This is a genomic window from Clostridium sp. CM028 (assembly GCF_030585565.1).
In the GTDB taxonomy this organism is placed as follows: domain Bacteria; phylum Bacillota; class Clostridia; order Clostridiales; family Clostridiaceae; genus Clostridium_AD; species Clostridium_AD estertheticum_B.
Map to the genome: position 1 here is coordinate 2422200 of NZ_CP077766.1, position 115343 is coordinate 2537542.

Annotated in this window: 107 protein-coding genes, 7 tRNA genes and 1 pseudogene (2 of these 115 cut by a window edge); 85 read left to right on the top strand and 30 right to left on the bottom strand. The window is 31.8% G+C overall.

Going from position 1 to position 115343, the window contains the following annotated elements; genetic code table 11:
* From KTC94_RS11320 to KTC94_RS11340, 5 genes are all read left to right on the top strand, one after another.
* A protein-coding gene (locus tag KTC94_RS11320) for a C40 family peptidase (protein WP_216302161.1) crosses the window boundary here: on the top strand, window positions 1–1154 show its 3' portion. It extends 25 nt beyond the left edge of the window; the window shows 1154 of its 1179 coding nt (coding positions 26–1179); its start codon lies beyond the left edge, outside the window; it ends in the stop codon at window positions 1152–1154.
* 279 nt (window positions 1155–1433) lie between these two features.
* Complete coding sequence (locus KTC94_RS11325) at window positions 1434–2396, top strand: 3'-5' exoribonuclease YhaM family protein (protein ID WP_216302160.1); 963 nt, start codon at window positions 1434–1436, stop codon at window positions 2394–2396.
* A gap of 220 nt (window positions 2397–2616) precedes the next feature.
* Window positions 2617–4029, top strand: coding sequence for an NAD(P)/FAD-dependent oxidoreductase (locus tag KTC94_RS11330; protein ID WP_220286218.1), 1413 nt, complete (start codon window positions 2617–2619; stop codon window positions 4027–4029).
* Between the two features lie 139 nt (window positions 4030–4168).
* Window positions 4169–5455 (top strand): adenylosuccinate synthase, encoded by a 1287-nt coding sequence (locus KTC94_RS11335; RefSeq protein WP_216302158.1) that lies wholly within the window; start codon window positions 4169–4171, stop codon window positions 5453–5455.
* A 203-nt stretch (window positions 5456–5658) separates the two neighbouring features.
* A complete protein-coding gene (locus KTC94_RS11340) occupies window positions 5659–5844 on the top strand; it encodes a DUF1858 domain-containing protein (RefSeq protein WP_216302157.1) in 186 nt (61 codons plus the stop codon).
* 49 nt (window positions 5845–5893) lie between these two features.
* Here KTC94_RS11340 and KTC94_RS11345 read toward each other — a convergent pair whose 3' ends face one another.
* Window positions 5894–6487, bottom strand: a complete 594-nt coding sequence (locus tag KTC94_RS11345) for an ECF transporter S component (protein WP_165411817.1) — start codon at window positions 6485–6487, stop codon at window positions 5894–5896.
* A 282-nt stretch (window positions 6488–6769) separates the two neighbouring features.
* On the opposite strand from KTC94_RS11345, the gene KTC94_RS11350 reads away from it, so the two are divergent.
* Entirely contained in the window at window positions 6770–7519 is a 750-nt protein-coding gene (locus KTC94_RS11350; protein ID WP_253198110.1) for an acyl-[acyl-carrier-protein] thioesterase, read from the top strand.
* 290 nt (window positions 7520–7809) lie between these two features.
* Here the strand turns inward: KTC94_RS11350 and KTC94_RS11355 are convergent, their stop codons facing one another.
* Entirely contained in the window at window positions 7810–9039 is a 1230-nt protein-coding gene (locus KTC94_RS11355) for an NAD(P)/FAD-dependent oxidoreductase (protein WP_216302156.1), read from the bottom strand.
* 337 nt (window positions 9040–9376) lie between these two features.
* Between KTC94_RS11355 and KTC94_RS11360 the strand changes: the two genes are divergently transcribed.
* The 13 genes from KTC94_RS11360 (at window position 9377) to KTC94_RS11420 (ending at window position 17401) form a co-directional block, all read left to right on the top strand.
* A tRNA-Glu gene (locus tag KTC94_RS11360) sits at window positions 9377–9451 on the top strand.
* Window positions 9452–9462: 11 nt separating this feature from the next.
* Window positions 9463–9538 (top strand) — tRNA-Val (locus tag KTC94_RS11365).
* Between the two features lie 5 nt (window positions 9539–9543).
* Window positions 9544–9620 (top strand) — tRNA-Asp (locus KTC94_RS11370).
* Window positions 9621–9705: 85 nt separating this feature from the next.
* A tRNA-Glu gene (locus tag KTC94_RS11375) sits at window positions 9706–9780 on the top strand.
* Between the two features lie 13 nt (window positions 9781–9793).
* Window positions 9794–9869, top strand: a tRNA-Val gene (locus KTC94_RS11380).
* Between the two features lie 5 nt (window positions 9870–9874).
* Window positions 9875–9951: transfer RNA gene (locus tag KTC94_RS11385), tRNA-Asp, on the top strand.
* A gap of 5 nt (window positions 9952–9956) precedes the next feature.
* Window positions 9957–10031 (top strand) — tRNA-Thr (locus KTC94_RS11390).
* A 299-nt stretch (window positions 10032–10330) separates the two neighbouring features.
* Complete coding sequence (locus KTC94_RS11395) at window positions 10331–11158, top strand: ABC transporter permease (protein WP_216302155.1); 828 nt, start codon at window positions 10331–10333, stop codon at window positions 11156–11158.
* A gap of 1 nt (window position 11159) precedes the next feature.
* Complete coding sequence (locus tag KTC94_RS11400; protein ID WP_165411814.1) at window positions 11160–11945, top strand: ABC transporter permease; 786 nt, start codon at window positions 11160–11162, stop codon at window positions 11943–11945.
* A gap of 55 nt (window positions 11946–12000) precedes the next feature.
* Complete coding sequence (locus KTC94_RS11405) at window positions 12001–13035, top strand: ABC transporter ATP-binding protein (RefSeq protein ID WP_216302154.1); 1035 nt, start codon at window positions 12001–12003, stop codon at window positions 13033–13035.
* A 45-nt stretch (window positions 13036–13080) separates the two neighbouring features.
* Window positions 13081–14133, top strand: coding sequence for an ABC transporter substrate-binding protein (locus tag KTC94_RS11410; RefSeq protein WP_216302153.1), 1053 nt, complete (start codon window positions 13081–13083; stop codon window positions 14131–14133).
* 131 nt (window positions 14134–14264) lie between these two features.
* On the top strand, window positions 14265–16043 hold the full coding sequence (locus KTC94_RS11415; RefSeq protein WP_220319892.1) for an adenine deaminase C-terminal domain-containing protein: 1779 nt from the start codon (window positions 14265–14267) through the stop codon (window positions 16041–16043).
* Between the two features lie 26 nt (window positions 16044–16069).
* On the top strand, window positions 16070–17401 hold the full coding sequence (locus KTC94_RS11420; protein WP_220286220.1) for an amidohydrolase: 1332 nt from the start codon (window positions 16070–16072) through the stop codon (window positions 17399–17401).
* Window positions 17402–17570: 169 nt separating this feature from the next.
* Here the strand turns inward: KTC94_RS11420 and KTC94_RS11425 are convergent, their stop codons facing one another.
* Both KTC94_RS11425 and KTC94_RS11430 read right to left on the bottom strand, forming a co-directional pair.
* Entirely contained in the window at window positions 17571–18551 is a 981-nt protein-coding gene (locus KTC94_RS11425) for an ATP-binding protein (protein WP_216302150.1), read from the bottom strand.
* Window positions 18544–19530 (bottom strand): DnaD domain protein, encoded by a 987-nt coding sequence (locus KTC94_RS11430; RefSeq protein ID WP_216302149.1) that lies wholly within the window; start codon window positions 19528–19530, stop codon window positions 18544–18546. The genes KTC94_RS11425 and KTC94_RS11430 overlap by 8 nt, the downstream gene beginning before the upstream one ends.
* A gap of 211 nt (window positions 19531–19741) precedes the next feature.
* Here KTC94_RS11430 and KTC94_RS11435 point away from each other — a divergent pair, with 211 nt between their 5' ends.
* The 5 genes from KTC94_RS11435 to KTC94_RS11455 all read left to right on the top strand — a co-directional run bounded on the left by KTC94_RS11435 (window position 19742) and on the right by KTC94_RS11455 (window position 23193).
* Window positions 19742–20941 (top strand): M23 family metallopeptidase, encoded by a 1200-nt coding sequence (locus KTC94_RS11435; protein WP_216302148.1) that lies wholly within the window; start codon window positions 19742–19744, stop codon window positions 20939–20941.
* Window positions 20942–21002: 61 nt separating this feature from the next.
* A complete protein-coding gene (locus tag KTC94_RS11440) occupies window positions 21003–21128 on the top strand; it encodes a hypothetical protein (RefSeq protein WP_258280600.1) in 126 nt (41 codons plus the stop codon).
* 281 nt (window positions 21129–21409) lie between these two features.
* Window positions 21410–22072 (top strand): hypothetical protein, encoded by a 663-nt coding sequence (locus KTC94_RS11445; RefSeq protein ID WP_216302147.1) that lies wholly within the window; start codon window positions 21410–21412, stop codon window positions 22070–22072.
* Window positions 22073–22133: 61 nt separating this feature from the next.
* Complete coding sequence (locus KTC94_RS11450; RefSeq protein ID WP_220286221.1) at window positions 22134–22811, top strand: NAD(P)/FAD-dependent oxidoreductase; 678 nt, start codon at window positions 22134–22136, stop codon at window positions 22809–22811.
* A 172-nt stretch (window positions 22812–22983) separates the two neighbouring features.
* Entirely contained in the window at window positions 22984–23193 is a 210-nt protein-coding gene (locus KTC94_RS11455) for a hypothetical protein (protein ID WP_216302145.1), read from the top strand.
* A gap of 192 nt (window positions 23194–23385) precedes the next feature.
* On the opposite strand, the gene KTC94_RS11460 is transcribed toward KTC94_RS11455, so the two are convergent.
* Window positions 23386–24030, bottom strand: coding sequence for an undecaprenyl diphosphate synthase family protein (locus KTC94_RS11460; RefSeq protein WP_216302144.1), 645 nt, complete (start codon window positions 24028–24030; stop codon window positions 23386–23388).
* Window positions 24031–24541: 511 nt separating this feature from the next.
* Here KTC94_RS11460 and KTC94_RS11465 point away from each other — a divergent pair.
* Window positions 24542–25105 (top strand): TetR/AcrR family transcriptional regulator, encoded by a 564-nt coding sequence (locus tag KTC94_RS11465; protein WP_220286222.1) that lies wholly within the window; start codon window positions 24542–24544, stop codon window positions 25103–25105.
* A 229-nt stretch (window positions 25106–25334) separates the two neighbouring features.
* Entirely contained in the window at window positions 25335–28007 is a 2673-nt protein-coding gene (locus tag KTC94_RS11470; RefSeq protein ID WP_220319891.1) for a YhgE/Pip domain-containing protein, read from the top strand.
* Window positions 28008–28110: 103 nt separating this feature from the next.
* Here KTC94_RS11470 and KTC94_RS11475 read toward each other — a convergent pair whose 3' ends face one another.
* From KTC94_RS11475 to KTC94_RS11510, 8 genes are all read right to left on the bottom strand, one after another.
* Window positions 28111–28761, bottom strand: a complete 651-nt coding sequence (locus KTC94_RS11475; protein WP_220286284.1) for an ECF transporter S component — start codon at window positions 28759–28761, stop codon at window positions 28111–28113.
* 95 nt (window positions 28762–28856) lie between these two features.
* Entirely contained in the window at window positions 28857–29870 is a 1014-nt protein-coding gene (gene hutG, locus KTC94_RS11480) for a formimidoylglutamase (protein WP_216302141.1), read from the bottom strand.
* A gap of 169 nt (window positions 29871–30039) precedes the next feature.
* Window positions 30040–30660, bottom strand: coding sequence for a cyclodeaminase/cyclohydrolase family protein (locus KTC94_RS11485; protein ID WP_165411798.1), 621 nt, complete (start codon window positions 30658–30660; stop codon window positions 30040–30042).
* A gap of 48 nt (window positions 30661–30708) precedes the next feature.
* Window positions 30709–32388, bottom strand: a complete 1680-nt coding sequence (locus tag KTC94_RS11490; RefSeq protein ID WP_216302140.1) for a formate--tetrahydrofolate ligase — start codon at window positions 32386–32388, stop codon at window positions 30709–30711.
* Window positions 32389–32456: 68 nt separating this feature from the next.
* Window positions 32457–33353 (bottom strand): glutamate formimidoyltransferase, encoded by an 897-nt coding sequence (gene ftcD, locus KTC94_RS11495; protein WP_216302139.1) that lies wholly within the window; start codon window positions 33351–33353, stop codon window positions 32457–32459.
* Window positions 33354–33383: 30 nt separating this feature from the next.
* Window positions 33384–34637, bottom strand: coding sequence for an imidazolonepropionase (gene hutI / locus KTC94_RS11500; RefSeq protein WP_220286224.1), 1254 nt, complete (start codon window positions 34635–34637; stop codon window positions 33384–33386).
* Window positions 34638–34658: 21 nt separating this feature from the next.
* Window positions 34659–36686, bottom strand: a complete 2028-nt coding sequence (locus KTC94_RS11505; protein ID WP_220286225.1) for a urocanate hydratase — start codon at window positions 36684–36686, stop codon at window positions 34659–34661.
* Between the two features lie 57 nt (window positions 36687–36743).
* A complete protein-coding gene (locus KTC94_RS11510; protein ID WP_220286226.1) occupies window positions 36744–39812 on the bottom strand; it encodes a tetratricopeptide repeat protein in 3069 nt (1022 codons plus the stop codon).
* A 306-nt stretch (window positions 39813–40118) separates the two neighbouring features.
* On the opposite strand from KTC94_RS11510, the gene KTC94_RS11515 reads away from it, so the two are divergent.
* The 4 genes from KTC94_RS11515 (at window position 40119) to KTC94_RS11530 (ending at window position 44433) form a co-directional block, all read left to right on the top strand.
* The gene (locus KTC94_RS11515) at window positions 40119–40361 is read left to right on the top strand and encodes a hypothetical protein (protein ID WP_258280601.1); all 243 of its coding nucleotides are present in this window, start codon (window positions 40119–40121) and stop codon (window positions 40359–40361) included.
* 469 nt (window positions 40362–40830) lie between these two features.
* On the top strand, window positions 40831–42138 hold the full coding sequence (locus KTC94_RS11520) for a Na+/H+ antiporter family protein (RefSeq protein WP_220286227.1): 1308 nt from the start codon (window positions 40831–40833) through the stop codon (window positions 42136–42138).
* Between the two features lie 38 nt (window positions 42139–42176).
* Window positions 42177–43706: a histidine ammonia-lyase gene (gene hutH, locus KTC94_RS11525; RefSeq protein ID WP_220286228.1), complete on the top strand. Its 1530-nt coding sequence runs from the start codon at window positions 42177–42179 to the stop codon at window positions 43704–43706.
* Between the two features lie 415 nt (window positions 43707–44121).
* Window positions 44122–44433, top strand: coding sequence for a demethoxyubiquinone hydroxylase family protein (locus tag KTC94_RS11530; protein ID WP_220286229.1), 312 nt, complete (start codon window positions 44122–44124; stop codon window positions 44431–44433).
* A gap of 28 nt (window positions 44434–44461) precedes the next feature.
* On the opposite strand, the gene KTC94_RS11535 is transcribed toward KTC94_RS11530, so the two are convergent.
* Together KTC94_RS11535 and KTC94_RS11540 are read right to left on the bottom strand one after the other, a co-directional pair.
* Window positions 44462–45109 carry a tRNA-uridine aminocarboxypropyltransferase gene (locus tag KTC94_RS11535; protein ID WP_216302132.1) on the bottom strand — a complete coding sequence of 216 codons (648 nt, stop codon included), beginning with the start codon at window positions 45107–45109 and terminating at the stop codon, window positions 44462–44464.
* A gap of 260 nt (window positions 45110–45369) precedes the next feature.
* Window positions 45370–46923 carry an ABC transporter ATP-binding protein gene (locus KTC94_RS11540; RefSeq protein ID WP_258280602.1) on the bottom strand — a complete coding sequence of 518 codons (1554 nt, stop codon included), beginning with the start codon at window positions 46921–46923 and terminating at the stop codon, window positions 45370–45372.
* 286 nt (window positions 46924–47209) lie between these two features.
* On the opposite strand from KTC94_RS11540, the gene KTC94_RS11545 reads away from it, so the two are divergent.
* The 14 genes from KTC94_RS11545 to KTC94_RS11610 all read left to right on the top strand — a co-directional run bounded on the left by KTC94_RS11545 (window position 47210) and on the right by KTC94_RS11610 (window position 59836).
* Window positions 47210–48283 carry a nitronate monooxygenase family protein gene (locus KTC94_RS11545; protein WP_216302130.1) on the top strand — a complete coding sequence of 358 codons (1074 nt, stop codon included), beginning with the start codon at window positions 47210–47212 and terminating at the stop codon, window positions 48281–48283.
* Window positions 48284–48431: 148 nt separating this feature from the next.
* A complete protein-coding gene (locus KTC94_RS11550; protein ID WP_165411859.1) occupies window positions 48432–48884 on the top strand; it encodes a MarR family winged helix-turn-helix transcriptional regulator in 453 nt (150 codons plus the stop codon).
* A 19-nt stretch (window positions 48885–48903) separates the two neighbouring features.
* A complete protein-coding gene (locus KTC94_RS11555; RefSeq protein ID WP_216302129.1) occupies window positions 48904–49887 on the top strand; it encodes a beta-ketoacyl-ACP synthase III in 984 nt (327 codons plus the stop codon).
* Between the two features lie 20 nt (window positions 49888–49907).
* Window positions 49908–50138: an acyl carrier protein gene (gene acpP / locus KTC94_RS11560; protein ID WP_216302128.1), complete on the top strand. Its 231-nt coding sequence runs from the start codon at window positions 49908–49910 to the stop codon at window positions 50136–50138.
* 309 nt (window positions 50139–50447) lie between these two features.
* Complete coding sequence (gene fabK / locus KTC94_RS11565; protein WP_216302127.1) at window positions 50448–51380, top strand: enoyl-[acyl-carrier-protein] reductase FabK; 933 nt, start codon at window positions 50448–50450, stop codon at window positions 51378–51380.
* 30 nt (window positions 51381–51410) lie between these two features.
* Window positions 51411–52349 carry an ACP S-malonyltransferase gene (gene fabD, locus KTC94_RS11570; RefSeq protein WP_216302126.1) on the top strand — a complete coding sequence of 313 codons (939 nt, stop codon included), beginning with the start codon at window positions 51411–51413 and terminating at the stop codon, window positions 52347–52349.
* Between the two features lie 67 nt (window positions 52350–52416).
* Window positions 52417–53157: a 3-oxoacyl-[acyl-carrier-protein] reductase gene (gene fabG, locus KTC94_RS11575; RefSeq protein WP_165411858.1), complete on the top strand. Its 741-nt coding sequence runs from the start codon at window positions 52417–52419 to the stop codon at window positions 53155–53157.
* Window positions 53158–53188: 31 nt separating this feature from the next.
* Entirely contained in the window at window positions 53189–54430 is a 1242-nt protein-coding gene (fabF, locus tag KTC94_RS11580) for a beta-ketoacyl-ACP synthase II (protein ID WP_220286231.1), read from the top strand.
* A 2-nt stretch (window positions 54431–54432) separates the two neighbouring features.
* Window positions 54433–54951: an acetyl-CoA carboxylase biotin carboxyl carrier protein gene (gene accB / locus KTC94_RS11585; protein ID WP_216302124.1), complete on the top strand. Its 519-nt coding sequence runs from the start codon at window positions 54433–54435 to the stop codon at window positions 54949–54951.
* A 69-nt stretch (window positions 54952–55020) separates the two neighbouring features.
* Window positions 55021–55467, top strand: coding sequence for a 3-hydroxyacyl-ACP dehydratase FabZ (gene fabZ / locus KTC94_RS11590; protein WP_165411779.1), 447 nt, complete (start codon window positions 55021–55023; stop codon window positions 55465–55467).
* Between the two features lie 50 nt (window positions 55468–55517).
* Window positions 55518–56861 (top strand): acetyl-CoA carboxylase biotin carboxylase subunit, encoded by a 1344-nt coding sequence (locus tag KTC94_RS11595; protein ID WP_216302123.1) that lies wholly within the window; start codon window positions 55518–55520, stop codon window positions 56859–56861.
* 110 nt (window positions 56862–56971) lie between these two features.
* Window positions 56972–57832, top strand: a complete 861-nt coding sequence (gene accD, locus KTC94_RS11600; protein WP_165411777.1) for an acetyl-CoA carboxylase, carboxyltransferase subunit beta — start codon at window positions 56972–56974, stop codon at window positions 57830–57832.
* 42 nt (window positions 57833–57874) lie between these two features.
* Complete coding sequence (locus KTC94_RS11605; protein ID WP_216302122.1) at window positions 57875–58825, top strand: acetyl-CoA carboxylase carboxyltransferase subunit alpha; 951 nt, start codon at window positions 57875–57877, stop codon at window positions 58823–58825.
* A 129-nt stretch (window positions 58826–58954) separates the two neighbouring features.
* A complete protein-coding gene (locus tag KTC94_RS11610; RefSeq protein WP_216302121.1) occupies window positions 58955–59836 on the top strand; it encodes a DegV family protein in 882 nt (293 codons plus the stop codon).
* 122 nt (window positions 59837–59958) lie between these two features.
* On the opposite strand, the gene KTC94_RS11615 is transcribed toward KTC94_RS11610, so the two are convergent.
* The gene (locus tag KTC94_RS11615; protein ID WP_165411774.1) at window positions 59959–60105 is read right to left on the bottom strand and encodes a small, acid-soluble spore protein, alpha/beta type; all 147 of its coding nucleotides are present in this window, start codon (window positions 60103–60105) and stop codon (window positions 59959–59961) included.
* Between the two features lie 154 nt (window positions 60106–60259).
* Between KTC94_RS11615 and proC the strand changes: the two genes are divergently transcribed.
* From proC to KTC94_RS11650, 7 genes are all read left to right on the top strand, one after another.
* Window positions 60260–61069 carry a pyrroline-5-carboxylate reductase gene (proC, locus tag KTC94_RS11620; protein WP_216302120.1) on the top strand — a complete coding sequence of 270 codons (810 nt, stop codon included), beginning with the start codon at window positions 60260–60262 and terminating at the stop codon, window positions 61067–61069.
* A gap of 277 nt (window positions 61070–61346) precedes the next feature.
* Window positions 61347–61622, top strand: a complete 276-nt coding sequence (locus tag KTC94_RS11625) for a hypothetical protein (protein WP_216302119.1) — start codon at window positions 61347–61349, stop codon at window positions 61620–61622.
* 196 nt (window positions 61623–61818) lie between these two features.
* Window positions 61819–62682 carry a methionyl aminopeptidase gene (locus tag KTC94_RS11630; protein WP_216302118.1) on the top strand — a complete coding sequence of 288 codons (864 nt, stop codon included), beginning with the start codon at window positions 61819–61821 and terminating at the stop codon, window positions 62680–62682.
* Window positions 62683–63079: 397 nt separating this feature from the next.
* On the top strand, window positions 63080–66010 hold the full coding sequence (locus KTC94_RS11635) for an insulinase family protein (protein WP_220319889.1): 2931 nt from the start codon (window positions 63080–63082) through the stop codon (window positions 66008–66010).
* A gap of 38 nt (window positions 66011–66048) precedes the next feature.
* A complete protein-coding gene (locus KTC94_RS11640; RefSeq protein ID WP_220286236.1) occupies window positions 66049–66996 on the top strand; it encodes a phosphoglycerate dehydrogenase in 948 nt (315 codons plus the stop codon).
* A gap of 46 nt (window positions 66997–67042) precedes the next feature.
* Complete coding sequence (locus tag KTC94_RS11645) at window positions 67043–68785, top strand: MutS family DNA mismatch repair protein (RefSeq protein ID WP_220319888.1); 1743 nt, start codon at window positions 67043–67045, stop codon at window positions 68783–68785.
* Between the two features lie 73 nt (window positions 68786–68858).
* Window positions 68859–70088, top strand: coding sequence for a competence/damage-inducible protein A (locus tag KTC94_RS11650; protein WP_216302115.1), 1230 nt, complete (start codon window positions 68859–68861; stop codon window positions 70086–70088).
* A gap of 144 nt (window positions 70089–70232) precedes the next feature.
* Here KTC94_RS11650 and KTC94_RS11655 read toward each other — a convergent pair whose 3' ends face one another.
* The 6 genes from KTC94_RS11655 to KTC94_RS11680 all read right to left on the bottom strand — a co-directional run bounded on the left by KTC94_RS11655 (window position 70233) and on the right by KTC94_RS11680 (window position 74619).
* Window positions 70233–70742, bottom strand: coding sequence for a ferritin (locus KTC94_RS11655; protein WP_165411766.1), 510 nt, complete (start codon window positions 70740–70742; stop codon window positions 70233–70235).
* A gap of 372 nt (window positions 70743–71114) precedes the next feature.
* A complete protein-coding gene (locus KTC94_RS11660; protein ID WP_216302114.1) occupies window positions 71115–72308 on the bottom strand; it encodes a S8 family serine peptidase in 1194 nt (397 codons plus the stop codon).
* 74 nt (window positions 72309–72382) lie between these two features.
* A complete protein-coding gene (locus KTC94_RS11665) occupies window positions 72383–72811 on the bottom strand; it encodes a DMT family transporter (protein WP_369811877.1) in 429 nt (142 codons plus the stop codon).
* Between the two features lie 107 nt (window positions 72812–72918).
* Window positions 72919–73404, bottom strand: coding sequence for a dUTP diphosphatase (locus KTC94_RS11670; RefSeq protein WP_165411764.1), 486 nt, complete (start codon window positions 73402–73404; stop codon window positions 72919–72921).
* Between the two features lie 79 nt (window positions 73405–73483).
* Entirely contained in the window at window positions 73484–74032 is a 549-nt protein-coding gene (locus KTC94_RS11675; RefSeq protein WP_216302113.1) for a 2'-5' RNA ligase family protein, read from the bottom strand.
* 38 nt (window positions 74033–74070) lie between these two features.
* Entirely contained in the window at window positions 74071–74619 is a 549-nt protein-coding gene (locus tag KTC94_RS11680; RefSeq protein ID WP_216302112.1) for a hypothetical protein, read from the bottom strand.
* Between the two features lie 248 nt (window positions 74620–74867).
* Here KTC94_RS11680 and KTC94_RS11685 point away from each other — a divergent pair, with 248 nt between their 5' ends.
* From KTC94_RS11685 to KTC94_RS11765, 17 genes are all read left to right on the top strand, one after another.
* The gene (locus KTC94_RS11685; protein ID WP_165411761.1) at window positions 74868–75026 is read left to right on the top strand and encodes a DUF1540 domain-containing protein; all 159 of its coding nucleotides are present in this window, start codon (window positions 74868–74870) and stop codon (window positions 75024–75026) included.
* Between the two features lie 222 nt (window positions 75027–75248).
* Complete coding sequence (locus KTC94_RS11690) at window positions 75249–76505, top strand: UDP-N-acetylglucosamine 1-carboxyvinyltransferase (protein WP_220319887.1); 1257 nt, start codon at window positions 75249–75251, stop codon at window positions 76503–76505.
* A 25-nt stretch (window positions 76506–76530) separates the two neighbouring features.
* Window positions 76531–77316: an MBL fold metallo-hydrolase gene (locus tag KTC94_RS11695; protein WP_216302111.1), complete on the top strand. Its 786-nt coding sequence runs from the start codon at window positions 76531–76533 to the stop codon at window positions 77314–77316.
* A 142-nt stretch (window positions 77317–77458) separates the two neighbouring features.
* On the top strand, window positions 77459–78022 hold the full coding sequence (locus KTC94_RS11700) for a GerMN domain-containing protein (protein ID WP_216302110.1): 564 nt from the start codon (window positions 77459–77461) through the stop codon (window positions 78020–78022).
* Between the two features lie 125 nt (window positions 78023–78147).
* Window positions 78148–78645, top strand: coding sequence for an SEC-C metal-binding domain-containing protein (locus KTC94_RS11705; protein ID WP_216302109.1), 498 nt, complete (start codon window positions 78148–78150; stop codon window positions 78643–78645).
* Window positions 78646–78893: 248 nt separating this feature from the next.
* On the top strand, window positions 78894–79508 hold the full coding sequence (locus KTC94_RS11710) for a TetR/AcrR family transcriptional regulator (protein ID WP_220286240.1): 615 nt from the start codon (window positions 78894–78896) through the stop codon (window positions 79506–79508).
* A 41-nt stretch (window positions 79509–79549) separates the two neighbouring features.
* A complete protein-coding gene (locus tag KTC94_RS11715; protein ID WP_216302107.1) occupies window positions 79550–80434 on the top strand; it encodes an ABC transporter ATP-binding protein in 885 nt (294 codons plus the stop codon).
* A gap of 5 nt (window positions 80435–80439) precedes the next feature.
* Complete coding sequence (locus KTC94_RS11720) at window positions 80440–81237, top strand: ABC transporter permease subunit (protein WP_220286241.1); 798 nt, start codon at window positions 80440–80442, stop codon at window positions 81235–81237.
* Between the two features lie 50 nt (window positions 81238–81287).
* Window positions 81288–82085: an ABC transporter permease subunit gene (locus KTC94_RS11725; protein ID WP_220286242.1), complete on the top strand. Its 798-nt coding sequence runs from the start codon at window positions 81288–81290 to the stop codon at window positions 82083–82085.
* An 87-nt stretch (window positions 82086–82172) separates the two neighbouring features.
* Window positions 82173–82295: a hypothetical protein gene (locus KTC94_RS11730; RefSeq protein ID WP_258876412.1), complete on the top strand. Its 123-nt coding sequence runs from the start codon at window positions 82173–82175 to the stop codon at window positions 82293–82295.
* A gap of 2 nt (window positions 82296–82297) precedes the next feature.
* On the top strand, window positions 82298–82777 hold the full coding sequence (rlmH, locus tag KTC94_RS11735) for a 23S rRNA (pseudouridine(1915)-N(3))-methyltransferase RlmH (protein ID WP_220319886.1): 480 nt from the start codon (window positions 82298–82300) through the stop codon (window positions 82775–82777).
* A 287-nt stretch (window positions 82778–83064) separates the two neighbouring features.
* The gene (locus KTC94_RS11740; RefSeq protein ID WP_165411753.1) at window positions 83065–83931 is read left to right on the top strand and encodes a phage holin family protein; all 867 of its coding nucleotides are present in this window, start codon (window positions 83065–83067) and stop codon (window positions 83929–83931) included.
* Window positions 83932–84162: 231 nt separating this feature from the next.
* Window positions 84163–85365, top strand: coding sequence for an NAD(P)/FAD-dependent oxidoreductase (locus KTC94_RS11745; RefSeq protein ID WP_216302095.1), 1203 nt, complete (start codon window positions 84163–84165; stop codon window positions 85363–85365).
* 110 nt (window positions 85366–85475) lie between these two features.
* Window positions 85476–85964: a MarR family transcriptional regulator gene (locus KTC94_RS11750; protein ID WP_220286245.1), complete on the top strand. Its 489-nt coding sequence runs from the start codon at window positions 85476–85478 to the stop codon at window positions 85962–85964.
* Window positions 85965–86047: 83 nt separating this feature from the next.
* Complete coding sequence (locus KTC94_RS11755; protein ID WP_220319885.1) at window positions 86048–87226, top strand: ArsA family ATPase; 1179 nt, start codon at window positions 86048–86050, stop codon at window positions 87224–87226.
* Complete coding sequence (locus tag KTC94_RS11760; protein WP_220319884.1) at window positions 87227–87451, top strand: hypothetical protein; 225 nt, start codon at window positions 87227–87229, stop codon at window positions 87449–87451.
* Window positions 87452–87470: 19 nt separating this feature from the next.
* On the top strand, window positions 87471–88664 hold the full coding sequence (locus tag KTC94_RS11765; RefSeq protein ID WP_220319883.1) for an ArsA family ATPase: 1194 nt from the start codon (window positions 87471–87473) through the stop codon (window positions 88662–88664).
* A 124-nt stretch (window positions 88665–88788) separates the two neighbouring features.
* Here KTC94_RS11765 and KTC94_RS11770 read toward each other — a convergent pair whose 3' ends face one another.
* Together KTC94_RS11770 and KTC94_RS11775 are read right to left on the bottom strand one after the other, a co-directional pair.
* Window positions 88789–89247 (bottom strand): GyrI-like domain-containing protein, encoded by a 459-nt coding sequence (locus tag KTC94_RS11770; RefSeq protein ID WP_216302090.1) that lies wholly within the window; start codon window positions 89245–89247, stop codon window positions 88789–88791.
* A 72-nt stretch (window positions 89248–89319) separates the two neighbouring features.
* On the bottom strand, window positions 89320–90291 hold the full coding sequence (locus KTC94_RS11775) for a YafY family protein (RefSeq protein ID WP_220319882.1): 972 nt from the start codon (window positions 90289–90291) through the stop codon (window positions 89320–89322).
* Between the two features lie 373 nt (window positions 90292–90664).
* On the opposite strand from KTC94_RS11775, the gene KTC94_RS11780 reads away from it, so the two are divergent.
* From KTC94_RS11780 to KTC94_RS11790, 3 genes are all read left to right on the top strand, one after another.
* Window positions 90665–92683, top strand: a complete 2019-nt coding sequence (locus tag KTC94_RS11780) for a hypothetical protein (protein ID WP_220319881.1) — start codon at window positions 90665–90667, stop codon at window positions 92681–92683.
* Window positions 92684–92729: 46 nt separating this feature from the next.
* On the top strand, window positions 92730–94937 hold the full coding sequence (locus KTC94_RS11785) for a glycosyl hydrolase family 18 protein (RefSeq protein ID WP_258280604.1): 2208 nt from the start codon (window positions 92730–92732) through the stop codon (window positions 94935–94937).
* A 101-nt stretch (window positions 94938–95038) separates the two neighbouring features.
* Window positions 95039–96898 (top strand): glycosyl hydrolase family 18 protein, encoded by a 1860-nt coding sequence (locus KTC94_RS11790; protein ID WP_220319880.1) that lies wholly within the window; start codon window positions 95039–95041, stop codon window positions 96896–96898.
* Window positions 96899–97113: 215 nt separating this feature from the next.
* On the opposite strand, the gene KTC94_RS11795 is transcribed toward KTC94_RS11790, so the two are convergent.
* From KTC94_RS11795 to KTC94_RS11810, 4 genes are all read right to left on the bottom strand, one after another.
* Window positions 97114–99078: an FtsX-like permease family protein gene (locus tag KTC94_RS11795; RefSeq protein WP_220319879.1), complete on the bottom strand. Its 1965-nt coding sequence runs from the start codon at window positions 99076–99078 to the stop codon at window positions 97114–97116.
* Complete coding sequence (locus KTC94_RS11800) at window positions 99078–99869, bottom strand: ABC transporter ATP-binding protein (RefSeq protein ID WP_220319878.1); 792 nt, start codon at window positions 99867–99869, stop codon at window positions 99078–99080. The genes KTC94_RS11795 and KTC94_RS11800 overlap by 1 nt, the downstream gene beginning before the upstream one ends.
* Window positions 99870–99969: 100 nt before the next feature.
* Entirely contained in the window at window positions 99970–100989 is a 1020-nt protein-coding gene (locus KTC94_RS11805; RefSeq protein ID WP_220319877.1) for a sensor histidine kinase, read from the bottom strand.
* Window positions 100986–101660 (bottom strand): response regulator transcription factor, encoded by a 675-nt coding sequence (locus KTC94_RS11810; protein WP_216302067.1) that lies wholly within the window; start codon window positions 101658–101660, stop codon window positions 100986–100988. Before KTC94_RS11810 ends, KTC94_RS11805 begins: the two co-directional genes overlap by 4 nt.
* A 226-nt stretch (window positions 101661–101886) precedes the next feature.
* Here KTC94_RS11810 and KTC94_RS11815 point away from each other — a divergent pair, with 226 nt between their 5' ends.
* From KTC94_RS11815 to KTC94_RS11840, 6 genes are all read left to right on the top strand, one after another.
* The gene (locus KTC94_RS11815; protein ID WP_220319876.1) at window positions 101887–102852 is read left to right on the top strand and encodes a MerR family transcriptional regulator; all 966 of its coding nucleotides are present in this window, start codon (window positions 101887–101889) and stop codon (window positions 102850–102852) included.
* A 149-nt stretch (window positions 102853–103001) separates the two neighbouring features.
* Window positions 103002–103700 (top strand): response regulator transcription factor, encoded by a 699-nt coding sequence (locus tag KTC94_RS11820; RefSeq protein WP_216302065.1) that lies wholly within the window; start codon window positions 103002–103004, stop codon window positions 103698–103700.
* A gap of 1 nt (window position 103701) precedes the next feature.
* Window positions 103702–104637, top strand: coding sequence for a sensor histidine kinase KdpD (locus KTC94_RS11825; RefSeq protein WP_216302064.1), 936 nt, complete (start codon window positions 103702–103704; stop codon window positions 104635–104637).
* Between the two features lie 159 nt (window positions 104638–104796).
* Complete coding sequence (locus tag KTC94_RS11830; RefSeq protein WP_216302063.1) at window positions 104797–105720, top strand: ABC transporter ATP-binding protein; 924 nt, start codon at window positions 104797–104799, stop codon at window positions 105718–105720.
* A 4-nt stretch (window positions 105721–105724) separates the two neighbouring features.
* Complete coding sequence (locus KTC94_RS11835) at window positions 105725–106408, top strand: ABC transporter permease (protein WP_304518726.1); 684 nt, start codon at window positions 105725–105727, stop codon at window positions 106406–106408.
* A 194-nt stretch (window positions 106409–106602) separates the two neighbouring features.
* A complete protein-coding gene (locus KTC94_RS11840; protein ID WP_220319875.1) occupies window positions 106603–107298 on the top strand; it encodes an ABC transporter permease in 696 nt (231 codons plus the stop codon).
* A gap of 170 nt (window positions 107299–107468) precedes the next feature.
* On the opposite strand, the gene KTC94_RS11845 is transcribed toward KTC94_RS11840, so the two are convergent.
* Together KTC94_RS11845 and KTC94_RS11850 are read right to left on the bottom strand one after the other, a co-directional pair.
* Complete coding sequence (locus KTC94_RS11845) at window positions 107469–107924, bottom strand: YsnF/AvaK domain-containing protein (protein WP_253198099.1); 456 nt, start codon at window positions 107922–107924, stop codon at window positions 107469–107471.
* 62 nt (window positions 107925–107986) lie between these two features.
* The gene (locus KTC94_RS11850) at window positions 107987–108439 is read right to left on the bottom strand and encodes a YsnF/AvaK domain-containing protein (RefSeq protein WP_216302062.1); all 453 of its coding nucleotides are present in this window, start codon (window positions 108437–108439) and stop codon (window positions 107987–107989) included.
* Between the two features lie 364 nt (window positions 108440–108803).
* Between KTC94_RS11850 and KTC94_RS11855 the strand changes: the two genes are divergently transcribed.
* The 8 genes and pseudogenes from KTC94_RS11855 to vanG form a co-directional block, all read left to right on the top strand.
* Entirely contained in the window at window positions 108804–109511 is a 708-nt protein-coding gene (locus tag KTC94_RS11855; protein ID WP_220286256.1) for a M15 family metallopeptidase, read from the top strand.
* A gap of 224 nt (window positions 109512–109735) precedes the next feature.
* Window positions 109736–110446, top strand: coding sequence for a response regulator transcription factor (locus KTC94_RS11860; protein ID WP_220319874.1), 711 nt, complete (start codon window positions 109736–109738; stop codon window positions 110444–110446).
* On the top strand, window positions 110424–111527 hold the full coding sequence (locus KTC94_RS11865) for a cell wall metabolism sensor histidine kinase WalK (RefSeq protein WP_216302059.1): 1104 nt from the start codon (window positions 110424–110426) through the stop codon (window positions 111525–111527). The genes KTC94_RS11860 and KTC94_RS11865 overlap by 23 nt, the downstream gene beginning before the upstream one ends.
* Before the next feature lie 6 nt (window positions 111528–111533).
* Window positions 111534–111759: pseudogene (locus KTC94_RS11870) on the top strand (aldo/keto reductase); the annotation flags it as partial.
* Window positions 111760–112607: 848 nt separating this feature from the next.
* Window positions 112608–113579 (top strand): D-alanyl-D-alanine carboxypeptidase family protein, encoded by a 972-nt coding sequence (locus KTC94_RS11875; RefSeq protein WP_216302058.1) that lies wholly within the window; start codon window positions 112608–112610, stop codon window positions 113577–113579.
* 80 nt (window positions 113580–113659) lie between these two features.
* The gene (locus tag KTC94_RS11880) at window positions 113660–113893 is read left to right on the top strand and encodes a hypothetical protein (RefSeq protein WP_216302057.1); all 234 of its coding nucleotides are present in this window, start codon (window positions 113660–113662) and stop codon (window positions 113891–113893) included.
* 142 nt (window positions 113894–114035) lie between these two features.
* Window positions 114036–114860 (top strand): glycopeptide resistance accessory protein VanW, encoded by an 825-nt coding sequence (vanW, locus tag KTC94_RS11885; RefSeq protein WP_220319873.1) that lies wholly within the window; start codon window positions 114036–114038, stop codon window positions 114858–114860.
* Between the two features lie 4 nt (window positions 114861–114864).
* Window positions 114865–115343 carry the 5' end (the start) of a D-alanine--D-serine ligase VanG gene (gene vanG / locus KTC94_RS11890; RefSeq protein ID WP_220286261.1) on the top strand. It continues 571 nt past the right edge of the window, so only the first 479 of its 1050 coding nucleotides appear in the window; the start codon lies at window positions 114865–114867; the stop codon falls past the right edge of the window.

Genomic DNA, 115343 nt, shown 5'->3' on the forward strand with positions numbered 1-115343 from the left:
CAATGTTATTAACTATGGCGGGTTCACATGTTGTGTTCGCTGATAATGGAACGGTGACTGCAAGTTCATTATATGTCAGGCAAAAATCATCAATTTCATCATCAATTATATCTTCTCTTGCGAGAAATGCGAAGGTAGAGACACTTGGTAAAGAAGGGGAATTCTATAAAATAAATTATAAAGGACAAACTGGATATGTACATAGCTCATATATAAAAATATCGGCAAATACGTCTGGTTCTACGAGTACAACAAATGGAGCGGGGACGTCAGGAACAGTAACAACAGATTATTTAAATGTAAGAACAGGATTCGGGATAAATTATTCTGTTGCTAATGTTATTACACGCGGAACTAAAGTGACAATGTATGAAAAATCAAATGGTTTTTGTAAGATAAATTATGGTGGCAAAACAGGTTATGTAAGTGAGCAATATGTGAAAGCTACAACAGCACAGGATTCAAACACAGATAGTACAAGCAGTGTGATTACTGGAATTGGTAATATTACAGCATCAAGTTTAAATGTAAGAAAAACGGCGTCTATGGGTAATAATATCATGGGCACAATAAAAATAAATGCAAAAGTGGATTTGTATGGAACACAAAATGATTTTTATAAAATCAAGTATAATGGACAATGGGGATATATAGCTAAAACATACGTAAGCCTAGGTAATGACACTCCAAGTAGAGGTGATGTCATAGAAAATGACTCAAATGGACAACAAGGTACTGCAACAAAAAACATAGAGAGTTTAATCTCGCAGTTAAACACGTTTTTAGGAATGCCATACTTATGGGGTGGTACAACACCAGCGAAGTTTAATTCTAATGGCAAATATGTAAGTGGGGGTTTTGATTGTTCAGGTCTTATACAATATGCTTATAAAAACATAGGTATAAATTTACCTAGAACGACTATGGACCAAATAAATATAGGTACCTCAGTTAATATAAATAGTCTCCAAAAAGGTGATTTAGTATTCTTTAGGACAAATCCAGCATCGCCTTCCCAAGCATCTCACGGGGGAATATATATTGGTAATAATAAATTTATACAATCTCCCAAAACTGGTGATGTTGTAAAAATATCTGAATTAACTGGATATTATAAAAGTAATTTTATAATAGGAAAAAGAGTAGTAAAATAAGTATATTTAATATAAACCAGGAATAATTAATATAAAAAATGAATGTATGATTTTTATTAAATCATACATTCATTTTTTATATCCAATTTATAATAATTAAAAAAGAATTAAAAATATTTCTTAACTTAAGGATTTCTAAATTTTACAAACAATATTGATGTATAATTAAAAGGTATATTAAAGTTATGTAATTTAATTGATTGACATAGAGATATTAAGCACTTGTATCGGCATAATGTATTAGATATAATAAGTTTATTACAATATAAGGAGATAAATATGGAAATGAAGAAGATAAGTGGAATGAAGAAAGGTGATAGGATTGAAGGTTTTTATGTTATAAAATCTGTAGATAGCAAGGTTTCCAACAACAGTAACACAAATAAATATTTGGATTTTAATTTAGGGGATGCCACCGGTGATATAAATGCAAAACTTTGGGAATGGAATGAAAAATTAGAAAATACATTTAAACAAAGCATCTTAGTGAAAATTAAGGGCACGGTAAATGAGTGGAGAGGAAAGCTTCAATTAAAAGTTGAAGCGATAAGACTAACTGAGGAAAAAGATGGAGTAAGCATTTGTGATTATGTTGCAGTGGCACCGTATTCACCAGAAAAAATGTATGATGATATTTTAAATTATTTATCTAAAATCAAAAATATAGATATTCAAAATATAGTTACCAATATTTTAGGGCATAATGAGGAAAAGCTAATGCATTATCCAGCTGCTAAGTCTAACCATCACTCTATAAGATCAGGTCTGTTATATCACACAACCACCATGCTTAAGGCAGGAGAAAAATTAAGCGAAATTTACACCTTTCTAAATACGGATTTGCTATATGCAGGTATAATACTTCATGATATTGGCAAAATATATGAAATGAATGCTAGTGAACTTGGAATTGTAAGCGAGTATTCAGTAGAGGGTCAACTTTTAGGTCATATAGTTCAAGGAATTAAAATGATAGAAACGGCGAGTCTTGAGGTTAAAGCAGATACTGAAGTATCTATGTTGTTACAGCATATGGTGCTAGCTCATCATTATGAAGCAGAATATGGGAGCCCTAAAAAACCTATGATACCAGAAGCGGAAATGCTACATCATTTAGATATAATGGATGCAAGAATGTATGATATGAATAAGGCTTTAGGGGATACAAAGGAAGGCAAATTTTCAGAAAGAATAAGGTCTCTAGATAATATAAATGTTTATAAAAGTTTTGTTAATAAATAGTCTTAAGGAAAATTATTTAACAGAAAAATACAGTTATTCAATATGGGTAAGTGTATTTTTTATTTTAGATAAACAATGTATATACGAACTATTACTTAAAATAATTTATTAATATTCGCACTTTATATTGACTGGTTTATACTGCTCTGATATCATTAAGTAGTATGGTAACCATTAATAGTTTTTATTTCCTACAGAGTAATACAAGGAGGAATATGAAATGAAAAATTTTTATGATGTAGTTATTGTAGGAGCTGGACCAGCGGGCATATTTACGGCACTAGAAATTTCTAATAAAAAACCCGAACTTAGTGTACTTATAGTTGATAAGGGAAGAAATATAGAAAAAAGAAAATGTCCAGCTAGAGACACAGGAAAGTGTGTTAAATGTAATCCTTGTGGGATAACGTTTGGTTGGGCAGGTGCTGGAGCTTTTTCAGATGGTAAGCTTTCTCTAAGCCCTGAGGTGGGGGGAAGACTTCTTGAATATTTTTCTGAAGACGATTCAAAAAAATTAATAAAGTATTGCGATGATATATATATAAAATTTGGAGCAAATGAGAAGGTATATGGGATTAATAGTGACAAAGTTGACGAAGTTAAATATGAAGCAAGTAAGCACAATATTCGTCTTGTTGAATGTCCAGTAAGGCATTTAGGAACAGAACTTGCCTATGAAGTTTTAAAATCTATGTACCATCATTTAGTTGATAATACAAATACAGAATTTATAGAACTTAGTGAAGTGGAAGAAATATTAATAGAAGATAATAAGGCTACTGGAGTATTATTAAAGAATAAAGATGGTGTGTTTAAGGTTAATGCAAAGTATGTTGTAGCGGCGCCGGGTAGAGGTGGAGCGGAATGGGCTTCAAATGAAGCTAAAAAACATAATATTAAGGTTACTAATAATGCAGTAGATATTGGAGTAAGAGTTGAGGTACCTAATTCTGTTATGGATCATCTAACAAAGGACTTATATGAAGCAAAATTAGTATATTATTCTGATACATTTGATAACAAGGTTAGGACCTTTTGCATGAACCCGGGGGGAGTAGTGTCAGCGGAATATTATGATGACAACACGATTGCAGTTGTAAATGGTCATAGTTACTCCGACCAAAAGCTTAGAACAACTAATACAAATTTTGCGATGCTTGTATCTACTACTTTCACTGAGCCATTTAATCAACCTATAGGTTATGGAAAATATATAGCTCAGCTAGGTAATATGTTAACTGGTGGAGGGATAATGGTTCAAAGACTCGGGGATTTACTAAAAGGAAGAAGAACAGATTATGACAGATTAGGTAAATCAACTACGACGCCTACTTTAAAATCAGCAGTACCAGGTGACTTAAGCTTTGTATTACCACAAAGGCACTTAACGTCTATTGTGGAAGCATTAAAGGCTTTTGACAAGATAGCACCAGGTTTATATAGCAAAAACACATTGCTATATGGAGTTGAGGTGAAGTTTTATTCTAGTAAGATTAGTACAGATGATAAGTTTGAAACATCTGTTAGAAATTTATATACAATAGGGGATGGAGCGGGAATAACTAGAGGTCTAATGCAAGCATCTACAACAGGAGTTGTAGTAGCAAGAGACATAGCTCAGAAAGAAGACTAAGAATTTAATCTAAATAATTGGTTATATGAATATTAAAAGTGTATAATTCAACATGAAGTAAACATAGAAGACAATAAAAGTTCTTAACGGTAGTAGTTAAGAAATTTTATTGTGAACTGAAAGAAAGCGAGGAATTTATATGTCAGCATTTATAGTTTTAGGAGCCCAATGGGGAGATGAAGGTAAAGGTAAGATGACAGATTATCTTGCTGAGGGAGCTAACGTAGTAGTCAGGTTCCAAGGTGGAAACAATGCAGGTCATACAGTAGTTGTAGGAGAAAAGGAATATAAACTTCACTTAATACCATCAGGAATATTATATAAAGATAAATTGAATGTAATAGGTAATGGCGTGGTTGTAGACCCAGAAGCGTTATTTACAGAAATTGACTACTTAGAAGCACTAGGCGAAAAAATAACTCCAGAAAGATTAATAATTAGTGATAGATCACAGGTTATAATGCCATATCATAAAGAGTTAGATAATTTATATGAAATAGCTAGAGGTAAAAATGACATCGGAACTACAAAAAAAGGTATAGGACCTTGTTACACTGACAAGTTTGAAAGAAGTGGAATCAGAGTTTGTGACTTAATGAAAAAAGATGTTTTTAAAGAGAAGCTTAAAATTAGTTTATCAATGAAAAATGATATAATAACAAAAGTTTTGGGTGGAAAAGCTTTAGATTTTGATAAAATATATACGGAGTACCTAGAGTATGCAGAAAGAATGAGACCTTTTGTAAAAGATATATCAGTTAAAGTTTACGATTCAATAAAGTCTGGAAAAAATGTTTTATTTGAAGGAGCACAAGGAACGTTGCTTGATATAGATTATGGTTCATATCCTTTTGTAACCTCATCAAACACTATTGCAGGTGGAGTTTGTGTTGGGGCAGGAATAGGACCTACTATGATAACAAATGCTGTAGGAGTAGCGAAAGCTTATACTACAAGAGTAGGAAAAGGACCATTCCCAACAGAGCTTGATGATGAAGTAGGAGACTGGATTCGCGAAAAAGGTTTTGAATTTGGAGTAACAACAGGTAGAGCAAGAAGATGTGGATGGCTTGACCTTGTTATATTAAAAACTGCAGCAAGAGTTTCGGGACTTACTAGCTTTGCTGTAACTAAAATAGATACCTTAGCAGGACTTGAAAAAATTAAAATTTGTGTAGGATATAAATTTGAAGGTAGTGTTATAGATTATTTCCCAGCAAGTTTAGAGGATTTAGCTAAATGCGTGCCAGTATATGAAGAGTTTGATGGTTGGGATGAAAAGATAGCTGATGCAAGAAGCTATGAAGAACTTCCTGAAAATGCAAAAATATACTTAAAGAAAATTGAAGAATTTACAGGAGTTAAAGTTTCCATAGTTTCAGTAGGACCTAAAAGAGATCAAACAATGGTGTTAACTGAAATATAGCATATAGACATGCATATTATACAAAAGATATTTTTTTAATATGTATGGTTTTTATATTATAGGGAATTATAATTATTGTAGGAAATATATATTAAGGTATACAAGTGCATACTATAGATTAAAAAAGTGCGTACTAGTAAAATTTAAGCATATAAAATATAATGAGAATTAGGGTTAAATTAACATAAAGTGAGGTATATAATATGAAAATTACTAAAGATATGACAATAGGTGAAGTTGTAAGACAAAATCCAGAATCAGTTGAAGTATTAATGAGCTTTGGAATGGGTTGCGTAGGATGTCCTTCAGCGCAAGCTGAAACATTAGAAGAAGCAGCAATGGTTCATGGTCTTAATTTGGAAGAATTAATGACTGCATTAAATGCATAAAAAAATTAAGACACTTAGCATTTGCTAAGTGTCTTGTTTTTTTATTTTTTTATCTTTTCTTTATTTTCTTAATGGCGAGGATAACAGGTATTGTAATTACAGTAGCTATGATGGCCTCTGGAACACCATTTATTATACCTATACCATAAATAGTCTTTGCAGCAATAGATGGATCTATGCCCTTAGAAGCAGCGAATTTAGCCGCATAAAAAACATATATCATAGTAAGAACCCCAAAAGTGTTAGTTAGCGAACCAACAACGGTCGCGAGTCCAATCCTTAGGCTATCATTTTTAACGTGGATTAGTTTATAAACATAGTAAGAAGTAAGACCAATAAGAACCCTTGGTAATACAGATACTAAAGGATTTATAAAAGCAAAAGAGAGTAAATTGGGAGTTGTTATGTTTTGCATAATACTAAACATCCCAAATATTAAACCAATAGTCATTCCTACCATAGGGCCACCTATTATTGATCCTATAATAACGGGAATGTGCATGATAGTAGCTTTGGCACCAGGAAGTGGAATAAAGCCATATCCAGTTAAACCAAGTACGATGCAAATAGCTGATAGCATACCAATAGTTGTAAGTTCACTTGTTTTTATTCTTCTAAGTTTAATAGAATTATTATTAATCATGTGTTCCCCCCGCTCTTATTCCATAAGGATATAAGTCGTCCTATTCATAATCCTTATTTATAGTTCAGTTTCATAATGAATACTGACAACAATATTTTAACACTATTTTGATAATAATTACATAGATAAATAAAAATTTAACAAACTTTATGTTAATACTATACAGTTAATGTTTACTGTGTTGGTTTAGTTTGGTATTATTTTAAGTATGAAGAAAACTAAGAAGCGTAGAAATTAATAGTTATTATATTATGTACTCATGAGAAATATAGGAGGGGTATTATGGGCAAAATGCCAGAGGTTACAGATAGAGATTATAATATTCATTATTATGAAGTAGATATTCATAAAAGAGCTTTGATGACAAGCATTATAGATTATCTTGGTGATATGGCAATGTATCAAAGTGAAGTGCTTGGAGTTGGCATAGAACATCTTAAAGAGAATAAATCAGCTTGGGTGTTATATAAATGGGACATAACAATGGAGTCGTATCCTTTATTAAATGAAACTATAAAGATTAGAACTTTTGCACATTCTTTCAATAAATTTTATGCATACAGGAAATATGAAATTATTGATATGAAAGGGAATAAAATAGGACATGCGAGTTCTGTGTGGATTTTAATAAATACAGACAGAAGAAGACCAATAAGGATTACGAAAGATATGTATGAGGCTTATGGTATAGATGATAGCAATAATACACCCATAGACATTGAGGATATAGTACCAATAACTACAGTGCATAGCGAGAAAAACTTTCAAGTTAGGTATAGTGATATTGACACGAATATGCACGTAAATAATGTTAAATATGTTGCTTGGGCTTTAGAAACAGTTCCTAAGGATATAGTATTAAACTACGAACTAAGGAATATTAAGGTAACTTACATCAAGGAAACAACATACGGAGAGACCATAAAGGTAAGCACGCAGGTTATAAGAGAAGAAGATAAGATAATATGTAGACATAAAATTATAAATGAAGAGGGAACTGAGCTGACTCTCTTAGAAAGTACTTGGATATAAGAAAATCGTTAATCACAAGTAGTTTTTGTATTATTCGACATACCTCTTAGATACATCTTAGTATGTACGATATAGTATGAAATTTCTCTGGACGTGAATTGAAATAAGAAGTGCAGAAACATTGAAAGTTGATTTAGAAATTCTTGTTTTGTAAATATAAAATTCTCGTGAGACTTCCTGGAAGGAAGGCCAGCAAACCGGCAGTATGCCGAATGTGAGCATTAGAGCATTTTACATTTACAAAATATTAGAATTTCTTAATCAACTTTCACGTTTCAAACTCTTATTTTTTATTTGGAGGCGTTGATGCCGGCAATAGCACCAGAACTCCATGCCCATTGAAGGTTAAAACCACCGCAATCGCCATCTACATCTAATATTTCTCCCGCAAAGAATAAATTCTTAGTAATATTAGATTCTAGGGTTTCGGGATTAATTTCTTTTGTATTAATGCCTCCTGCAGTTATCTGAGCATTTGCAAAAGAATTAGTACCTGAAACATCAAATTGATATCGCTTTAGCAAAGTATATAGAGCATTTTTTTCGTTTGAGGCCAAATCGCAACAAGGCTTATGAATGTCATCTATATTTGCTTCTTTTAAAATTATTGGAATGATCTTCTTGTTGATTATTCCGATGAATGAATCATGAACGCAGCGACTTGGGAATACTGACCAATGATTATTTAAAAATGCTTTTAGATCTTCGTAGCTAATATTTGGTAGCATATCAATACTTAAAGAAACCTTGCTATTTTTAGATAAACCATAAGATGCAGTTCTACTAAGCTGAAGAATAGGAGGACCAGAAATGCCGTAATCTGTGAAAAGTATTTCTCCGAATTCCTTTTGAACATATTTATCGTTTATAAATATTTCCGCAAAGCCATCAAACTTTACTCCAGATAGAGCCTTTAGTTTATTATAGTTTAATTTAAGCTGTACAAGGGCTGGTACAGGAGAGATTATACTATGACCTAATTGCCTAGCCAATGAATAGCCGGAACCGTCAGAACCCGTTTTAGGAGCTGATTTACCACCGGTCGCAATAATCAACCTTTCACATTCATATGTAGAATTATCTGTGCTATAAACTTTAAAACCCTTATTTGTTTTAATAATCTCCTTAGCTTTGGTATTTGTATATAGTGGAATTTTTTTTTCGTCTATAGCAAAGCGTAGTATATCAAGTACTGATGAGGCTTGCAATGACATAGGAAACATTTTACCACCATCTTTTGTAACTAAAGGTATTCCTAAACACTCGAAAAAATTTATAGTATCCTTTATGGTAAAAGAATCTAGCGTATAACCTGCGAAATTTGGATTTTCACTGTGATATCTATCATTATTTATATGTACATTACTGATATTACACCTACCGTTACCGGTAGTTAGTATTTTTTTACCTACTCTGTCGGTTCCTTCAATTATTGCTACATCTATACCAAAATCTTTTGCTATTAAAGCAGAGGTTAAACCAGAGGCACCTCCGCCAATTATTATAAGAGAATGTTTCAAGAAAATCTCTCCTTTCGAGAAAAAATATTTTTAGATTATAAAGTGGTTACATATAATCTTACCCTAAAATCAGTAGGATGAAAATGAATTTTTATTTTGTTTTATAAGTAACCATAGAATTTGTTTGTGATTGTTTAGTAAAAGTAGTTATTTTCAAAAAAACATAAAAAAAATTCTATAAGGGGAACCGTTGATTTAACTGGATTTGAGTGTTTTGCGAAAAAAAATAATAAAAAAAATAAGAAAATATGTTGACACTTTAAGAAAAATTAGGTATTATAGTTTATGTCGGGTTGCAAGACGTAAGCCCATAATAAATAAAGTGACAAATTAGTATGGCTCCTTGGTCAAGCGGTTAAGACACCACCCTTTCACGGTGGTAACAGGGGTTCAATTCCCCTAGGAGTCACCATAAACATACATGGGAGCATAGCTCAGCTGGGAGAGCATCTGCCTTACAAGCAGAGGGTCACAGGTTCGAACCCTGTTGTTCCCACCATATATGGCTCAATAGCTCAGTTGGTTAGAGTGCCGCCCTGTCACGGCGGAGGTCGAGGGTCCGAGTCCCTTTTGAGTCGCCATTTTTACTAAACTGTTATAGTTTAATAAAAGAACATCTAATTTATAAGTTTGATTCTTATCAAAAGAATCATTGAAAAATAATAAGGCTCCTTGGTCAAGCGGTTAAGACACCACCCTTTCACGGTGGTAACAGGGGTTCAATTCCCCTAGGAGTCACCATTAAAACATATATGGGAGCATAGCTCAGCTGGGAGAGCATCTGCCTTACAAGCAGAGGGTCACAGGTTCGAACCCTGTTGTTCCCACCATATATGGCTCAATAGCTCAGTTGGTTAGAGTGCCGCCCTGTCACGGCGGAGGTCGAGGGTTCGAATCCCTTTTGAGTCGCCATTTTTGCTGGCATGGCTCAACGGTAGAGCAGCTGACTTGTAATCAGCAGGTTGTAGGTTCAATTCCTATTGCCAGCTCCAAAAAAGTCCTAAACATTTGTTTAGGACTTTTTTTACGTCCGGCATATTTGATGGAAAATTAAGATTCAAAATGTATTTAGAGTGATTTGATTTTTTGTCTTGAAAAAATAAAAATATTGACAACATTCGATCGTTATAGTAGCATAAACACATATAATAAGCAATTAAAATAAATTAATGTTCGTATTTTTTGGACGAATATCAATATTTTGCCACATTATTGGTTTTGTGAAATAAATATAAATTATATATACCGAACAAAAATATCATTAAGATAAAATTTTAGGAGAGTTAAACCTATGAAGAAAAAATGGACTTACGTATTATTTGTACCGTGTTTAATATTACTAGCTTATTTTCTTATAGTACCTTTAGTTAGTACTATAATTCCTACTTTTAGTATTAATGGAAGCTTTAGTTTAGATCATTATTTAAATTTCTTTGGAGATAAGTATACGCTGCAGATATTTTATAGAACATTAAGAATTGCTTTAATATCATCTGCAATATGCGTGGTTATTGGAGTTCCAACAGCATATTTTGTGTCTAGAACCTCAAAGAAGATTAGAGGGTTATTCATGGCATTAACCATATTCCCTATTCTTACAAATTCAATTGTTCGTTCTTTTGCTTGGATGAGTATTTTAGGTAAAAATGGAGTTATAAATAAAGTGTTACTTAGCTTAGGCGTTATTAATGAATCTTTAACTATGATGTATACTGAAGGCGCAATCATAGTTGGTACAGTTTATTTATTTTCACCGCTAATGATTATTTCTTTAGTAGGAGTTTTAGAAAATATAGATAATGACTTATTAGAAGCAGCGGAAAGTTTAGGAGCTAATAAAGTGAAGGCCTTCTTTAAGGTTATATTCCCACTGAGTTTACCGGGATTAATAGTTGGAACAGTCCTTGTATTTACAGGAGCACTTACTGCTTATACTACACCACAGTTATTAGGTGGTAATAAAAATACAGTGTTAGCCACATTAATTTATCAAGAAGCGATGACCTTAAGTGACTGGCAAGCGGCGTCTGTTGTTGCAACAATAATGATAGTTACAACATTATTGGTTATAAAAGGAATAAACTTATTAGCGTCTAGATTAGATAAGAGGGGATTATAACATGAAAGGCAAAAAAAGCAAATTACTTACTATATTCGTAGCATTAGTATATATATTTTTACTAGCACCATTAGTAATTATAGCGTTAACAAGTATAGGAACAGAAAGTTATATTGCATTCCCACCAAAGGGGTTTAGCATTAAGTGGTATGCAAATGTATTTCAATCAGATATGTTTATGAATACAATGTTTGTAAGTTTTTTAGTATCCTGTGGGTCTACAGTATTAGCACTGTTAATTGGAATACCGGCAGCTTACGGATTAAGCAGATTTGATTTCAAAGGAAAGGGTGTTTTAAAGAGTTTTTTCTTTTCACCATTAATAATACCAGGAGTGGTTGTTGGTTTTGCATTATTTCAGTTTTTAGTAATAAAATTAGAATTTTCAGTATACATGAGTTTATTTATAGGTCATACATTGGTAATAGTACCTTACATAATTAGAGTTGTTGGTTCAAGTTTAGAGGTATTTGATTATTCAATAGAAGAGGCTGCAATGAGTCTTGGCTATACAAAAATAAATACTTTTTTTAAGGTAGTTATGCCAAATATAACTTCAGGAATTATAGCAGCGGTTATGTTAGCATTTATAAACTCCTTTAACAATGTGCCTGTATCAATATTTTTAACAGGGCCAGGAGTAAGTACTTTGCCAATTAGTATGATGAGTTATGTAGAGTATAACTATGATCCAACCGTATCAGCATTATCAGTTATATTAATGTTAATAACAATTGGAATAATGTTTATAGTAGAAAAAACTTTAGGATTAGATAGTCTTTCTTAGGCGAAATATGTTCGTAATAGGCCTTAAATAATGCTAATAAACGTGGGGGTAACACATGAATTTAATAAACTTGAAAAATATAGCAGTATCATATGATGGAAAAGACAATATATTACAAAATTTTAATTTAAGCATTAAAAAAGGGGAGCTTGTATCTCTTTTAGGACCTAGTGGATGTGGTAAAACTACAACATTAAGAGTAATTGCTGGATTTATAGAGCCAAACAATGGAACGTTTATGCTAGGAGGCAAGGATTATACAAAAATACCTGTTCATAATAGAAATTTCGGATTAGTATTTCAAAGCTACGCATTATTTCCGCACTTAACAGTAGAAGAAAATGTAGCATTTGGTTTAAAAATGAAGAAGATATCAAGGGATGAAATAAAGAAAAAGGTAAAAGATATATTAGAAGTAGTAGATATGAATCAATATGCTAAAAGATATCCAAAGGAGCTTTCGGGAGGACAAAGACAGAGAGTTGCAACAGCTAGAGCGTTAGTAATAGAGCCAAGTCTATTACTTTTAGATGAACCTTTAAGCAACTTAGATGCGAAGCTTAGATTGAAGATGAGAGTTGAAATAAGAAAGCTTCAACAAAGCTTAGGCATTACTACTTTATTTGTTACCCATGACCAAGAGGAGTGTTTCTCTATATCAGATAAAGTGGCGGTAATGAACAAAGGTGTAATAGAGCAATTTGATACTCCAGAAAATATTTACTCAAATCCTTCCACAGAGTTTGTTGCTAGATTTGTCGGATTTGAAAACTTTATAGATTTAACAAAGGTAGAAGATGGATTATATGAAAGTAATAAAGGATTAAAGTTTAGTGTGGAAAATCCTAAAATAGACAAGGCAGAAGTTAAAGGTACAATAAGACCAGATGATATAGTTATAGCATCAATAGAAGCGTCAAATACTATAGAGGGAACTGTAGAAATAAGAACATTCTTAGGGAAATCATATCAGTATAATGTAAATACCACTGTGGGAAATTTAGTTGTAAATAGCCAAAATGATGTAGTTTATTCTCAAGGAGATAAAATAAATCTTTACTTACCTGAAAATAAAATAGTATTAGTATAAGCTGAAATGGATATTATTAATTTGAGCAAATTAGGAGGAATGGATATGTTAAAAAAATATTTGGTAGTAACGGTAGCGTTAGGATTGCTAGCAACTGTATTTGTTGGATGTAGTGGTGGATCTTCAGCCTCGGGTAAAAAAAAGAAACTTGTAATTTCAACTTTTGGGTTAAATGAAGACAAGCTAACAGAAAATGTACTTAAACCTTTCGAAGAAAAGCATGGAGTTAAAATAGTATTAGAAACAGGTAATAACTCTGATAGATTAACAAAACTTAAAAACAACCCAAAGTCAACAGTAGACTTAATATACTTAGCTGAGAGCTATGCTGAGCAAGGAATAAAGGCAGGGGTATTTGAAAAGCTTGACTACAGTAAAATTCCTAATAGTGAAAATGTAGTAGATAAGGGCAAAGGAACAATAAAAGATGGATTTGGACCAGCATATGCATTAAACAGCATAGGAATAGCTGTTAATCCAAAGGAAGTAGAGTTTGAAATAACTTCTTGGGAAGATTTATGGAAGCCTGAACTAAAGGGTAAAATAGCTATACCAGATATAACAACAACCTTTGGTCCAGCTATGCTTTATATAGCAGCAGAAAAAGCAGGAGTAGATGTATCTAAAGACAAGGGTGTAGCTGCATTTAAAGAATTACAAAGATTAAAGCCTAATGTAGTTAAAACTTATAGTAAATCTTCAGACCTATCTAATATGTTTGCTAGTGGAGAAATAACAGTAGCGGTAACAGCTGACTTTGCTTATGAAATGATTACTAATGCATCACCAGAAATAAAGCTTATAACTCCAGAGTCAGGAAGATATTTAAACCTTAATTCAATAAACATAAATAAGAATTCAGATAATAAAGATTTAGCTTATGAGTTTATAAATTATGTTTTAAGTGAAGAGATTCAATATAAAGGTGCTAAGAATTTAAGTGAATCACCAGTAAATAAAAAGGTTTCTTTGACTGAAGAGGAAAGTAAAAATTTAACCTATGGACCAACAGTAAAAAATGCTAAAACTATAGATTATAAAGTGGTTAATCCATTAATGAGTGAATGGATAGATACTTGGAATAGAATTATGAACTAATTATATAGATTAAATAAATAACTAGTCAAAATCTTTATGATTGAGACTAGTTATTTTTTAAATTCAGGTATAAAAGTAAAAAATAAGCCTGCATAATTTGAATAGATAAATATATATTAAAGAGGTGTATTATGGAAGTTGAATTAATAGTTAAAAATATCAGAGTGTATAATAGTTATTTTAAGAAATTCATTAATGCAGATGTAGCAATAATGGATGAAAAATTTATATATATAGGCAAAGAATATGAAGGTAAATTAAGTGGTAAAGAAGTTGTAGATGGACATGGGAATTATATGATCCCTGGCCTTATTGACATTCATATGCATATAGAGAGTTCGATGACTATTCCCAGTGAGTTTTCTAAGGCTATTATACCACATGGAGTAACTACGGTGGTGGCTGATCCACATGAGATTGCTAATGTTTTTGGTGTGGAGGGGATAATAGCTTTTATAAGTAAAGAGGAAAAAATAGATATATTTTATGGAATACCAAGCTCAGTACCATCAACATCAAAGGAGTTTGAAACCACAGGGGGATTTATAAGTGATAAAGAAGTTGGTGAGCTTTTAGCATACCCGAAGGTTATTTGTTTAGGAGAGGTAATGAATTTTAAGGATTTAATAGAAGAGGATGATTCTAATATAAATAGGATTATAAATCTAATCAAGAGAGAAAAGAATAATTTTCCAATAGAAGGTCATTGTCCTAAGATTGAAGGGTTAGATTTAGCTATGTACATATATAGGGGGGTGGATGGAGATCATACTCAGCAGAGTTTAAAATCTATAGAAGAAAAAATAAGTGGTGGAATGTTTTTAGAAATACAAGAGAAATCTATGAGTCAAGAAAATATGAATTATTTAAGGGATAATAATTTATATGAGCACTTTTGTTTGGTTACAGATGATGTAATGGCTGACGAGCTAACAAGTGGACATTTAAATAAATTAGTGAAGAAAGCTATGGATATGGGAATTAGTGAAGAAAACGCTATATATGTATCTACATATACTCCTGCTAGAAGAATGGGACTTTTAGATAGAGGAGTTATTGCCCCAGGAAAGATGGCAGACTTTATATTATTAGAAGATGTTAAAGAGTTTAAGATACACTCGGTATATAAAAATGGAAAAGTGATATATAATAAGGAAGAGTGTGAAGGGAATAGTTATTCGCAAATAAATTCAAAAGAAGGTATAAACATAAAAGAAACTGTAAAGGTGAAAGAAAATAAAAAAGAAGGATTTCCTAGGAAATTTTATAATAGCATAAAGTTAAATTCTTTAAATGAAGAGGATTTTAAGGTGGAAACTCCTATATTAAATGGAGAACTTATTTGTAGAACAATGAAGGTGGAGCAAGATACAACATTCACTGAAGAGGGAGAAGTTATAATTAAATCATTAAATGGGGAACTTCAATGGGAAATAAAGGGTTGTGCATTGATAGTAGTCTTTGAAAGATACGGAAAAACTAAGGGTAAAGCATTTGGGATAGTAGATGGTAATATAATAAAAGAAGGAGCTGTGGCTACTACTTGGGCCCATGACCATCATAATCTTATGGTCATGGGAAGAAATGTTAAGGATATGATAGCGGCAGCTAATGAAGTTATAAACTGCAAAGGTGGATATGCGGTGGCAAATAAAGGTCACATTCTAGGTTCAGCACCATTACCAATTGGTGGAATAGTAAGTGATGTTCCTATAGAGGTTTTAGCATCGCAGTTAAAAGAAATAAGAAACGCTATGAAGGAATTGGGATATGACCATAAGAATGAAATAATGTCATTTAGTACATTATCACTACCAGTTAGTCCAGCTTTAAAGATAACTGATAAAGGATTAATAGATGTTAAAAAACAGGAGATTGTTTCATTGTTTAAAGAAAGTAGTGAAAGATAAAATAAAAAAATTGGCGGTATTAGCATATGAAAAAAGGAATAGAAGATAATAGAATTTTAATAAAGAATGTAAATATAATTACTATGAATAAGGATAAAGAAGTTATAGAAAATGGTACGCTCGTAATAGAGGGAGATGAAATAAAGGCAGTTGGTGGAGCTGATTTAGAAAATAAGTTTCAAGGATATAACATAATAGATGGTGAAGATGGAATATTAATGCCAGGAATGATTAATTGTCATTGCCACGGTTCTATGGTTCCGTTTAGAAGCTTAGCGGATGACTGCAAGGATAGATTAAAAAGATATTTATTCCCATTAGAGAATATGTTGGTGAATAAGGAATTGGTTTATATTGGAGCGAAATATGCAGTGGCGGAAATGTTGCTTGGTGGAGTAACTACCTATTGTGATATGTATTACTTTGAAGATGAAGTGGCAAAGGCAACATCAGAGTTAAATATGAGGGGAATACTATGTAATAGTATTATAAATTTCCAAGCACCAGATGCTGAGGAACCCTTTGGTGGATTAGATTACTCTATAGAATTTATTGAAAAATGGAAGGGGCATGAATTAATAACACCAGGAATAGCACCCCATGCACCCTATACCAATAGTGATGAAAGTTTAAAAATGGCCTATGAAATATCTAAAAAATATGAGGTGCCTTTTACTATGCATTTAGCAGAAATGGACTTCGAATTTGAAAAATATAAGGAAGAATTAGGGCTAACCCCAGTGGAGTATGTAGAAAGCTTAGGAATACTGGATTCTAACTTTATAGCAGCACATGCTGTAACTTTAGAGGAACAAGACATAGATATACTTAAAAAGCATAATGTTAAGGTAAGTCATAATATAGGGGCAAATGCTAAAGGAGCAAAGGGAGTGGCTCCCATATTAAAAATGAGAGAAAAAGGTATAGATGTAGGACTAGGAAGTGATGGTCCAATGAGCGGAAACACCATGGACATAATCACCCAAATGAGTCTAGTTGGAAAAATACAAAAATTATATAATAACGATAGAAGCTTATTCCCCGCAGTGGAATTAGTAGAAATGGCAACAATGGGAGGATCAAAGGTATTAGGTTTAGAAAATAAAGTGGGATCCATTGAAGTCGGTAAAAAAGCTGATATAACATTAATAGAAACTAAATCAGTAAATATGCAACCAATATATGATTACTATTCAGCGGTGGTATATTCAGCTAATGCAGGGAATGTGGATACGGTAATAGTTAATGGGAAGATTGTAGTTAGAAATAAGGAATTGGTTTCTGGGAACTTTAAGGAGATAAGAAGGGAGCTTTTAAAATTGAAGGACAAGATTGAGAAGGTAGCTGGAAAATTATAAATGAATAATATTCTTATATGATTCATTTATATATCAAAATAGAAGATAAAGAAATATGATAGCAAAAGCACATAGTACTTAAAATGCATTTGAGGGTCTTAGAAGTAATTCATGAGGACAAACGCATTTATAGTAATATGTGCTTTTTATTAATGTGCATATTTTTATATTATTTTGATTTACTCAAATTTTTCTTAATTCTTATGTCGTCTCCAAAGAATTTGCAAAGTGTAAAATTTCCAATTAATCTAGAGGTTATTCTCTCAGTATAGGTATTTAATAAATTTTCAAGAGTTAAATTAGTAGATACTAGCATTTTTTTTTGTTTTAATAATTTGGTATTAAGTAGATTGAACATTTCTGTTTTAGTAAAATCTGAAATTTGCTCAGTGCCCAAATCGTCTATAATAAGTAAATCACAATTTATTAGTAGTTCCTCTAAAGAGGTGTCGCCATTAAATCGAATTTCTTTTAAAGCCTTTATCAATTGTTCGGCTGTTCTATATACTACAAAAGAACCTTTGTCGAGTAATTCCTTTGTAATGCAATGAGACAGAAAGGTTTTTCCTGTACCAGAACTTCCATAGAATAATAAATTTTCATCAGTGGTATTGAAATTCTTTAAAAAGCTCATAGACCTAGATAAAATCTTTTCAATGTTCTTTTTAGGAGATTCTGATTCAAGTTCACTTTTTCTAGAAGGATAGTAGTCTAATTTAAAATTATCAAAGTTATTGGTATTTAACATACCTTGAAGTTCAGAACTAGTATAATAAACATCTATAACCTTTTGCTTAAAGCAAGGGCATTTAGTATTTCCAATAAAACCTGTATCGCGACATTTTGTGCATCTATAATGCAAATTCAAGTATTCCATATCAAAACCATTAGAGACTAATAGCTCAGATTTTTTCATTCTTAGATCTATTATTTTTTCTTTCAAAGAATGTAAATATTCATCTCTATTGTTGATACTTTTCAAAGCACTAATGGATAATTCTATACATAGCTTACCTATTTTGTGATCTAGTTCAATAATCTCAGGGTGAGTCTTTTCTATGTGAACTTTTCTTTTTCTAAAGTCAGCCTCTTCTTCTTGCCTTATTCGATCATATATAGCTAATATTTTGGTTTGATATCCTTTAATCATTATTATCCCATCCTAGTAATTTTTTTTCTAGTTCATCAAAGTTATAAGCTCTTTGTTCATAATCATTGAAACTTCCCTTAGCAGGCTTTCCACCGGCAGTAGTTTTTTTATTAGTAACTAAACGTTTTTTATCTTTTTTCTCTATATCCTCTAAAGAGTTTATGCCGTCTTTAAACCAACTATTTAGAATCCCATCGATATATTTAAAATCAGCGCGGCTAAGCCTATCAAAACAAATATCGCAAGCTTTATATATAATTTCTAGAGAAAATTTATAAACATTTATCCATTTATCTAATATTTGTTCTTGAGGTTTCATTATTTCTGGAGCTTTTATTCCTAGGTAATTTAAGATTTTTCTGATGTTTATCCATTTATCCTCATGTTTTTTTATATAGGATTGAGCACCTTCAATATTTTGAATATTAGCATCATGCCATGCAATTGCAATGGTTTCAATGTATCTATAGTCAACTTTACCTTTTGATACACAATATTGAATTAATAAAAGGATTAGTTCTGGGGGGAAATTATAATCTTTTTGCCAACTTAGGTACATGGTCATTTCTTTCGGTGAAAGAGGTTTGGCTAATAGTTTTTCAATATCTTGGAGCATACCTTTTATTGAAGAATTGGTTAATTCCTCAAGCAAATTTATGTTTTGGATATTGTCACTTGGAACATCTAATAAATCCAAGAATTCAACATTAAAGTTACCCATATTATCAATGGGGGTCATTTTAATTAGGTTCTCATCATTCCAATAGTTCCAAGCATTTACAACATCTGTTTCTAGAAGTCCAAGCGTATTTGCTATAACTGAAGAGGTAGCACCTATTTCTCCAGTTGTACAATATTTTAGCCCAAGAAGATAAACTTTAACAAATTCTCCTCTAGCTCTAGGCATAAACTTATCTATAAAGATATTACTCACAGGAGTATATTTATAGTTTTCATTCTTAAACATGAAAGTACTCATAAAGTCACTACCTTTCTTTTAAAATTATAGAAATATAATTTTAAAATACAAAATTGCTGGTTATTTATATAATGTATTAATCTATAGGGATTTTATTATTCAACATATAGTATACCATACAGTGAAAGATACAAATAAAAAAGATGTTTCAAGAATGTATATTATTTGCAATAAAAGGTAATATTAAGTAAGTATTACGGGAGGTAGAATATTGAATGCTCTAAAACGAAATAAAATGAATATAGGTGTGGTAATTATAACACTTATGATTACCGCTACTATGGTGTATTTAAATGTATATAGGTTTTATGGTTATAAAGTTTGTATAGGGAGCAGTACCATAACATTTGTAAAAAATAAGAATGAATTTAATAAAACATATAAGGAATTGCAATCCGAAATTAAATCCAAATATGGGAATGTAATTACAATAAAAGGTTTAACTTTAGGTAAAGTAAAGGTAAATGATGATGCTATGTTTATAAGTGGAGATAGCCTTAAAAAAGTAATGTTAAAAAAATCCAATGTAGTAGTGGACGTATTTTTAATGAAATCAGATAATAGAAAAATGGCATATGTAACAAATGAAAATCAAGGGAAAGAAATTTTGAACTCTGTAAAAGATTATTATTCTGAGGGTTCGAAGCTAAATAGCATAATAAAAACAGATATAGAGAATAAAATTAGTTATGAACCGGTTAAGGTTAAAACAGGAAACTTATATGAAAATAATGAAATTATTAAGGAATTAATTAAATATAACAATAAAGCACAAGTTCCATTAATTACAGTAAAGATAGTAGGAAATATAATTAAAGAACAAGCGATATACCCTACTACAATTATAAAATCTTCAAGTAAACTAATGAATGGTGTTAAAAAGGTAGGTCGTGAAGGTAGTGATGGAATGAAAAAGGTTACTACCGAAGTAATAGCCATTAACAATAATATCATATCTGAAAAGGTCTTAAAAGAAGATACTATAACGCCAGCGCAAAGCAAAGAAATATTGGTAGGAACTAATAACCCAATAACACCTCGATTGGAAGCTATAAATAGTCCATCAAGAGGTAGTATAAGTTCAAGATTTGGTGCGCGCTGGGGAAAAATGCATAAAGGAGTTGATATAGCAGCGAGTTTTGGTGCAACAATAAGTGCGGCATTAGATGGTAGTGTCACTTATGCAGCTTGGCAGGATGGGTATGGTAATGTGATAAAAATCAACCATGGCGGAGGAATAGAAACTACATATGCACATTGTAGTGTCATTACTGTAAAAAAAGGTGAAGTAGTTAAGGGTGGTATGAAAATAGGAGAAGTAGGAAGTACCGGGAATAGCACAGGACCTCATCTGCATTTTGAGGTAAGAGAGAACGGTGAGCCTAAAAATCCTCAAAAATACATTAAATAAAAATAAATATATGAATAAAATTGTACTAAAAGTAAAAAATACTTTATGAAGGAGTGATTTTATGCCATATAAAGAAATGAAGACACCAGCAAAAGAAAAAGATAATAAGCCTAAAAAACCACAGACTATAGAAGCATCTGATATGAAGAAGGCAAAACGCAAATCAGCAATAAGAGCTGAAGAATAATAAAACTAATTTAGTAAAGAGAGCTTTAATGCTCTTTTTATTTTTTTAAAATATAATTAACCATTTCTGAAATAGTAATTAATTTATAGGGATATGTTTATGGTAACATAAGTTACCGTAAGTATTGGCTGAATATAGTATTATTAGACTATAAGTTAACGACATTTCACAAGGAAAGTCTCCCAATGCTATAAGGGGGAGTATAAATCTACTTCTGAAGTCGTTAATGCAGCTCCGCAGGAGATGATATAAAAGAATAAATAGATATTGGAGGAATAATAATGAGCGCTTTTTTAGCACCTATTCACACATGGTTATTTAGTAAAATTTTATTGGCAGAGGATTTAGAGACAAATTTAAGAAAAGTTTATATAGATGAATACGGTGACAATGCAAAAGATGTTGCCCAAAAATCAGCGGCTTACGGAAGTCCAATAGATACCACGAAAAATATAGAAGATATAATTGATGTATCTAATATTCATGGCTGGTTACAGGATAAAATCGGAAAAGTGGAAACTAGAACAGCATTTATAATAACAGAAATGATTAAAAATTATGGAGAAGAAGCAGAAGTTATCGCTAAAGCATGTTTTGCAAAGCAAGGTAAAACTGTTGGAGAAACTTTAAAAGTAAAAGAAATGCAAGGAAGGCCAGAAGAAGTATTTAACGCCCTCAATAATAATTTGTTAGAAGGTATGCCTTGTGATAGAGTAATGAGGGTTATAAAATCTGAAAATGACATATTTGAATGGGAAACTACAAGCTGTATTCATAAAAATTATTGGGAAATGGTAAATGGAGATGTAAATATATTTTACATGCTTAGACATGTATGGATTAAAGCGTTTATTGAAAATTCTAATGAGGAATATACTTATAATTTCATTAAAGGTTTAGAATATAATGGTATAATAGGAACAAATCAAATCACAAGAAAGTAACATAAAGAGCAATATAATAATTAATGGTTGTTACGATCCCCATGGAATAGGAGGAAATTAAATGGAACCTAAATATGCTGTACTTCAAAAAGTAAGAGATGGAAAAAGAACTTATGGTGTAACGCCTCATATCCCGGGGGGATTTATAACCTCAAAACAGCTATCAAAAATAGCTGAAGTAGCTGAAAAATATAAAGGAATCTTAAAAATGACCTCAGGGCAGAGAATTGCAATATTAGGACTAGAATCTGAAGATGTTGCAAAAGTGTGGGAAGAATTAGGTATGCAGCCAGGAGTTAAATCCCTAAACTCTGTAAAAAATGTTCATATGTGCCCTGCAGCATTTTGCAAAAGAGCGAAACAAAATTCCTTGAAAATTGGAATGCTTTTAGATAAGCGTTACCATGGAATGGAGATGCCTTGTAGAACAAAGATTGGAGTAGCTGGTTGTAGGAATGCTTGCACTAGTGTGTACGCTAGGGATTTAGGCATAATAGGTGACAAGGAAGGATACATGATAGTCGCAGGTGGTAGTGGTGGATTTAACCCTAGGGTAGCTGATATTATTGCAGATAAATTAACAGAAGAAAAGGTATTGATTGTGGTTGATATTTTAATGGAATATTACAAGGTTAATGGAAATATGGGAGAAAAACTAGGAGATTTCATTCAACGAATAGGACTAGAAAAATTTAAAGCGGATATCCTTCTAAAGTCGTTATTGCAGCACAGCAGGTGATGATTAATAAGTCCATTGAATAAAAACGCATAATAAGCGTTTTTATTTTTGTCAAAAATAATAGCATCTCTTTTTATTAAAATATCGCATAGCAAATAAAATATTTTAGAAATTATTAAGTATATAAGCATTTGTTAATGGATAGCATAATATTTGAAAGGAGAGATGAAATGTGGGGAGTATGAAGTCAAGAGAACTAAGTAATAAAAAATCATCTAAAGATGGATTAGAAAGGTATGTTGAGATTGAAGGCACAGACATCAAGTTAGTAAACATACCTACAATAGTTACAGGAATTAATAATAATGGAAGCATAAGACAAGAAAAAAATGAAGCCTACGCATATGAGGTAGTTGAGCAAAATAAAAGATTTACAGATTAGTATTTCAGGGACTCACAGAGCATATAACTAGAGCTGCCACTTATAATGTTTAGTTGTATGCTTTATTTTAGATAATAAATATATCGGTGATTTAATCTAATAATCATTTTTACCATATAAAAAAATAGATATAGTCTATTAAAAACTTATATCTATTTCAAAATAGGTGACTTAGTTATTTTTTTATATATATCAACCACCAAGTGTTACATCTTGATCATCATACCAATGTAAAGCATTTGATAAATGCTCCGGTTTAAAGTCAGGCCAAAAGTCATCTATAACGTAAAAGTCAGAATATATGGATTGTAAAGGCAAAAATCCACTAAGACGCCTTCTTCCACCCCAACGAATAATTAAATCTACTCTAGAGATATCATTAGTTTTTATGCAATTAAATATATTACTTCTCTTGCTACTTTTGTTTTGATCTAGGTTACTTAGATCCCATTCCCAGCCATAGTTTACGAGAAAGTTTAGCTTCATACCACCTTTACCAAAGGTTCTACGTGAGGTGAAAGGAAGTAGTTCTTTAGGAAACATAGGTGAGGCACTATTTCCTACTACTAATAAATCAGCATCCTGTGTACTTAAAAGTTTTACTGCATCTACACAAGCTTTAGCAAAAGCTTCTCTCTGCAAGGGTGGTCTTTTTGTATTATCAGTAGTAAACCCATAATAAGTTATTTCTTTTACGCCCACAGCTTTGCAAAGTTTATACAAAGACAGACCAGGATCTAGTCCAAAGGAATACCCTTTGTCTTTTGATAAACCATTATCTACCGACCATCTTCTATTTCCATCGGGAATTACTCCGATGTGATTTGGTATTCTCATATTATCACCCTTTAATTATGAATTTTTATAACTTATAAATCATAGTATATCCATTATTAATATATTAATCCATTATATTTACAATTAAATAATCTAATTTATTGAATTTTTAAATTAATATTTGATTTTAACAGAAATATATATTACATAAATGGTAAAAATAGAAATGAATGGTTAACGAAATTTCAGAAGGAAAGTCCCCCAACTTCTATAAGTGTGGGTAGTTAGTACAGTAAAAAAAGCTTCAGCGAAATTGTAAATCTCCTTCTGAAGTCGTTGAAATTGCAGCTTTGCAGAAGATGATTTAATGACATACTGTATATTTTAATACTTTAGGAAAACTAAAAGTTGAAAAGTTAATTTTAGATAATGTATAAAAATACTTTCAATTTATAGGGATATAGTATAGTATTATTGAAATATCGATTAAGATATTTGAAATAAGATTTAATGTTCCTTAATACTAAAATAACTATATAAGATAAATTTATTGATAAGTTGAGGTGAGTTAATGAATAAAACAAAAAGAGCTATATTTCAGTCTGCAATTAAAACTTTTTCTACTAATGGATATGACGGAGCCACTATGGATGAGATTTCAGCAAATGCTGGAGTAGCTAAAGGTACGGTGTACTATTATTTTAAAAGTAAGGATGAGGTTTTTAAATACATAATTACAGAGGGAGTAAGCTTACTTAGACAACAAATAGAAAAAATTACTACAGGGAAGGGAGACTATACCTGTAAATTAAGAGAACTAACCAAGGATCAGTTAAAATTGGCATATGAAAATAGGGATTTATTTAAGGTTATAATGAGTCAAGCATGGGGCGGGAAAATAAGACATTCTGAACTTAGAGGAATGCTAAAGGCGTATATGGAAGATATTGAAAAATTCTTAGCAAGTGCTATGGCTGAGGGAGCTATAAAAAAATGTGAATCCTCTTTTTTAACATATATGTATTTTGGAAACTTAGTATCAGTAGCCGTTTATAATGTTATTAAAAATGATAGTATGAAATTAGATGAAATTACAGATAATTTTATGGAGCACCTACTAAATGGAATAAAGTAAAAATACACAGTAAGATAATTCTAGATAATAGGATATCTTACTGTTTTTTATTTCAAATGAAATTATAAAATTAATGAGCACGTTTACTTCTTTTGTTAACAAAAAATACATTGACTTTATGAAAAAAAAATGTAAAATATACATATATGACTGACTAGTCAGTTCATAAATTAATGTTGTTAAAACTGTTGTAGAAAATAATTATATATATAAAGGATGAGGTGATAACATGAACTTTTTAAAGGTAGCTTGGAGAGATATCTCAAGTATATTTAAAAATAGATTCATACGAGTATCGGTAGTAGCAATTATTATAGTTCCACTTTTGTATAGTTTACTTTATCTTGATGCTTTTTGGGATCCATATGCTAGAATTAAGGATATGCCAGTGGCTGTGGTAAACCAAGATAGAGGAAGCTTAAAGGACGGAAAAAAAGTTAACTACGGTCAAGATTTAGTAAATAATCTTAAAGATAAGGAAGCAGTAGGCTGGAGGTTTGTTACAAAAGAGCAAGCTGAAGATGGAGTCAAGGGAAAGGATTATTATGCCATGTTCGTAATTCCTGAAGATTTTTCGCAAAATGCTTTAAGTTCGACTAAAGGTAAACCAGAACAGGCTACTATATTATATAGTGCAAATGAAAAGAGAAATTTTTTAGCAGCACAAATCAATGGTAAAGTTTTAGATCAGCTTAAATCAGAACTAACCAAAAGTATGTCAAAAGAATACGCAACAGCAGTGTTTGATAGTTTATATGAACTTAAAGATGGTATGAAAAAAGCTTCTGATGGAAGCAAAAAACTCGCTGACGGTGTAGTTACCGCAAAAGATGGTACGCACCAGTTAAAAGATGGAACTGGGAAACTTAAAAGCAATGTTCCACAAATGATGGATGGAGTAGGGAAATTACTAGTGGGTTCTAATACATTAACTAGTAAGCTAGGGGAGCTTAAAGCTCAAGTGCCTACAATGGTAAGTGGGGTAAATCAGCTTCATGGTGGTGCAGACCAATTGAATAATGGATTATCAGAGCTTAACAACCAAGTACCAACTATGGGAACAGGGGTACAAAAACTTCATGGTGGTGCAGTCCAATTGAATAATGGATTATTGGAGCTTAACAAGAAAGTATCAATTATGGTAACAGGGGTACAACAGCTTAATGAGGGATATACAAAAAAAATAATACCTCCAACTAAAGAACTTAAAGAAGGAGCATCAACTCTTGCTTCAGGGCTTGCAGGAACTAAAGATGGATCAACTAAGTTAAATGATGCATCAACTAGGTTAAATGGTGGATCAAAAGAGCTTAGTGGTGGATATGATAAAATGAAAGATAGCATGAGTGATCTTAGCGTGGGCAGTGCAAAAGTTGCTGGCGGAGTAGATGGTTTAGTAGATAATAGTAAAAAATCTCAAGTGGCATTGCAACAAGCAAATGAGAAACTGGAAGCATATTTTAAAGATCATCCAGAAGCAAAGGATAATGCAAATATGCAAGGCGTTTCAGCTACATTAAATGCATTAAATAAAAATGCTACAGATGAAAACAACGTAGCTATGATGAATGGACTTCAAAAGGGTGCTCATGGAGTAGCAGAAGGATCTAAGCTATTACAAGAGAAATCTTCAGATTTTGTAAATGGTACACAAAAATTTGCACAAGGTGCAGATGAGTTTTCAAAAGGAGCTGGAGAGTTCGCAGAAAAAACAGGTGAAGCAGCGGGCGGTGCAGCTAAAATCAGTGGAGGTTTAAATCAGCTGTATGATGGTATGAATAGTGATTTTGGGAATGGACTTTCAGAACTTAATGGTAAAATGCCAGATTTAACTGGAGGCGTGCAAAAGTTAGTTGCAGGTTCAGGAGCTTTATCAGGAGGAATTTCAGAGCTTAATGATAAAATTCCAACTTTAACTGGAGGCGTGCAGAAGTTAGCTGTAGGTTCAGGAGCTTTATCAGGAGGGCTAGCACAATTTAGTCAAAAGATGCCAGCTTTAGCAGATGGAACGGCGAAACTAAATGCAGGTTCAGCAGAGCTTACAAAAGGAATTAGTACTTTAAATGGCAAATTACCTGAGCTAAAAGATGGGGTAAGCAAGTTAGATGATGGTACTAATAAATTAGATGGTGGCATGACAGAGTTAGCAGATGGTTCTAAAGAACTTAACAAAAAGCTTGCAGATGGCCATAAGGACCTTAGTAGTAGCTTGAAAAATGATAGTAAAACTATGGGAGAGACATTCTCGGAGCCAGTAGTTATGGATCAAAAGCCAATAAATCCTGTTAAAACTTATGGTGAAGGATTTACTCCATATTTCATTCCACTATCATTATGGGTAGGAGCTTTAATGATGTTCTTTGTAATTACAGATAAGGTAGATGCAGATATTGCAGCAAGCCCAGCTTCTGTAGTAGCAGGTAAGTTCTTATCATATGGAGCTATAGGAGCTATGCAAGCGGTACTTGCAAGTGGAGCTGTAATGTTATTAGGTCTTAGACCAAGTAATATACTACTGTATTTCTTGTTTAATATTTTCTTATCAAATGTGTTTATAGCGATTATTCAATGCATGGTATTCTTACTTGGGCAAGCAGGAAGATTAATATCAATTGTATTATTAATTCTTCAACTTACTTCATGTGCAGGTACATTCCCAATAGAAGTTGTACCTAATTTGTTTAAGGTTTTAAATCCATTTATGCCATTTACTTATGCAGTATCTGGGTTAAGAGAAGTAATATCAGGTATTGATTATGGCGTATTTACAAAAGATATAATAGTCCTTGCTGCAATGTTAGTTGTATTCTTATTCATATCTATATCAATGAAGGGGCATGCAGATAAAGTGCAAAAATTGATACAAGATAAAAGAGATGAAGCAACAAATATAACTGCATAGTATAAAGTAACAACGTATTAAAAAATTTAGATATTTGTAAACCACATTCCTATATTATTAGGAGTGTGGTTTTTTAATATAATCATCAATGATTATTACTAAATTAACATTTAAGATCTATTCTAAAGACCAATTCATAAACATTTAAAAGGATAGATATTATATACGACTGAATTATTATCATTAGACATGTTTCTGCAATTCTAGGAAGCCATAAAACCATAAAACCTACACTAGAAAGCCCTGGTATAAATAATATTAGAAAATAAGTGTTAATAGATGAAATTACAATTGCAGGCAATCCTATTGCTAAAATCATTTTAATATAATTATCATATAGTTTATTTTCACTATTGTTTCTTTTAATCACATTATTAATAACCAAAATTACAAAACCAAGCAGTGCTATAATCTCGAGTCCAATACCAATAAATTGAGTTTTCTTTCCAAGCGAAAATATAAGTTTGCCTAAATTTGATTTTGGAAATAGCAATATTACAATAGTATTAACAATTCCTATTAATCCTAAAGTTGCAAAACAAGTAATATAGTATTTAACTTGTTTTGCAACTTTAGTAAATTTTGTGTGTTTCCATATTAGTCCTGGAATAAAGCCTGCAAGCATTGTTGTTAAAGTAAATAGTGGAATATAAGGTCCCAGAGGTCTTATAATATATGAAATAGTATCCACAAGACCACCAGCAAGTGCCCCATAAATTGGTCCGAAAATAATTTCAGGAAGAATATAGAAAATACATCAATGCTAATTCTCATAGCTCCTGCACCACCAATAAAAAACTGATTCACGGACTTGGTAAACTCAAATTTATTATTAATATGTAACAAGTTTTAGATAGACAAACTATTTGTTTCACAAAGTGTATTGATAACAGAAAAAATCAATACAGCTGCTAAGTTTGCTGTAACGTCGTCTTGGTCAAATCTTGGCGAAACCTCAGCTATATCAAAACTTACTACTTTATTTGACCTTAAAATGTATTTAAGAAACTTTAATACACGTTCAGGATCGAGACCAAGTGGTTGTGACGAACTTACTCCTGGTGCAAAAGCTGTAGAAAATACATCGGAGCATATAGTTACATATAGATAATCTTTAAATTTTATGAAATTATCTATTTCCTCCATAAGCGGCCAACTGTCACTATCTATTATATCTTTCGCAAGCATGTATTTAACTCCAAGTCTATCAGCTGTTTTAAAAAGATCTATGGTGTTACTGTGCTTTTGAACTCCGATGCACAAATAAGAATATTGAAGATCCCTATCACTACAAATATCTGCTATTTGTCTAAACATTGTTCCGGAACTGGTCACTTTTGTATAAGGTCTTAAATCAAAATGAGCATCAAAATTTATTATCCCGATATTAGGTTCTTGGCTTTTTTGTGATAAGTAATTTAATGTACCCATATAACTTCCAAAAGCAACTTCGTGACCACCGCCCAAAATAATAGGAAAAAGATTTAAATTTAAAATCTTTTCGATTGCTTTTGATAGAAGAGCTTGGCTTTCATCAAGGGTACAGTTTTCACATAATATATCTCCTACATCAAAAAGTTTAACTTCTTGTGAAAAATTGCATGGAAGGTTAGATAATTCTTTTCTTATACTTTTAGGACCCTTTGATGCCCCTACTCTGCCACTATTAAGCCTTACACCTTCATCACAACAAAAACCAATAAAAGCAAATCCCAGTTTACCGGTGTAGGAAATTAAATCATCTCTTTTTAAATCTATTATCTTTACACATTGATGCCATCTAAAAGCATCATAGTTGGTTTCACTATCAGTGCGTCCCTGCCAAACTGTTTTATCCGTTATTTTATAATTTTTATCAAACATTGTATTTAGCCTCCCAAATTATTTATGTATTTATAATTACATCACTATCATTATTTTAAATATAGTTTTCAGTATGATAAGCATATTAAGTATGTTTAAACATATTAAAAAACAACCTAAGGCAAATTATGATTTACCTTAGGTTGATGGCTATGGGGATCTATCCCTATTATAAAACTACTTTGCTTAGTAGTTGTTTTTCTCTTTCAACTACATTTTTTTCAAGAGTAGATACTTTTTTTTCAAATCGAGCTACGAACTCACTATCATTGATTGAGGATAGATTTATTTTTACATTGTAAAGAGCTGATAGAACTGCACTTCTTGCCATCATAGCTGATACAGCACCATCAGTTACTGCATTTTTATTTCCGTGTTTTATTGCTTTTTCTGAGTAATCCATAAGTGCATACGCATCTTCTGCTATCTTATATGGAGTCTCTGATGCATGCTTTAATGCATTTTGAATAGTTTCTTTTCTTGCAGATTTCTCTTCATCACTGTTTTTTGGCAATTTGAAGGCATCCATTACTCCATGAAAAGATTCAGAGTCTGCATCTATATACTCTATAAATCTTTCTTTATATTTGTTGGCTTGTTCATAAACTTCTTTCATCATGACTTCACTATCTTCATAACCTTTTTTACCAATAGTCAAACTTGCAACCATTGAAACAAGTGCTGCAGCAGATGCAGCTGATAGTGCGGCAATGCTTCCCCCTCCTGGTACGGGGCAATTTTGGGAGGTTTGGTCAATGAATTCTCTAACGCTTTTATCAACTAATAACATAATAATGTACTCCTTTCTCTATCTTTTCAACATAATATGAGCATATGTCTAAAATAATCCTGTTATAACTCCACTTCCATCTATATCCATCTTTTCTGCGGCGCTAACCTTAGGAAGTCCTGGCATGGTCATTATGGTGCCAGCTTCGCATACAATAAATCCTGCACCTGCAGAGACTCTTACAGTTTTTATTGTAATTTTAAAACCTTTTGGAGCTCCAAGAAGTTTATTGTCATCAGATAGGGAGTATTGAGTTTTAGCAATGCATAGGGGCATCTTATCAAGGCCTAATTCTTCAAGTTTTTTCATCTGATTTTTAGCAGCTGCTTCAAACACTACTGTATCTCCACCGTATATTTCCCTAACAATTGTGTTGATTTTTTCGTTTATAGAACTGCTTACATCATAAATAGGTTTAAAGTTTGACTCCTCTGTTTCAACAAGTTTTATAAGCTTTCGGGCCATATCAACTCCGCCTTCGGAGCCTTTAGACCATACTTCATTAAGGGCTATGTCAACTCCGAACTCTTTACATTTTGATATAAGAAGTTCTATTTCTTTTTCTGTATCGTTACTGAATCTATTTACAGCAACCATTACAGGTACATTAAATTTTCTTATATTTTCAACTTGTTTTTTTAAGTTCTCAAACCCACTACCAAGGGCTTCAAGATTTTCTATGCCTAAATCTGATTTAGATACTCCACCATGCATTTTCAGTGCCCTTATAGTAGCAACTATAACTGTAGCGGATGGTTTCAATTCTCCATATCTACATTTTATATCAAAGAACTTCTCTCCACCAAGGTCAGCACCGAAACCTGCTTCAGTTACTAAGTAATCACAAAGTTTAAGACCAAGCTTTGTAGCTATGAGGCTATTGCAACCATGAGCTATATTAGCAAATGGTCCGCCATGAATTATTGCTGGCGAATTTTCTAATGTCTGAACTATATTCGGCTTTATAGCATCCTTCATCAAAAGGGTCATCGCTCCATTAATTTTAAGATCTTTTGCAGTTACTGGATTACCATCCATGTTATAAGCTACTATTATTTTACCGAGCCTCTCTTTAAGATCCATTAAATCTTTAGAAAGACAAAGAATAGCCATAACCTCTGATGCGACGGTAATCATGAAACCATCTTCTCGTGGGAAACCACACACCTTTCCACCGAGACCAACAACTATATTTCTAAGAGATCTGTCATTCATATCCATAACTCTTTTAAATACAATCTGCCTAATATCTATCTTAAGGCTATTCCCTTGATGAACATGGTTATCGATTGCTGCAGTAAGTAAATTATTTGATGCAGTTATAGCATGCATGTCTCCTGTAAAGTGAAGGTTAATATCTTCCATAGGAACTACTTGGGCATATCCGCCGCCGGCTGCTCCTCCCTTCATACCAAATACGGGTCCTAAAGAGGGCTCTCTTAATGCTATACATGTCTTCTTACCTATTCTATTCAAGGCATCTCCAAGACCAATAGCAGTAGTTGATTTTCCTTCACCTGCAGGAGTTGGAGTAATTGCTGTTACAAGGATTAGCTTTCCATCCTTTTTATCCTTTAATCTATCAAAAATACTTAAAGAAACTTTTGCCTTGTATTTACCATAAACTTCTAATTCATCATCTTCAATTCCTAAATTTTCAGCAATGTTTGCAATGGGTAGCATTTTAGCCTTTTGAGCTATTTCAATATCACTCGGAACAATACTCATATAATTCGACTCCTCATCATAATTAATTATATTTTCTTGGTTCCTTACCCTGAAAGCTTTTTAAGTTTTTATTCTGAAAGTTTCTTTTCAAGTATTTGACTTATATCAAAGTTTTCTATTTGAAGATAATATTCAGCACAGTCTATTAATGCTTTCAAAGGAACCAATCCAATAACTTCACTGCCAACAACGGGTACTCCATATCGTAAAGCTTCCATTTTAACCATTTCGTGGGCTCTGTATACGGCGGTTTTTTCATAATTTACAAGATTCATAGAAATCTGAACTATGTTTCTCTCACAAAGTTTAACGCCCATAGCCTTTACAAATCTAAGCCCTCCACCTATAAATCTTACTTTTTTAGCAATAGCAGTTGCTATTTCCATATTGTCTGTGCCTAAGTTTACATTGTATGCTACAAGTGGAAATCTGGCACCTATAACTATACAGCCACTTTTTTCATTCATTTCACATGGACCAAAATCAGGTTTCCATTCTGGAAGTTTTATTTTTTCAAAGAATCCCTCGTACTGACCTTTTCTAATTTTAGCAAGATTTCTTCGTGCTTCACAAGTAGCTGCATCTTCATAAAGATAAACAGGAATATTTAATTCTTCTCCAACTTTCTTGCCAAGTTCTTTAGCCATTTCAACACATTCTTCTGTAGTAATATCCTGAATTGGAATAAATGGAACCACATCTGTAGCTCCCATTCTTGGATGAGCACCTTCTTGAGTCCTCATATCTATAAGCTCTGATGCTCTTTTAATTAGCTTAAAAGCTGCTTTTTTAGCATCTTCAGGTGAAGCAACAAATGTAACAACTGTCCTGTTATGGTCTTTATCGGAAGAATAGTCAAGTAATTTTACGTTTTCTGTATTTCTTATCTCGTCAACTATGCTTTCAATTATTTGTTTGTTTCTGCCTTCACTAAAATTTGGAACGCATTCTACTAATTTTAACATAATATTCTCTCCTTTACTATTTAAGATTAATTATATATTAACAACTACATTCCCAGCTTTAATTACTTTTTCTACAATGTTTATACCCGTATGATATGGTATAAAATTATAAGAAGGATATTTCAAAATAACAATATCACCTTTTTTACCAGGGTCGATACTTCCAATGGAATCTGCTCTACCGACAGCAGCAGCACCATTTATTGTAAGCGCTGTTATAGCTTCTTCCGTACTCATATTCATATATATAGCTGCCACTGCGAATACCAGAGGTATTGAATATGTAAAGCAGCTTCCTGGATTAAAATCCGATGCCAGTGCTACAGCGCAGCCCTTATCAATCATTTCCCTTGCCCTCGCATATGGTTCTTTTAGGCAAAATGCAGTACAGGGAAGGAGGGTAGAAATTACCTTTTTATCTGCCATGGCTTTTATTCCATCATCTGAAGCATGTAATAGATGGTCGGCTGATATTGCGCCAACTTCTGCTGCGAGCTCTGATCCTCCAAGGGTTACTATTTCATCCGCATGAAGTTTAAGTTTAAAACCCATTTCCTTTGCTTTCAAAAGAAGTTTTCGTGATTCATCTACAGAAAAAACTTTGTCTTCGCAAAAAACATCGCAAAACTCTGCAAGATTCTCTGATTTAACCACAGGGAGAACTTTATCTATAATGAAGTCAATATATTCATCATTTTTACCTTTGTATTCGGGTGGAACAGAATGTGCACCTAAAAAGGTAATTGCGAGGTCCATAGCATGATCTTCATTAAGTTTCTTCATAACACTAAGTTGCTTTATTTCTGTATCAAAATCAAGGCCATAACCGCTTTTACCTTCTACAGTTGTTACTCCAAGTTTAAGCATCTCATTAAGCATTTCAAATCCAATATTATAAAGTTCTTCATCTGAAGCATTCCTTGTTGCGTTTACTGTATTTTGTATTCCGCCGCCTCTCTCCATTATATCCATATAGCTGTCTCCGCGGAGTCTCCAAGCAAATTCATCTGCCCTGTAGCCACCAAATACAAAATGAGTGTGAGAGTCTACAAATCCTGGAAGGACGCATTTATTAGATGCGTCTATAACTTCATAATCTGCTTCATTGTAAATTTTCAATATTTCTTCTGTAGTATTAACAGCTTTAATTATGCCATCTTCAATGACAACGGCTCCATTTTTTATGATATGAATGTTTTTCATTTCCTCACCGTATTTTGCATTGCTACCACTGCAGGTAACAAGTTCCGAGGAGTTTTTTATAAGCAAATTTCCTTTTTTCATAAATACATCCCCTTAAATATATTATTTATCAAAATACTTGCTAACAGTATCCCTTACAAGTTTTTCGTTTGTTAAATAAGGAATAGTAACATGGTCTGTACCTTTATGTGTATTGTTAAATTCTATGACTGTTTCTATAGAATGTTCATTTCTTGCCCATGAACGTCTTGCAACTCCATTCATAACATCCCATGAAAGAGCGGATTTGATTATCTCGTCTACTCTATAACTTCCATCAAGTACAAGACCGAATCCTCCATTTATTGATTTCCCGATTCCTACACCGCCACCGTTATGAAGCGCTACAAGACTCATACCTCTTGCTGCATTCCCGGCATAGCACTGTACAGCCATATCTGCCATAACATTACTTCCATCTTTTATGTTGGAAGTTTCTCTAAATGGTGAATCAGTACCACTTACATCATGATGATCTCTACCCATCATAACAGGTCCTATCTCTCCATTTCTTACCATTTCATTGAACTTAAGAGCTATGTTTATTCTTCCTGTAGCATCCTGATAAAGTATTCTTGCTTTTGTACCAACAACAAGATTGTTTTTTTCTGCATCCCTTATCCAGTTATAGTTATCTCTATCCTGGTATCTTCTATTTGGGTCTATGCATCCCATTGCAGCATGATCTGTTTTTATTAAATCTTCATTCTTTCCACTTAAACATACCCATCTGAATGGTCCATATCCATAGTCAAATAGCTGTGGTCCCATTATATCTTCTACGTAAGATGGAAATATAAAGCCATCTTTTTCGTCTATTCCATTTTTAGATATTTCCTTAACACCGGCATCATAAATTGCTTTCATAAATGAATTGCCATAATCAAAGAAGTATGTCCCTCTTTCAACTAATATTTTTATAAGTTCAAAATGACGTTTTAAACTTTTGTCAACCAATTGGCAAAAATTAGTTCTGTCTTTTGCAAGAAGACTTGTTCTTTCCTCAAAAGTTACTCCCTTAGGGCAATATCCACCTTCGTATGCCGCATGGCAAGATGTTTGGTCAGATAATAAATCAATTTTTTTGTTGTTTTTTACTGCATACTCAAGCAAATCAACTATATTTCCGTGATATGCAATTGACATTGGCTCTTTCTTTCCCAAGTATTCGTCAGCAATTTTGAATACCTCATCAAGATCTGATGATTGCTTCATAACCCACCCTTGCTCAAGTCTTGTACTAATTCTTGATTCATCAACCTCAGCTACGATGCCTACACTATTTGCGATTTCGATTGCCTTTGGCTGAGCACCGCTCATACCGCCCAAACCTGATGTTACAAATATATGTCCTCTTAAATCACCATCATTTGGGATTCCAAGCTTCATTCTACCTGCATTTAATAAAGTATTGTAAGTACCGTGAACTATGCCCTGAGGTCCTATATACATCCATCCTCCGGCAGTCATCTGTCCATAGTTTGCAACACCCATTTCCTCTGCTATTTCCCAATCTTTTTGATTATCGAACATGCCTATCATTAGTGCATTTGTAATTATTACTCTTGGTGAATCGGGTTTTGATTTGAAAAGCCCAAGAGGGTGTCCTGATTCTAAAACCAATGTTTGATCTTGAGTCATTATTTCTAGATATTTCTTTATAAGTCTATATTGCATCCAATTTGGACATACACTTCCTGTTTCACCGTAAGTAACAAGCTCATAAGGATATAAAGCCACTTCAGAATCAAGATTATTATCAATCATAAGCTGAAAAGCTTTACCTTCAATACAGTTTCCTTTATATTCATCTATTGATTTTCCATATATTCTGCCTTCGGGACGAAACCTGTATCCATATATTCTGCCTCTTGTAGTAAGCTCCTCCATAAATTCTGGGATAAGCTCCTCATGATACTTTTCTGGAATGTAACGAAGTGCGTTTTTAAGTGATATTTCTGTCTGTGATTTTGAAAGGTGGAAGCCTCTATCTGGAGCTCTCCTTATTCCCTCAATAAATTCAGGCATAGTAGGTAAACAATCATCTAAAGAAACTGTCATTGCATTTTTTATATCAATATTATTAATCATTACTGATCACTCCCCTCTTTATAATCACATTCTAATACCATGTCGTCATTAAAATGTCTATTTTTTGGGGCACTCATAACTATTTTCCTTTATTAAGGTATTTAGCAAATCTATTTCATAATTATCCTTTGAGGTAGTTAAAAAATTAATACTATTTTCACAATAGAATTGTAAATTTTCATTTAAGTACATATTAAAAATTTTATTTAACTTTTCATTATTTTTCATTTCACTTTTAATTTGAGCTTTTACCATATATACAATTCCAATTTCATGAGGGTTTTTTAGCAACCTTGAATGCACATCTGAATTTTTTAAATATTTTAAGGCACTTTCATAATTTCCTTCACTAATTAGTATTCTTGACATAAAGGCTTCTACAATAGACTTTTCCCACATTAAATCGAATTGTTTATAGATATCCATGGCCCTTTCGAAATATTTTTTTGCCTCAGGATATGATCCCATATTGAAACATGTTTCACCCGCATTTATGTTGAAAATAGAAAGACTGGGGAATACATTTTTTTCTTCGCATATTTTTATTGCTCTATTAAAAAAGTCTAAAGCTTCTTGAAATTTCATGCTTTGTCTTCTTATATCGCCTATATAGTTATAAGCGGCCGCTATACTCAAGGCGTATTTATCAGCTACACTTTTAGTTACATTAAAGATATTTATAGATTCATTAAAGAGTCTTTCTGCTTCACTGTATTTTCCCTGCATTTTTTTATATAAGGCTTTAAATCGTAGAAATACGCCTATTTCCATATGATAATTACAATCTGCTGCTTTATCTAAACCGATGTTTACATATTTTATCATATCATCAATATTATTAGTTTGTATACAATAATATATCATCTGCTTGTACCCTTCTATAGAGTAATCTGAATCTTCAATCTCATTAGCTTTTTCTATCATTTCATTTATGAATTCAACGCCTTTTTCATAGCTTCCTTCTCTTATAAGATATCTTCCTTTAATATGTAAAAATTCGATCTCTAATCTTAAAACTTCTTTAGAGTTTCTACAGTCATTTTTTATTTTTAATAGTAGAATTTCTATCTTCTTTATGCTTTTAATGGTTTTATTGTTACTAAAATATAGATTGTTATAAAAATTAACATCCTTATAATATAGTACTGGATAAAGTTCATGACTAAAATTTAAATATACGTTTAAACTTTTTATACTATACTTTAATGTTGCTAAATTATTATTTGCGTTTGAAAAATGATAAACAAGTTTATTGTAAATGGTTATATCACTTCTATTATTTGTTAAACCCTTTTCAATAATGTAGCCTATATTATTATGAAGAATTCTTCTTCTTGCCAAGGATTGATTGATGTAAATAAATTCTCTTAACTTTTGATGAGTAAACATAAAGCTTATTATATTATTGTTATTTGTTTCTTTTAATATAAATTTATTTTGAAGTTCTTCTATTGAGTCAATTATCTTAAGTTCATCTTCTCCTGTAAGTTCATGTAAAATATACAAAGGTATTTCATCAAAAAATAAAGATGAAATTCTTAAAATGTTTTTGCACCCTTCAGAAATATCTAAAAGCCTGCTTTTCATTACATCTTGCATTTTAGAAGACATAATATTTATACTACTATTAGATTTTATAGTATTAATATATTCTGTTAAAAAAAATGCATTTCCTTCAGTTTCGTTGTATATTTTATTTACTATATCTTTATTGAAATGATTTTTTGGAAGACCAATTTTAATGAAATTTTCGACTTCATCATTATTAAATCTTAATAAATCCATCCTTAAAATCTTATTGTGTTTATTTGCTGAAGCTAAGAATTTATCTATTTCGATGTTGTATTCATTTCTATATGTCATGAAACACAAAATGTTAGCATGACCATGTAAAATTATACTGCTTAAAAAGGTTAAACTACCATAATCAATCCACTGTATATCTTCAAAAATAAGCATTATTTTCTTTTCGTATGCTATTTTAGTAAGTATATTAGTAATTACATTCCCAATGACTTCATATTTTAATGTATAGTTACTCTCTATAACCTTAAGGCTTCGTTCTTTATTATCTAATTCATCAATCTCAGAAAAACAATTTTCTAAAATATCTTCCCATAAAGTTGGGATTTTTATATTTTTATTTTTCATAATTTCGGAGAGCTTGGATAATATTATGGTCCATGGTTTTAAAATACAATCCTTTTCAAATTGAAAACAATAAGTTTCTAAAATATAAGTTGTATCCTCATCTACTACTTCTAGAAATTTATCTTTCAATCTTGTTTTTCCTATACCAGCTTCGCCTACCAAAAATACGGATTTCGAAGATTCGTTTTTCATGAAGTTATTGTAATTGTTTTGTAATATCCTCAATTCATTATATCTTCCATAGAAAAAATCATCAGCGTTTTTACTGCTTTTAACTGTATTCATAATATCTATTACTTCATTAACTACATTTAATATTTTATCATTAAGAGAAATGGATAATTCATCTTTAAATAATTTCTTAACATCATTATATGTTTCAATTGCTTGGTTATATTTACCTTGATTTTTGTAACTTTCCAGTAGATATATATAAGCATTTTCATTGAATTCATCTATTTTTATCAATAGCTTTGAATATTTTTCAACAATATCATAATTATTATTTTGTAATTCCTTTTCTATTTTTTTATTCAATTTATCAATATACATACATTCAAAACTTTCACGCATTTCTAATAGCCAAATTTCAAAATTTTCTGCATTTTTAGGGCAAAATCCTTGTAGAAATTCTCCTTTAAAGACATCTATTTCACTTTCATCACTCATAAAAGTATATATATCTACGTCTATTTTTATATCTGGATTGAGCATAATTATTGATTTTTGAGGGGATACCAATACCGGAACATTAGAGCATTTATTTATTTTATAGATAGCATTTCTTAGATTCTTTTTAGCATTGCCTTCTTCTTGGTTAGCCCAAAAAAGTTCTGAGAGATGTTCTCTGTTATCTTGTTTATTTAGTAGTAAATAACAAAATAGGCCTTGAGCTTTACTGAATGGTAAGAATATTTCTTTTTCATTGACAGTTACGCAAAAATTACCAAACATTTTACAATATATATAATCCATCGAATCACTCCCGTATAATGCCATAAAATTTCTTATGTAAATTATACTACAATATAAATAAAATGCCAAAATAAGATTATAGCTGAACCTTTTATGTGGAAATTCTGGATTAATAGATGTAATATAGACGTAAATAGTAAAATGTAATATAAATGCAACTGTAAAAAGGCAAAATAGTACTATGACAAGGGGAAAAATGTATTTTTATGGTAAAAAAAAACAGTGAACTAATAATGTGCAGTATATACTTAAAATTTTTATCAAATTTAATTGATAATTCATAATAGACACTTATTTGACGTTTGGATGTTAAAATTGATTTATAATAAAAACAAAAAGGAAGTTATAACAATAAAGTTACATTTCATTAAAGTAAATCCAGTAGAAAATATGACCGTTTTTATTTTAGAGTCTGCATCGAGACAATTTCATATCAATGTTGCTAATAAAATTATGGAGTATGGAAGCCCCCATGCTGAACAGGTTGAATTCATAGAAAAACCTTGTACAGAAGAAGGAAAAGGTAGTACTGTCCTAGGCTTCAGATGATGGGAGGCGAGTTTTGTGGAAATGCGACAAAGTCGTTAGTGGCAGTTTTGGTGGACAAGGAGTATCCTTGTGTGAAAAAGGAAAATGAAAAACTTATTGTTCTTTAGAAGTATCAGGATTTAACGGAGTAATAAATTGTGAGGTAGAGCATTTAAAAAATAGCAACGAATATAAATCTAAAATTGTTATGCCTTTGGTTAAAGAGACTAAAGATTTTTATGTTAATCACAATGGAACCGTTTACAAGTGCAATGGTAGAGTTTCCAGGAATAATTCATTTAATAGTAGGCAGTAAAGGGAATAGATAGTTTATTTTGGGAAAGAAGGTGTGCTTCAGGCACATCCACTTTAGCGGGAGAATTAACTCAAAAACAAGAGAGAAGCGTAGTTATTTTACTTAAAAGGTAAGGTGAAAATTGTTGATGAAGGTGAAGTTTATCTATAACAATTAGCCACGAGGAGGGAATATATGTTATTATTTAATCCAGTTGTTGTATCAGTTATTGTAATGATAATTTTATGTCTTTTTAAACTTAATGTGCTACTGTCTATATTAATTGCAGCCATGACAGCAGGCTTAGTTTCTGGTATGTCTTTGGGAGATACTATGAGGACACTCATTAGAGGAATGGGAGGAAATGCTGAAACTGCATTAAGCTATATATTACTTGGCGCATTAGCAGTTGCAGTAAATAAAACTGGACTAGCAGGGATTTTGGCTAAGAAAATATCTAAAATCGTTGGACAAAAGAAATATGTATTTATAATGTTATTAGCCTTTTTAGGTTGTTTTTCTCAAAATCTTATACCAGTTCATATAGCATATATTCCAATATTAATACCACCGCTACTTTTATTAATGAATAAACTTAAAATAGACAGGAGAGCAGTAGCTTGTGCTCTTACATTTGGATTAAAGGCTCCGTATATTGTTTTACCAGTAGGATTTGGTCTAATATTTCATGGGATTATAAGTTCTGAAATGACTAAAAATGGTATACCTGTTATGACAGCTGATGTAGCTAAAGTGCTATGGCTTCCAGGGATTGGAATGGTTATAGGTCTTCTTATAGCTGTATTTTATACTTATAGAAAGCCAAGAGAATACAAGGATATTCAAATAGAAGGGCTGGATGAAATTAAAGATGGAGACCTTAAAATGAATTCAAAACATTGGCGTGTTCTAATTGGAGCTGTGTCTGCATTTGTAATTCAAGTTCTTACAGGATCGCTTCCTCTTGGAGCGTTGGGAGCATTAATTATAATATTTGTTTCAGGAGCAGTTAAGTTTGAGGATGTTAATGGATTACTTGATGGTGGAATTAAAATAATGGGGTTAATAGCATTTATAATGCTCGTTGCATCAGGTTATGGGGATGTTTTAAGGAAAACTGGAGCAGTGGAAGCTTTAGTTACATCTCTTGCAGGAATGGTTAATGGAAGTAAACTGGCAGGTGCAGTTTTAATGTTACTTGTCGGTTTATTAGTAACGATGGGTATAGGGAGTTCATTTGGTACTATTCCTATAGTGGCTGCAATTTACTGCCCACTTGCAATGAAACTTGGATATTCTCCACTAGCTACTATACTTCTAATAGGTGTTGCATCAGCGCTTGGAGATGCAGGTTCACCAGCATCAGATAGTACACTTGGACCAACATCAGGACTTAGTGTAGATGGTCAACATGATCATATTTGGGATACATGTGTACCGACATTCTTACATTATACTATACCACTTATGATATTTGGTATTATAGGATCTATGATATTCTAGTCTAAATAAATTACTAATAAATTTTAGGAGGAATAAAAATGAAAGAAATACTTTTGACAGGAAATGATTTAACTTTAGAGGAAATGGTATCTATAGCTAGAGATGGTTGCAGGGTTTCTATAAAAGAGAGTGCTATAGAAAGAGTTATAAAATCAAGAGCAATAATTGATGATATAGTTGAAAATGAAAGAGCTGTTTATGGTGTAACTACAGGGTTTGGTGAATTTTGTAATGTTAGTATTTCTAAAGAAGATTGCAAAACACTTCAAAGAAACTTAATTTGCTCACATGCTTGTGGATATGGTCCTAAATTTCCAACTGATGTCGTACGAGCTATAATGCTTTTAAGAGCTAATGCACTATCAAAAGGATTTTCAGGTATAAGACCTGGAACTTTGCAAACATTAATTGAAATGATTAATAAAGGTGTTTACCCAACAATTCCTGAAAAAGGATCTTTAGGAGCGTCAGGAGATTTAGCTCCACTTGCACATATGGTTTTACCTATGATTGGTGAAGGTGAAGCAGAGTATAAAGGTGAAATATTACCAGGTAAAGTTGCTATGGAAAAAGCAGGAATTCCTATAATAGAACTTGATGCTAAAGAAGGTTTAGCGCTTATAAATGGTACGCAAGTTTTAACTGCAACAGGAGCGTTAGCTACTTATGATGCTATAAAGTTATTAAAAACTAGTGATATAGCAGCAGCTTTGACAATGGAGGCTTTAAGAGGAATTACAGATGCTTTTGATCCAAGAATTCATGTGCTAAGACCACAGCCAGGACAATTAGCAACAGCCAGAAACATATTAAAACTAGTTGAAGGTAGTACTTATGTAACAAGACAAGGTGAAGTAAGAGTACAAGATGCTTATTCATTAAGATGTGTGCCTCAAATTCATGGTGCAAGTAAAGATGCTATAAACTATGTAAAAGCTCAAGTTGAAAGAGAAATAAATTCAGTAACAGATAACCCTATAGTAACTGAAGAGGGAGACGTAATTTCAGGAGGTAATTTCCACGGAGAACCTATGGCATTAAGCTTTGACTTCTTAGGAATTGGATCAGCTGAAATTGCTAGTGTATCTGAGCGAAGATTAGAAAGATTGATCAACCCTCAATTAAACGATTTACCAGCGTTCTTAGCTAAACATGGTGGATTAAACTCAGGATTTATGATTACACAATATGCAGCAGCAGCCTTAGTATCTGAGAATAAAATATTAGCTCATCCTGCATCAGTAGACTCAATACCTTCTTCAGCTAATCAAGAAGACTTAGTTAGTATGGGAACAATAGCAGCAAGAAAAGCTAGGGATATAGTTGATAATGCATCTAGAGTAGTTTCAACAGAAATATTAGCTGCATGTCAAGCTATAGATTTCAGAAAAGAATCTGGATTCAAACTTGGCATAGCAACTCAAGAAGCTTACGATTTAGTTAGAAAATCTGTAGACTTTATTGAATATGATATAGTTATGTATAAAGATCTAGATAAAGTTACTGAACTCGTTAAGAGCGGAAAGTTATTAGCAGCAGTAGAAAAAGTAGTTGAAATAGAATATTAATATAACCTGGATTAGAAAAGGGGGTGAAACAAAATAGAAATTAATTTCTATTTTGTTTCACCCTCTCTTTTTATTTTTTAATATATATAATCCGTATGAGGTTTTATTTGGTGTAATATTTTGCTAAAGGTCTGCTCATAAATTCAGCAGAAAAGATTACATACATTTGTAGTTATAAATATATATATATATATATATTTATAGATAGGTATACATGTTGCAGCATAGAAAAGTTTTAAACTATGATAACACACCTTTTCGTTTTAACGACATTTCAGAAGGAAAGGTTCTCTATTCTATAAGAGGGGGGTATACACTATAACAAAGAGAAGACTTTAGAAGTAGCATTTATAAATGAATAATAATTCAGTATGATGCTAAAAATAAATTTAAGATTGAAAGGGAGGAAGAAACTATGGCGTTATTAGGAAATCCATTCGTTGCAAATGTACCAAGACAAATGTCAAATGAAGAGCTGGCGCAAGCAATTCGTGTGGACATTGCTGGTGAACTTGAGGCTATCATAGCTTATGAAGCTCATGCAATGTCAACATCTCATGAAATAGTTAAAAAGGTTTTAAATCACATTTCAGATGAAGAAAGAAGGCACGTTGGGGAGCTTCAAGAGGTTTTGTATATGTTATCACCAAAGGATTCTCAATTTATGGAGGATGGTAAACAGAAAATTAAAGATCAGCAGTCTCAAAATTTCCAGCAACCGATGTAGAATTTTTGCCGCCTTTTGGGTGGCATTTTCAATTTTTATTAGAAGGTGAAAGTTCATGTCCACTTGAACCTGCCTTATAGCTTTTTAAAAATAGATTGTAAAATGTATTTACTACTTGTGCACTTTCGATCTCTCTATTTAGTTTTAATACTTCGATCGCGGCTTCTATTGTGCATAAATTACCATCGACCGCACCTCGTCTTAAATCATATTTAGACTTAAAACTTGGATTCAATGAAATAATTGGAAGTTTCTCTAGATAGGCACTTCTCCTAACTATTTTTCGTGCTTCCTTCCATGTACCGTCTATGATAATAAATACAGGGATTTTACCAGTCCTTTTATATTCAACTTTTCGGAGCGCAGCCTCACAATTTTCTATAGGGAAAAGTAAGAATGGCTCATATATTTCATTATTTATATTTGCTACTAATTTTTCAGGTATCTTCGTTCTTTCCCAAAGAAAAATTTCTGTTGAATGTGGATTAACTATCTTTAATATTCTTGCAGTATTAGAGGGTCTGTAAAATTCTTTTTCTGTAGATAGAATCCAAATATTTGCATTAGTTTTTATTTTAGGTGCTTTATCACAAAGGCAATTTATAATTGGTAACCCACATGTATTACAACTATCATATAGACTTGTTATTTGTTTTACTTTATAAATCCAATTCATAATGCCTCCTAAATCCTTTTAATATTTCATTTATATTTAGTTCATTATACTACCATAAAATACTATTATCAACGTGGCTAACCCTAAAAATCTATTCAACTACCAGTGGATAATAGGGAGCATAACAGCACTTAAATTCATGATCTAATAAAGTATAACGCTTAAAAAGCCACATAATGGATATTCATTCCACCATGTGGACGGTCTTTGTACGTATGTCGGCTATACCCTCTCTAATGCCGGTTTAATCTTTTAAGTGATTATAACTCAATTATTTTGTCGAAATTATCTATCAATTCCTCGCTTAAACGATGTGTGATGAGAATAATAGTGAAATTAGGATTTTTTAATAACATTGACTCGACTTCAAATGCATTTTTTTTATCTAATGCTGAAGTTCCTTCATCAATAATGATGATTGGTTTATGACGGATCAAAGCTCTGGCTATAGAAAGGCGTTGTTTTTGGCCACCTGAAATGTTATTCCCTTCTTCGCCTAAAAAAGTATTTAAATTTTGATCTAAAGATAAAACAAAATCACTTAGACAGCTTTCTTTTAATGAATTATCTAATTCCTCTTCAGTAAAGTTTTCGCACAATGTTATATTATATTTTATAGTCCCACTAAATATATATACATTTTGACTAATATATGCAAAATTATCCCTAATACTTTCTTGACTATATTGTTTTATATCAACATTATCAATATATATGTTTCCTTCATAATTATTTAAATGACCTAAAATCAATTTAATCAATGTGGTTTTACCACTTCCGCTTTTCCCAATGATTGCATATTTTTTTCCGTTTTCAAAGATAAGTGAAAGATTTTTAAAAACATCTTCATTTTTATAACCGAAACTTACATTTTTAAGTTCGATGGAGCTAGAAAAAGGTGGGCACATTTCTAAAGTTGTAAATTGATTAGAATCGGTATCAAATTTCTGCAAAACAGGTTTAGAAGACCTTATTGTTGTAACACAATTTAATAAAGTAGCAAATGAACCGAAAAATGAACCAGCTAAATTTGCAGCTGGTAAAATTGAACCTACAGATGTTAATCCCTTAATTGACAAATATCCAGTAATAAAAGTCATTGCAATTTGAGAAATTATATTTGATAAACTAATTAAGGTGTTAACTACTATCTGTGTCTTCTTAAATGTATACTTCATTAATTCTAAAATCTTAGAATTTTCTAAAATGCTGGATTTGAATCGTGACAATAAATTATAACTATATAATACCTCATGTCCCATCATAGTTTCCTTTGTAACTTTTACAAATTCTTCTTGTTGATCAGACATAGCTTTTGAATCTTTTTCAACAGTTTTGTTCATAAGCTTTGGGGGAATTATCATTAAAACACATAAAACAATTGCAAGCATTGCGACCCACAAGTGAATATATACTAATCCACATAATGAAAATATAATCATAGATAATTGTGAAATTAATACGAAAAATTGGTTGAATGTTGTACTTTCAATCTGAGTTACATCGTTAGTTAACCAAGAAACATAGCTTCCGGTCTCGTTTTTATAAAATTGCTCATAGTCCATTTGTGTTAATTTATCTGTAATTTGATATCTTAAAGTGAAATTCATTTTTGCAACGGCTTTTGCTGTATTTATTTTACTTTCATAATCCATAATGATAGATATAGTCCACATCAAAATCATAAAAATAATTTGTTTTATTAAGGCATGTACATCACCTGCAATAATAACATTCAAGAGATTTGCTAACATTAACGCTGTTAATACCAATAACAACGATGACAATATATTCAAAATACTTGCAATTACCACTATTTTTTATTTTGCCTAATAAACTTTTTCATATTTGCCCCCCATAATAATAACGGATAGTGCTAATTCATTATAATACAATATATGCTAAAGGCAATTAAAATATTAAATTAATAAATAATTTTCAAAACATAGTAAATACTAAGAAGTATGTAATGTAAAACGGTATTATCAAAAAAATACTCAAAAAAGTTATAAGATACTTTTGTCTTGACATAGAATATAAAGATATATATACTTTGACTATCAAACTAATTCAAAATCAAAGTAAAGGGAGCGGATAATTATGAAGTTACCTCCTTTAAAAATTGGAGAATTAATAGCAGGTATTCCTATAATTCAAGGCGGTATGGGAGTGGGAGTGTCTCTTTCGAGTCTAGCATCAGCGGTTGCAAATGAAGGCGGGATTGGGATAATATCTACTGCTCAAATTGGATATAATGAAAAAGACTTTGGAACCAATGCAAAGGAAGCAAACATAAGAGCATTAAGAAGTGAAATCAGAAGAGCTAGAGAATTAAGTCCTAAGGGTATTATTGGGATAAATATTATGGTAGCTATGAATAATTATGAAGAACTTACAGCAACTGCTTTAGAAGAAGGAATAGATTTAATAATATCTGGTGCAGGACTTGCACTTAATTTGCCTAAAATGGCTAAGGGGTTTAATACAAAGCTTGCACCAATAGTATCATCAGCAAAGGCAGCTACAGTTATATCAAAAATGTGGGATAAAAAAAACAATTGTGCTGCAGATTTAATTATTGTTGAAGGTTCTGAAGCTGGTGGACATCTTGGTTTCTCTATGGAATCATTACTAGAAAAGAAAACCCAAGACTTAAAGGATATAGTTAAAGAAGTTATTGAGGCAATCAAGCCTTTTGAAGAAAAGTATAATAAAAAAATTCCTGTAGTAGCTGCTGGTGGAATTTATACTGGCGCAGACATTGCAGAAATCATGAAACTTGGAGCAGCAGGGGTACAAATGGCTACTAGATTTGTGGCTACGCAGGAGTGTGATGCTAGTTTAGCTTTTAAAATGGCTTATGTTAATTTAAAAGAAGAAGATATAAAGATAGTAAAAAGTCCTGTAGGTATGCCGGGGAGGGCTATTAACAATAAGTTTATGAAGCTCACTCAGGAAAGTGGTTGCAAAGTGGATAAATGTTATTTATGCATAAAGGACTGTAATCCTCAAAAAACTCCTTATTGTATTACGGAAGCGTTAATACAATCAGTAAAAGGTAATTTAGATAAGGGACTTATTTTCGTTGGAAGTAATGCTTACAAAGTAGATAAAATTATATCGGTTAAAGAACTTATGAGTGAACTAGTAGTAGAGGCAGAACACGATTTTTAATTTTATTACAAATATAAATTAAAAAAGAAAATTTGCATATTTATGGTAAGTATATTGACAAATAATCATTACATCGATATACTTTGATTGTCAAAGTATATGAAAAGTAAAGTACATGAAAATCAAAGTATGGGAAATGGTGATAAATATGAGCAAATCTGTTGGTGTTATAAATGAACTTTTAGTAGAGACCTTTAACGATATATTACAGATAGAACAGAGGGCACTTAAAGAGGGTATACTTAAAGACCTATCTATAACGGAAATACATACTATTGATGCAATAGGGATGTATGAGTACAGAACTATGTCAGAAGCAGCTCAAGATATTAAAATTACTGTAGGTACGCTTACAACGGCTATCGATAAGCTTCTTAAAAAAGGATATGTAAATAGGAAAAGAGGCGAAGAAGATAGAAGATCAGTAATGATTGCGCTTACTAGAAAAGGGAAACTCGCCTATAGAATACATGAAAAATTTCATTCTGATATGGTGCACGCAACTATAGATGGTCTAAATGCAGAAGAAGAAGATGTACTAATAAAATCTCTAGAAAAATTAAATGATTTCTTCAAAAAAAAATATAGATTAGAAAGTTAATGAAAGGATCGATTAAGGAATGAATGAAGTACAAATAATTGGTACAGGAAGTTATGCTCCTCTAAACATAATGACTAATCATCAATTGGCAGAGATTGTAGACACTTCTGATGAATGGATAGTTTCTATGACGGGTATCAAAGAGAGACATATATCACAAGGTGAAAACACTTCAGACTTAGCAACAAAAGCAGCCTTTGAGGCATTAAAGGATGCACAAGTTAAAGCGGAAGATATAGATTTGATAATTCTTGCAAGTACATCGCCTGATCAATTTGTACCGGCCACTGCATGCATAGTTCAAGGGAATATTGGAGCAGTTAATGCTATGGCCTTTGACATATCAGCAGCATGTACGGGGTTTATATTTGCCCTTGATATAGCAATGCAATTTCTTAAAACAGGAGAGCGTAAACGAGCCTTAATAATAGGTGCAGAGGTTCTATCAAAGATTGTTGATTGGACAGATAGAAAAACTTGTATACTCTTTGGTGATGGAGCAGGAGCAGCAGTTCTTGAGGCAGGCAGTAAAAAAGGAATTATTTCTATAAATTCAGCTTCAGAGGGTGAAAAAGGTGGAGTTTTAACTTGTCCTACTGTAGATGTAAAAAACACTTTTATAGAAGGAAATGAAAATTTTAATGCGAAAATAAGTATGGATGGCAAAGAGATTTTTAAATTTGCAGTAAAAACTATTGCAAGCAGTATAAACGAAATCTTAAATCAAAATAATTATACCTTAGAGGATGTTAAATATGTAGTTTGCCATCAAGCAAACTACAGAATAATAGATTTTGTAGTTAGAAAATTGAAGGCTGATAAAGATAAATTCTTTGTGAACTTAGATCGTTATGGGAACACTTCAGCGGCAAGCATAGCTATAGCAATAGATGAGATGAATAAGAAGAATTTATTAAAAGCTGGAGATAAGATTATACTTGTAGGCTTTGGCGGTGGATTAACCTACGGAGCTTCATTAATAGAATGGACAATCAATAAATAAAATATTAGGAGGAATTAGTAATGGTATTTGAAAAAGTTAAAAATGTAATAGTTGAACAATTAGGGATAGACGAAGCAGAGGTTAAAATGGAGGCGAATTTCACAGATGATTTAGGAATAGATTCTCTTGAAATATTTGAAATTGTAATGTCACTCGAAGAGGCCTTTGAAATTGAAATACCGAATGAAGATATAGAAAACATTAAAGATGTAAAGGGAATTGTTAACTATATAGAAGAAAAGTTAAAATAATTGGAATTAATGGGTTAGGTGATTAGAGAACTGAGATACTAATCATATTAAAATTTAGTTTATTTCAGTATGATAAAAGAGTATATATTACATGAAATGTAGTCCACGTAATATATGCTTTTTTTCTATAATTATCTGACTTTAACGGCATTTCAAAAGGGAAATCTCCCACTTTTATAAGTGGGAGTTCCATACTATAACGAAGAAGAAACTTCAGTGGGAGTATAAATCTCCTTCTTGGGTTGTTATATTGCAACTCCGCGGGAGATGATTTAACTATATACTTTTAAGGAACAAAGGAGGGATAAAATGTTTAATTCCGTATTTTTTGAAGATTTAGGTGTGAAATATCCGATAATACAAGGTGGTATGGCTTGGGTTGCAGACAGTAGCTTAGCATCTGCAGTATCTAATGCAGGGGGCTTAGGTATTATAGCAGCGGCTAATGCACCAGTTGATTATATAAGAAATGAAATTAGAAAAGCAAAGAAGTTAACAGATAAACCATTTGGCGTTAATATAATGCTTTTAAGTGATAATGCAGAAGAAATTGCACAGCTTGTATGTGAAGAAGGTATTAAAGTTGTTACTACGGGTGCAGGCAATCCAGGTAAGTATATGGAACTTTGGAAGTCACATGGAATTAAGGTGATACCAGTGGTACCATCAGTGGCACTGGCTAAACGCATGGAGAGGGCAGGCGCAGATGCAGTTATCGCAGAAGGTTGTGAATCTGGAGGACATATCGGTGAACTTACAACTATGGCTCTGGTTCCACAAGTTGTCGATGGAGTTAGTATTCCGGTGATTGCAGCAGGGGGTGTAGGTGATGGGCGTGGTATTGCGGCAGCATTTATGCTTGGAGCCCAGGGAGTTCAAGTAGGAACAAGATTTTTAGTGGCGGATGAATGCACAATACATGAAAAGTACAAAAAGAAGGTATTGGCTGCAAAGGATATAGACTCTGTAGTTACAGGAAGACCTACAGGGCACCCTGTTAGGGCTTTAAAAAATAGGTTATCAAGACAATTTCAAAAGCTTGAAAAGGAAAATGCTCCAGTAGAGGAGCTAGAGGCCCTCGGACGAGGATGTCTACAAAGGGCAGTAAAAGAAGGCGATATTGAGATGGGATCTGTTGTGGCAGGTCAAATCGCAGGTCTTGTAAAGAAAGAACAAAGCTGCAGAGAAATTATAGAAGAAATGTTTGCAGAGGCAGAAGAAGGTATTATAAAATTTAGATAAAAAAGAATATTATTATTTAAGGAGGGAAATATGAGTAAAATTGCTTTTATTTTTCCTGGACAGGGAGCCCAATATATTGGTATGGGTAAGGAATTATTTGAAAATATAGAGGTTTGCAAAAATATATTTAATATAGCAGATAAGGAGCTTAAATTTGAGCTAAGCAAACTTTGTTTTGAGGGCACAGAAGATGAGCTAGATATCACAGAGAATACTCAACCAGCTATTTTAACTACTAGTATAGCAGCCCTTATGGCATTAAAAGAACATGGCATAAAATGTGATGTAACTGCAGGACTTAGTCTTGGAGAGTACTCAGCACTGGTTTGTAGTGGAGCTATGGATTTCAAAGATGCGGTAAAGATTGTTAAAAAGCGTGGACGATTTATGCAGGAAGCAGTGCCTGTAGGGATAGGAACTATGGCAGCTATTTTAGGCCTTGCAGTTAACTTAGTTGAAGAAGCTTGTAGTGAGGCTAGAACCTCTGGGATAGTAGAAATCGCTAATTTAAACTGCCCAGGACAAATAGTAATTGCCGGGGAAATAGCGGCGGTAGAACTTGCCTGCGAAAGAGCTGTGAAAAAAGGCGCAAAACGGGCTATTAATTTACCTGTAAGCGCACCATTTCATACTTCTATGTTAAAACCAGCAGCGGAGAAGTTAGAAATTGAACTTGAAAATATAAACCTTAAAGACATTACTATTCCAGTAATGACAAATGTAAATGGTGATTATGTAAAAGGCAAGGATGATATTAAAGGTAATTTAAAACTTCAAGTTATGAGTTCCGTTTTATGGGAAACAATTATAAGAAATATGATAAAAGACGGTGTCGATACTTTCGTAGAAATAGGTCCAGGTAAGGTCCTGTGTGGATTTATCAAGAAAATAGATAGAAAACTTACAGTAGTTAATGTAGAAGATATGGCATCTTTGGACAAAGCTGTTGCATCTTTAAGTAAGCGATAGAATTGCTTAAACAATAGAATTGATTAAAAAGTGGAATCCTATGAAAGATGTAAAGGAGCATGAATTTATGTTAAAAGGGAAAACAGCAGTAGTTACAGGAGCTAGTCGGGGTATTGGAAGAGCAATAGCCGTAAAGCTAGCAAAGCTTGGAGCAAATGTAGTTGTTAACTATAGAAATAGTGAAGACGCAGTGCGCGAAGTAGTTAAAGAAATAGAAGATTTAGGAGTTAAGGTGTTAGCAATTCAATGTGATATTAGCAGTTATAGTGATGTGGAAAATATGATGAAAAAAAGTGTTGAAGAGTTCGGAAGCTTAGATATTCTAGTTAATAATGCTGGCATAACAAAAGATGGTCTTTTAATGAGAATGAAGGAAGCTGATTTTGACAGTGTTATAGATATTAACCTGAAGGGTGCTTTTAATTGCACAAAACATGTATCAGCCATAATGCTTAAACAGAGAAGTGGAAGAGTAATAAATATATCTTCAGTGTCTGGGCTTACAGGAAATGCAGGCCAAGTGAATTATTCCTCCGCAAAGGCAGGTATAATAGGTATGACTAAGGCTGTGGCTAGAGAATTTGGGGGCCGCGGAGTTACTTGTAATGCAGTAGCCCCAGGATATGTTCAAACAGATATGACACGTGGTTTGACCGAGAAGGTAAAGGATACTATAATGAGCACTATTCCGCTAAGGAGACTTGGAACGCCAGAAGATGTGGCAAATGTAGTAGCATTTCTAGCCTCAGAGGAAGCTTCATACATAACAGGTCAAGTTATAAATGTAGATGGTGGAATGGTAATGTAACTTAGTTGATGATTAAAGGAGGGTTTACTTTATGAAAAATAGAGTTGTTATAACAGGCATGGGAGCAGTTACTCCTATAGGAAATGATGTAAATAGTTTTTGGGATAATATAAAAAAAGGTACTTGTGGCATAGATGTAATTAAGGCTTTCGATATTTCTAAATTTAAATGTAAGCTTGCTGCAGAGGTTAAGGATTTTGACGTAACGGTTGCACTCGACAAAAGAGAAGCTAGAAAAATGGATAAATATTGTCAGTATGCAATGGTTGCAGCAGATGAAGCAATTAAAATTTCAGGATTAGATTTAAAAACTATAGATAGTGAAAGATTAGCAGTAATAGTTGGTTCAGGAATAGGCGGAATTGGTACTATTGAGAACGAGCATGCAAAGCTTATGGAAAAGGGAGCAAGCAGAATTACCCCTTACTTAATACCTATGATAATAGGTAATATGGCGGCCGGGAATATTGCAATAAAATATGGTGCTAAAGGTATGTGCTCGAGCGTTGTTACGGCTTGTGCTACAGGAACTAATGCAATAGGAGATGCTTTTCACATGATTCAAGATGGAAGAGCGGACATAATAATAGCTGGAGGTGCAGAGGCTTCAATAAGCCCGCTAGCTTTAGCAGGGTTTGCACAACTAACAGCTTTAAGCAAAAGTGAAGATCCTTTAAGAGCATCGATTCCTTTTGATAAAGAGAGGGATGGTTTTATTATGGGCGATGGTGCAGGTATAGTTATACTTGAATCTTTAGAGCATGCAGAAAAAAGAAATGCAAAAATATATTCAGAGGTTAAGGGTTATGGATCAACTTGTGATGCCTACCATATAACTTCACCATCTCCAGATGGAGATGGAGCAGCAAGATCAATGATAATAGCGCTTAAAGACGCAGATGTTAAGGCAGAAGAAATATCTTACATTAATGCACATGGAACAAGTACTCCATATAATGATAAGTTTGAAACTATAGCTATAAAATCTGCTTTTGGCGAATATGCATATAAAATACCTGTAAGTTCAACAAAGTCCATGACAGGTCATCTCTTAGGAGCATCAGGGGCTATAGAAGCTATAGTATGTGCAAAAGCATTAGAAGAAGGTTTTGTGCCAGCGACTATAGGATATAAAGTGCCAGATGAAGATTGTGATTTAGATTACGTTCCAAACGTAGGAAGAAAACAGCAACTTAAATATGCATTGTCAAATTCATTAGGCTTTGGTGGTCATAATGCTACTATTATATTAAAAAAATGGGACGGTAGATAATTATGGATTATAAAAATATTCAAGAGTTAATAAAAACCGTTAGTGAATCGATTCTTACTTCTTTTGAAATTGAGACAGAAGGTATCAGAATAATGATGGAGAAAAAAGAACAACAGGTGGTAATAGAAAAAACACCTTTAAATGCTGCACCTTTAGAGCGAGTTGCTAAGGAAATCCTTACTAGGGAAGATGTAGCTTCTAAAGAAGTGTATTTAGAAAAACTAGAAAAGGATATAGCTATAACTACAGAAAATGCAGAAAAGGCAATACCCAAGGAAAACCTATTTGTAGTTAAATCACCTATTGTTGGAACTATGTATTCTTCTCCAAGTGCTGAATCAAAGAATTTTGTAAAGGTTGGGACTAAGGTTAAAGTTGGAGACACACTTTGTATTTTAGAAGCTATGAAGCTTATGAATGAAATTGAAAGCGAAGTAGATGGAGAAGTTGTAGAAGTATTGGTTTCAAATGAAGATATGGTAGAGTACGGACAGCCATTGTTCAAAATAATTGAAAACTAGTGGCGAAAAGACAGCTTAAAACTGTCATATGGTGACTGGTGTAATTGCATGAAAGGTGGAATCATTAATATGGAAGATATAAAAGGTACTACTTTAGATATAAAACAAATACAAGAAATTATTCCTCATAGATATCCATTTTTATTTGTGGATAAAGTAGAGGAACTAGAACCAGGCAAAAGAGCTGTTGGGTATAAGAATGTTACTATGAATGAGTATTTCTTTCAGGGGCATTTTCCAGAAGAACCTATACTTCCGGGAGTAATAATTATTGAGGCTTTAGCGCAGGTTGGGGCAGTGGCACTTTTAAGTATGGAGAGCTATAAAGGTAAAATAGCTTACTTTGGTGGTATTAATAAAGCAAAATTTAGAAAGAAAGTTGTTCCGGGAGATGTGTTAAAGCTAGAGGTAGAAATAATCAAAATGAAGGGACCTGTTGGGATAGGTCTAGGCATAGCTACAGTAAATGGAGTTAAAGTGGCACAAGCTGAAATTACATTTGCGGTAGGGAAATAAACATTAAAAACACTTTTGTTAATAATTTTTAGTGTGGGGAAGGTAATAATATGTTTAAGAAGATATTGATTGCAAATAGAGGCGAGATTGCGGTAAGAATAATCAGGGCGTGTAATGAAATGGGTATTCAAACTGTTGCAGTATATTCTGAGGTAGATAAAGATGCTCTTCATACTCAAATGGCAGATGAGGCTGTATGTATTGGACCTAGTAAATCTAAGGATAGTTATTTAAATATGCAAAATATTTTGAGTGCCACGGTGCTTACGGGCGCAGAGGCAATTCATCCGGGGTATGGGTTCTTATCAGAAAATAGTAAGTTTGCACAGATGTGTGAGGAGTGTAATATAAAATATATAGGCCCAAATTCACAAAACATTGATAATATGGGAAATAAATTAAAGGCAAGAGAAATTATGATAAATGCTGGGATACCAGTAGTCCCTGGTTCGGGCGGAGCGATTGACTCTGAAGCAGATGCTTTAACGGAAGCTGAAAAAATAGGATATCCTGTAATGATAAAGGCCTCAGCAGGAGGCGGGGGACGAGGAATTAGAGTCGTTAGTAAAATAGAAGATCTTATACCTGCGTACAACACTGCAAAAGCTGAGGCGAAAACTGCTTTCGGTGACGATACAATGTATATGGAAAAATTCATAGAAGAGCCAAGACATATAGAGTTTCAAATACTTGCAGATGAGCATGGAAATGTTGTTCATCTTGGCGAGAGAGACTGTTCTATTCAAAGGCGTAATCAGAAGGTAATAGAAGAGGCACCAGGAGTCCGAATGACAGGAGAACTTAGAAAACAGATGGGTGAGGTTGCAGTTAAAGCGGCTAAGTCTATTAATTATAAAAATGCTGGAACTATAGAGTTTTTATTAGATAAACATGAAAAATATTACTTTATGGAGATGAATACACGTATACAGGTAGAGCATCCAATAACAGAAATGATCACTAGAGTAGATTTAGTTAAAGCGCAGATAAGAATTGCTGCAGGCCAAATACTTCCTTATAAACAGGAGGATATAAAAATTGAGGGCCATGCTATTGAATGTAGAATAAATGCAGAAAATCCTTCTAAAAATTTTATGCCTTGTCCTGGCGTTATAAAATCACTACATATTCCAGGAGGATATGGAGTAAGGATTGATAGTGCGGCATATCAAGGATACAAGATTCCACCCACATATGACTCCATGATAGGAAAACTCATTGTCCACGGAAAAGATAGAGATGAAGCAATACGTAAAATGAGAAGAGTATTAGGGGAGTTTATAATAGAGGGTGTGGATACTAATATAGATTTTCAATTTAAAATAATAAATAATAGTAATTTTATAAAAGGAAAATTTGATACTAGTTTTATTAGTAAAGAATTTAACAAGTAGCTAAACACATACTGGAATTTATTGCATAAAAGTTTTATACTATGAGAGTGGTATCTATTTGGTATGCTATAAATTATAGTGTAGGTATGTTTTTAGAAAGGGGTAGCTATATGTTTGAGTTTAAACGTATATTTAAAAAAAGTAAATATATTGAGGTTAAAAGTTTAGAAGATGAATATGGTGAGAAAAAACCTAATATCCCTACAGGAATGTGGGTTAAATGCGAAACATGTGGCAAAATCCTTTATAATAAGGATTTAGAGAGTAGCATAATGACATGTGATAATTGTAGAACCCATTTCAGAATTGGGTCTAGAGAAAGAATAAATTATACTATAGATGAAGGGACTTTTATAGAATACGATAAAGATATGATCTCAGATGACCCTATAGATTTTGAGGGATATAAAGATAAACTCCAAAGTTTGCATGATAAAACCTTATTAAAAGAAGCTGTAATAACTGGAGAAGGAAAGATAAATGGACAGGATACGTTAATTGCAGTAATGGATAGCAATTTTATGATGGGAAGCATGGGCTGCGTTGTCGGAGAGAAAATTACAAGGGTCATTGAAAGAGCAACAGAAGCTAAAAAACCAATTATTATATTCACTGCCTCAGGGGGAGCTAGGATGCAGGAAGGCATATTTTCGCTAATGCAAATGGCCAAAACTAGTGCTGCTATTGCAAGGCATAATGAAAAAGGTTGTCTTTATATAACTGTTCTTACAGACCCAACTACAGGTGGAGTTACAGCAAGTTTTGCTATGCTGGGAGATATAATAATCTCTGAACCTAATGCATTAATAGGGTTTGCAGGTAAAAGAGTTATTGAACAAACATTAAAGCAACAATTACCTGATGGTTTTCAAAGGGCTGAATTTCTGCTCCAAAAGGGTTTTATAGATAAAGTAGTGGATAGAAAAGCTATGAAGGATACTTTAACGCAAATATTGAAAATTCATTCATAGCATTAAGAGAAAGACAAAAGTAACGGTAGGGAGTGGAATTTTATGGTAACTTTACCTTTTGAAAAGCACATGTATGAACTTAAAAGTAAAATAGATGAACTAAAGAATTTAGCAATAGATCAAAATATGGATTTAGAAAAAGAAATAAGACAGATGGAAATTAAGCTCTACAATATGAAAAAGGAAGCCTATAAAAACTTAACTGCCTGGGATAAAGTAAGTATTGCGAGGCTTGTGGAACGTCCTACTGCTCTTGATTATATAAATCTGATTTTTGATTCCTTTATGGAGCTACATGGTGATAGGTATTATGGAGATGATTCTGCTATTGTAGGTGGAATAGCAGAGTTTAATGGTATTCCTATAACTGTTATAGCCCAGCAAAAGGGAAATAACACCAAGGAAAACATAAAGAGAAACTTTGGTATGCCAAATCCAGAGGGGTATAGAAAAGTTTTAAGACTTATGAAACAGGCAGAAAAATTTAAAAGGCCTATTATTTGTCTTGTAGATACTCCGGGAGCATATTGTGGACTAGGTGCAGAAGAAAGAGGTCAAGGTGAGGCAATTGCTAGAAATCTTATGGAAATGGCAACATTAAAAACACCAGTAATTTCAATAGTTATAGGAGAAGGCGGAAGTGGTGGAGCTTTAGCTATGGCGGTAGCAGATGAGGTTTGGATGCTAGAACATGCAATTTATTCTATTTTGTCACCAGAAGGTTTTGCTAGCATATTATATAAAGATGCAAGTCTTGCTAAAGAAGCGGCTACTGCAATGAAAATAACAGCTCAGGATTTAATTGATTTTGGAATAATAGATAGAATCATAAAAGAGCCTTTAGGTGGGGCGCACACTAATTTAGATGAGATGGCGGCAAGTATTAAACGTAATTTAGAAGAGTCAATTGTTAGATTAATGCGGGAACCTATAGAATCTTTACTTACTAAGAGATATTATAAATTTAGAAAGATTGGTAAGGTAGTGGAATAATTTTCATTTTAGTGATGTTAAGAAAAGTATATATACTTTTCTTTTTTTTTGTATTGAAGTGTTTATATAAATCATACATAATAGAAGGTGAGAATAATATTTAAGATAATGGCAAAGGGGAATTAAGTTATGAGTAGAACACACAGTGGGACGATTTTAGTGATAGATTCAGGATGCGATCTATCTTTAGATTATATTAAACAAGAAAACATAGTACCGATAGGAATAATATGTAATTTTAAAGGTCAAGCAATAGAGGATGATTTTGGGAAAAATATTATTCGTAAGGACTTTTATGATGCTTTAAGGCAGGGAGAGATGCCTACTACATCACAAATAAATAGCCAAAGATATGTAGAGGTTTTTAGAAAGTATGTGAAGGAAGAAAAATCTATAATATATATTGCTTTGTCTTCTGCATTAACAGGAACTATAAACAGTGCAAATATAGCAATAGAGGCTATACTTGAAGAGTTCCCTGAGGCGGATATAAGTATAGTTGATAGTAAATGCGCAAGCCTTGGACAAGGGCTGTTAGTGCATTATGCTTATGAAATGTTAAAGAAAGGAAATTCAAAAGGAGAGATAGTTACCTGGCTTGAGGAAAATAAACTTAAGATTAACCATTGGTTTACAGTTAATGATTTAAACCATTTAAAAAGAGGTGGACGAATTTCAAGTTCCGCTGCAGCTGTTGGCACCTTGTTAAATATAAAACCAGTTTTGTTTGTGGATAATGAAGGAAGACTTACTCCTTTTTCTAAGTGTAGAGGTAGAAAAAAGGCAATAAATACCTTAGTTGAAAAATTCAAGGAAAGAACAGACCCAAATAAAGAGCAAGTTATTGCTATAAGTCATGGAGATTGTATTGAAGATGCATTAGCTTTAGAGGCTTTAGTTAGAGAAAATGGAAATGTTAAAGATGTTATTTTAAATTATGTGGGTACGGCAATAGGGTCCCATACAGGACCAGAAATATTAGGATTATATTTTATGGGTGATGAAAGATAATGGTTAAGGCGTATTATGATAAATGGAATTGCAATTTATACAATATCATAAATTAAAAATTATTTTATGAAGTAAAAGAAAGACAGGGGAAGATATCTTTCTTTTACTAATATAGAGAAGATCTATTCTGTTTCATTTCCTAATTTCTTAGATTCTTTAGAAACACCTATTTCGTTGGCAGTTTCCATTCTCATTTTATCTAATTCTTTTTTCGTTTTTGGATTAGCCTTTTTATTATCTTTACTATTTTTGTTGTTTTTATGTGACATTGCAAGATCCTCCTTATATTACTTAGAGCACAAATAACTATTAATTGATTTGCTCCTTTATAATAAATATTTCAATATTAGTATAACCAAGTTCATGAAATGTATGTGATATAATTAGTATTATTAAAAAAATTATATAGGAGGAAATAATTATATGAATAAAAAGATAGGATTTATAGGCTGTGGTAATATGGCAAAGGCTATGATAAGTGGAATAGTAAAATCAAATTTAGTTTCTAGCCAACAAGTAATAGCAAGTAATCCATCAGATAAGAGTTTAAATAAGGTAAAAGAACAATATAATATTCTAGTAACTAATGACAACAAGGAAGTTGCTGAATTTTCTGATATATTAATTTTAGCTGTAAAACCCTATAAATACTCTGAGGTTATCGATGAAATAAAACCATATTTAAAGACGACGGTAGTTATAGTAACTATAGCTGCAGGGGTAACTTTAGAATATATGAGCAATGCACTCGGAGGCGCTGCAAAGGTTATAAGAACTATGCCAAATACTCCAGCGTTTGTTGGCGCGGGTATGAGCGCACTTTGTGCTAATAAAAATATAACTAAAGAAGAATTGCAAGACGTAGTAAATATTTTTGAAAGTTTTGGTAAGATAGAGATATTAGAGGAAAAGCTTATTGATGTAGTTCCGGCGGTAAGTGGCTCATCTCCTGCTTATGTTTATATGTTTATTGAAGCTTTAGGTGATGGGGCGGTGCTTCAAGGAATGCCAAGAGAAAAGGCTTATAAAATGGCAGCGCAAGCAGTGCTAGGGGCAGCTAAAATGGTACTTGAAACAGGAGAACACCCAGGGAAACTTAAAGACGATGTATGCTCACCAGGTGGAACTACTATAGCGGCCGTATACACCTTAGAAAAGAATAATTTTAGAGGATCAGTAATTTCAGCTATGGAGAGTTGTACAGAAAAGGCAATTAAAATGGGTGAAAAATAAGATTTTCAAAAAATAGAGGCAGTTACATATGAATCTCAATAGAATGAAACTGTTTGGTGACTAGGTACAGGATTAGGGTATAAAATATGCTCTAATCCTGTACCTTTTTTATTGTGCAACAAAGAATTACCCCTGAAAATATTTGTAATAAAATTACATGAAAAACATATACATTTATTAAGGGTTTGAGCAATTTGCATCCCTAAAGCACCACTTTAGCAGATAATTTAACGACATTTCAGCTCGGCAGGAGATGATTTAACTGGAGGGAAAGCAAATGGAAACAGAGGGTTTATTGGTTAAGATTAATTATTCGCAAGAGGGTAATGAGAGTTTAGCAATAACGTATACTACTAATATAAATAAGGATAATCATTCTTCTAAGTATTTAATTTGTGGAGGAAGGTATAATAGAAATGGTGGAACTATAATGTTTAAGGCTAAAAATATAGAAGAAGCTTCAGAAATAGCTAATAATAATCTAGTGGCCAAAGCAGGAGTTAATAAATATGAGTATTTTAAACTATCAACATCTGAAATAGGGTTAACATAAATGCGCATTAATACCACTATGTATTTTGAATTTTCAATGAATACATTGACACAATCACAAAAAGTTTTTGCGAAACGGTTGAATACTTGGGATTATGAACTATAATTAAAGATGAAATCATCAATATAGAATATACTTACAACTAAACTGTGGTTGTAATTGACGGTTTGAATAATTTCAATTGGGAGGAAATATAATGAATAAACTATCGCGAAATGATATTTGTTGGTGTGGCAGTGGTAAGAAATATAAAAAATGTCACATGGATCAGGATATATTTATAGGGAATATAGAGGAAAAAGTAGGTTATAAAATACCTAGAGATATAATGAAAACAGAGGAACAAATAGAGGGTATAAGGAAAAGTTGCAAGTTAACTCATGATATACTCGATATTGTTGGGGAGAGAATAAAAGTTGGAGTAACCACAAATGAAATTAATACTTGGGTACATGAATATACTGTGCAGCATAATGCATATCCAGCACCACTCGGCTATGGGGACTTTCCTAAGAGTGTATGTACATCTATAAATGATGTAATATGTCATGGTATACCCGATGATACAGTTCTAAAAGATGGTGATATAATTAATGTAGATGTGTCTTGCATATTAGATGGATATTATGGTGATGCTAGTAGAATGTTTACAATTGGAGAAATGTCTAAGGAAGCGTTAGATTTGGTGCGTGTATCGAAAGAGTGTTTAGAAAGGGGTATAGAGCAGGTAAAACCCTTCAATACCCTTGGAGATATAGGGTGTGCTATTCAAGAGCATGCAGAAGGTTTTGGATATTCAGTAGTATACGATTATGGTGGTCATGGCGTTGGATTGGAGTTTCATGAAGAACCATTTGTACCTCATATAGGCAAAAAAGGAGAGGGGTCAATATTACTACCTAATATGATTTTTACTATTGAGCCTATGATTAATATCGGTAGTCCTGAAACAGATGTACTTGAAGATGATTGGACAGCGGTTACAGTAGATGGTTCATTGTCATCTCAGTGGGAACATACAATACTTGTTACTAAAACAGGATATGAGATACTAACATAAGACTACATTATATGTAAAAATACCCCCAGAAATGGAGGTATTTTTATATATAATGTTTTATAAGTCACTATTCTATTTTTATTTATGTACCAATGGTATTGTAAATGTCGTTAAATTTTATAAATAGGATTAATTAAGCTTATGAACATAAATGGAGAAAGGGAAGATAAAATAGCATTATATGATTTTGTTGTTTAGGTGTAGTATAGACAAAATAAAAATGAGGAAAGATAAATCTATAATTTATGTTGATGGTAGCGCGGAATAAAATGTTGTATAATGAATATAATAGGTAAATATTGATATTGACAGGTGTAATTTACATGGGGCAAGGTTTTAGGATATGAAACACTTAATAAGTATTTAAACTTTTAAAAAAAGTACGAGGAGGACAGAAATGAAGTTTACGATTGGCGGTATATATCACGGATTTAAGTTAATTGAAGAGAAAAATATAGGAGAGCTAAATTCTGTTACAAGGTTGTTTGAACACATTAAAAGTGGGGCTAGACTGTTGCATTTAGAAAATGATGATGATAACAAGGTGTTTTCTATAGGATTTAGAACACCACCGAAAAGTAGTAATGGGCTTCCACATATACTGGAACATTCAGTGCTTTGTGGCTCTAGAAAATTTCCAACAAAGGAGCCTTTTGTTGAATTAATAAAGGGATCTTTAAATACATTTTTAAATGCTATGACTTTTTCTGACAAAACGATATATCCTCTAGCTAGTAAAAATGATAAAGATTTTTTTAATCTTATGGATGTGTATTTAGATGCAGTTTTCTATCCGAATATATACTCACAACCTGAAATATTAATGCAAGAGGGCTGGCATTATGAATTAGAAAACAAGGAAGATAAACTAACTTATAAAGGTGTAGTTTATAATGAAATGAAAGGTGCATTTTCATCTCCGGAAGGGTGCCTCATGCGCAAGGTTCAAGAGTCCTTATTTCCGGACACATCATATGGCGTAGAATCTGGTGGAGATCCAGAATGTATACCAGAATTATCGCAGAAAGAATTCATAGAGTTTCATAAAAAATATTATCATCCATCAAATAGTTATATATTCCTATATGGAGATGGAGATATTGATAAACAGTTACAATTTATTAGTGAAGAGTATTTAAATAATTTTGATAAAATTACAGTAGAGTCATCTATTAGCTTACAGAAACCATTTAGCAAAATGGAAGAAGTTAAGATGGATTATCCTATTTCATGTGATGACGATGAGAATGGCAAAACATTCTTAAGTATGAACTTTGTATCAGGTGATAATATTAGCCATCCAGAAATGCATTTAGCCTTTGAAATTTTAGAGTATTTATTATTAGAAAGCGCTGCAGCACCTTTGAAGAAAGCACTTATAGACGCCGAGATAGGTAAAGATGTATTTGGAGGTTTTGATAATAGCATATTACAACCGGTGTTTAGTATAGTAGTAAAAAACTCTAATGAAAGTGAAAAAGAAAGATTTAAGGAAGTTGTATTTACAACTTTAAAGGATTTAGTTAAAGAAGGAATAGATAAAAAATTAATAGAAGCTTGTATAAATAGTACTGAATTTAAATTAAGGGAAGCTGACTTAGGTGGTTTTCCAAAGGGATTATATTACTATATAACTAGTATGGACAGCTGGCTTTATGATAAAGATCCAACTATGCATTTAGAGTATGAAAGTTATTTGATCAAAATAAAAGCTGCATTAACTACTAATTATTTTGAAAAACTTATAGAAAAGTACCTAATAAATAATACCCATAGTTCTATGGTTATATTGAATGGTAAAAAGGGCCTAGCAGAACAAAAGTCCAAGGCAGTAGAAGAAAAACTAGCTAAGTATAAGGAAAGTCTTTCAGAAAAACAAATAGAGGAAATAGTTAAGCAGGGGAAAGCTCTTAAAGAAAGACAAATGACGCCAGATGCTGTGGAAGTGCTCGAAACTATTCCTTTACTTGAGCTAACGGATATTGAGAAACAAGTAGAACATTTACCTTTAAAGGAAAAGGATGAGCAAGGAGTAAAGGTATTATCTCATAATATATTCACTAATAAAATTGCCTATATAAATGTATTATTTGATTCTAAAAAAGTAGATATAAAGTTACTGCCTTATGTAACATTATTATCAACTATTTTAGGAAGGGTAAGTACGCGGAATACTAGTTATTCTGATTTATCTAATGAGGTTAATATTCATACAGGCGGAATTCATTTTACCACAGAGGTATTTGGCGAAAGTGGAAATTTCGAAAAATATAGCCCCAAGTTAGTAGTAAAGACTAAAGCTTTAACTGAAAAGCTTCCTAAATTATTTGATATTATGGCAGAGATAATTAGTAATACTAAATTTGATGAAAAGAAACGTTTGAAGGAGCTAATTCAACAATTAAAATCAAGGCATGAAATGAAGATTCTTGATAGAGGACATATGGTAGCAGCTGGAAGACTTACATCTTACTTCTCGCCAGCTTCAGCTTATATAGAAAAAACTACAGGAATAGCTTTTTATAAATTTATTGATGAGATTGAAAGAGATTTTGATAACAAAGCAGAAGAGATCATTGAAAACTTAAACAAGGTATCAAAGCTTATATTTAACAAAAATAATCTTATAATAAGTGTTACAGGAGAAGAAGACATATATACTGCATTTACTACAGAGCTACCTAAGATTATAAGCGTCTTAGGAGAAGAAAGATTGCCAGATGCATTGTATAATTTTGATCTAAATAAAAATAATGAAGGATTATTAACCTCATCAGATGTTCAGTATGTAGCTAAAGGATATAACTTCATTAAGAAGGGATATTCATATTCAGGTAAAATGCTAGTACTTAAAACTATAGCAAGTCTCGATTACCTATGGAATAGAGTGCGTGTGCAAGGTGGCGCCTATGGTGGTTTTGCAAATATAGCTAGAAGTGGGAATATAGTCTTTGTATCTTATCGTGATCCTAATGTCCAAGAGACTTTAAAAGCTTACGATGGAATATGCGATTATATAGGAAGCTTTGAAGCCTCAGAAAGAGAAATGACAAAATACATTATTGGAACAATCAGTGAGCTTGACTCACCATTAACACCTTCTATGAAAGGTGAGCGGGCGACAGCATATTATATAAGAGGTATTACTGAGGAGCAAAGACAAAAGGAGAGAGAAGAAGTATTAAGTACAAATCCTGCGGACATTAAGTCTTTTAAAGCACTATTAAATGATGTTATAAAGGAAAACTACTTTTGTGTACTGGGAAATGAAACTAAACTTAAAGATAATAAAGAAATATTTACTAATTTGGTAAATGTATTTAAATAAGGTGCCTTATGGCACCTTTTTTTCGAAGGAGGATTTGCATGGCTATTAAAGCACTCTTTACATATAATTATGGCGAAGAAAAAATGAAAGGTATAGAAGATTTTGGGTATGATATAAAGGTAGCTAAAGAGCAAGATTTAATTTATAGTGAAAAGCTTGAGGACATAGAGGTTTTAATTTGTTATGATCCATTTAAAACACTCGCCATAGAGAAAATGAAAAAGCTAAAATGGATTCAATTATCTAGCATAGGTATTGACCAATTGCCAACAGAGTATGTTAAAAACACTTCTATTATAATTACGAATAATAAAGGTGGCTATAGTATACCAATGGGGGAATGGATTGTATTAAAAATTCTAGAGCTCTTTAAGAATAGTAAGGGGCTATATGAAAATCAAGCTAATAAAAAATGGAAAACGGATACAAGTATTCGGGAGATATATGGTAAAACTATAGGATTTATAGGGACAGGCACAATAGCTGCGGAGGCAGCTAAACGACTTCAAGGGTTCGGCGTAAACTTAATAGGTGTAAATACAGATGGTAGAGATGTTGAATATTTTAATACATGCTATGCTATGAGTGAATTAGACCAAATGATTAAGTTATGTGATGTGATTGTGTGTACAGTGCCATATACCAAAGCTACCCATCATTTAATTAATGAAGATAGATTTATTGCAATGAAAAATGGAGTTTTTTTCATAAATGTAGCTAGAGGGAGTATTGTGGATGAAGCTTCTTTAATTAAAAATTTGAAAAATGGTAAACTAGCAGGAGCCGCAATAGACGTATATGAAGAAGAACCTTTAAAAGTGGATAATCCATTATGGAATCTAAATAATGTTATATTAACTTCTCATAATTCCTGGATTTCAGAGATGAGAAACCAGCGAAGATTTAACCTTATATATAAGAATATGAAAAAATATGTACAAGGGGAAGAACTAGTAAATGTAGTAGATTTAAAAAGAGGGTATTAGATTATTTATAAAAAGGAGTTAGTGATTTTTAAGGGGGATAAGGTAAGTGGACAAGGATAAAAAATTTAGCAACTTATTTATAACAAGCATGGTTATGGCTGCAATCATAACTTACATAACAATTATTTTAGGGAAAAATGCAAAAGAGATATATTTGTGGGGAATTATTATCTCTTTAGTCTTAGTGATGCTAGGTCTAGTAGCAAGAAGCAAAGCAATATTTTATAAGAAATTAAAACAGGTTAGAGAAAACTATGGTGTGGAAAATAAGCGAGAGAGGAAATTTGAAGATATTAAATTATTATTTGATGTATTAAAGTATAAAAACCCGCAGGAAATATATGTTGATGATCAAACTTACTTAGATTTAAATATGAACCAGGTTTTTGAAAAGGTAGACAGAACATTGTCATCTCCAGGGGAACAGTACTTATACCATATTTTAAGAAATCCAATTTTAAAAGAAGAAAAACTAATTAATAGAAATAAGACTATTAGTTTTTTTCAAAAAAATAAGGAAACAAGAGAAAAAATACAAGTTAGTTTATTAAAGCTGGGAAGACAGCGTAATAATACTGTAACATCGTTTTTATGGAATGAGATCTTATATAAAACTTCAATGAAGCCATTGCTATATCTTTTAACATTACTAGCTTATGGTTCTTTAGTTTCAATAGCTTTTATTGGAATATCTAAAGCCTTTTATTTTTTATTTATAATGTTTTTAGCTAATGGGTTTATTAATGTTAAGATTAAAAAACAGGTTGGGGCAGAAATTGAAGCTATGGGATATTTAGGAAAGATAATTACGTTAGCTGAAGTTATGGGAAGAGTAGAGGATGAAGAGATAAAGGAATATACCTTAAAGCTTAAAGAAAAAGCAAAGGGTTGCAAGGTGATAATGAAAAAAGCTACCTCCATTGGAATAGGAAGAATAGAAGGTGCAGATGTTATTTTTGAATACTTTAATATGTTTTTTTTAAAAGAAGCTAGAGGCTTTTATAGAATAATAGATGAGGTTAAAGCACATATTGGAGAAATAAGAGAAATTTATTTAATTTTAGGAGAAATTGATGCATTAATATCTGTAGCGTCCTATAGGGATGGGCTTTTAGAATATACGGAGCCTAAATTAACAAAAGGACTTAAAGAGATAAAAGGTGAGAATATAAAACATCCATTAATAGAAGCTGCTGTAGGTAATTCTTTAACTATAGAAAAGGGTGTTATTATAACGGGTTCAAACATGTCAGGTAAATCTACTTTTTTAAGGGCTGTGGGCTTAAATGCACTATTTGCACAAACTATTTTTACCTGCCTTGCTACAAGCTATGAAGGTGGATATTTCAATATAGTATCTTCGATGACTGTAAGTGATAATATAACTGGTGGGAAAAGTTATTATTTAAGTGAGGCAGAGGCAATATTTAGAATAATTAATGTTTGCAATGAGGAAGTAACAAACCTATGTCTTATTGATGAAATTTTTAGGGGAACTAACCCTATTGAGAGGGTTAATGCTTCTGCTGAAATTTTAGCTTATTTGTCTATTCACAATTCTTTGGTTGCAGTAGCTACACATGATCTTGAAATAACTAAAATGGTAGGAGACTTATATGAATGCTATTATTTTACTGAGAGTGTAGGGGAGCATGGATTAGAGTTTGATTATAAAATAAGAAAAGGGGTATCTTCTACCAGAAATGCAATAAAAGTACTTGAATTTATGGGATATCCAGAAGAAATTATTCATAGAACCAATGAAAGAATTATAAAGAGTAAAATTTAAGCGAAATTACTCTTTAATGTAAATATGTAAATACCACTTGCTACGTAAGTGGCATCTAAGGGAGGAAGTTATTATGAAAGCAGAAATATTATCAGTAGGTACGGAAATATTACTCGGCGATATTGTTAATACAAATGCACAATATATTGCTAAGAGACTTGCAGATTTAGGTATATCAGTTTATCATCAGTGCGTAGTTGGAGATAATCCAGAAAGACTTTTAGAATCATATAGATTAGCATTTAGTAGAGCTGATTTAGTTATAACTAGTGGGGGACTTGGACCTACAAAGGATGATTTAACCAAGGAAGTAGCTTTTGAATATTTTGGCAAGCGTAGCGTTGTTCATGAGGCTTCTTTAAAAATTATTGAGGATTATTTTAAAGATATGAACAGACCAATGACGAAAAGCAATAAGAAACAAGCGTATTTTCCAGTAGATGCGGTAGTGATTCCTAATAATAATGGCACAGCGCCGGGATGTATAATAGAAGAAAATGGAAAGATAATTGCACTTTTACCTGGTCCACCTTGGGAAATGAAACCTATGTTTGAGGAGGCTGTTATTCCTTATCTTAAAAAGTTTGCCCAAGGTGTATTAGTTTCAAAGGTGCTCAGAGTTATTGGAGTGGGAGAGAGCAGTGCGGAAGAAATGATAGAAGATATATTGAATAATCAAACTAATCCAACTGTGGCACCCTATGCTAAAGCAGGGGAAATGACATTTAGAATTACAGCAAAGGCTAATACACAGGAAGAAGGCACAAGACTGATTGCGCCTATGGAAGATGAAATACGTAGAAGACTAGGAAATAACATTTATGGCGAAGGGAATACAACCTTAGAAAATGTACTTGGAGAAATGCTTATAAATAAGAAGTTAACTATATCCACAGCAGAATCTTGCACAGGAGGAATGGTAGCTGCAAAGCTTATAAATTACCCAGGGATATCTTCTGCGTTTATAGAGGGGGCAATTACATATAGCAATGAGGCTAAAATTAATAGATTAGGAGTTGCGAGAGAAACATTAGATAAGTATGGTGCAGTAAGTAGTGAAGTAGCAGCAGAAATGGCGCAAGGTATAGCAAAAACTGCAGGCACTAGTATTGGCCTTTCAACTACGGGAATTGCGGGCCCAGATGGTGGGAGTGCAGAAAAACCAGTGGGACTTGTATATGTTGGGTTATATATTAATGGTGAAGTTAAAACTAAGATGCTTAAATTATCTGGTAACAGGCAGAAAATACGTGAGAGTGCAACTATGGAGTTACTTGATTTAGTTAGGAGAGAGCTATTGTAGTTAACTTGCACTTATAAAAAGTCATTAAATAAAAAAAATTTATAGTATTGTATAATGGAACTAATAAAGGCACATATCAATATTGATATGTGCCTTTAAAAATCTATTTAAAATATATATGTTACTTTTATGAATTTATCTATTTTATTTAGTAACAGGTGGTACAAAAACCCTAGTTGCGAGTTCGTTATCCAGCATATAAATACTTGTAGGATCAGCGTTGATTCTCGCAAGCCTTTTTATAAGGCCATTAAAATTAGATTCTTCCTCAACTTGCTCATCAATAAACCACTTAAGTAAGCTTATAGTAGCATGTTCTTTTTCTTCAGTAGCAATGTCAGTAAGATTATAAATATTACTAGTTACAACTTTTTCATGAGCATATGCTATGTTAAAAACATCAAGAAGTGTTTCATAATCGTTTTGAGGTTCACTCATTCCTTCTAAAGTTAAGCGTCCGTTCATTTCATTTATATAATTATAAAATTTCATAGCATGGAATTTTTCTTCTTCAGCTTGTACTTTAAAGAAATTAGAAAAACCATCAAAATCTTCTGCTGCGCAATAAGCTGACATAGCTAAATAAAGGTGTGCAGAATAAAATTCAAAGTTCATTTGCTTGTTTAGTTCATTGAACAATCTTTCGCTTATCATAATAATCCTCCTCATATTCCTCTGGTCTAAAACAATGATTATGACCTTGGAAATGTAAATTTACAATAGTATAATATTATTGTTTGACGTTGATAATTGTTTTTACTTAATTATAAATATTAAACGATATCTATATTATACACCAAATGTGTTTTTATTAAACAATAATTATACAGCGAATGTATAGTTATTGCGCTAACATGCCATATATATTAGGAATTAGGCTTTAAAATATAATTACATTAAACATTTCAGAAGGAAGATCTCCCACTTTTATAAGCGGGAGTTACATACCCTAACAAATAGAAAACTTCAGTGGGAGTATAAATCTCCTTCTGAAGTCGTTAATGTTTCAGCTCCGCAGGTGATGTTTTAAGGTAATAATTTTTCTAAGTTTACAATTCCAGAACCTTGCATATATTTTGGGGAATTTATTAGGCTTGAAGATGTCTTTAATAAAGCCAATGTATCCTTATAACATAAATTTATATTGTTCTCATACAGCAGTGCACATAATCCACTTATAAAAGCCGCAGAGCATGAAGTTCCAGTGTAGGTCGTATACAGATTAGTGATGCGAGTAGGATAAAGCTTCACACCATTTTTTTCAGAGATAAATTGTGCATCAGAAATCAAAGAGCAAATATTAACACAGGCAGCTATCAAATTTGGCTTATCAAGCTTTTGGAAAGGACCACAGGAAGAATATTCATATATTTTTGGGCTTCCTATGCTATCATACCCACCTACCGTTATACAATTTTTAAGAGTAGCTATGCCCCGCACAGAACTTTTAACATTTTTATTGCTACCACTAGGAACGATTACTACTATGCCCTTTGAGATTGCAAGGTCGAAAAGCTTTGAGAATAAAGAAAGGACAAATTCATTAGTTTCAAAAGTTTCAAAAGGAAGGCAAATGATTTTAAGGTTAAAGTCATTATCTTCGCTCAATAGGGTTTCTAATGAAAACAAAATATCAGATACAAAACCCTTTCCTAGTTTATTAAAGGCTTTAATCATGTATATATGGCTATTTTTGGCGACACCTTTATACATACCCTTAGATCCATAACCACTACCACAAATTAATCCGCTCATAAAGGTGCCGTGACCATTATCATCATAAGGATAGTTTAAATTATTAACAACGTCTACAAACTTTCTGATTTTATTACAAGGATTTAATAAGTCAGGATGGGGATACACACCGCTATCAATTATTCCAACGCCAATGCCCTTTCCAGTAAGGCTATAGTCATTTTGAAAGGATACGCCATTAGACGCGAGTATACTATTACCACATAAATGTGCATAAGAATCAAAAGTTATATATGCTACTTGGGGATATTCTAGTAATCTATATATAGCACTGGAAGTTAAAATAGCACAAATACAATTTATTGAGGGGATATGGCGCAGAATATCACATTTTAAAGATTTAATTTTATTAACGGTCTTAGTCTCAAGGGATTTGCAATGTATTATTACCCTATAGTTTTCATATAGGTTACTAAGTAAAGCGCACCTTAAGTTGGGACCTAACTTATTTTTGAAGGAAAACATGTATGCCTCCTAAATGTATTGTTACATTATTATAGTATATGCAAATTTTTTGAAAATGTTAATAAAAAAGATTATTAACATTTCCATTTAAAAATTATTATACCTACAATCATTATGCCAATACCTATAAACTTAGATAAAGCAAATTTAATTTGCTGAGCTCCGAACATTCCAAATCTATCAATTACACCGGCGGCTAGTAGTTGAGCAACTAATATAATTGCAATGGAGCAGGTCGGTCCCATTATTGATATTCCCTGCATAACAGAAAATATAATTATAGCCCCTAAGAATCCTCCTAGTAAATATAATTTATTTACTTCTTTTATAGCTTTGATATTACCATTGCCAACTATAAGGAGTATTATTAAGGTCACGATGAATCCAGTTCCTTGAACGAATACGTTAGTTTCCCAAAGCCCAACTTTTTCACTTACCCTTGTATTAAAAACACCTTGAAGACTCATACAGATGCCTGCGACTATAGAAAATATTAATCCCAATTACAATCACACTCCTCTAGAGTAGTTTACCCAGAATGTGTTATAATATTAAAAAAATATAGTGAAAACCTTTCAGAAGAAAGGTTTTCACTATATTTGAATATGAATTAGTATCCATTATCCTGTCTTTCATGATTAATTTTATTTTTATAGAAATATGCATTTTCAATATCTTCTTCTGAAAATCCTAGATTTTGACCTAAACTCAAAAAGTTTTGAAAAATATTTAAATAGTTATCAAGAGAAGAACAAATTATAAAATCTGAAATATTTGTATACACAGTTAAAAACTGCTGAGATAATTCAGAGGTAATACATTTAGTATTCAAAGTAATATCTTGAAAGTTTTTTTCTATTCCGAGGCTTAAAATAAAGTGTATACAATCAACATATTCTTCAAGAATTACATCGTTACTTGAAGGTTTCTTTGTACTCCAAAATTTAAAACAACGAGTTTCATTCGCGAGTTCGCCTAGTTCCACTTGAAGGGAAAGTATTTTTTTTTGTAATAAGGGTACTCCTTCAAGGTTATGTTGCACTTGAATTCTATGGTCTAAAGTATTTTGCATCTGGAATAATTTTTGTAAATTCATATTTGAAACCGCCTTTTTACTGAATTATGTATATTCATTTTAATCGATATTAAGGTGCAAGAAAATCGAATGATATATTTTATAGAATATATTTCTTAGTCACCATTTCATCATTGTTATTTATAGGTTTCCAAAGTTCGACAGTATCCACTGTGATAGTTCTTGAGAAATTTTCATCCTTGGCTGAAGCACAAGCTGCTAAATATTCACTATTAGACCATTCTCTATCAGCAAAAGTTGTGTTAGCTAGTGAGATATGCAAATTCCAAGTTTCAATATCATCTCTAACCTTAAAGCCATGTAAATTTAAAATTGAATTTATATCTTTAGATAATTGATATATAGTGCCTTCATTACCAATATTTAAATTTACAGACTTATAGGGAGGGTCAAAACATATCACACCATTCAATTCAACTTCAAATTTAGTATAATTCTTAAGAATGTTTTTTAAAGCAGTATCCAAATCGTAAAGATTGGGATTAGTTATTATTTCTAGAGTTACATGAAGCATAGGTAAATTAGCATCAGACTTGTATAGGTTATACTTTTCACAGATTGCCTTTTGCATAGATTCTATATATTTATAAGAAACTTTATCAAATAAGCCAACCAAGTAGTAAATCATTGTCATCCCCCTCAAACCTAAAATATAACTTTATGTTTTTAGTATTCCCTTAGCTCATAACTTTTAACTAGCATTTCCTTTTTAGTACTAACCTGTTTCCACAATTCAAGTTTAGAAACCTTTACAAACTGCAAGAAATCATCCTTATCTAAAGCGTCATTAATAGAAATTGTACTTCCGTTATATGACTTTTTAATGATGTGATTGGCATTAGCTAATAGAATATTTAAATCAATATTATAATCATCACTTTTAACGTTAAAACTATGTAAATCTAAAGTGTCTGTAATATTTCTTGCTAATCGAGAAATATATCCTTTATCTTCAACATCAAGATTAACTTGACTTAAATTTTCGTTTAAACTAATACTATTATTTATGCCAACTTTAAATTTTTTATAAGGAGATAGAATTTTAGAAACAACAACATCTAATTTTTCTAAATCAGGATTAATTATTGAAACTATAGGTATAAAAAGATTAGGAGAACTCTTATATAGTTTATATTTTCTACAGATATTTCTTTGAATATTTTGAACTGTAGAATTAGATAAATCATCAAATAACGCAACTAAAAAATATTTCATATGTTTCCTCCAAGCAAAATTAATAACCAATGTTGGTTAACATTATTTTGAGTAAATTATAAGTGTATTATAACATAATTTTTAGGTTTTGTATTTCCTGTGTAAATTTATGTATGAAGATTTGTTTGTAACTTATTAAGGGGAAAAAATGAAGATGTTATAATTCAAATATTTTTGTATTGTTAGCATAATTATTTTTGATTATGCTAACAATAGTTTTATAATTAATAAAGGGAGGTGCTTTTCTTATGAAACATAATGACAGTATAGGTTGTACCGTAAATGAATGTGAATACCATTGTAAAGATGATAATTACTGCACTTTAAACAAAATTGAAGTTGTAAAACATGAAAGTGTTGCTAAAACACCAGAATGTACAGACTGCGGAAGTTTTAAAACAATATAATAAAGTTAAACAATGTAAAGATCACTCGTGGAAGCACGGGTGATTTTTTACGTTATTTTTTTTGCAAAGTATAAATATTGTAAGAAATTCTGTGTTTAATAAAATAATATCGTCTAACATTTAAAAAAAATGTTAAAATATAATGTTATTATGGTATAATTCAATTGTATGTATAAAAATGAAAGTAATTAATATATAATGCATAGTGAGGATGATACAAATATGGATAAATTGGTAATTAACGGAGGCCAACGTATTTTTGGTCAGGTAGAAATAAGTGGTGCAAAAAATGCAGCAGTAGCAATTTTACCAGTAGCTATAATAGCAAGTAAGGGTAAATGTATCATTGAAAATATTCCTAATATAGAAGATGTAAATTGTATAGAAAGAATATTGGAAAATTTAGGCTGTGAAATTAAAAGAGAAAAAAATTCAGTTTCTATAGATAGTACAAATATAACTAGCATTGATGCTAACACAGAAGATGTAAGAAGAATGAGAGCTTCCTATTATTTGATTGGTGCGCTTTTAGCTAGGTTTAAAAAGGCTAGGGTAGAGCTTCCGGGGGGGTGCCCTATAGGTGTAAGACCTATAGATCAACATATAAAAGGGTTTGAAGCACTTGGAGCAACAGTAGTTATTGAGAATGGTGCTGTAAACATTCAGGCAGATAAACTAATTGGAACTAGTATTTATTTTGATGTTGTTAGTGTAGGTGCAACAATAAATGTAATGGCCGCTTCAACGCTTGCAGAAGGTACAACTATTTTAGAAAATTCTGCAAAAGAACCACATGTTGTTGACGTAGCTAACTTTTTAAACTCTATGGGAGCTAATATTAAAGGGGCAGGTACGGATGTTATAAGAATTATAGGTGTAAAAGAATTAACAGGATGCAACTATAGTGTAATTCCAGATCAAATTGAGGCAGGTACTTTTATGATAGCGGCTGCTGCTTGTGGTGGGGAAGTAACTATAAATAATGTTATTCCAAAACATCTTGAATCAATTTCAGCAAAGCTTATGGAAATGGGAGCAGATGTACATGAAGGTGGAGATAGTGTTACTGTTAAATCTGAAGGAAGACTCAAGGCTGTAAATATTAAGACTTTGCCTTATCCTGGATTTCCAACGGATGTCCAACAACCAATGAACACATTGTTATCTGTTTCAGAGGGTAGAAGCATAATAAATGAAAGCATTTGGGAAGCTAGATTTAAGCATGTGGACGAGCTTAAAAAAATGGGCGCTAATATAAAGGTTGAAGGAAGTGTCGCTACGGTAGATGGCGTAGATAAACTTATAGGGAAAGTAGTTATTGCATCAGATTTAAGAGCGGGAGCAGCTTTGGTTATAGCGGGGCTTATAGCAGAAGGTACTACAGAAATTTTAGGCATAGAGCATATTGATAGAGGATATCCAAATATTGAAGAAAAATTTAGAAGCATAGGGGCGGATATAAAAAGAGTTACTATGTAACAATTTGAAATTAAAGGAGACAATTATGATATTCTGTCCATTATATAGTGGAAGTAGCGGAAATAGCATATTTGTAGCGTCAGAAAATACAAAAATTTTAGTTGACGCTGGTATGCCAGGTAAAAGCATTGAAAGCGCACTTAAAGAAATAAATCAAGATCCTAATGATATTGATGGCATTTTTATTACTCATGAACATTCTGACCACATAAAGGGTGCAGGAATTATTTCTAGAAGATATAATATACCGATATATGCCAATGAGAATACTTGGGAAGCTATGAAAATCAAGATAGGTAAGATAAAAGAAAATAATATAAAAATCATCAATAATAATTCTGTGGATATAAAAGACATGCATATAATAAATTATAATATATCACATGATGCGGCAGCGCCTATAGGATATGCTTTATATAGTGGTAATAAGAAGGCATGCATAGCTACAGATTTAGGATATTTCTCTGATGAAGTAAAGAATATGATAAAAGATGCAGATGTAATTCTACTCGAGAGTAATCATGATGTGGAAATGGTGAAATTTGGTCCATATCCGTATCCGTTGAAAAGAAGAATATTAAGTAATATGGGACATCTATCCAATGATGCATGTGGGAAAGCTATAGTAGAAATAATGAATGATAAGCAAAAACATATTTTTTTGGGACATTTGAGTAAAACTAATAATTATCCTGATTTAGCCTATCAAACAGTGGTCAATATACTCAAAGAAAATCATATTGAAATAGGTAGGGATATTTCTTTGAATTTAGCTAGAAGAGATATGCCAAGTGATGTAATCAACTTTTAACAACATTTCAGAAGGAAAGTCACTTACGTCTATAAGCAGGTGTTACATAATATAACGAATATAAACTTTAGTGAGTGCCATAAATCTCCTTTTGAAGTCGTTAATTAGGCCACTTTAGTGGATTATTAAAGGGAGGTCAAATATGAAAAAAGCAATCAAAATATTATTATGTTCATTGCTAGTTGGCTCAACAATGTCATTTTATGGGTGCGAAAAAAAAGATGAGAAAAGTGTCACAAATAAAGAAAAGCTTCAAAATCTAAACCTGCCCCTAGAAAAAGATGGATTTATCCAATTGGGTGTTTATTTTGATGGCACTAAAGAGGGTTCTGATGTAGGAGTAGTTAAAGATGAGAGACTTATTAATAAAGAAGAACTTATCGGGGAAACTATTATGCAAGAACTTGTAAAAGGGCCTACTGTAAAAAGTGAGCTAAAACCAATACTTCCTAAAGAGACTAGGATATTAAGTTTTTCTATTAAAGATAATATTGCTTATGTTAATTTAAGTAAAGAAGCTAAAATAGATATGACAGAAACAAAAGAAAAAAGCTGTCTAAAAGGGATATCGGCGTCATTAACTCAATTGTCATCTGTAAAGAAAGTAAAGATAACAGTGGAAAATAGGAATATTGATACTATAGGTGGAAATTTTGATATATCAAAGCCTTTTAGTAAAGAGGACCTAATTCCAATTAAAAAATAATAGGTTAGTTGTAAGAAATTCTGAAAGTATATTCGATTTAACAATTTTATGTTGAATGCTAGCGAAATATTTATTAAAATAATGTAATATAACAAAATATAGTATGATTCGGAGGAGAATAGAGAATGAGTTTATATAAAGAGTGGACAGATATGGTGGTTGATTATGTTAAACGTAAAGGAGAACCTGCATTTTGGCATGATTATGGGGAAATAGAAAAACGTGTCTATACAAAATTATTATCAAACCATAAAGATGAAGTTAAGGGTACAATGGACGAGCTTGCAAAATACTTTGATGTATCTAACATATATTTCATGGGATTTGCTGATGGGATAAACGATAGTCTTTTAGACCCTATAAAACTAGAAGAAACTGAAAGTGATACAAAAGTAGATTTCAAAATAGATTTTGAAAAACTTTATTTCAATATGCTAGACGCAAAAGCAGATTATTTATATGAACTTCCACAATGGGAAGGGATTTTTTCAAAAGAAAAAAGAAGAGAAATTCAAATAGCTTATAGAGATTCCAAAATGGTGGTCAATAACGACAAAATCGGAAGAAATGACACTTGCCCCTGCGGAAGTGGGAAAAAATACAAAAAATGCTGTGGGAAATAATATAGTATAATTATGTAAAACAATATATGAATTGTAGTAAATAAAACTTTGCACTTTTGTGGTAAGTTTTATTTATTTTTTTTGCATTTTTTTATAATTTAATCAATTAGATGCTATTCTAATAAAAGGATAAATATATTAATTGACGAAGATATTGTTGGTAAAATAACAATATCTTTCCTGTGGGGGTTGTTTTTTTCAGTCATCGGGGTAATATTATGACTATACTAATCAGAAAGGAGTTTTTTATGTATCAGATCTTTTATAAATTGGATGAAGAAAAACAAAATAGAATTATTAATGCAGGGACGAATATATTTTCTATAAAGGACTATAAACATGCATCAACAGACGATATTGCAGCGGAGGCTAAAATTTCCAAAGGTTCATTATTTCAATATTTTAAGAACAAAAAGTCATTATTTATTTTTTTATATGAATATGCTATGAAGAATTATGAGAAAAAAGTGTACGAAAAGTTTAATTTTGATGAGAAAGATTATTTTAAAATGCTTACGCAAAGTCTGAATTTTACAATGGTTCTTTTAGAAAAATATCCTTATATGTATAAATTTGTAATTAAAGCGAGTTGCGAAAAAATGCCAGAGATTGCTGACTCAATGAAAGAAATCAATGATAAAATCGAAGAAAAAATGTATAAGCAAATGTTTGAAAAAATCGATTTAAATAAGTTCAAAGATGGCACGGATATTGAAAAGCTAAATAAAATGATTGGATGGTGTTCAGAAGGAATCTGGAACGAAGGTGTTAAAAATCATTCAAGTATGAGCGAAATGTATGAACAGGCACTTGATATTTATGATTTTTATAAAAATGCAGTATACAAGGAGGAATATCTATAATAAACAATATAATTGTATCAAGATTACAGGGGGGATTATTAATGAATGCTATTGAAATCAAAAATTTGACTAAAAGTTATGGTAAAGCAAGAGGTATTACAAATGTAAGTTTTAATGTTGAACAAGGAGAAATCTTTGGTTTTATTGGACCTAACGGTGCAGGTAAATCAACAACGATAAGAACGTTATTATCTCTGATTTATCCTACTAGTGGTAGTGCTACAATTTTCGGTAAAGACTGTATAGAATTTGGTCCTGAGATAAGGAAGGAAATAGGATATTTACCGTCAGAAATTTTTTATTATGATAATATGAAAGTTATTGATTTACTAAAGTATTCTGCTAGTTTTTACAAGAAAGATTGTAGCAAAAGAATTACAGAACTAGCTGAGATAATGGATCTTGACCTCAATAAGAAAATTGATGATTTATCTTTTGGGAATAAAAAGAAAGTGGGTATTGTTCAAGGCCTGCTACACTCACCTAAACTTATTATACTTGATGAGCCCACTAGTGGACTTGACCCGCTTATGCAACAAAAATTCTTTGAGCTTCTTGAGGAGGAGAACAAAAAAGGTGCAACAATTTTACTTTCTTCTCATATTTTAAGTGAGGTCCAGAGGCTATGCAATCGTGTTGCAATTATTAAAGAGGGGAAAATAATAAAGGTTGATAAGATTAGTACATTACAAGAAAGTAACCATAAAAAAATTAAAATTGAGGTAAAATCAAAAATAGATGATAATTATTTTAAAATCAGTGGAGTCGCCAATTTAGATATAAAGGATAATGTAGTAAGCTTTTTGTTTAGTGGTAATATTAATTTTATTATGAAAAAGATTTCGGAAATAGAAATAAGTAATCTTTGGATTGAAGAGCCAGACCTCGAAGAGATCTTTATGCATTACTATGAAAAGGAGGACTAAAAGCTATGAATATGTTTCTTCATGAATTAAAGACTTATAGGAAATCCACTATTATATGGACTTGTTCTTTAATAACACTTGTTATTCTTTTCTTATCAATGTTCCCCGCTTTTTCAAAGGAAGCTGAGGCATTTAAAGAAATAATGAAAGGATTTCCAGAGCCAGTAAGAAAAGCAATGGGATTCTCTGTAGATAGTATGTCTTCTATTTTAGGGTTTTACTCCTATATGTTTTTATATACAACACTTTGTGGTGCCATTCAAGCTATGAATCTAGGAACCTCCATTGTATCAAAGGAAGTTGGCGCAAAAACAGCAGATTTTCTTTTAACTAGGCCTGTTACTCGCAGGGCGATTATGACATCAAAGCTAATGGCTGCATTAACCTGTCTTGTAATTACTAATATAATCTACTTGTTAGCTTCTAGCATTATGGTGTCCATTGTTTCAACAAAAGACTATAGTTACAAGCTATTTTTTATGATTTCTATTACATTGTTTTTCGTTCAGATTATGTTTCTTGCTTTGGGGATTATAATTTCAGTTGTGATGCCAAAGATTAAATCGGTGCTACCTATTTCCCTTGGTACTGTATTTACATTTTTCATTATTGGTATGTTTGCAGCTACATCGGGAGATGCTGCCATGCGTTACGTTACTCCTTTTAAGTATTTTGACGCAAATTACATCATGAAAAATTCAAGTTATGAGGTTTCATTTAGTATAATAGGAATAGGATTTATTGCTTTTGCAATTACTGCCAGCTATTTTATATATTCTAAAAAAGATGTTCATGCTGCTTAGATATGTTAACACTTAATATTTATTAATGAATGATACGAGGGGGTTAGTTTATGAATGTATTTATTGTAGAGATGAGGGCCCATAGAAAAGGGCTTATTATATGGGCTTTTGGTATTTTATTTATGGTTATTGCTGGTATGGGCAAATATGTTGCATTATCAGCCTCAGGTCAGTCAATGAATGATTTATTTGATCAAATGCCAAAATCTATGCAAACAATCTTTGGTATAGGTAGTTTTGATTTGTCAAAGGCTAGTGGTTATTATGGAATGCTCTTTTTATATTTGGCGCTTATGGCAACTATTCATGCTGCTATGCTTGGGGCTGATATAATTTCAAAAGAAGAGAGAGATAAAACTGCAGAGTTTCTACTTTCAAAACCTATTTCAAGAAATAAAATCATAACATCAAAACTATTGGCAGCCTTTGTGAATGTTTTAATATTTAATATTATTACTTTGGTTTCTTCGATCATTGTGGTAGGGAAATACAGTAAAGGGGAAGCAGTAACCACAGAGATAGTAATCTTAATGAGCGGAATGTTTGTTTTGCAGCTTATATTTATGTTTATTGGCACGGCCATAGCTGCAATAAGCGAAAATCCAAAGACTGCAACATCAATATCTACAGCAGTTCTTTTAATAACGTATATGTTATCTATGGCAATAGACTTAAGCGGTAAATTTAAAAATGTTAAATACTTTACACCATTCAAATATTATGAAGCTAAGAATTTGATTAATGGTGGTGGTTTTCAATTGAGTTTTGTAGTTTTATCAATTATAATTATTTCAGCAACCATAAGCATCACATATGTGTTTTATAAGAAAAGAGACTTGAGCATATAGAATGCCATTCGAATTTTAGTTATAACATGGGGGTTTATCCATGTTATTTGTTTTTAACGACATTCCAGCTCCGCAGGAGATGATTTAATGAGAGTTCAGAAGGTGGATAGCTGCGCAGGTAATGATTTGGTTTGTAATTTTGAAATATGTCATGCAATCTTATATTATATTTATGATAAATGTAATATAAGTGAAATAAAGGAGAGCTAAAAATGAATATAACTATAATTTGTGTAGGAAAAATAAAAGAAAAGTATTTAAAAAGTGCTATAGATGAATATACAAAAAGATTATCTAGATATTGTAAACTTAATATAATTGAATTAAGTGATGAAAAAACTCCTGATAATGCCTCTGAAAAGGAAGAGGTTATAATAAAGGACAAAGAAGGAGAGGCAATAGTTAGAAGCATAAAGGATAATGTGTTTGTAATTGCTCTAGAGCTAAATGGAAAGACGTTATCCTCAGTGGAGTTGTCCAATTATATAAGGGATTTAGGTATAAGAGGTGACAGTAATATAGCTTTTGTTATTGGAGGTTCATTGGGACTATCTAAGGCTGTTTTAGAAAGAGCTAATTATAAATTATGCTTTTCAAAGATGACTTTTCCACATCAATTATTTAGAGTAATGCTACTGGAACAGGTTTATAGAGGGTTTAGAATAATAAGTGGGGAACCGTACCATAAGTAACAGAGAATTTATTTGTGGAAGTTCACCTTGCTTAATACGAGTTTATCGAAATCTGTAGATGTATTCTTAAAGTTATCCACAACCATAGTATGAAACCTCCACTTTATCAACATTTTATTCATATTAGTATACAGTCATTTGTCATCTCCAACTAATATTATTTAGAATATGGATAAATATATCTATGCCAGTACTCTTAAATGTTGCATATATTATATGGAACAAATAATTTGTTTTAATTATTTGTCCCATGTTTATAGTTGTCTAGTATTAATGGAGATGAGAAAATGGACAAGAACAACATTTTTTTAAAAATATATGGAATATCTGGAATATTGGGCATCCTTTCTAAAATATTCACAAGCATACAAACTTCATATACTATACTTTTGGTGCTTATTAGTTTAGATACTATTACAGGAATATATACTGCTATAAAATATAAAAGGTTTTCAAGTGTGGGATTACGTAAATTTACTAAAAAAGTTAGCACTTATACACTTTCCATAATTACAGTTAAATTGTTAGAGAATATTATAGTTCCAATAGTAAATACAAGCATGTTATCTCAAATTGTTATAGCTTTTCTAGCAATTACAGAGAGTATAAGTATTTTAGAAAATCTAACATTAGTCGGAGTGCCTATACCTTCTAATTTTTTACCTTTATTGATTAAGACCTTAAAGATACCAGGATTAAATAATTTGTTGGAAGATTCGAAACACAAGAAGGAAGAATCCTCTGCTATTGATGATATTGATGATATAGTAAATTATCAAATTCCTACTTTTGAGGATAAATATATGAGGATGTTTTTAGAAATTAAATATGATGTATGGAAGTCTATTATTAATCAAATCATGCTTATAAATGAAACTATTCAGGATAATCCAGATATTTTGTTTTGTAAGATACTATCATTAGTAGAGTTAGGCATTAACGATACGAATAAGAGATGGGTAGAAGAGAAAATTCCAATTAAATATATTGAAAAAATATCGCAAGAACATCAGTCTAAAATAGATAAGTGCATAGAGAAGCTAAAAATCATTTGTTACTCTGAGAAAACTACAGGGGAGAAAAAAGATCAGATTATTGATTGTATTCTAATAGCTTTATATCAAACAATAATTGATGCACGTAAAATGATATAATAATAAATCCTAGCTTCATTTGAATTCTAGGATTTATTATTAGTATAATTACTACTATAAATAGAATAGAAGGGAGGGATTATTATAGATGAGTCACAATTATTAAAAGGCATTTTAGAAGGTAGCGTATTAAGCATTATTTTTCAGGGTGAAACTTGCGATAAAAATATTATGAGGATTTTAAAAAAGTGTATTAAAGGACTAAAAAATGAAAATTAGTGAGGTGTGTTTATGCTAAAAGTTATTGTTGTTGGAGGAGGACCTGCTGGTATCATGGCAGCTATCAGTGCAGCAAAAAATAGTGAAGTTATATTAATAGAAAGAAACAAAGAAATTGGTGCAAAGCTAAAACTTACGGGTGGAGGCAGATGCAATATTACAAATAATAGAGATATAGAGGAATTTTTTGATAAGATAGTAAGTAATAAGAAATTTCTATATAGCGCTCTTTATACATTTTCAAATAATCAACTTTTAGAATACTTTAAAGGAATTGGATTAGAATATAAGGAGGAGCTTGACCAAAAGATATATACCAAAAGTAATAGGGCCGATGAAGTTATAGAATTACTGAAAAATGATTTAGAAAGAAATAATGTTAAGATTATGTATAACAGTAAGGTTCAAGGGTTGATAGTTGAAGATGGACAAATTAAAGGTGTAGTAACGGATGATGGCAAGCGGATTTTAGGCGAAAAGGTAATTGTTACAACAGGAGGAAAGAGCTACCCAGATTCTGGTTCAGATGGTTCTATGTTTGAAGTATTAAGTAAATGTGGACACACTATAACACCTTTATACGCAGCATTAATCCCATTAGTTATAAAGGAAGAGTTTGTTAAGAGTTTACAAGGCGTTGCAATGAAGGATGTTGTAGTTTCAGCTAAGATTAAAAAGAAGAGTATAGAAAAGTTTGGTGATATGATATTCACTCATTTTGGAATATCAGGACCAGCAGTGTTAAAGCTTTCATCTTATATAAGCAAAGCTTTAGGAGAGGGAGAAGTACAAGTTACTTTAGATTTTTTAAGAAATAAGTCTAAGGAGGAAATATCAGAGATTATGTGGAGCAATCCAAATAAGACTGTACTTAATAATTTAAAAGGCATTCTTCCACAAAATTACTTGAAAGAAATATTTGATATGTTAGGAGTAACAGAGGTTAAGATTAATGACTTAAAGAAGACTGATGAGAATAAGATAATTACTTATATGAAGGAAATGAAACTAACAGTTAGAGAAACTTTATCGATTAAAGCAGCTCAAGTAACTTCAGGTGGAGTTAAAGTTAAAGAAATAAATGCTTCAACTATGGAATCAAAACTTATAAAAAATCTTTATTTTGCAGGAGAAGTTATGGATATTGATGCTGAGACAGGTGGATATAATCTTCAAATGGCATTTTCTACAGGATACTTAGCGGGAAGCAATTAAGCACAGAAGGGTACATGTAATACTTTTTCATGCAATTTTATTGACAAGAAAATACTTCGGTGATAGAATTAAAATATAATTCGTAACAAGAACTAATTCGGAGGAAGTTTATGGATATAAACAAAATAGAGCAAATTATTTTTAATCATATTGATGAGTTTAAGGTTTTGTTTTTTCCAGAACAGTGGAGTGATATATTCTTAGATTTTTCTAAGAATGAAATATTAGCATTATTATTCTTGCATCGAAAAAAGAATGCTAATATGACGGAAATAGCAGAGTACATAAATGCTCCATTAAATACTGCCACAGGGGTTATCGCTAGATTAGAAAAAAAGCTAATGGTAGAAAGAATAAGAAGTGCAGAGGATAGAAGAATAGTTTTAATAACCCTTACAGAGGTTGCAAGTACTGTGATTGAGAAGGAAAAGGCTATGATTGTTAAATATTTTATTGAGATTTACGGAAAGCTTACCGAGGAGGAAATTTCTTCAGCTTTAAGTATTTATAACAAAGTACTGGGAGTTTTTAAGGGAATTAAGAATCCAGTTAAAGAAGATGTTCCTGTTAAAAAATTAAGAAAAATAATTATTGAATAGCTCAGTGAACCTGAGTTATTTTAAGAAGAAATACTTCGTTAAAAGAACTATTCAATTAAAGAATTAAAATTAGGAGGGTTGATATGAAAAGAATAATTATTTTTACTGGAAAAGGTGGAGTGGGTAAAACAAGCGCCGCAGCAGCTCATGCACTTAAGGCTTCAATAGAGGGAATAAAAACTTTAATTGTTAGCACTGATATGGCACATAACTTGAGTGATATTTTTATGCAACAAATAAAGAATGAGCCTACAGAAATGCGGGAAAATTTATGGGGGCTTGAAATTGATCCTAATTATGAAATGGAGAATTATTATGGGAGTATTCAAGCTGCTTTTAAAAAAATGATGGTTTTTAAAGATGAAGAGCAAGCAGAAAGTTTTGAGGATATTGTTGTGTTTCCAGGAATGGAAGAGCTATTTTGTCTTTTGAAAATTAAAGATTTATATGACAAAGGTACTTATGACCTAATAATTGTGGATAGTGCACCCACAGGAGAGACCATATCCCTTTTAAAATTTCCAGAGCTTATGAGTTGGTACATGGAGAAATTATTTCCCATTGGAAAGGTTGCAATGAAAGTGCTCAGACCTATCTCTAAAATAGCATTTAAAATAGAAATGCCTGATAAGCAAGCTATGAATGATATTGAAAAACTTTATATAATGCTAACAGATCTTCAAAACTTATTTAAGGATAGAGAGAGTTGCAGTATAAGATTGGTTACAATTCCTGAAAAAATGGTTATTGAAGAGACCAAGAGAAATTACATGTATTTAAATCTTTATAATTTTAATGTAGATGCAATATATATTAACAGGATAATACCCCAGGATATAGGTAATGAATTTTTTGATGAGTGGAAATGTATTCAAAGAAAGTACATGGAAGAAATAGATTCAGTATTTTTGAATTTGCCGAGGTTCAAAATTAAATGGTATGAGGTAGATATTAATGGAATTTGCGGCTTAGAAAGGATAGTTGTGGATTCTCTGAATGTTAAGGATATATTTAAGGTTCAAAAAATAACCTTTAACGAGAAATTTGAAAAGGTTGAGGGTGGTTATAAGCTTCAAGTTTATGTGCCTTTTGGAGATAAGAAAGACTTAGAACTGTATGAAACTGGTTCTGATATATCCATAAAAATAGGCAATTTTAAGAGGAATATTCCTTGTCCAAATTCACTGAGAAAATACTCAATAAGTAAAGCTGATTTTAATGAGGATTATCTATCTATTTATTTTGATGAGAAGGTGGATTAGATGAATGGTGAAATAATTAAAAAATTGATAAGAATAGAAAAACTTAAATATGAGGTTATAAAAGATGTTTTGCCAGAAAAAATCTTGCACAAGATCAATAACTTTGAGAAGGAAGCAATTATCCTTATTAAGGATATTGGATTGCATCTTATTAACGAGGGTTGTGAAAAAGCGGAAGAGGAAGCAAACCAAGAGATTAAAAAGGTTAAAGTAGATTTTTTATAATTGAATTGGAGGGATTAAAATGAGAATTATTTTATATACAGGAAAAGGTGGAGTTGGAAAAACTAGTGTCGCATCAGCCACAGCCTGCCAGATTGCAAAGCAGGGGAAAAAGGTGCTTATAATGAGCACTGATCAGGCTCATAGTCTTTCCGATGCCTTCGGTGTAAAGCTATCGAATACACCTACCCAAATTTCAGAAAATTTAGAAGCTATAGAGGTGGATGCTCTTATTGAAAATGAAGCTATTTGGGGGAATATCAAAGGCTATATAGAAAAATTGATGCTTTTAAAAAATGCAAAAACCATTGAGGTTGAAGAATTACTGGTTTTCCCAGGGTTCGAGGATCTGATCTCCTTACTTAAAATTAAACAGATTAATGATGAAAATAACTATGAGGTGTTAATAGTTGATTGTGCTCCTACTGGCGAAACTATGTCGCTTTTGAAGTTTCCAGAGCTTTTCAAGTGGTGGATGGACAAAATTTTTCCTATGAAAAGGAAGATGGCAAAAATCGCAAAGCCAATAATTGAGCATACAGTAAAGATTCCGCTTCCTGATGAGAGAACTTTTGATGAAATAGAAATGCTATATAAGAAAATTGATGAACTCCATAAGTTAATGCTCCAAAAGGATAAGGTAAGCCTTAGAATAGTTACTACTCCAGAAAAGATTGTTATCAAGGAAGCTAAAAGAAATTTTTCTTATTTGCATCTCTATGATTTTAATGTAGACGCAATTATTGTTAATAAAATAATTTCAGAAGAGGGAGGGAAAGGATATTTCGAAAAATGGATGAAGCTTCAAAGTGAAAATCTTAAGGAGATAAGTGAAAGTTTTAGCCCGGTACCAATTTTCAAAACTGAGTTAATGCATAGCGAGGTTAGGGATTATGAGGTCCTATTAAATATGGGAGAAAGTATATTTAAAGAAGTTTCTGCAGACAAAGTGCTCTTTAAAGACAAAATTTTTGAAATTGAAAAATCAAGTATAGATGAAAGCTATTATTTAAATATCAATATGCCTTTTGTAGATAAAAATGAATTAAATTTACTTCAAAATGGAGATGAAATTAGTATTTCCATTAAAAATGAAAAACGAAATTTTGTACTTCCACAAAAATTACAATCAAAGGAAATCATTAAAGCCGGTTACAAGGATGGGAAATTAAGAATACAATTTAATTTTAGGGAGCAAAAAGTGAAATATATTTAGTAGATATAAGAAGTTCTGATTATCTTAAAATCAATATTTTAGCTAGGGTAGCAGGTATAATTCGTTATATGTGATAATAACTCATAATTTGGTGGAAGTCACCCAATTATGAGTTATAAAAGTGTTATTTAATAGGAACACATATGTCAAATTGTCCATTATTCATAAATCTCTCGTCGTACAATTCTAGTAGGGGTCTACAATCAAATTCATACGAAGAGGATGGAATGAACTTTTCAAATACATCATTGTAAAATGCACCTAAATCTTTTATAGCTCCACTATAAGTATACACCATGTACTTACCCTCTGGGACAACCTTTGTTACCATACCTTCAGGTACATCAGAAAAGCTGTCTACTTCGGCGCAAGCAGTATAGTTGAACCTACCTTCTGAATCCATTCCACAATTTCCATAATCACATATACCATAATACAGCATGGACTTGCTTTTTTGCTTTATGTCTCCGCAGTTTTTGTTAAATGATTCCCAAAGAGTAGCAATTTCACTATTACTATTGTTTCCAAAATAAGGTATACCTACAGCCTTAAATCCTTCAAAGCTTACTATTTTTTCTTCCATAATTATTGCCTCCATCCATTTATTTGATATCACAATTATATCAGGGAATCCTTGCCAACAGTATGTCAGGAATTATGTAGCCCTATATAAATTTGAAATTATATTTGTTTTTCTAATTATGTACGATCTAAGCTCTATAGGCTCTAAAACCTCAATTCTATCACTTAAAGGAAAAATTACATTGCAGGCAGTTTGAAAACTTATCATGTCGATATCATAAAACCAATTATCATTAACTCTCATGGAAGAGAGTACACAAAAGCCTTCAAGGGTCTGCTTCTTTTCCTCATAGAATTTAATTTTAACAGGATATGAAGCGTGGTTTACTTTGAGGTAGGACTGTCTCACAAATTGATGCTTACTATTTTCCCAAAACTTTCCCAGGTTAAAGTTCTCATCCATGATGAAGCTTTCATCTAGCACTTCAATACTTTCAATTCTGCTACATTTAAAAATTCTAATCTCATTTTTTAATTCACAAAACGCTACCACATACCACTGAGAATCTTTTACCACAGCACCATAAGGTCTTATAATCCTTTCGGATACTTCTCCGTCAAATTTTTTATAGTGAACTTTTAATTTTTTTAAATTAAGCACTGATTTTTTTATTATATCTACATTCTGATTTTGTATTCGCGTGCCCCACCAAGGTTGCGAATCAATAAAAAACCTTTCCTTAGCTTTAATAATTTCTTCTCTATGTTCCTTTGATACACTATTTTCAAGCTTAATGACGGCAAGTTTTAGTTGCTGCGACATTTCAGTATTTTTTTCTGAGTGTATACCCATACCTGAAAGCAATAGATTAACTACATCACCGCTCGCTAGGTTATTAGAATTGATTTTATACCCCTCAACAAAAGAAAAACCTCCACTAGGACCTGGAATTGATAAAATAGGAATACCTGATTCGCACAATATATCCATATCTCTGTATATAGTTCTTTCTGAGGTTTCAAGTATTTTTGATAAATTTCCGGCTTTCATTATTCCTCGTGTATTAAGCAACATAATAATTCCGAGCAGCCTGTGAAGTCTCATGAAATCACACCCTTATTATTAATTTATTTTATAGATTGAAAAAAGCACTTTAAATCCTTATTAACGATGTCATTTTTTTCCTCATTTGCTATTCTATAAATAGAATAGCATTATATGAAATATGCGTCAATATTATAGGGGGTGGGAATGGGAGCTACTTTACTACCTTATATTATCTATGGATAAATTTATTTTATATTTTAAACCATTATCGACCATTAATTCAAAGAAAACATCGCTTTGAGTATTAAATCCTAGAAGAAAATTGGAAAATAATTAAAAATGACCGAAAAAAGGGAGTGATTTTGGTTGAAACGTGACCTGCTATCATGACATAATAATGGTAATAAATACATATATAAGGGAGAAAAAAATGAAAAGAGGAATTAATAAAAACTCATGCCTATCAGTAATTATAGTAATGTTGTTTTTTATTACTATGATTCCAGCAAAAATTACTTTTGCGTCAGCAGCAGATGCACCAGGGGTAGCATCATTATCTCATGATCAATGGTCAGGTGATTTAGATGGTAATTACAATATTACATTAAGTATGTGGCATGGAAATAATGGGACAAGCTACAAACTTTATGAAAAGATAGGAGGATTAAGTGAATTTAAGGTGGTTGACGAGGGGGATTTAACTGATAACACACCAGCAGCACAATCTAAAGCGATTAGTATTAAAGGAAGAACAATTCCTGCAACATATTTTTATTATGTTGAATTAATTAATAGTTTTGGGAAATCAAAAAGTAATGTAATTGAAGTTTCCGTTGGAACAGCGAATGAAAGTAAAATACTAATTGAGGGCATTGATGGAGATTCTCAAGCGCTTCAAGCAGTAATTACACAGGGTACAAATAAATATAAAGTAGTTAATAATAATACAAAGGAGCCGCAATATAGCGTGAAAATAAGTAATTCATCAGTACTTAAAGCGACTATAGACAATGATGGTAATTTAACATTAGAAGGACTTGCGGCTGGAAGAAGTGGACTTCAAATCCATGAAGCAAGCACAAATGAAACTAGATACATAGGAGTAAAAATTAAAGAGGCTAATGGTGACTTACCGGGTATGCCTAAGTATTTATCTTTAGGACAAGTCTCAGAGGATAAAAAAGGAGATTTAGATTTTTGGAAAGATATAGATATAGATAATACAAATAAGAGAATGGATGTTAGATATATATATATAAATGGGGGACCTCTAGCTAATGGGTGGAGAGAGTGGACAACTGTTGATGGAGATAGGGCTAAGAATTATATTAAAGAAAGTTTAAAGCTTGGAATAATTCCATTCTTTGTTTACTATAACATTCCGGATAGCGGAGAAAACTATGAATTAGATTTAGCCCATATCAATAGTAAGGAATATATGGAAGCTTATTTCAAAAATTTAAAATTCTTTTTAGATATATGTGTTGAATATGGACAAGGTGAAACTATAGGAATGGTATTTGAACCAGATTTCTTAGGATATATGATGCAACAATCTAAGAAAAAACCAAATGAAATATCAGCTTTAGTTGAAGCCGCTTATTCATCGGGTGTGCTACAAAAGGGTGTAGACCCAAAGTTTAATAATACGGTGGAAGGCCTTGTTACTTCTATTAACTATACTGTTAATAAATATTATCCTAAAGCATATAATGGATGGCAATTTAATACATGGGCTTATGAAAACGGAGAAATACCAGGACAAGGCTTAATGCATTTAACTGAAAGAGATGGATGGGCAGCGGGAAGACAACAAATTGAAGCAGTGGCGAAAGAAACTGCTGAATATTATTTAGCAGCTGGAATTACAAGCTATGATGCAGAATTTATTTCTATAGATAAGTATGGATTAGATGGAGGTGTTTGCGAAACAGGAGCAGCTGTAAATCCAAAATTTTCTAAATGGTTTTGGAATGCAGACCTTTGGAATAATTACTTGTTATATACAAAAACTCTTCATGAAACTACAAAAAAGCCGGTTATACTATGGCAAATTCCTGTGGGACATATTAATGGAACTGTTGAAAACAGTCCATATACTGGCAAACCATTTGAAACTTTAACTAACAAGGATACGACAGGTGAAGATTCAGCACCATCATTCTTCTTTGGAGATACATTTAAAGCTGGAAATTCTGATAGAGTAGATTATTTTGCTTCAAATGGGGCTAATGATCCTGATATAAAAAGGCAAGGAGACACTATTACTTGGGGAAGTCATATGGGTGAAGCTAGAGATGCGGGAGTAGTATCAATGTTGTTTGGTGCTGGTGTTAATTCTAGTACTGATGCAGTTGGATCACCACCTACTGAAGATTATTGGTGGATTACAAAAGCGCAACAATATTATAAAAATCCAGTTTATTTAAATAAAACTGTAAATCAATAACTTTTCTGTTAGTGTAAATTTTATAAAAAATAAGGAGGCGCAATAAGTGAAAGTAATCAAATTTAAAAAGGCGATGGCAGCAATTATGGTATCTGTTTTTGCAGTTAGTACATTTGCAACACCGGCGAAGGCAGTTACAAGCGATGAAAAGACGAAAGACTTAGAAAGAAAGGTAGTTGGATATTTTCCAGAATGGGCTTACAAAAGTGAAGTTCAAGGTAATTTCGATGTAGCTGATTTACAATGGGATTCTTTAACACATATCCAATATTCATTTGCAATGGTTGGAGAAGACAATAAAATTGGATTTGGAGATAAAAAAGCAGCTATTGAAGAGGATTTCGCAGATCATAAATTAGAGCATAATGGGAAGGAGGTAAAGTTGGATCCAAATCTACCATATAAAGGTCACTTTAATGTATTACAACAAATGAAAAAACAATATCCAGATGTAGATTTATTAATATCTGTAGGTGGATGGACAGGAACTAGAGGTTTTTATAAAATGATAGATACAGATTCTGGGATTAACACATTTGCTGATTCTTGTGTTGACTTTATTAGAAAATATGGGTTTGATGGCGTGGATATTGATTTCGAATATCCATCATCAGTAGCTACATCTGGGAATCCTGCGGATGCAGATTTATCAGAACCAAGAAGAGCTGTATTAAATGAAAGATACAACGTTTTAATGAAAACGTTAAGAGAAAAATTAGATGCAGCTTCAAAAGCAGATAATGAAAAATATTTATTAACTGCAGCAGTTACTGCTTCATCTTGGGTGCTTGGTGGAGTTCAAGATAATAGATATGCAAGTTATTTAGATTTTCTAAGTATAATGTCATATGATTTTCATGGTGGATGGAATGAAAATGTTGAAAACTTAGCAAATATCTACCCAGATGCAGCTGATAATGAAACTACTGGAATGGCGATGCCAACTCTTAATATGGATTGGGCATACAAGTTCTATAGAGGGGTGCTTCCTCCAGAAAAGATTTTAATGGGAATTCCATACTATACAAGAGGCTGGGAAAACGTACAAGGTGGGAATGGTTCAGGTTTACATGGTAAAAGTAAAACACCTGCCGCAGGAAAGTACAACCTTTGGGGAGATGATGATAATAAAGATGGAACTCCGGACCCTGCTGGCACTAATCCATTATGGCATGTATTAAACCTTATGGAAAAAGATCCTAACTTGAAAATTCACTGGGACGATGTTGGTAAGGTGCCATATGTGTGGCAAGGAGATAAAAAAGTATTTTTATCTTTCGAAAACGAACAATCAATAGATGAAAGAGTTAAGTACATTGGAGATAAAAACTTAGGTGGAGCTTTAATCTGGGTTATGAATGGTGACTATGGTGTTAATCCTAACTATGTTAAAGGTTCAGATAAGACAAACGAAGGTAAATATACTTTCGGGGATACATTAACTAAAAATCTGAAAAGTGGATTAGATAAAATGGGAAATTGTAAAGAAACAAAAGAAGATATTGGAGATGCTCAAGCAATCGATGTTAAAGTTGATACTATTACTAAATATGATCATCCAAATGGAGAAACCGTATTCACAGTAACTAACAATACTGGAGCAACGATTCCTAAGGGATGGGAGATTCAATTTGATATACCTAAATCTGCTTTATACGTTGGAGCGGAAGGAGGAACTGGAACTGTTACAGAAGTTGGCGATTTCTATAGAGTAAACTTAAAAACATCTGGTTGGACTGATATTCCAAATGGTAGGACCGCATCAGTTAAGGCTAAGATGAAGTTATGTTTCGCGGGAGTTAAAAATATAAAGATTAATGGGAAGATTCCTGCTAGTCAACCTGTTAATGGTAATCATCTTCCTACACTTAAAGGTGTTAAAGATCAAGTTATAGTAGAAGGGTCACCTTTTAATATTATGAATGGTATTTTTGCAAATGATGTAGAAGATGGAGATATAACTAGTAGTATAGCTGTATCAGGTGAAGTTGATACAAAAAAGGTTGGAACTTATACAGTAAAATATAGTATTACAGATAAGGGTGGAATGGTAGATAAAAAAGATGCAAAAATATATGTTATTCCTAAAGCTCATTCAAATGCAGCTATTTGGGATGCCGGAACTTTATATACAAATGGACAAAAGGTAGTATATGAAGGTAAGATTTATGAAAATATTTCGTGGTGGACACCTGCTGGAACATTACCAACGAGTGTGTCACATTACAAAGTTATTGTTGATTTATCGCTGTAAAGTAATGCAGATGGTGATAATATCATTGATATATATGACTTAGTTATAGTAGGAAAAGATATGTAATTAAATGAAAAAAATTATTAAGGGGGAGAAAAATCATGTCAAAAAAGAAATTATTTAAAAATATCAAATCAGTAGTAGCATTAGCTGCAATTGCCACGTTAACAATGACAAGTGTTGTACCAGCAGCTACAGTTAATAATTTAGCAGCACCACCACAGGAGGTCGAGCAAAAAGCATCTACTTCTAAACTTCGTAATGTTATGTATTATGGAGATTGGTCAATTTGGGGAGGAGAAGGAAACTTTTTTCCTAAAGATATACCGGTAGATAAACTAACACATTTGAATCTTGCATTCATGGACTTTACTAAAGATGGTGAATTGGCATTTTGTGATAAGGACGCTAATATTGGACATCCACTAGGAAATGCAGGTGTTACGTATGGAGATATTAATGGTGGTATCATAAATGAATACCAATCTTTAAGAGAGAAAAATCCGAATTTAAAAATTGGTACATCTTTAGGTGGATGGTCTAAATCAAATAATTTTACATGGGTAGCTAGAAATCCACAAACTAGAGCTAAGTTTATTAAAAATGTATTAGATTTTATGGAGTATGCTAATTTAGATTTCGTAGATTTTGATTGGGAATATCCAGGCGAAGTTAGGGCGGCAGACAAGGTTGATAACAAAAATGATATGGGTAATCCCGATTCAATTCCGGCAGATAAAGAAAATTATATAACGATGCTTAAAGAATTTAGGGTAGCATTAGATGCAAAGGAAAAAATATTAGATAAGAAATATGAGATGTCAGCAGCGTTACCAATGGCACATGAAAAAACTAATGTTGGTATTAATGTTAATGAAATGTTTAAAATATTAGATTTTGGTAACATTATGACTTATGATGCAGCAGGTGCATGGTCAGATACAAGTGGTCATCAAACTGCTCTTTATGATAATCCTAATGATCCGTTTGCAGGAAAGGGATTCACAGTTGATTCAAGTATTAAGAAATATATTGAACTTGGAGCACCATCAGAAAAATTAGTTATAGGTGCCGCATATTACACTAGAGGCTGGGAAAAAGTTTCAAATGATGTGCCAGATAAAAATCTTCCAGGTTTGTTTGGAAAAGCAACTCAAATAAAAAAGGATTCAGATGGAACACTTTCTTATGGGGCTACCAATTATGCTCCGGTAAAATCGGGAGACGGTGGTCGTAACAGTGGAGTTTGGGGATGGAGAAATCAAGATGAGTTAAAAGCTAAATATCCAGGAATAAAAGAATATTGGGATGATACTGCAAAAGCACCATACATGTACAATGAAAAGACAGGAGCGTTCTTCACTTACGATAACCCAAGATCAATTGCAGAAAAAACTAAGTATGTTAAGGATAATAACTTAGGTGGGATGATTGCATGGATGGCATCTCAAGATAAGCAAACAGATTCAACTAAGAGAGATGAGTTAACAAAAGCAACTAAAGAAGGTTTATTTGGGAAAGATGCATTACCTACTTATAAAATAGTTCAACCAAAAGTATATGCAAAAGCTTCAGTTACTTCAAGCAAACCAGCATGGGGAAATGGAGGTGCATTATCTATTGATTTAAAAAATGATTGTAAAATAGAAACAAGCGGCCAAACTATACAACTTACAGAAACAGCTGCAAAGACTTTAAAGCATACTAAATTATATATAAAAACTAACGGAGTTAAAGTTACTGGAGGAGAATATCCAGCACCAGCAGTTAAAGAAGAAAATGGATACTATGTTCTTTCATTTGATGGGTCAGAACAAAAACTTATAAAGCCAGGTGCTTCAATGAAGTTTAATTTAAGAACTGATAAAGTATTAAATGGATTAGACGGAATAGTAAGTATTGAAATGACTCAAAGAATGCATGCAAATGGTCCAGAATTCGGTAGAGTTACTTTATACTAAGGTGCTGGAGCGGGTGGAACAACAAACCCAGAAACACCATGGACAGCTTGGGAAAAAGTAGACTAAATAAATAGAAGTATGGGGGTCAAGAAGCTGTAAAGTGATTACAGGATGAATGACTCCCTACTTCTATTTATTTTAAAAATGAGAGGGCATTTAAATAAATAACAAGTCAATGTGCTAATCTATTTTCATGTCCATAATAAAAAAACCATTTACATAACTATCTTCATATACTTCCTTGTAGTAGCAATAAAGTAAACGATATATACAGCTACAAAAATAACAATGCTACTGATAGCGGGTACTATTATGTTATAATTCATCAGTTTGCTTAAAACAGACATTGCAACGCAGCTGTGGATTATGCCAACAACTAAAGGCAACAGATAGGACATTCCTATTTGTATTGCAGTAGCTTTGAAAATTTCTTTCTCTGTCATTCCAAGCCTTTTTAATAAAACATATTTATTTTTATCTAAATAGGCTTCACTTACAATTTTGAAATATATTATGCTTCCTGTTGCAATTATGAAAACTAGTGAAAGAAAAGCTCCAAGGAAATAAATTATTCCAAAAATATTGTAAGAAGATGTATCCTTGCTGGCATTTACACGTAAAGAATCTTTAATTGAATTAGTTGTGAATAATTCACGGAAAGAAGATATGTTCTCACTCACATTTTCACGCGAAGGCTCTTTAGGTGAATTAATCTTGTATAATTCCTGTTTTAGCAATTTCATATTGTCTGTATTATTTATTTTTATCCCATTAAACTGATATGTGTCAGAAGTAGCCTTAAGGAAATCATAGTCTTCATCATTTAATATAAGACATGATGTGGGTATGCCAATACCAAAAACAGGAGTTTTAAGTGTATTCTTTATAGTATAGTCCTTATTATTTATAGAAGCTTTTTCATTTTTATAATCATAAAGACTCATTACTACAGTAGGTGGTGCTACATATATTGTTTCGCCACTGGACAAGGTCTCTTTTTTAAAATCATTAATGTTCTTTGCTTCTAGGTCAGAACTTATTTTTATAAAATCTGAATATTTTAAGGCTACTGTTTCTGAATCCTTCAATTTGGTTTCTACATAAACGTGAGGTTTTATAATAAGAAATTCAGTGTTTTCTTCAAGGATTATATCTTTTTTATATTCCTTTAACTTGTCTCTTACCTGCTGCTTAACTGTTTTTTCAGAAGAAACATAGGAAATTTCATAAGGAGATTGTATATAATCTCTTATTCCAATAAAATACTTAAGAGATGCTACTGTTCCATAAGAAGTTAAAGTAATTGTAGCTAATATGGCAACTGCCGCTAAAGTTCGATAGTTATTTTTTATCCTAAAGGCAATGTTAGACATGCATACTATATTTACTCCATTATATAATATTTTCTTTCTGTTTATTATAAATTTCATTATTATAGAATACACAGAGCCAAAAAACCAACAGGTACCTATTACTACAAATATAATGGCAGGAGGTAGGTTTGCAGTAAATTTCATACCAATAGCATTTCTTGCAAAGTAATATCCCGTAAATATGAATATTATAGACAACAAACCTTTTACATAATTAGCCCTTGGAAGTTTTTCTTCTCGTTTAGTTGCATTAAACAAGTCAATTAACTTACTTCTAGATATGTTTATATAACCTAAAACTGCATTTAAAAAGAAGATTACAAAAAATGTGATGGAAGTTTGAATTATTGCTTTAGTACATATGAAAAAACCTATTTTCATGTTTAATAGAGCTACTTTAGCCAGCATCATTAGAAACAGCTTACAAAAGATAATTCCAAGTAAAAGCCCAACTGCTGTTGCAGTTATTCCCATAAAAATAAGTTCTATAGAATAAATAAGTGCTATTTGAGAATTGGAGACGCCCATAAAAGCATAAATTCCTATTTCTTTTTTTCTTTGATTTAAAAAGAAAGAACTTGAAAACCAGATGAAAAATATAATAAATAAAAGTAGCAACCAAGAAACTGAACTTGATACGTCTTTAATATAATAACTAGTTTCATTAGCTTTTTGAAAATCTGGATTATATTTCAGTGCTACAAAATTGTAGAAAACAAGCACTGAAAAAATCATAGACATTATATATAGACTGTAGACTTTTATGTTTCTCTTAAAATTATCGAAAGCTATGCTGAAGGAATTCATTAAAAAGCCCTCCTATTTTCTTCCCTTTGTCCGTAATAATCTGTATCGCCACTCATTGATGCACCCATGTCCATAATTCGCTTAAAAAACTCTTTTCTTCCTTGATTTTTATCAAGTTTTGCATGAATCTTTCCATCTTTTATAAACATTATTCGTCTGCAATAGCTTGCAGCAAACGCATCATGAGTCACCATTATTATAGTAGTTTTAAATTTCTCATTTAGGTCTGTAAGGCATTGCAGAAGTTCTGCTGCCGATTTCGAATCCAAGGCCCCTGTAGGTTCGTCTGCAAATATAACCGAAGGTGAAGTTATAAGAGCCCTAGCTGCGGCGGTTCTTTGCTTTTGACCGCCAGAAAGCTGATATGGATATTTGCTTAGATGATCCTTTAAGCCTAAAAAGCCAGCAATCTCATTTACCTTTTTTATTATTTCATCATGATTTACTTTACTAAGGGCAAGAGGGAGCGCTATATTATCCTGAATAGACATTGTATCGAGTAGGTTAAAATCCTGAAATATAAAACCTATTTTGTTCTTCCTAAAAGCTGCAAGTTCACGTCCCTTAATTCTTTTCATATCATTTTCTTCAAAGAAATAGCTACCACTAGTAGGTTCATCAATGGTAGAAATAATATTTAAAAGAGTAGTTTTACCTGACCCGGAAGGTCCCATTATGCCTAGAAATTCACCCTTTTCAACTTGCAAATCAAGTCCATCTAAAGCGTTAGACGCCATACCTTTTAAGCCGTAAACTTTCTTTAAATTTTTAGTTTCAATAACAATACTCATAAAAATCCTCCTCATAAAATAAAAGCTTACCTTTATTCTACCTATTGACCTCGCTTCCTGCCATCGAATTTAAGTTACATTTAATGTTTTAAGGTTACATTTATGTAACCTTTGCGTAATCTGATAGTTTATAGAAACACACACTAAATTCTGTACCCTTTTCTTCCTCAGATTTAACATATATATTATGACTTAATTTATGAGCCATTTTTTTAGATAAATATAAACCCATGCCTGTGGATTTTGCTAAGATTCTTCCGTTTTCTCCTGTAAAACCCCTGTCAAATATTCTTTTTATGTCTTTTTCTTTTATTCCAATACCATTATCTTTAACATGAAGTACAATAACTTTCGATTCTTCATTAACACAAATAGTTATTTTACCATCATTAGGTACATATTTGCAGGCATTATTAATAAGCTGATCAACAATATATGAGAGCCATTTTTCATCTGTCGTAACAGTGTAGTTTATATTCCCAAGTTCTAAACTTATGTTTTTTGATATGAAAAGTGTAGCATTTCTTCTAACGACTTTTTTTATCAGAGTTTCAATGTTAATTTCATTGATTTGTAAATCTTCCGAATAGCTAGATGATCTACTTGTATAAAGGACCTGGTTAATAAGGAAATTTATTCGATTAAATTCGAGTATAAGCTGCTCTGACATAGTTATTTCCTCTATTTTACCAGCGATGAGCTCACATACCGAAACAGGTATTTTTATTTCATGAACCCACTTTGTTATATAATCATTCATTTCATCAAGGTCTGACTTTACTTCTTGAACTTTTTCTTCCATTTCAACATTTTTGAGTTTGACTATATCTTTTATAAGCTGAACTTCAAAATAGTAACTGCTACTTGGTAATCTTGTATCTACTTTATCTTTATTATTTATAGCTTCGCAAATCCCTTTGTAACTGTATGCCCACCTTTTATAATCAATAAATGTAAAGATTAATGATATAAAAAGGAGCAAAAAATCCATGTATGCTATATCGGTAAATTGTGCATCAATAGGATTGCTGCTTAATAGGATTAGATTTATAGTAAACAAAATACAGATGAAATATAATATTTTTAAGGCTGAATTTTTAATATATGTCATTATAGTCATAGTATCATGTACCCATATCCTTTTTTAGTAACTATAAAATCATTGAGGCCAATACCGCAAAGTTTCTCGCGGAGCCTGTTAATGTTTACTGTAAGAGTATTGTCATTAATAAAATTATCATCATCCCAAAGTGCCCTCATTATCCTCTCGCGAGATATGGTCTTACCCCTGTTTTTCATAAGAAGTAGCATTACTTTGAATTCATTTTTTGTCAGCTCAATTTTCGCTTCTTTATGCATTAGAGTATTTTCAATTAAGTTTAGGATTACTCCATCACATTCTACTAAATCAGAAGTTTGCTCACCATAAGAATAGGCTCTTCTAAGCAATGCATTTATTTTAGCAATTAAAATATCCATTGAAAAAGGCTTGGTTATATATTCATCACCACCGGTATTCATGGCCATGATAATATCCATATTCGTATCCCTTGAAGAAACGAATATTATAGGCACCTTTGATACTTCGCGAAGCTTATTACACCAGTAAAATCCATCAAAGCAAGGTAGATTTACATCCATAATAACCAAATCTGGATTGTTGCGAGCAAACTCTGCAGTTATGTTCTCAAAGTTATCCACAGGCATTGCATCAAACCCCCACTTTATCAACATTTCATTCATGTTAGTGCACAGTGATTTATCATCTTCAACTATCATTATCTTATACATTTTTTACACCCCTAAAATAAGGTGAAACATCAATGGTTAGTTTCGCCTAATATTATATATAATAGAAATCTGAAAATTTCCAGTAAAATTTGCCTTGTTTAGTATAATTGTAACATTAATAATAATGAGGGTAAATCTCTAGATTATTTAACAATACTATAAAAAGAATTGACATGTACCTCACTGTCAGGTTTAAAATTGAATTATTATAAGGGAGGGGTGACGCATGAACATAAAAGATGCTGCTGAAAAAACTGGATTAACCAAAAGGGCAATAAAGTATTACGAAAGTGAAGGGTTAATTATGCCTTTAAAAAATATTCAAAATAACTATAGAGAGTACACTTGTCAAGATGTCATAAAGCTTAATTTAATAGGAGCGCTTAGAACGTTGGGTATTCCCATTGCACAAATCAAAACTGTGACTTCTGGTAACAAAAGTATTCCCGAAGTTATGGCGCAAGCGCTTTCTAGAATAGATAAAGATATTGAAAATTTAGAGAAAAGTAGACTAATTATTTTAAATATTATAGAGAAAAATTTAACTGATTATGACGCTGCGGGAGAACATATAAAGCTGCTTAGGGAAACATTAGAATTGTCCATAGGTGAAAAGAAAGAATATATTTCAAATGCTCTTAGTAGAATATTCCCAGGAATATTTGGTGAAAGTCTTATTATGAACTTTGAACCATTTTTGAATATTGTTATTGATAACGAGGGAAAAAGAAGAGTGTGGTTAAAACTTGTGGAGGAATTGGATGAAATAAATACCGAAGAATTTTTTTTGGATAATAACTATTTTAAGGAACTTGAAAATAAGCTTGAAAATGAAGGTATTTCAGAAGAAGATAAGAGAAGACATTTGTCTGTCATTAAAAATATAATAAATTATGATAAAGCATACATTAAAGGGTATATAAAAAGGATTAAGGACAGTTACCTATTGTTAAAAGAAGATGAAAAAGAAAAGGAACAAGTGAACGAATTCGGTTCATTTTGCGATGATTATTCTAAAGAATTTGGGCGTTTTCACACGAAATTTAGTGAATATTTGACTATTCTTAATGAAGATTATAAAAAATATATAGAAAATATGACAAAAATGAATGATGAATTAAATAAAAAGATGGAAGAAGAAACAGGGATGAATGTAAATGAATTTTTTGAAAGATATATTATAGAAAAATAAATATTTTACATAATCAAATTAGGTGTAGTCATTGTATTTTCTATTGAAAGAGAGAACAATGAATGTGTAAATTTACAGGTATTTATTTACACTGATAACTAAGTTATAATAAAGTTATAAATATTTATAAAAAAAGAGGTGTCACTTTTATGGAAAATAGAATTCTACTTGTTGAAGATGATATAGCTATTAGTGAAATGGTTGAGAATTACCTAATAAAAGAGGGTTTTAACATAACTACTGCTTTCAATGGAGAAGAAGGAGTAGGTAAGTTTTTAAATAATTCCTTTGATTTAATTGTTCTTGATATAATGATGCCGAGGCTTGATGGAATGGAAGTTATGAAAATTGTAAGAGAAACAAGCTTAATACCTATTTTAATTATGTCAGCAAAGGACAGTGATGTAGACACGGCTGTAGGACTGGGACTCGGTGCTGATGACTATATCACAAAGCCTTTTTCAATGATAGAGCTTTGTGCAAGGGTTAAGGCAGGGATAAGACGTGCCAATCAATATGCTAAAAACGATAAGAAAGAAGAAGCGACTATTATTAATGTTAACCACCTTACTGTTAATTTGAAAAACTATTCAGTTACTAAAAAGGGTGTAAATCTACAGCTGACTTCAAAAGAATTTGATATTTTAAGACTATTCATTTCGAATCCAAATAGAGTTTTTACTAAAGCACAAATCTACAGTGTTGTTTGGAATGATGAATATTTTGGAGATGAGAATGTTATAAATGTGCATATGAGAAGATTAAGAGAGAAAATAGAGGACAATCCTTCAGAGCCTAAATATCTTAAAACATTATGGGGCATAGGCTACAAATTAGGAGAATTTTAAAATGATTATTTTTTTATTAATAGTAATAGTTATTTTATTGGGTATCATTTACATTCAGCATAAATCCAAAAAACATAGAAGTGACAATTTAAAGTACATTCATGAAAAGTTAAACAATATTATAAAAAGCAACACCAGTGAAAAGCTTTTAGTCTTTACTGACGATAAAGAGATTATACCCATTTTAATAGAGATTAATAAGGTTTTAGAACATAATCAAAAAATACTAGCAGATTATTTGAAGGCTGAAATAACAATGAAGAAAATGCTTTCAAATATCTCTCATGATTTAAAAACACCACTTACAGTGGTGCTTGGGTATATTGAAACAATAAAACTGGACAGCGATATAAGCAGCGAAGAAAGAAATTTCTTATTATCAAAGGTTGAAAATAAAACAAAAGAAGTGATGAAGCTCATTAATAAGTTCTTTGACTTAGCAAAGCTAGAGTCAGGGGACACGGATATACCACTAACAAGAATTAATATTAATGAGGTTTGCAAAAAAAACATATTAGCTTTTTATGATATTTTAACTAATAAAGGCTTTGAGGTTATTATTGATATTCCAAAAATCAACATTTATTGTCTAGGAAATGAAGAGGCGCTAGATAGAATTATAAATAATTTCATTTCAAATGCCATTAAATATGGAAACGATGGAATGGTTTTAGGATTAACACTTAGAAGTGATGAGGAGTATGTATATGTAGAGGTTTGGGATAAGGGTAAAGGCATTAGTGAAACGCATCAAGATAGGGTCTTTGAAAGGATGTACACTCTTGAGGATTCAAGAAATAAACTGTATCAAGGCAGTGGTCTTGGTCTTACAATAACTAAAAGACTTGTAGAAAAATTAGAGGGAGAGATAATCCTCGAGAGCAAACCTTATGAGAAAACGTCGTTTATTTTTAAATTAAAAAGAATAACCTATTAATGATTATGTAAAGCAAGGTGACCTGTCTATAGTACCACTATAAAGATAGGGCACCTTTTTTTAGAAAAGACTTAAGAATTTTGTAAGATTTAAGTAATAAAAAAGAGAAGTTCAATTGCTATAATATAAATATGGAAAGTGGTTGAAGGGGGAGATAAAATGGAATATATACTAAAAACTAGTAATCTGACTAAAACATATAATGGCAAAGAAGTGGTAGCAAATGTGAATATGAATATTAAAAAGGGTGAAATTTATGGGTTTCTAGGACCAAATGGTGCAGGGAAAACAACAATTATGAAGATAATGACAAATCTAGTTAAGCCTACAAGTGGTGAAGTTGAAATTTTCGGCGAAAAGCTTACAGATACCTCCTATGAGGTTTTAAAAAGGCTTGGTTCTATCATTGAATATCCCGTGTTTTATGAAAGGCTTACAGCCAGAGAAAATTTGGAGCTTCACTGTGGGTACATGGGTTACCACGATAAGGGAGCAATTGATAAAGCGATAGATCTTGTAAATCTAAAAAATATTGATAATAAACTAGTTAAAGATTTTTCTCTTGGTATGAAGCAAAGGCTCGGAATTGCAAGAGCAATCACAACCAAGCCAGAATTATTAATACTAGACGAACCTATCAATGGACTTGACCCAATAGGCATTAAGGATTTAAGAAATTTATTTAAAATGTTGAGTAAGGAGTACGGAATAACTATATTGTTATCTAGTCATAGTTTAGGAGAAATTGAGCAAATAGCGGATACCATAGGAGTTATAAATAGTGGTAGATTAATAGAAGAAGTTTCTATGCAAAGCATCAGAGAAAGTAATACAGAATATATAGAACTGGTTACTAAAGATTACAAAAAAGCGTCGTATATTCTATCAAACAATCTTAATATATCCAATTTTAAAGTTCTGGATATTGGTGTAATAAGGATATATGAAGCTACAGTACCACAAAGCATTATATCTAAAACCTTAGTTTTAAATGATGTTCTCATTGAAGAAATAACTAAGAAAAACAGTTCATTAGAAGAACACTTCTTAAACTTGTTAAATGGAGGTGACATAAATTCTTAAATTAATAAAATTAGAAATGAAAAAGAGTAAGGTATGGCGAAATATAAAAGGGGTTATAATCGCAAATATAGTTATAATAGCGCTGCTGGCAGTAATGATTTTTTCAACAAAAAATGAAGGCGGTGTAGAGTTTACTAGCATCCCCTTTACTTTTTCATTTGTTGATGGCATGGTAAAAGGTACTTTTATAATATTTGCTTCAGTGCTTATTGCTAGGTTCATAATTGAAGAATATAAAAGCAATACAATTACGGTATTGTTTATGTATCCTATAAGTAGAAAAAAGTTGATTATAGCTAAACTACTTATTGTGGTAGTATTCACTTTTATTTCTACAGTTTTATCTAATATTTTTATAGATTTTGTTTTATGTATTGTTAATAATTTTTATAACTTTACGCCTGACAAATTAACCAGCTCATTAATAATGAGTAACTTTATGACTATTGGTATTAATGCTTTAGCATCTAGCGGTATGGGACTAATTCCTCTATATTTTGGAATGAGAAAAAAATCAGTACCTGTTACAATAGTATCTTCAATATTAATAGTATCTATTGTATGTGGCGATAGGGGCGGTCATTCATTAAGTAATAGTATTGCAATATCAATAGCACTTTCTATTATAGGAGTATTTATTGCGTATCTATCTATAAGGAATATAGAACATGTAGATGTTATTAAATAATATTTAGCAAATTTGTATATTGACGGAGGAATAACTGAAGTTGAAACTTCTTGCATTTATCAATGATGGGAAGGGTAAGTACAGTAATGAGTACAGGTTGTTAGAAGTAACTTGATTAAGGAACCGCAAGTAGATTTAGAGGTATGAAAAATGGTAAATACACTTTTAAAATTTATTACATGGAGATGACATGGATGTTTAAATTAATGAAATTAGAAATGGAAAAGGTTAAGATGGGGGGATATATAAAAGGAGCCATAATCGCAAACATAGTTATAATAGCTATATTCGCAATGACAATTGTTGTATCAAAAAATGTAGGGGACATAGACTTCACTAGCCTTACTTTTACTTTTTCAATGGTTGATACCACGGTAAAAGCTACTTTTATAATATTTGCTTCAGTGCTTATTGCCAGGTTCATAATTGAAGAATATAAGAGCAATACAATTACGGTATTGTTTATGTATCCTATAAGTAGAAAAAAGTTGATCATAGCTAAACTGCTCATTGTGGTGTTATTCACTTTTATATCTACAGTTTTATCTAATATCTTTATAGATTTTGTTTTATGCATTATTAATAACTTTTACAATTTTACGCCTGATAAATTAACCAGTTCCACAATAATAAGGAGTTTTATGACTATTGGCATTAATGCTTTAGCTTCTACCGGTATGGGACTAATTCCTATATATTTTGGGATGAGAAAAAAATCGGTACCTACTACAATAATATCTTCAATATTAATAGTATCTATTGTATGTTCTAATAATGGAGGGTACTCATTAGGTGATATTATTGCAATACCAATAGCACTTTCTATTGTAGGAGTATTTATTGCGTATCTAACTATAAGGAATATAGAACATATAGATTTGATTAAATAAGGTATTACATTGAAAAATATGGAAATAACCATCGCAGTGAGTTTTCAATAACACGGTGATGGTTTAATTTCTAGATTCTAGAGCTATTCATCCTAATATACTTATGTGGATATTTTCAATCTTTGAAAAAGTAACATAAAATTTAGAAATTAAAAGCGCTTTAAACTTAATTAGTCTTTAATTCTTAGGGAGCCAGATATCTTAACTTTAGCTTCTTCTCTTTTTAATGTTGCTTCAATGATTTTTATATCTTGTATCTTCTGTTTATATATGGATACATCTTCTAAAGTAACTTTGTGCCTTGTAAATTCGATACTTTCTTCACTAAGAGGGATGCGTATTACTTCTGTATGCATATCTTTGTGTTTTGTAGTAATATCTGCAGGAATTGTATGTTCTATTACAAGATCTACGAGTTCAACAGGCACAGTAAAACTTTTTTGTAGCGTAGAAGACTCTCTATAAATCTTAACATCTCCTGTTTGCATCCACTCTTTAGAGATATCAAGTTGTTCTTCTTTAATTTTAAGGGTAACATTTTTATTAGGGTCACATATGCTTTGTTTCAAAGCAGCTGCTTTTGGCATATATTTACCGTTTTTGTTTTCTGTGGAATCCATTGCCATGCTTTTTCCCTCCACTTATCTTGAAAAACACCTCACGAGCCATTAGTGAGGTGTTTTCTAATTTATTGTTTTTGATCGGTTCCATTGTCAATTATATTGACATCACCAATTTTATTTATTCGAGCTTCTTCTCGTTTAAGGGTCTCATCTATATGCACTGTATTTTCAATTTCGTGTTTATGAGCTGAAATTTCACCTGTTATTACTGTATGTTTACCTACATTAACTTTCTCCTCACTTACAGGAATGTTAATGGTTTCTTCACTAGTAATAGGGGAATCACTTGCTTCATTGTTTAAGGTTCTTCTTTCAATTACTACTTCTTCACGTATTACGGGTACTTCAACTTTTTTATGTTCTTCTAAAATTTCCTTACTAATTTCTACATCACCTTTTTGTACTCTGCTTTTCGAAATATCAAGCTCTTCTTTGCGCAGACTAAGGTTTGCGGTATCATCAGTAGTTTTTTTGACAGCGGAATCACCTTTTTCAAAAAATCCATCAAGTATGCTCATATATAATACCTCCATATATTAATAATTTTAATTCATTAATATATTGTCCTTTAAAGAAATATATTATCCTAAAGATTTGTATGTAATGATTGATTCAATAAATACTAAAATGTTTAAATTAACCATTTTTTATTGTTTACTTATACATAATAATGAAGCTTGAAGGTGTAGCTGTATTCTACATAAAGATAATCATACCGTAATCTTAAGAAATCTTAAGGTTTAATTACAATTTTCTTAAACTCCTTTTTGTAATATAAGAAAGTAAGGAATATACATTTTACTTTGTTGAAAAATTTCAAATAAAATAAATGTGTTATTTACTTGAAATTAAGTTTTAAAAGTAAATAAGGAGGAGTTTAAGGTGAAGAAGAAAATCGGAGTGATTTTGATTTTAGGAATTGTATGCTTAATGTATATAAACAGCAAATATGGTAGTATAAAAGTTATAGGGGATGTAATTGAAAGGAATGCTTATATTGAATCTATTAAAGATATGTCTAATGACAATAGCAATGTAGATGATGGAGAGTTAATGTTAGTGAATAGAAAAAATACTCTGGATAAGGATTATGTTCCACATAATTTAAAAGTGGCAAAGGTTAAAATTTATCCTAACGTGTCAAATGAAGAAATGCAAATGGAAGGGAATGCAGTAGATGCACTTAAAAGACTATTTGATAAAGGTGAGGAGGAAGGAATTATACTTTATGCATTATCTGGTTATAGGTCTTATGCAACTCAAAAAGAGTTATATGAAAATAGTATTAAAATAAGAGGGAAAGGGTATACATATAAGTATGTGGCAACGGTAGGTAAAAGTGAGCATCAATCAGGGTTAGCAATGGATATAACTAATGCTGAAAAGAGTACAGGTTTTGAAAACACTAAAGAAGGTAAATGGCTTCAAGAGAATGCTTATAAATTTGGATTTATAATAAGATATGGAAAAGGAAAAGAAGATATTACAGGTTATAATTATGAACCTTGGCATGTAAGGTATGTAGGTGTCGAGAATTCAGAGAAAATTTACTCAAAAGATATTACTTTGGAGGAGTTTTTAGGATCTTAAACAATCAAAGCATATAATCAAAGTATGTTTGGTATGATATTACCTGTGTTTTTAGTAAATGAACTTGGAATAAATCTTCCATATTTTGTGTTTCTATATTTATGTTCGACAAATATATTTTTAAGTTATATACTTATTAAAAATGTATAAGTTTCAACCTTAAGTACGCTTAGAAGTTATATATTGAACAAAATGCTATCTGAACAAATAAATGGAGTGATTATATGGGTAAAAATATATTAGTTGTAGATGATGATAAAGAAATAGTTAATTTAATTGAAATATATTTAACCAATGAAGGACATGATATTTACAAAGCATATGATGGGGAACAAGCTTTGCAGGTTATAGATAATTATAATATAAATCTTATAATACTAGATATAATGATGCCTAAAATTGATGGTATAAAAGTGTGTAACAAAGTTCGCGAGAAGCTTAATATACCTATAATTATGTTAAGTGCTAAAAATCAAGATTCAGATAAAATAAAAGGGCTATTGTCAGGAGCTGATGATTATATGGTAAAACCATTTAATCCTTTAGAGCTTATGGTTAGAGTTAAGTCTATATTTAGAAGAATTTACGAATTCGATAAAAATAGCAACGAATTAAAAGATAGAGATATTATAGTTATAGGACCACTTAAAATTAAAAAATCCACTCATCGGGTAGAAGTATATAATAAGATTATTGCTTTAACTTCTACAGAGTTCGAAATATTACACGTCTTAGCTAATAATCCAGGGAGAGTTTTTAGTGCAGAAGAAATATTTCAAAGGGTTTGGAAGGAAAAATATTATCAATCTAATAATACAGTTATGACTCACATGAGTAAATTAAGAGATAAGCTTGATGAGGTTTTAGATGGTGAGAAACTTATTCATACTATATGGGGAGTAGGGTATAAAATTGAAAAGAAAACTTATATATAAATTAGAGTTAAAAGTAGTTTTTAATATATTACTTGCTTTTCTATTATCAGCATTAACAATGGCAGTAATGTATATTATGTGGAAGTTTTTTTTGGAAATAGGTGCAATCTATTCACAACAAGTTTTAGATAGAATTTATAGGGCAAGGCTACATTACGATTTTATAAAGATAGCAATTGAACTATGGATAATAATTTTTATAAGTTATTCCCATTTATTGCTTTACAAGAAGATTAAGTACTTTGTAGAAGTCGATGAACATATAAAAGCTATAGCAGAGGGTAGGATAGATAAAAAGATACCAGAACAATCGAAAGCAGAGCTAGGGAAAATAGCTAAAAATATGAATGAAATAATAGAAAAATTAAATAAATCAATAGAGGAAGAGCGGAGATCCGAACAAACAAAGTATGAATTAATAACAAATGTATCTCATGATTTACGTACTCCATTAACATCAATACTAGGGTATCTTGAACTCATAGATAAGGATAAATATAAAGATGAAGTTGAACTTAGATATTATGTAAATATTGCCTATGAAAAATCAAAACGATTGAATAATTTAATCAATGATTTATTTCAGTATACTATAATGAGGAATAGTACTTTAAAATTAAATAAAGAATTAATAAACGTAATTGAACTAATAAATCAAATGGTATTGGAATTTAGGCTAGAGTTTAGAAAAGTAGATATAGAGTGTAGGACATATTTTTCGGAGGATAAACTCTTAATAGTGGCTGATGCAGTTAAAATGGCTAGGGCATTTGAAAATCTAATTTCTAATGGCATGAACTATGGTAGTGGGACTGAGTATATTGACATATGTACTAGGAAAGAAAATAATAGTGCGGTTATAGAGATAATTAATTATGGTGAGCCAATACCAAGTATAGATGTACCTTTTATTTTTGAAAGGTTCTATAGAGTTGAAAAATCACGTTCAGGATTTACTGGAGGTTCAGGATTAGGTCTCGCTATAACCAAAAGTATAATAGAGCTTCATGAAGGTGAAATTTTTGTTGAAAGCAATTATGAGAGAACTGCTTTTATAATTAAATTGCCCTTGGATAGTTAATAAGGTGATAAATTCCCAGAGCTAAACAATAAACGAAATTGCAGCTACTAGAGGTGTATCAAATACAGCAATTGCAATTACTTGGATTCTAAGGCATCCTGCTAAAATCCAGCCATTAGTGGGTACAACAAACCAAAAGCGTTTAAAGGATATTTGTAAGGCCTCGCAGGTTAAACTAACAAGGATTGAGTGGTATGAGATATATAGGGCGGCGGGTAATAAGCTTCCATAAATAGCTGATATAAGAGTAATAAAGTGAATTACCTAAGGATGGTATAGGTTAATTCACATCTGTAGCTATTAATATAAAAGCATCTTAGGCTACAGGTATTTAATGAATATAACAAGTTGAAAAATATCTTCTTTATACAATTGCAGTAAGTTTATCAATTGAAATAATACAGTTAGTTTTTAGTTTAGGTTCTTGGATATTGATGATATTATATTAAATGTTTTAGGATCAATTTTAGGATTTTGGGTATATAAAATGGTAAAAAAATTTAGAAGTTACCGCAAAATTCTTAATAAAGTCAATTTATGACTTCAGAATAAATATCCAAATAAAAAGGCTACATTCCCTTTAAGATAATTTAAAGGAATGTAGCCTTTTTATTTTTTTTATGGAGCGGTTGTTTATAATATGAGAATTGGGACCAAAGCTTTGTAATAATATTTCTTAATAAATTGTAATCTTAAGAAATCTTAAGAATTAATTACAATTTTCTTAAACTCCTTTTGGTAATATTAGAAATAAGATAGTGAAGAAGGTAATGTACAAGCTTTGAAGAGTAAATATGTTTTGAACATGATAATAAACTAGGTGCAGAGATATGGAAAGGTAACATCCAGGTGAGATATATATTTTGAGGGTAAGGCGAGATATGTAAATACCATAAAATAAACAGGTTATTAAAATAGCAATCCTTTAAATGGTTAAAAGGATGAGTTTTAAAAATATTAAATTAAGGAGTTTATAATTTTACTCCTGTAAAACGTGATGAATAAATAATACATAAGAGAAGAAAAGTGCAATCTTCTGTGATTAAACAAAACCAGCACAAAATAAGGAGATGTTTTATTATGCTTAAAAAACCTAAGAAGAAAACAAAAGTAATTTTTTTGTCATTATTATTGATGGTTGTCATTGTCCTTCTCGTATATAAATCTATTACTATCGTTGGAGGCCGATCTTTACATGATAAGAGTGGCGATAATAAAACCACGCTGAGGCCCTCGGTAATGGTAGCATCTGACCCATCTAGTTCTATATCTTCAAATAATCTGAATAGTCCTCATGCGATTCTGGTCTGCTTAAATGATCACACTATCATGATGCAGAAAAAGAGTGAAGAAAAAATTAATCCTGCGTCCTTGACCAAAATAATTACCGCAATTGTTGCAATAGAAAATTTGTCAAATTTGCAGGAAAAAATAGAACTCCCTAATTCTATGTTTAAAAAGCTGTACAATGCAGATGCTTCAATGGCCGGCTTCTTACCGAATGAGCAAGTCAGTGCAATTGACCTGCTATACGGGGCGCTGCTACCAAGTGGTGGGGAGTGTTCTATTGGGCTTGCCGACAAAATTGCTGGTTCAGAGCAGAACTTTGTAAAGATGATGAACCAAAAGGCGGCAGAGCTCGGTATGAATAACACCCATTTTGACAATGTGACTGGACTTGACAATAAAAATCACTATACAACGGTTAAGGATATGACTATAATTCTTAGCTATGCACTTAAAAATGATACATTCCGTAAGATTTTCACTTCTTCCAGCTATTCAACCCAATCCACGAATAAGCACCCTGATGGGATAACATTTAACAGTACAATGTTTGAAAAACTTAACGGTTCAAATATTGGTGGCGGAAAAATTTTAGGAGGAAAAACTGGGTATACCGATAAGGCTGGTCTATGCCTCGCAAGTCTCGCTAAAGTAGGCGGGAAAGAATATATTTTGATTACAGTCGGTGCTAAGGGAAATCACAAATCTGAGCAGTACAATATTACCGATGCATTAACAGTGTACAACAACTTAGGAAAAAAATAAGCTTCCCATAAAAACTTATTAACAACACTACTCGTATAATGATTACCTAATTTATAATATGATAAATGCAGGATACTGTATTGTTGTATTTAAATATAATTACTGTAAATTCAACTGTAGGTATGGACCCTTCAAGTAATACAAAGGTAAGCTCAATAGCTACTATAGAGGAACCAAACTCAATGAAATATTATGCGAGACAGACAGCAGTACCAGCAGCACGTAGGCTATTTTCAGATTTGTTTTCAATAATGAATATATCTCCATATGATGCAAATGATAAAATTAACAAAAATGCTACAAAAAAAAATTAAAACTATTGTTTAATTATATTGCTTAATAAGTTGTAATCTTAAGAAATCTTAAGATTTAATTACAATTTTCTTAAACTAATTCTTGTAATATTAGAGAGTAAGGAAAAGATATTACAAATAAATAGATGGAAGGATAGATTATATGACACGAAAGAGAATTACACAGATATTCCCATTTTTATTGCCACTTAGAAAAATGCAAAGAAAAAATTTCTTCTACATACATATGTATTTTGATAAAAACAGCTATGCGAAAACGAAAGAAGATAATGAATTACTCTACAAGGTATTCGAAGCAGGGTCTTTGTTGATAAACGACAACAGTGGATTTGATTTACAATATCAAATTAATAAAGTATATAACCTAAAACTTGCTGCCAAAACAGTTAACAATATTTTAATACAACCTGGAGAAACCTTTTCCTTTTGGCAACTTGTCAAATCAGCCGACCGTTATGAAAATTATAAAGATGGATTAGTCTTACAGGATGGAAAAATAGTAGGGGAGTATGGTGGTGGACTTTGTCAATTAAGTAATTTAGTTTTTTGGTTGCTGATCCACACCCCACTTACAATTGTAGAGCGACATACCCACGATATTAAAATATTTTCATCAGAAGCAAGTGATATTCCCGAAGCTACGGATGCTACTGTCAGCGAGGGATGGTTGGATTTAAAGGTTAAAAATGAGACAAATTCCATATTCCAAATAAAGATTACATTCGATGACAGCTATATGCAAGGTTGTATTTTGACAAATAAAGAGCTAGATTTCACGTGCGAAATATTTGATCGAGATATATCCTATTATAGAAAAGGGTGCAATGTATTTCAGCATGTATCTATTTATCAAAGAAAGTCAGATGAAAAATTACAACAGTTTTACGATAGTCTTCTTTATAACAATATATGTGAAATAGGATATCAGTTGCATGATGATATAGAAATTATAGAAAAAGGAGAATAATACAATGAAAAAGAAAACAATTGCAATCATATTTGGGGGATGTTCTAGCGAATATGAGGTTTCCTTACAATCTGCTTATTCTGTTATTATAAGCCTTAACCTGGAATATTACGATGTAATCCTAATCGGTATTACGCGGTGGGGAGTTTGGATGAGATATGATGGTTCACCGGAGCAAATTCGTGACAATACATGGATGGATATTGGGGCCTGTGTTCCGGCTATTATTTCACCTGATCGGCATATTCATGGGATGCTTGAGTTTTATGATGATAAGATAATTGCGACCAGAATTGATGTGGTTTTTCCCGTCCTTCATGGAAAAAACGGTGAGGACGGAACAGTACAAGGTTTATTGACGATGGCTGGTATCCCTTTTGTAGGATGCGACACGTTGAGCTCGGCAATGTGCATGGACAAAGACATTGCCCATAAAATCGTTCATTTGGCTGGAGTAAAAACGCCCCCATCAATTTTGCTTAG

Excerpts from the sequence above, each read along its gene's own strand:
- KTC94_RS11490 (WP_216302140.1), bottom strand. The coding sequence starts at position 32,388 with ATGAGTATTGTTCCGAGTGATATTGAAATAGCTCAAAAGGCTAAAATG.
- KTC94_RS11465 (WP_220286222.1), top strand. The coding sequence starts at position 24,542 with ATGAATAAAACAAAAAGAGCTATATTTCAGTCTGCAATTAAAACTTTT.
- KTC94_RS11655 (WP_165411766.1), bottom strand. The coding sequence starts at position 70,742 with ATGATAAGCGAAAGATTGTTCAATGAACTAAACAAGCAAATGAACTTT.
- KTC94_RS11675 (WP_216302113.1), bottom strand. The coding sequence starts at position 74,032 with ATGATTTACTACTTGGTTGGCTTATTTGATAAAGTTTCTTATAAATAT.
- KTC94_RS11690 (WP_220319887.1), top strand. The coding sequence starts at position 75,249 with ATGGATAAATTGGTAATTAACGGAGGCCAACGTATTTTTGGTCAGGTA.
- KTC94_RS11630 (WP_216302118.1), top strand. The coding sequence starts at position 61,819 with ATGAATAAACTATCGCGAAATGATATTTGTTGGTGTGGCAGTGGTAAG.
- KTC94_RS11425 (WP_216302150.1), bottom strand. The coding sequence starts at position 18,551 with ATGATTAAAGGATATCAAACCAAAATATTAGCTATATATGATCGAATA.
- KTC94_RS11795 (WP_220319879.1), bottom strand. The coding sequence starts at position 99,078 with ATGAATTCCTTCAGCATAGCTTTCGATAATTTTAAGAGAAACATAAAA.
- hutG (WP_216302141.1), bottom strand. The coding sequence starts at position 29,870 with ATGTTTGATAAAAATTATAAAATAACGGATAAAACAGTTTGGCAGGGA.
- KTC94_RS11640 (WP_220286236.1), top strand. The coding sequence starts at position 66,049 with ATGGCTATTAAAGCACTCTTTACATATAATTATGGCGAAGAAAAAATG.
- KTC94_RS11335 (WP_216302158.1), top strand. The coding sequence starts at position 4,169 with ATGTCAGCATTTATAGTTTTAGGAGCCCAATGGGGAGATGAAGGTAAA.
- KTC94_RS11790 (WP_220319880.1), top strand. The coding sequence starts at position 95,039 with ATGTCAAAAAAGAAATTATTTAAAAATATCAAATCAGTAGTAGCATTA.
- fabG (WP_165411858.1), top strand. The coding sequence starts at position 52,417 with ATGTTAAAAGGGAAAACAGCAGTAGTTACAGGAGCTAGTCGGGGTATT.
- proC (WP_216302120.1), top strand. The coding sequence starts at position 60,260 with ATGAATAAAAAGATAGGATTTATAGGCTGTGGTAATATGGCAAAGGCT.
- KTC94_RS11395 (WP_216302155.1), top strand. The coding sequence starts at position 10,331 with ATGAAGAAAAAATGGACTTACGTATTATTTGTACCGTGTTTAATATTA.
- fabK (WP_216302127.1), top strand. The coding sequence starts at position 50,448 with ATGTTTAATTCCGTATTTTTTGAAGATTTAGGTGTGAAATATCCGATA.
- KTC94_RS11460 (WP_216302144.1), bottom strand. The coding sequence starts at position 24,030 with ATGAGAATACCAAATCACATCGGAGTAATTCCCGATGGAAATAGAAGA.
- KTC94_RS11710 (WP_220286240.1), top strand. The coding sequence starts at position 78,894 with ATGTATCAGATCTTTTATAAATTGGATGAAGAAAAACAAAATAGAATT.
- KTC94_RS11730 (WP_258876412.1), top strand. The coding sequence starts at position 82,173 with ATGAGAGTTCAGAAGGTGGATAGCTGCGCAGGTAATGATTTGGTTTGT.
- KTC94_RS11685 (WP_165411761.1), top strand. The coding sequence starts at position 74,868 with ATGAAACATAATGACAGTATAGGTTGTACCGTAAATGAATGTGAATAC.
- KTC94_RS11440 (WP_258280600.1), top strand. The coding sequence starts at position 21,003 with ATGCCATATAAAGAAATGAAGACACCAGCAAAAGAAAAAGATAATAAG.
- KTC94_RS11550 (WP_165411859.1), top strand. The coding sequence starts at position 48,432 with ATGAGCAAATCTGTTGGTGTTATAAATGAACTTTTAGTAGAGACCTTT.
- KTC94_RS11840 (WP_220319875.1), top strand. The coding sequence starts at position 106,603 with ATGTTTAAATTAATGAAATTAGAAATGGAAAAGGTTAAGATGGGGGGA.
- KTC94_RS11695 (WP_216302111.1), top strand. The coding sequence starts at position 76,531 with ATGATATTCTGTCCATTATATAGTGGAAGTAGCGGAAATAGCATATTT.
- KTC94_RS11650 (WP_216302115.1), top strand. The coding sequence starts at position 68,859 with ATGAAAGCAGAAATATTATCAGTAGGTACGGAAATATTACTCGGCGAT.
- KTC94_RS11605 (WP_216302122.1), top strand. The coding sequence starts at position 57,875 with ATGGTAACTTTACCTTTTGAAAAGCACATGTATGAACTTAAAAGTAAA.
- KTC94_RS11750 (WP_220286245.1), top strand. The coding sequence starts at position 85,476 with ATGGATATAAACAAAATAGAGCAAATTATTTTTAATCATATTGATGAG.
- KTC94_RS11875 (WP_216302058.1), top strand. The coding sequence starts at position 112,608 with ATGCTTAAAAAACCTAAGAAGAAAACAAAAGTAATTTTTTTGTCATTA.
- KTC94_RS11725 (WP_220286242.1), top strand. The coding sequence starts at position 81,288 with ATGAATGTATTTATTGTAGAGATGAGGGCCCATAGAAAAGGGCTTATT.
- KTC94_RS11450 (WP_220286221.1), top strand. The coding sequence starts at position 22,134 with ATGGAACCTAAATATGCTGTACTTCAAAAAGTAAGAGATGGAAAAAGA.
- KTC94_RS11325 (WP_216302160.1), top strand. The coding sequence starts at position 1,434 with ATGGAAATGAAGAAGATAAGTGGAATGAAGAAAGGTGATAGGATTGAA.
- KTC94_RS11660 (WP_216302114.1), bottom strand. The coding sequence starts at position 72,308 with ATGTTTTCCTTCAAAAATAAGTTAGGTCCCAACTTAAGGTGCGCTTTA.
- KTC94_RS11740 (WP_165411753.1), top strand. The coding sequence starts at position 83,065 with ATGGACAAGAACAACATTTTTTTAAAAATATATGGAATATCTGGAATA.
- KTC94_RS11755 (WP_220319885.1), top strand. The coding sequence starts at position 86,048 with ATGAAAAGAATAATTATTTTTACTGGAAAAGGTGGAGTGGGTAAAACA.
- rlmH (WP_220319886.1), top strand. The coding sequence starts at position 82,298 with ATGAATATAACTATAATTTGTGTAGGAAAAATAAAAGAAAAGTATTTA.
- acpP (WP_216302128.1), top strand. The coding sequence starts at position 49,908 with ATGGTATTTGAAAAAGTTAAAAATGTAATAGTTGAACAATTAGGGATA.
- hutH (WP_220286228.1), top strand. The coding sequence starts at position 42,177 with ATGAAAGAAATACTTTTGACAGGAAATGATTTAACTTTAGAGGAAATG.
- accB (WP_216302124.1), top strand. The coding sequence starts at position 54,433 with ATGGATTATAAAAATATTCAAGAGTTAATAAAAACCGTTAGTGAATCG.
- KTC94_RS11860 (WP_220319874.1), top strand. The coding sequence starts at position 109,736 with ATGGGTAAAAATATATTAGTTGTAGATGATGATAAAGAAATAGTTAAT.
- KTC94_RS11805 (WP_220319877.1), bottom strand. The coding sequence starts at position 100,989 with ATGACTATAATGACATATATTAAAAATTCAGCCTTAAAAATATTATAT.
- KTC94_RS11530 (WP_220286229.1), top strand. The coding sequence starts at position 44,122 with ATGGCGTTATTAGGAAATCCATTCGTTGCAAATGTACCAAGACAAATG.
- fabZ (WP_165411779.1), top strand. The coding sequence starts at position 55,021 with ATGGAAGATATAAAAGGTACTACTTTAGATATAAAACAAATACAAGAA.
- KTC94_RS11760 (WP_220319884.1), top strand. The coding sequence starts at position 87,227 with ATGAATGGTGAAATAATTAAAAAATTGATAAGAATAGAAAAACTTAAA.
- KTC94_RS11845 (WP_253198099.1), bottom strand. The coding sequence starts at position 107,924 with ATGGCAATGGATTCCACAGAAAACAAAAACGGTAAATATATGCCAAAA.
- KTC94_RS11400 (WP_165411814.1), top strand. The coding sequence starts at position 11,160 with ATGAAAGGCAAAAAAAGCAAATTACTTACTATATTCGTAGCATTAGTA.
- KTC94_RS11720 (WP_220286241.1), top strand. The coding sequence starts at position 80,440 with ATGAATATGTTTCTTCATGAATTAAAGACTTATAGGAAATCCACTATT.
- KTC94_RS11715 (WP_216302107.1), top strand. The coding sequence starts at position 79,550 with ATGAATGCTATTGAAATCAAAAATTTGACTAAAAGTTATGGTAAAGCA.
- KTC94_RS11345 (WP_165411817.1), bottom strand. The coding sequence starts at position 6,487 with ATGATTAATAATAATTCTATTAAACTTAGAAGAATAAAAACAAGTGAA.
- KTC94_RS11510 (WP_220286226.1), bottom strand. The coding sequence starts at position 39,812 with ATGGATTATATATATTGTAAAATGTTTGGTAATTTTTGCGTAACTGTC.
- fabF (WP_220286231.1), top strand. The coding sequence starts at position 53,189 with ATGAAAAATAGAGTTGTTATAACAGGCATGGGAGCAGTTACTCCTATA.
- KTC94_RS11820 (WP_216302065.1), top strand. The coding sequence starts at position 103,002 with ATGGAAAATAGAATTCTACTTGTTGAAGATGATATAGCTATTAGTGAA.
- KTC94_RS11430 (WP_216302149.1), bottom strand. The coding sequence starts at position 19,530 with ATGAGTACTTTCATGTTTAAGAATGAAAACTATAAATATACTCCTGTG.
- KTC94_RS11610 (WP_216302121.1), top strand. The coding sequence starts at position 58,955 with ATGAGTAGAACACACAGTGGGACGATTTTAGTGATAGATTCAGGATGC.
- KTC94_RS11520 (WP_220286227.1), top strand. The coding sequence starts at position 40,831 with ATGTTATTATTTAATCCAGTTGTTGTATCAGTTATTGTAATGATAATT.
- KTC94_RS11515 (WP_258280601.1), top strand. The coding sequence starts at position 40,119 with ATGTTAAAATTGATTTATAATAAAAACAAAAAGGAAGTTATAACAATA.
- KTC94_RS11535 (WP_216302132.1), bottom strand. The coding sequence starts at position 45,109 with ATGAATTGGATTTATAAAGTAAAACAAATAACAAGTCTATATGATAGT.
- KTC94_RS11340 (WP_216302157.1), top strand. The coding sequence starts at position 5,659 with ATGAAAATTACTAAAGATATGACAATAGGTGAAGTTGTAAGACAAAAT.
- KTC94_RS11765 (WP_220319883.1), top strand. The coding sequence starts at position 87,471 with ATGAGAATTATTTTATATACAGGAAAAGGTGGAGTTGGAAAAACTAGT.
- KTC94_RS11625 (WP_216302119.1), top strand. The coding sequence starts at position 61,347 with ATGGAAACAGAGGGTTTATTGGTTAAGATTAATTATTCGCAAGAGGGT.
- KTC94_RS11670 (WP_165411764.1), bottom strand. The coding sequence starts at position 73,404 with ATGAATTTACAAAAATTATTCCAGATGCAAAATACTTTAGACCATAGA.
- accD (WP_165411777.1), top strand. The coding sequence starts at position 56,972 with ATGTTTGAGTTTAAACGTATATTTAAAAAAAGTAAATATATTGAGGTT.
- KTC94_RS11555 (WP_216302129.1), top strand. The coding sequence starts at position 48,904 with ATGAATGAAGTACAAATAATTGGTACAGGAAGTTATGCTCCTCTAAAC.
- KTC94_RS11700 (WP_216302110.1), top strand. The coding sequence starts at position 77,459 with ATGAAAAAAGCAATCAAAATATTATTATGTTCATTGCTAGTTGGCTCA.
- KTC94_RS11505 (WP_220286225.1), bottom strand. The coding sequence starts at position 36,686 with ATGATTAATAATATTGATATAAAAAATGCAATGACAGTTTCTTTAGAT.
- KTC94_RS11470 (WP_220319891.1), top strand. The coding sequence starts at position 25,335 with ATGAACTTTTTAAAGGTAGCTTGGAGAGATATCTCAAGTATATTTAAA.
- KTC94_RS11405 (WP_216302154.1), top strand. The coding sequence starts at position 12,001 with ATGAATTTAATAAACTTGAAAAATATAGCAGTATCATATGATGGAAAA.
- KTC94_RS11410 (WP_216302153.1), top strand. The coding sequence starts at position 13,081 with ATGTTAAAAAAATATTTGGTAGTAACGGTAGCGTTAGGATTGCTAGCA.
- ftcD (WP_216302139.1), bottom strand. The coding sequence starts at position 33,353 with ATGTTAAAATTAGTAGAATGCGTTCCAAATTTTAGTGAAGGCAGAAAC.
- KTC94_RS11850 (WP_216302062.1), bottom strand. The coding sequence starts at position 108,439 with ATGAGCATACTTGATGGATTTTTTGAAAAAGGTGATTCCGCTGTCAAA.
- KTC94_RS11830 (WP_216302063.1), top strand. The coding sequence starts at position 104,797 with ATGGAATATATACTAAAAACTAGTAATCTGACTAAAACATATAATGGC.
- vanW (WP_220319873.1), top strand. The coding sequence starts at position 114,036 with ATGACACGAAAGAGAATTACACAGATATTCCCATTTTTATTGCCACTT.
- KTC94_RS11810 (WP_216302067.1), bottom strand. The coding sequence starts at position 101,660 with ATGTATAAGATAATGATAGTTGAAGATGATAAATCACTGTGCACTAAC.
- KTC94_RS11350 (WP_253198110.1), top strand. The coding sequence starts at position 6,770 with ATGGGCAAAATGCCAGAGGTTACAGATAGAGATTATAATATTCATTAT.
- KTC94_RS11445 (WP_216302147.1), top strand. The coding sequence starts at position 21,410 with ATGAGCGCTTTTTTAGCACCTATTCACACATGGTTATTTAGTAAAATT.
- KTC94_RS11815 (WP_220319876.1), top strand. The coding sequence starts at position 101,887 with ATGAACATAAAAGATGCTGCTGAAAAAACTGGATTAACCAAAAGGGCA.
- KTC94_RS11705 (WP_216302109.1), top strand. The coding sequence starts at position 78,148 with ATGAGTTTATATAAAGAGTGGACAGATATGGTGGTTGATTATGTTAAA.
- KTC94_RS11745 (WP_216302095.1), top strand. The coding sequence starts at position 84,163 with ATGCTAAAAGTTATTGTTGTTGGAGGAGGACCTGCTGGTATCATGGCA.
- KTC94_RS11595 (WP_216302123.1), top strand. The coding sequence starts at position 55,518 with ATGTTTAAGAAGATATTGATTGCAAATAGAGGCGAGATTGCGGTAAGA.
- KTC94_RS11420 (WP_220286220.1), top strand. The coding sequence starts at position 16,070 with ATGAAAAAAGGAATAGAAGATAATAGAATTTTAATAAAGAATGTAAAT.
- KTC94_RS11770 (WP_216302090.1), bottom strand. The coding sequence starts at position 89,247 with ATGGAAGAAAAAATAGTAAGCTTTGAAGGATTTAAGGCTGTAGGTATA.
- KTC94_RS11635 (WP_220319889.1), top strand. The coding sequence starts at position 63,080 with ATGAAGTTTACGATTGGCGGTATATATCACGGATTTAAGTTAATTGAA.
- KTC94_RS11780 (WP_220319881.1), top strand. The coding sequence starts at position 90,665 with ATGAAAAGAGGAATTAATAAAAACTCATGCCTATCAGTAATTATAGTA.
- KTC94_RS11485 (WP_165411798.1), bottom strand. The coding sequence starts at position 30,660 with ATGTTATTAGTTGATAAAAGCGTTAGAGAATTCATTGACCAAACCTCC.
- KTC94_RS11775 (WP_220319882.1), bottom strand. The coding sequence starts at position 90,291 with ATGAGACTTCACAGGCTGCTCGGAATTATTATGTTGCTTAATACACGA.
- KTC94_RS11680 (WP_216302112.1), bottom strand. The coding sequence starts at position 74,619 with ATGAAATATTTTTTAGTTGCGTTATTTGATGATTTATCTAATTCTACA.
- KTC94_RS11330 (WP_220286218.1), top strand. The coding sequence starts at position 2,617 with ATGAAAAATTTTTATGATGTAGTTATTGTAGGAGCTGGACCAGCGGGC.
- KTC94_RS11800 (WP_220319878.1), bottom strand. The coding sequence starts at position 99,869 with ATGAGTATTGTTATTGAAACTAAAAATTTAAAGAAAGTTTACGGCTTA.
- KTC94_RS11545 (WP_216302130.1), top strand. The coding sequence starts at position 47,210 with ATGAAGTTACCTCCTTTAAAAATTGGAGAATTAATAGCAGGTATTCCT.
- fabD (WP_216302126.1), top strand. The coding sequence starts at position 51,411 with ATGAGTAAAATTGCTTTTATTTTTCCTGGACAGGGAGCCCAATATATT.
- hutI (WP_220286224.1), bottom strand. The coding sequence starts at position 34,637 with ATGAAAAAAGGAAATTTGCTTATAAAAAACTCCTCGGAACTTGTTACC.
- KTC94_RS11415 (WP_220319892.1), top strand. The coding sequence starts at position 14,265 with ATGGAAGTTGAATTAATAGTTAAAAATATCAGAGTGTATAATAGTTAT.
- KTC94_RS11615 (WP_165411774.1), bottom strand. The coding sequence starts at position 60,105 with ATGTCACATAAAAACAACAAAAATAGTAAAGATAATAAAAAGGCTAAT.
- KTC94_RS11825 (WP_216302064.1), top strand. The coding sequence starts at position 103,702 with ATGATTATTTTTTTATTAATAGTAATAGTTATTTTATTGGGTATCATT.